The following is a 115,343-nucleotide window of genomic DNA, read 5'->3' as shown; positions in this document are numbered from 1 at the left end:
CCGCCCTTCGCCCCCGTGCGGGCCCCTCTCTTCCCCACGGCCCCCGCCGGCGCCTCGCGGCTGCGGCGGATCGCCGTCCCGGTGAGTGTGCTCGCCGCCGTCGTCGGTGCCTTCGGGTACGTCGCCACCGTCGACCCGAACCAGCCCGGCCACTACCCCGTCTGCCCGCTGCTGCGGTTCACGGGCATCTACTGCCCCGGCTGCGGCGGCCTCCGCAGCGCCCACGCCTTCGCCCACGGCGACCTGGCCGCCGCCTTCGGCGCCAACGCGCTCGCCGTCGCCGGCTACGCGATCTTCGCCGCGCTGTGGACCGTATGGCTGATCCGCGAGGTCCGCGGAAAGCCCCTGCGGATCGCGCTGCGGCCGGTGCACTGGTGGGCGATCGGCGCCGTACTGCTGCTCTTCACCGTCATCCGGAACCTTCCTTTCGGCTCCGCGCTCGCCCCGTGAAGTCCCAGGTAGTGGGACAGCCGACGGCCGGATGCGGGCCCAGCGCCCTCCTGCGGATAACATCGGAGTGGCTGATCCTGTGGCCTGTCAGGTTTTTTTGTCACCGTTCCGGAAGGGGGCCGCTCGCGTGAGTGTGCTCGACGAGATCATCGAGGGCGTACGCGCCGACCTCGCGGAGCGGCAGACGCGCGTCAGCCTCGACGAGCTCAAGGAACGCGCCGCCCGTGCCCCCCGCGCCAAGGACGGCGTCGCCGCCCTGCGCGGCGAGGGCGTGACCGTCATCTGCGAGGTCAAGCGCTCCAGCCCCTCCAAGGGCGCGCTGGCCGCCATCGCCGACCCGGCCGCGCTCGCCGCGGACTACGAGGCCGGCGGGGCCTCCGTCATCTCGGTCCTCACCGAGGAGCGCCGCTTCGGCGGCTCGCTGGCCGACCTGGAGGCCGTCCGCGCCAAGGTCGACATCCCGATCCTCCGCAAGGACTTCATCGTCACCTCGTACCAGCTGTGGGAGGCTCGCGCGTACGGCGCCGACCTCGTGCTGCTGATCGTCGCCGCCCTCGAGCAGGAGGCCCTGGTCTCTCTGATCGAGCGCGCCGAGTCCATCGGTCTCACGCCGCTGGTCGAGGCGCACGACGAGGACGAGGCCGAGCGGGCCGTCAAGGCCGGGGCCCGGATCATCGGCGTCAACGCGCGCAACCTCAAGGACCTGAAGGTCGACCGCTTCACCTTCGAGCGCGTCGCCCCCGAGATCCCCGACCACATCGTCAAGGTCGCCGAGTCCGGCGTCCGCGGCCCGCACGACCTGATCGCCTACGCGAACGCCGGCGCGGACGCCGTGCTGGTCGGCGAGTCCCTGGTCACCGGCCGCGACCCGCGGACCGCCGTCGCCGACCTCGTCGCCGCCGGCGCCCACCCGGCCCTGCGCCACGGACGGGGCTGACCCGGCCGTGTCCCTCCCGCACCCCGAGCCGATGAGCTGCGCGCTGCCCTCGTGGCACCGCGGCTGCCGGGCCCCCGCGCGCCGGGTGCACGGCCGGCGGGTGCGGTACGTGATCGGCGCGGAGCCCGGTCAGGTCAACGGCATGCGATGGCGCAGGACGCGCGCGCTGTAGAGCGAGCCCGGCCGCCGTCCCGCGTGTCCGAAACCGCCCCGGTCCGGAACCGGGGCGGCGCTCCGCTCACGGCGCAGACGGTGCAACCACCCCTGTGACGACGAGGAGCACGTTCCGCATGTCTTCCGACTTCTTCATCCCGGACCCGGAGGGTCTGATCCCCAGCGCCGAGGGCTACTTCGGCGCGTACGGCGGCAAGTTCATCCCGGAGGCGCTGGTCGCCGCCGTGGACGAGGTCGCCGTCGAGTACGAGAAGGCCAAGGCCGACCCCGCGTTCGCCGCCGAGCTCGGCGAGCTGATGGTCCACTACACCGGACGGCCCAGCGCCCTCACCGAGGTGTCCCGCTTCGCCGAGCACGCCGGCGGCGCCCGCGTCTTCCTCAAGCGCGAGGACCTGAACCACACCGGCTCGCACAAGATCAACAACGTGCTGGGGCAGGCGCTGCTGACCCGGCGCATGGGCAAGACCCGCGTCATCGCGGAGACCGGCGCCGGACAGCACGGCGTCGCCACCGCGACCGCCTGCGCTCTCTTCGGCCTCGACTGCACCATCTACATGGGCGAGATCGACACCCAGCGGCAGGCGCTGAACGTGGCGCGGATGCGGATGCTGGGCGCCGAGGTCATCGCCGTGAAGTCCGGCTCCCGCACTCTCAAGGACGCCATCAACGAGGCGTTCCGCGACTGGGTCGCCAACGTGGACCGCACCCACTACCTCTTCGGTACGGTCGCCGGACCGCACCCCTTCCCGGCGATGGTCCGCGACTTCCACCGCGTCATCGGTGTGGAGGCCAGACGGCAGATCCTGGAGCGGGCCGGCCGGCTGCCGGACGCGGCCGTGGCCTGCGTCGGCGGCGGCTCCAACGCCATCGGCCTCTTCCACGCCTTCGTGCCCGACGCGGAGGTCCGCCTCATCGGCTGCGAGCCCGCGGGACACGGCGTGGAGACCGGCGAGCACGCGGCGACCCTGACCGCGGGCGAGCCCGGCATCCTGCACGGCTCGCGCAGCTACGTCCTCCAGGACGACGAGGGCCAGATCACCGAGCCGTACTCCATCTCGGCCGGTCTGGACTACCCGGGCATCGGCCCCGAGCACGCCTACCTCAAGGACGTGGGCCGGGGCGAGTACCGCGCCGTCACCGACGACGCGGCCATGCAGGCGCTGCGCCTGCTCTCCCGTACCGAGGGCATCATCCCGGCCATCGAGAGCGCGCACGCGCTGGCCGGGGCGCTGGAGGTCGGCAAGGAGCTGGGCAAGGACGGGCTGATCCTGATCAACCTCTCCGGGCGCGGCGACAAGGACATGGACACGGCGGCCCGCTACTTCGGGCTGTACGACACCGACGCGGCCGTCGAGGCGGACGCCGACAGCGGTGCCGCGGAGATCGAGGGGGACGCGCTGTGAGCGGCAACATCGAACTGCTGAACACCACCCTGGCCGCCGCGCGGGCCGAGGACCGGGCCGCGCTCATCGCGTACCTGCCGGCCGGCTTCCCGACCGTCGACGGCGGCATCGAGGCCGTCAAGGCCGTCGTGGCGGGTGGCGCCGACGTCGTCGAGGTGGGGCTGCCGCACAGCGACCCGGTGCTCGACGGCCCGGTCATCCAGACCGCCGACGACATCGCGCTGCGCGGCGGCGTGCGGATCGCCGACGTGATGCGCACGGTCCGCGAGGCGCACGAGGCGACCGGGGCACCGATCCTCGTCATGACGTACTGGAATCCGATCGACCGGTACGGCGTCGAGCGGTTCACGGCCGAGCTGGCCGAGGCGGGCGGCGCCGGGTGCATCCTGCCCGACCTGCCGGTCCAGGAGTCCGCGCTGTGGCGCGAGCACGCGGGGCGGCACGGCCTGGCCACCGTCTTCGTCGTCGCGCCCAGCAGCAGGGACGAGCGGATCGCCACGATCACCGACGCGGGCTCCGGCTTCGTCTACGCCGCCTCCCTGATGGGCGTCACCGGCACCCGCGCCTCGGTCGGCGCGCAGGCCCAGGACCTGGTCCGGCGCACCCGCGCCACGACCGAGCTGCCGGTCTGCGTCGGTCTCGGCGTGTCCGATGCCGCCCAGGCCGCGGAGGTCGCCGGCTTCGCCGACGGCGTCATCGTCGGCTCGGCCTTCGTCAAGCGGATGCTCGACGCCCCCGACGAGGCGGCCGGGCTCGCCGGCGTCCGTTCACTGGCGGCCGAGCTTGCCGAAGGTGTTCGAAAGCGCTGACACCTGAGGTAACCCGAACGGGTGGACCTCGGCCCGGGGAGGCACGCGAGTGCCTCCCCGGGTCGTTTGCGCGGTGTGAGCGAGAAGAACGAACAGGGTAAGAGGGCCGCGCGAGACCGGCTGATCCAGCAGCGCGAGCAGGCGAAGGCGCGCGACCGCCGGCGCCGCACGCTGATCGTGTCCACGGCCGTGGTGGGGGTCCTGGGCCTGGCCGCCGTCGTCGGCGTGATCGCGGCGAACACCGACGGCAAGAGCGACAAGTCCAAGGCGTCCGGGCCGGCCGTCGCCCCGTCCGGAGCGACCGGCAAGGACGCCCTGGCCATCCGGGTCGGCGCGGACGAGGCACCGTCCACCCTCACCATCTGGGAGGACTTCCGCTGCCCGGTCTGCGCCCAGTTCGAGAACGCGTTCCGCGACACGATCCACGAGATGGAGCGCGACGGCCGGATCAAGGTCGACTACCACCTCGCCACGATCATCGACGGCAACATGGGCGGCAGCGGCTCCCTCAAGGCGGCCAACGCGGCCGCCTGCGCGCAGGACGCCGGCAAGTTCTCCGCGTACCACGACGTGCTGTACAGCAACCAGCCGGCGGAGACCGACGACGCCTTCGGGGACAACGACAAGCTGATCGAGCTCGCCAAGAAGGTCGACGGGCTGGACACCCCCGCATTCCGCGGCTGCGTCGAGGACGGCAAGCACGACGCGTGGGTGGAGAAGTCCAACCAGGCGTTCCGCGAGGGCGGCTTCCAGGGCACGCCGACGGCCCTGCTCAACGGGGAGTCGATCTTCCCGAAGAAGGGTGACGAGGCGATCACCGTGGCCAACCTGAAGAAGTGGGTCGCCGAGGCCAACAAGGGCAAGAAACCCGCCACCGCCGGCGCCACGCCGTAGGGCACGAGGACGGGGGGTCCATGGGGCCGGCCGGGGGAATCGACGGCCCGCTCGTTACCCAGACGTTGCCGGGCGGGTTGTCCTACCTCCCGCCCGGCAGGGTAGCGTCGATGCTGCCATGAACCTTGCCTACATTCCCAGCCCGTCGACCGGCGTGATCGATCTCGGACCGATCCCGCTCCGCGGCTACGCGTTCTGCATCATCATCGGTGTCTTCGTCGCCGTCTGGTTCGGCAACAAGCGCTGGGTCGCCCGAGGAGGCACCGCCGGCACCGTTGCCGACATCGCCGTCTGGGCCGTTCCCTTCGGGCTTGTCGGCGGCCGGCTCTACCACGTCATCACCGACTACCAGCTGTACTTCAGCGACGGTGAGGACTGGGTCGACGCCTTCAAGATCTGGCAGGGCGGCCTCGGTATCTGGGGTGCGATCGCGCTGGGCGCGGTCGGTGCCTGGATCGGCTGCCGCCGCCGCGGGATCCCGCTGCCCGCCTGGGCCGACGCCCTCGCCCCCGGCATCGCCCTCGCCCAGGCGTGCGGCCGCTGGGGCAACTGGTTCAACCAGGAGCTGTACGGCAGGGCGACCGACGTTCCGTGGGCGCTGAAGATCAGTGAGGGCCCGAACCGGGTCGCGGGCACCTACCACCCGACCTTCCTGTACGAGTCGCTCTGGTGCGTGGGCGTGGCCCTCCTGGTGGTCTGGGCCGACCGCCGCTTCAAGCTCGGCCACGGACGGGCGTTCGCGCTGTACGTCGCGGCGTACTGCGCGGGGCGTGCGTGGATCGAGTACATGCGCGTGGACGAGGCGCACCACATCCTGGGCCTGCGGCTCAACGTGTGGACCGCGCTGATCGTGTTCGTGCTGGCGGTGACGTACATCGTGATCTCGGCGAAGGTCCGGCCGGGCCGCGAGGAGGTCGTGGAGCCGGGGGCGCCGGAGGCGCCGGAATCCTCGGAGAAGGCGGACGACGACGCCGAGGCGGGGGCGCCGGAGGCCGCGGAGGCGGACACCGATGCGAAGCCGGACGCGGATGCGGATGCGCCGAAGGCGGACGGTACGGCGGAGGCCGCGAAGGGCTGACGCCGCGCGCCGGCTGAGTGTGGGGCCGTCGAGGTATTCGGCGGCCCCTTCGCCGTCGTGGGGTGTCCTCAATCGCCGGACGGGCTTGATGTGGCCGGGCTTGGGGTGGCCGGGCTTGGTGTGGCGGTGCGGCGAAAATCCAGCCCGTCCGGCGATTGAGGACGAAGCGGTGAGACGGGGAGCCAGGTCACCGCTTCCGTTGGGCCAGCGCCAGCGTCCGCCGCGCCTGCGCAACCACCGCCGCGTCCACGAAGCGGCCGTCCGGGAGGGCCTGGGCTCCTGCCTGGTCGCGGGCCGCCTCCACGATCTCCCAGGCCGCTTCGACCTCCTGCGGCGTCGGGCGGAACGCGCGTTCGATCACCGGGAGCTGCCGGGGATGGATCGCCGCCCGGCCCAGGAAGCCCAGGGCGCGCCCGTGGGCGCAGGAGGACCAGAGGCCGTCCAGGTCCCGGACGTCCGCGAACACCGACTGCGCGGGGGGAGCCAGGCCCGCCGCCCGGGCGGCCACCACCACCCGGCTGCGCGACCAGTCGAGCCCCGCGTCCTCCCGTACGCCCAGATCCGCGCGGAGGTCCGCCTCGCCCAGGGCGACGGCGCGGACCTGGGGGTGGGCGGAGGCCACCGAGTAGGCGTGCTCGATGCCGAGGGCCGACTCCAGGAGCGGGCACAGGGCCACCCCGGGGGCCAGCGCCGCGATGTGGTGCACCGACGCGGCGTGGGTGATCTTCGGCAGCCGCAGCCCGCCGAGCCCCGGCAGCCCCGCCAGCGCCAGCACGTCCGCCTCGTCGTTGACCCGGACATGGACGGGCACCGCCATGGCGGACGGCGGGTCCGACAGCAGCTCCACCGTCGCGGCGCGCGCGTACTCCTTGCGGTCGGGGGCGACCGCGTCCTCCAGGTCCACGATCACCACGTCCGCCCCCGAGACGGCCGCCTTGCGGACCACGTCCGGCCGGTCCCCGGGCGCGTACAGCAGGGTGAGGGGGGCCGTCACAGCACCCGCTCCGCCCGCAGCGCCGAGATCTCGGGCCCGCTCAGCCCCAGCTCGGTGAGGATCTCCTCGGTGTCGGCCCCGTGCGGGCGGCCCGTCCAGCGGATCGCGCCCGGGGTCCGGGAGAGCCGGAAGAGGACGTTCTGCATCCGGAGCGGGCCCAGCTCCGGGTCGTCCACCTCGGTGACGGAGTCCAGCGCCCGGTACTGCGGGTCCTCCATCACGTCCCGTACGTCGTGGATGGGGGCGATGGCGGCCTCCGCCTTCTCGAACGCGGACAGGGCCTCCTCCCGGCTGTGCCGGGCGATCCAGTGGCCCACGGCCTCGTCCAGCTCGTCGCTGTGCTCGGCGCGGGTGGCCCCCGAGGCGAACCACGGCTCCTCGATCAGGTCCGCCCGCCCGACCAGCCGCATCACCCGCTCCGCGACGGACTGCGCGGAGGTGGAGACGGCCACCCACTGCCCGTCCGAGGTGCGGTAGGTGTTGCGCGGGGCGTTGTTGCGCGACCGGTTCCCGGTGCGCGGCTGTACGTAACCGAGCTGGTCGTACCAGAGCGGCTGCGGGCCGAGCACGGTCAGGATCGGCTCGATGATCGCCATGTCGACCACCTGCCCCTCGCCGGTCCGGTCGCGGCCGGCCAGCGCGGCCATCACCGCGTACGCCGTGGCGAGCGCGGCGATCGAGTCGGCGAGGCCGAACGGCGGCAGGGTCGGCGGCCCGTCCGGCTCCCCGGTGATCGCCGCGAAGCCGCTCATCGCCTCGGCGAGCGTCCCGAAGCCGGGCCGGTGGGAGTACGGGCCGAACTGGCCGAAGCCCGTGACGCGCACCAGGACCAGGCGGGGGTTGACCGCGTGCAGCTCATCGGGGCCGAGGCCCCACCGCTCCAGCGTGCCCGGGCGGAAGTTCTCGATGATCACGTCGGTGCGGGCGGCGAGCCGCAGCAGCACATCGCGGCCCTGCGGCGCGGAGAGGTCGAGCGTCAGATTGCGCTTGTTGCGGCCGAGGAGCTTCCACCACAGGCCGATGCCGTCCTTCGCCGGTCCGTGGCCCCGGGAGGGGTCGGGGCGGACCGGGTGCTCGACCTTGATCACCTCGGCGCCGAAGTCGCCCAGCATCGTCGCGCAGAGCGGGCCCGCGAAGAGCGTGGCGAGGTCGGCCACCCGCAGTCCGGTGAGCGGCGGCGCCGCGGGGGCGCTCATGCGCCGTCGATTTCGCTGCGGTACGGCATGGAGACCGAGGCGCCCGGTTTCTGCACGCAGAGCGCGGCGGCGGCCGAGGCCCAGGCGACGGCCTGCGGGACCGGACGCCCCTCGCCGAGCGCCACGGCCAGGGTGCCGACGAAGGTGTCCCCGGCGCCGGTCGTGTCGACGGCGGTGACCTCCGGGGCCGGGAAGTGGATGGTGCGGCTGCCCCGGGCGGCGTACAGGCTGCCCTTCGAACCGAGCGTGATGAGCACCGCGGGGACCTGGCCGAGCAGGATCTCCGCCGCCGCGTGCGGGTCGTCGTAGCCGGACAGTTCGGCCGCCTCGTGCTCGTTGGGGACCAGCAGGTCGACGTGGTCGAGGAGTTCGGAGGGCAGCTCCTGCACGGGGGAGGGGGTGAGCACGGTCCGTACGCCCTGGGCGTGACCGGCGCGGGCGCCCTCGATCACGGCGGACATCGGCAGCTCCAGCTGGAGCAGCAGCAGATCGGCCTCGGCGATGGCGGCCACCTCGCCCGGGCCGAGCGCGGTCATGGTGCCGTTGGCGCCGGGGATGACCACGATCGCGTTGGAGCCCTTGGCGTCGACCACGATGTGCGCGGTGCCGCTGGGGCCCTCGGCGGTGTGCAGCAGGTCCGTGTCGACGCCGGAGTGCTCCAGGTTCTCCCGCATCCGTACGCCGTACTCGTCGTCGCCGACCGCGCCGATCATCAGCACGTCACCGCCCGCGCGGGCGGCGGCGACGGCCTGGTTGGCGCCCTTGCCGCCGGGGATGGTGCGGAACTCCCGTCCGGTGACGGTCTGCCCGCGCTCCGGGGCCCGGTCGACGTAGGCCACAAGATCCATATTGGTGCTGCCGAGCACCGCGACTCTGGTCATGGGCGGGTTGCCTCCTCGTGGGTGAGCCGGTGGGTCAGGGCGGCCAGGGTGTCGAAGCCGGTCCCGTCGAAACCGGGGACGGACGTGGCGAGCCGGTTCTTCAGCGGGGTGGTCCACCGGTCGGGCAGCGCCTCCGGCCGCCCGGCGAGCAGTCCGGCGAGCGAACCGGCGGTCGCGCCGTTGGAGTCGGTGTCCCAGCCGCCGGACACCGCCTTGCAGATGGAGCCGGTGAAGTCGCCGTCGGCGTGGGTGAGGGCGGCGGCCAGCAGGGCCGCGTTGGGCAGCACATGCACCCAGTGGTACCTGCCGTACGCAGCGTGCAGCCGGTCCACGACCGTATCGAAGTCCCGCTCCGCGCGGGCGGCCGCGATGCCGTCGCGTACCGCCGCCGCGAACCGCGAGCGCGGCGGCACCACGCGCAGACCGGTGGCCAGGCAGCCGTGCACGTCGGTCTCGCCCGTGGCCGCCTCGGCCAGCGCCGCCGCCGTGAACATCGCGCCGTAGACGCCGTTGCCGGTGTGGGTGAGGACCGCGTCGCGGTACGCCTGCTCCGCGGCCCCGGCCGGGTCGCCGGGCCGGGTCCAGCCGTGCACGTCGGCCCGGATCTGCGCGCCGATCCACTCCCGGAACGGGTTGCGGTGGCGTGCGGTCTCCGGGGGTTCGATGCCGTCGAGCAGATTGCGGTACGCGACCCGCTCGGCGGTGAACGTGCGCCCGGCCGGGAGCTCGTCCAGCCACAGCCGGGCCAGGTCCGCGGTGGTGAACGAAGTGCCGTGCCGCTGGAGCAGCAGCAGGGCGAGCAGGGGGTGGTTGAGGTCGTCGTCCTCGGGCATCCCGTCGATGTTCTCGGCGAGCGAGGTGGGCGCGGAGCGCCGGTTCCACGGATAGGTGGCGGCCAGCGGGGCGGGCAGGCCCCGGGCGGTGAACCAGGTGTTGAGCGGCCAGTTGCCGGTGGCCCGGGCGAGGGCGCGGATGCCCTCCAGCGGCAGCTTCTCGACCGGCTTGCCCAGCAGGCAGCCGGCGGCCCGGCCCAGCCAGGCGGCGTGCAGCCGCTCCGGGGTGGCCGGCCGCCCGCCCCGGGCGTGCGGCCACTGCGGGCAGGCGGCCCGGATCGCGTCCAGGCCGTCCGGCTCGTCACCGGCCAGCGGGGACTCCAGCAGGGCGAGTTCGTCCAGCAGCCGTTCGGCGACCGCGCGCAGCCCGGGCGGGGCGCCGGGGTCGGAGGCGCCGGCGCGCTCCGGGGCGGGGGAGCCGCCGGCCTCGTACCACCGGCGGGCGATGTCGCGGGCGTCGCGGCCGTCCTCGGCGGCCTGCCGCAGCTCGTGGCCCACCAGGTCCTCCGGCTGCACCCAGGTCACCCGCACCGCCGTGGTCACGGGGTGCCCGCCAGCGCGGCGAAGGCGGCCTCGTGGGCCCGGCGGCGTGCGGTGTCCCGCGCGAACACCTCGCGGGCCACCTCCGCCAGGGTCCGGGCCGGGGCGCGCAGATCGAGGCGGCTGGCCTCGGCGACGGTGGCCGCCCAGTCGGCGGGGACGGCGCTCTCACCGTGCAGGGCGCCCGCGAGCGCTCCGCTCATGGTGGCGATCGAGTCGCAGTCGCGGCCGTAGTTGACCGAGCCGAGGACCGCCTGCCGGTAGTCCCCGCCGGCGGCCAGCAGCATGCCGAGGGCGACCGGCAACTCCTCGATCGCGTGCAGCCGGGACGGGCGGCGGGCGCCGAGCGAGGGCGCGCGGTAGTCGGGTCCGACGGTGTCGAAGGGGGCGACGGCCGCGCGCAGCGGGACGAGCGCCGACTCGACGTCCTGGTGGCGGGAGGCCGCTTCGCAGACGGCCTCGATCGCGGCCCGGGTGCCGTCCTTGGCGAGCGACAGGCACGCCTCCACGACCGTGGTGGGCGTCGCCCCGGGCGCGCAGGCGGCGGCCACCCCCGCCGCGAGGACGCCCGCCGCCTCCCTGCCGTAACTCGACTGGTGGGCCCCGGCGACATCGATCGCCTCGGCGTACGCCGCCTGCGGATGGGCGGCGTTCACCAGGCCGACCGGCGCCATGTACATCGCGGCCCCGCAGTTGACGATGTTTCCGGCGCCCGCCTCGCGCGGGTCCACATGGCCGTAGTGCAGCCGGGCGACGATCCACTTCTCCGCGAGGAACACCCGCTGGAGCGGCAGCGCCTCGGCCTCCAGCTCGGGAATCCAGCGCGGTTCGCCGATCATCTCCGGTACGAGGTGGTCGGCGACCGCGTACGCGTCGAGATGGCCGCGCACCTTCCCGTACACCCGGACCAGTGCGTGCGTCATCAGGGTGTCGTCGGTGACGTGCCCGTCCCCCTTGTGGTACGGGGCGATCGGGCGGGCGGTCCGCCAGTCGTCGCCGTCCCAGGGGCCGACGATGCCGGTGACCCTGCCGCCGTGCCGGGCCGTGATCTGCTCCGGGGAGCGGCCCTCGACCGGACCGCCGAGCGCGTCGCCGACGGCGGCGCCGACCAGGGCGCCGGCGATCCGGTCATCGAGCGTGGGCGCTCCGGGGGTCGCGGGCGTCGTGGCTGTCGTGGGGGAGGGGGACGTCGTGGGCGCCAGGGGCACTGTGGAGGTCATGCCCGAATTGTCCACCCATGGAGGCCGGTTCCGTGTCTGCCAGCAGCCCGGCGAGTTCCACCAGATCCGTGCCGGCGAACCGGGGCAGCGCGCAGCCGGCCAGCGTCCGGCAGGTCTCGCGCCAGCCGTCGGGCACGGAGCCGATGGACCCCAGTACCCCGGTCAGCGCACCGGCCAGGGCGGGCGCGGAGTCAGCGACCCGGGACAGGCAGGCCGCCGCGGGCACGGCCTGCGCGATGTCGCCCCGGGACGCGGTGGCCAGCGCGAGGGCGACCGGTACGGTTTCGGCGGCGGCGATCCCGTAGCTGTAGACGTGATCCACGATCTGGTGCTCCAGGACCGGGACGAGCGCGAACGCCCCGGCCCGCTCCCCGGCGAACTCCCGGGCGATCCGGACCGCGTGGGCCGCGTTGCGGGCGATCTCGGTGCCGTCGGGGAGCTGGGCCAGCGCGGCGTTCACGGCGGTGTCCACGTCCGCGCCGCCCAGCGCCTCGGCGCACGCGGCGGCCATGGCCCGCGCCCCGTGCACCCCGTCGCCGTCCTGCGTGAAGCGCGCGTCGAACTCCGCCAGCTCCGCCGCCGCGTCCGGCTCGCCCGGGTGGACGATCGCCAGCACGGCCGCCCGTACGCACGCCGCGTCGTCGAAGTAGTGCGGGTTGTCGTGCCCGGTGGCGGGCGGCCGCAGCCCGGCGGCGAGGTTGCCGAGCCCGGCCCGCACCGAGATCCGCGCCCGCAGCGGCAGCACGGCCGCCTCCACCTCGGTCGCACGCGCCGCGGCGGCGGCGACCTCGGCGGCGAGGGCGTTCCAGGCCCCGGCGACGGCGGCGCGCACGTGTGCGCCGCGGGGGGCGGTGCGGCCCTGCCCGGCGCCGGCCGCCGCGGTCGCGGCCAGCACGGTGCCCGCCGCGAACGCCGCCCATTCGGCGTCGTCGGACGGCCCGAGCCGCAGTGGCTCGGGGGGCTGGTTGAGTGCGATGGGTACGGGGAGCGTGGTCGTCGCGTTCTGCTCGGCGAAGGTGTCCAGCTCGCGGGTCAGGCGCCGGGTCCATTCCGGCATCCGGGCCGCCCGGTGCCGGGCCGCGGGCCACCCGGCGGCATCGCCTGCGGCCAGCCCGATGAGCAGCCCTTCGATGCGGGCGCGCCGGGCCCCGCTCACCGGGACACCGCGCCGGTGCCGGGGCCCTGGTGGGCCTCCCCGGCGGAGGCCCGGCCCGGTGGACCACCGGGGCACGCCGCCGGGCCGCCCGCCGAGAGGCGACTCGGCGGGGCGGCCGCGAGGGCGGGCCGGGGCCGCGCGGCAACGGAGCCCGCCGGGGTGGCCGGGCCGCGGGGTGGCCGGGCGTGTACGGGGTCCTCCGCCGGGACACGGCTCGTGTCTCCGGTCGCGCCGGTGGTCTGCGGGTCGTTCGTCGCCGCCGCGCCGGGCGCCGCCGTGCAGTTGGCCGTCGTGCAGTTGGCCGTCGTGCCGGTCGCCGTCGTGCCGTTGGTCGCCGCGCAGTTGGTCGCCGCGCCGTTGGTCGCCGTGTCGGGCGCCGCACCGCTCGCCGCCGCACCGCTCGCCGCCGCACCGCTCGCCGCCGTGCCGGTCGTCGTCGGGTCGTCCGTCGTCGGGCCCGGCGCGTCGGCCGGGTCTCCGCCCGGTGCCGGGGCGTGCGGTGGTTCGCCCGTGGTGGCCGGCCCGGCGGCCCCCGGGGCCAGCAGATCCGCGATGTCCACCACGTGGTACCCCCGCATCGACGGCAGGCAGCTGCCGCGTACCGGGCCGATCGCGTCGGCCCAGAGGCGGGGGATCGCCGACGCGCCGTGCAGGGCGCCGGACAGGGCGCCCGCCACCGCCGCCGTGGTGTCGGCGTCGCGGCCCATGTTGACCGCCATCAGCACCGCCGTACGGAAGTCGCCGCGGGCCGCCGCGAAGGCGCCGAAGGCCAGGCCGACCGCCTCCGGGGCCAGGTCCGTCCACGGGTAGCCGCCGACCACCACGGCCGAGCGGACCGCGCGTTCACCGGTGAGGCGGTCGGGGTACGGGTGCCGCGCCGCCGTGACCGCGCGGCGCAGCGAGCGGGCCGTCCAGGAGTCCATGGGGACGACCGAGAGCGCGGCGGCGATCACCGAGGTGACCGAGGCGCCGGTCATCGCGGCGGCCACCCCGGCGGCCACCGCCTGGCCCCCGTAGATGCCCTCGCCCTCGTGGCTGACCCGGCCGTCGACCGCGACCAGCCGGGCGGCCTCGGCGGGGCGCCCGGCCGCGAAGACGCCGAAGGGCGCGGCCCGCATCGCCAGGCCGTCGCTCCAGGCGTGCCGGTGCTGGGCGGAGATCGGCGCGGCCAGGCCCCGGCGCAGGTTCTCCAGCGTGCCGCGCTCGCTGAAGCCCGCGCCCCGGAAGGGCCCCTCGTCCAGGTCGGCGATCCACAGCCGCCAGGCCCGCTCGACGTCGGTGACGGTGAGATCCGAGCCGTGCCGGGCCAGCAGCAGCCCCGAGAAGATCGCGTACTCCGTGTCGTCGGTGCCCGCCGGGTCGTCACTGACGAAGCCCTCGATCCGGCCCCAGCGGCGGCGGATCTCGGAGGGCCGCATGTTCTCCGCCGGGGCGCCGAGCGCGTCGCCGACCGCGAGGCCGAGCAGCGCGCCCCTGGCCCGGTCGCGGGGCCCGCCCGGGGCCGGATCGTCCGGAAGCCGTGCCGTGTGTGTGCCGCCCGCCCGCGGCGCCGTCGGATTTCCTGCGACCGTCTCCATCGCGTCGACCCTTCGCTCGTACCGAGCCAGTACTCGTGCCTGTGGGATCCGTTCCACGCCGAGCCGGGACGAAGGCCGGTTACCCACACAAAAGGGCCACTCGGATGAAACCTTCCGGACAGCAAGGGAAGCCGTACCTATCCGGTTACGCAGGGTGGTAAGTACGGCCTGCCTTGCTGGCAGGAGCGATTTTTCGTGCGTACTTTCGATGGTGTCGAGCGGAAGCGGGCGGGCACAAGGCCCGTCTCCGGAGAAGCCGGACCAGGGGAGAGGGATAAGTCGTGGCCATCATCGAGACCGACGCCGTACTGCACGAGGCGCACCGGGACAACCACACCCACCGCGATGTCAACGGCGGCTGGCTGCGTCCCGCGGTCTTCGGCGCGATGGACGGGCTCGTCTCCAACCTGGCCCTGATGACCGGTGTCGCCGGCGGCGACGTCTCGCACCGCACCATCGTCATCACCGGCCTCGCCGGACTGGCCGCCGGTGCCTTCTCCATGGCGGCGGGCGAGTACACCTCCGTGGCCTCCCAGCGCGAGCTGGTGGAGGCCGAGCTGGACGTCGAGCGGCGCGAGCTGCGCAAGCACCCCGTGGACGAGGAGCGGGAACTCGCCGCGCTCTACGAGTCCCGGGGCGTGGAGCCCGCGCTCGCCCGCGAGGTCGCCCGCCAGCTCTCGCGCGACCCGGAGCAGGCCCTCGAAATCCACGCCCGCGAGGAGCTGGGCATCGACCCGGGCGACCTGCCGTCGCCCCTGGTGGCCGCCGTCTCCTCGTTCGGCGCCTTCGCGCTGGGCGCCCTGCTGCCCGTGCTGCCCTTCCTGCTCGGCGCCGACGCGCTGTGGCCGGCCGTGCTGCTGGCGCTCGCCGGACTGTTCGGCTGCGGCGCGGTGGTGGCCCGGGTGACCGCTCGCAGCTGGTGGTTCAGCGGACTGCGCCAGCTGGCACTGGGCGGCGCGGCCGCCGCGATCACGTACGGCCTGGGCGCCCTGTTCGGCGTGGCCGTGGGCGGCTGACCCCGCCCGTTTCTCCCGCGTGACGGGCCGGTGCACGCAACCGGCCCGTCACGCGTACGCCATGCGTGTGACGTACGTCTTGGCCCGGGCCTCTGGGCGCGAACGTGCTGCAGACCGTAAAATGAGTCTCTATGCAGGGCTGCACATAAGTAGCCACTACCCGGCGGTTTCGTTTTCTCCGCCACCGGGCATGAGCCGTAGACACCGCAGGCAACGACGCCTGCTCTCCGCGTCTCCCGGGCGCCGATCCTCCGACAGCGACCCACTCCACCGTCGTCGACGGTGTCCGCATGTTGGAATGGTTCATCCGCTTTTTGAGAAGCGCCCCATCATGTAATCTGCACGAAATTTCGCAGAGGGCCAACGTCGTCCCTCGGCACTGCATATGCCACGACGACGACGGGAGAGCCGATGCGCACCGACGCCTGGTCGCCCATGGACGGTCGCCCCGCCCCCCAGGGCATGTACGACCCCCGCAACGAGCACGACGCCTGTGGCGTGGGGTTCGTAGCCACTCTGACCGGTGTGCCCGGCCACGAGATGGTCGAGCAGGCGCTGACCGTGCTCCGCAACCTCGAACACCGCGGTGCCACCGGCTCGGAGCCCGACTCCGGTGACGGGGCCGGCATCCTGCTCCAGGTCCCGGACACGTTCCTGCGCGCCGAGGTCCCCTTCGCGCTCCCCGAGGCCGGCGCCTACGCCGTCGGCATCGCCTTCCTGCCCGCCGACGACTCCACCGGCGCCGTCCGCGATCTGGAGAAGATCGCCGGCGAGGAGGGCCTGACGGTCCTCGGCTGGCGCGAGGTCCCGGTCACCCCGGACATCCTCGGCAACGGCGCCCGCGCCACCATGCCCGAGTTCCGCCAGCTCTTCGTCGCCGACGGCGAGAGCACGGGCATCGCCCTGGACCGCAAGGCGTTCCTGCTGCGCAAGCGCGCCGAGCGCGAGGCCGGGGTCTACTTCCCGTCGCTCTCCGCCCGCACCATCGTCTACAAGGGCATGCTCACCACCGGTCAGCTGGAGCCCTTCTTCCCGGACCTCTCCGACCCCCGGTTCGCCACCGCGGTCGCCCTGGTCCACTCGCGCTTCTCGACCAACACCTTCCCGAGCTGGCCGCTCGCACACCCGTACCGCTTCGTCGCGCACAACGGCGAGATCAATACGGTCAAGGGCAACCGGAACTGGATGAAGGCCCGCGAGTCCCAGCTCGCCTCCGGCCTCTTCGGCGACGCGCCGCTCGACCGGATCTTCCCCGTCTGCACCCCCGACGCCTCCGACTCCGCGTCCTTCGACGAGGTCCTGGAGCTGCTCCACCTCGGCGGCCGCTCGCTGCCGCACTCGGTGCTGATGATGGTCCCCGAGGCGTGGGAGAACCACGACTCCATGGACCCCGCCCGCCGCGCGTTCTACCAGTACCACTCCGCGATGATGGAGCCCTGGGACGGCCCGGCCTGCGTCACCTTCACCGACGGCGTCCAGGTCGGCGCGGTCCTCGACCGCAACGGTCTGCGCCCCGGCCGCTACTGGGTCACCGACGACGGCCTCGTCGTCCTGTCCTCCGAGGTCGGCGTCCTGGACATCGACCCGGCGAAGGTCGTCCGCAAGGGCCGCCTGCAGCCTGGCCGCATGTTCCTCGTGGACACCGCCGAGCACCGCATCATCGAGGACGACGAGATCAAGGCGTCCCTCGCCGCCGAGCACCCCTACCAGGAGTGGCTGGAGACCGGCGAGATCGAGCTGGAGGACCTCCCCGAGCGGGAGCACATCGTCCACACGCACGCCTCCGTCACCCGCCGCCAGCAGACCTTCGGCTACACCGAGGAAGAGCTCCGCGTCATCCTCGCCCCGATGGCCCGCACCGGCGGCGAGCCGCTGGGCTCCATGGGCACCGACTCGCCGATCGCCGCGCTCTCGGCCCGCCCCCGGCTGCTGTTCGACTACTTCACCCAGCTGTTCGCGCAGGTCACCAACCCGCCGCTGGACGCCATCCGCGAGGAGCTCGTCACCTCGCTGCGCTCCGTGCTCGGCCCGTCGGGCAACCTGCTGGAGCCGGGCGCCGCGTCCTGCCGCAGCGTTGCGCTGCCCTTCCCGGTGATCGACAACGACGAGCTGGCCAAGCTCATACACATCAACGCCGACGGCGACATGCCCGGCCTGAAGGCAGCCACGCTCTCCGGCCTCTACCGGGTGCACGGCGGCGGCGAGTCGCTGGCCGCCCGCATCGAGGAGATCTGCACCGAGGTCGACGCCGCCATCGAGGACGGCGCCCGCCTGATCGTCCTCTCCGACCGGCACTCCGACGCCGAGCACGCGCCGATCCCCTCGCTGCTGCTCACCTCCGCCGTCCACCACCACCTCATCCGCACCAAGCAGCGCACCCAGGTGGGCCTGCTGGTCGAGGCCGGCGACGTCCGCGAGGTCCACCACGTCGCGCTGCTGATCGGTTACGGCGCCGCCGCGGTCAACCCGTACCTGGCCATGGAGTCCGTCGAGGACCTGGTCCGGGCCGGCACCTTCATCGAGGGCATCGAGGCCGAGCAGGCCATCCGCAACCTGATCTACGCCCTCGGCAAGGGCGTCCTGAAGGTCATGTCCAAGATGGGCATCTCCACGGTCGCCTCCTACCGAGGCGCCCAGGTCTTCGAGGCCGTCGGCCTCGACCAGGCGTTCGTCGACCGCTACTTCAACGGCACCGCCACCAAGATCGGCGGCGCCGGCCTCGACGTCATCGCCAAGGAGGTCGCCGCCCGGCACACCAAGGGCTACCCCGCCTCCGGCATCTCCGCCTCGCACCGCGCGCTGGAGATCGGCGGCGAGTACCAGTGGCGCCGCGAGGGCGAGCCGCACCTGTTCGACCCGGAGACGGTCTTCCGCCTCCAGCACTCCACCCGTAACCGCCGGTACGACATCTTCAAGAAGTACACGGACCGGGTGAACGAGCAGTCCGAGCGGCTGATGACGCTCCGCGGCCTCTTCGGCTTCAACTCGGACCGCCCCTCGATCGACATCGAGGAGGTCGAGCCCGTCTCGGAGATCGTCAAGCGCTTCTCCACCGGCGCCATGTCCTACGGCTCCATCTCGCGCGAGGCCCACGAGACCCTCGCCATCGCGATGAACCAGCTGGGCGGCAAGTCCAACACCGGTGAGGGCGGCGAGGACGCCGACCGGCTCTACGACCCGGCCCGACGCTCGTCCATCAAGCAGGTCGCCTCCGGCCGCTTCGGCGTCACCAGCGAGTACCTGGTCAACGCGGACGACATCCAGATCAAGATGGCCCAGGGCGCCAAGCCCGGCGAGGGCGGCCAGCTGCCCGGCCACAAGGTCTACCCGTGGGTCGCCAAGACCCGGCACTCCACCCCCGGCGTCGGCCTCATCTCCCCGCCGCCGCACCACGACATCTACTCCATCGAGGACCTGGCTCAGCTGATCCACGACCTCAAGAACGCCAACCCGCAGGCCCGCATCCACGTGAAGCTGGTCTCCGAGGTCGGCGTCGGCACCGTCGCGGCGGGCGTCTCCAAGGCGCACGCGGACGTGGTCCTCATCTCCGGCCACGACGGCGGCACGGGCGCGTCTCCGCTGACGAGCCTCAAGCACGCGGGCGGCCCCTGGGAGCTCGGCCTCGCCGAGACCCAGCAGACCCTGCTGCTCAACGGCCTGCGCGACCGCATCGTCGTGCAGACCGACGGCCAGCTCAAGACCGGCCGCGACGTCGTCATCGCCGCGCTGCTCGGCGCCGAGGAGTTCGGTTTCGCGACCGCGCCGCTCGTCGTCTCCGGCTGCGTCATGATGCGCGTCTGCCACCTCGACACCTGCCCCGTCGGCATCGCCACCCAGAACCCGGTGCTGCGCGACCGCTTCTCCGGCAAGGCCGAGTACGTCGTCAACTTCTTCGAGTTCATCGCGCAGGAGGTCCGCGAGCTCCTCGCCGAGCTCGGCTTCCGTACGATCGAGGAGGCCGTCGGCCACGCCGAGCTGCTGGACACCGACCGGGCCGTCACCCACTGGAAGGCGCAGGGCCTGGACCTCGCCCCGCTGTTCTACGTCCCCGAGCTGCCCGAAGGCGCGGTCCGGTACCGGAACACCGAGCAGGACCACGCCCTCGACAAGGCCCTCGACAACGAGCTGATCAAGCTCGCCGCCGACGCCCTCAAGGCCGACAGCCCGGAGGCCGCCCAGCCGGTCCGCGCGCAGATCGCGATCCGCAACATCAACCGGACCGTCGGCACCATGCTCGGCCACGAGGTCACGAAGAAGTTCGGCGGTGCGGGCCTGCCCCAGGACACCATCGACATCACCTTCACCGGCTCCGCGGGCCAGTCCTTCGGCGCCTTCCTGCCCAGCGGCATCACCCTGCGCCTGGAGGGCGACGCCAACGACTACGTCGGCAAGGGCCTGTCCGGCGGGCGCGTCGTCGTCCGCCCCGACCGCGGCGCCGACCACCTCGCCGAGTACTCCACGATCGCGGGCAACACCATCGCCTACGGCGCCACCGGCGGCGAGCTGTTCCTCCGCGGCCGCACCGGTGAGCGGTTCTGCGTCCGCAACTCCGGCGCCACCGTCGTCTCCGAGGGCGTGGGCGACCACGGCTGCGAGTACATGACCGGCGGCCACGCCGTGGTGCTCGGCGAGACCGGGCGCAACTTCGCGGCCGGCATGTCCGGCGGCGTCGCCTACGTCATCGACCTCGACCGCGACAACGTCAACGCGGGCAACCTCGGCGCGATCGAGGAGCTGACCGACACCGACAAGCAGTGGCTGCACGACGTCGTGCGCCGCCACCAGGAGGAGACCGGCTCCACCGTCGCCGAGAAGCTCCTCGCCCAGTGGGACAGCTCGAACGACGGCGCTTCCCGCTTCAGCAAGATCATCCCGTCCACCTACAAGGCAGTGCTCGCCGCCAAGGACGCCGCTGAGCTCGCCGGTCTCTCCGAGCAGGAGACCACCGAGAAGATGATGGAGGCGGCGACCAATGGCTGACCCCAAGGGCTTCCTGACCACCGGCCGCGAGGTCGCGCAGACCCGCCCGGCCGCCGAGCGCGTCAAGGACTGGAACGAGGTCTACGTTCCCGGCTCGCTGCTCCCGATCATCAGCAAGCAGGCAGGCCGCTGCATGGACTGCGGCATCCCGTTCTGCCACAACGGCTGCCCGCTCGGAAACCTCATCCCCGAGTGGAACGACTACGCCTACCGCGAGGACTGGGCCGCCGCCTCCGAGCGGCTGCACGCCACGAACAACTTCCCGGAGTTCACCGGGCGGCTGTGCCCGGCACCCTGCGAGTCGGCGTGCGTGCTCGGCATCAACCAGCCGGCCGTCACCATCAAGAACGTCGAGGTCTCGATCATCGACAAGGCGTGGGGCAACGGTGACGTGACCCCGCAGCCGCCGGAGCGCCTGTCCGGCAAGACCGTCGCCGTCATCGGCTCCGGTCCGGCCGGCCTCGCCGCCGCCCAGCAGCTCACCCGGGCCGGCCACACGGTCGCCGTCTACGAGCGCGCGGACCGCATCGGGGGCCTCCTCCGCTACGGCATCCCCGAGTTCAAGATGGAGAAGTCGCACATCAACCGCCGCATCGAGCAGATGCGCGCGGAGGGCACCAAGTTCCGCACCGAGACCGAGATCGGCCGGGACATCGACGCCGCGAAGCTGCGCCGCCGCTACGACGCCGTGGTCATCGCCGCCGGTGCCACCGTCTCGCGCGACCTGCCCGTCCCGGGCCGGGAGCTGAACGGCGTGCACTTCGCGATGGAGTACCTGCCGCTCGCCAACAAGGTGCAGGAGGGTGACCTGACGGTCTCCCCGATCACCGCCGAGGGCAAGCACGTCGTCGTCATCGGCGGCGGCGACACCGGCGCCGACTGCGTCGGCACCGCGCACCGCCAGGGCGCCCTGTCCGTCACCCAGCTGGAGATCATGCCCCGGCCGGGCGAGGAGCGGAACGCCAACCAGCCCTGGCCTACCTTCCCCATGCTCTACAAGGTCACCTCCGCGCACGAGGAGGGCGGCGAGCGGGTGTACTCCGTCTCGACCACCCACTTCGAGGGCGACGAGGACGGCAACGTCCAGGCCCTCCACCTGGTCGAGGTGGAGTTCAAGGACGGTAAGCTTGAGCAGAAGCCCGGCACCGAGCGGGTCATCCCCGCGCAGCTGGTCACGCTCGCGATGGGCTTCACCGGCACCGACCAGGCCAACGGCCTGGTCCAGCAGTTCGGTCTGGAGCTCGACGCACGGGGCAACATCGCCCGTGACGAGGACTACGCGACCAACGTCGACGGCGTGTTCGTCGCCGGGGACGCGGGCCGCGGCCAGTCCCTCATCGTGTGGGCCATCGCCGAGGGCCGCTCCGCGGCACGCGGCGTGGACCGCTTCCTGACCGGAGCCAGCGCACTGCCGGCCCCGATCCGCCCGACGGACCGTGCCCTGACGGTCTGATACGGCACACAGACGTCCCGCACAACGGCGTGCGGAACTGAACGCGGCGCCTGCCCGTCCCCGACCGGACGAATCGGCAGGCGCCGTGGCGCGTCCGGGGCCGGGTGGCGCCGGGGGCTCAGGCGGTCAGCGCCAGCGCGCAGGTGGCCGCCGCCGTCGCCGTCACCGCGAGCACCAGGCCGGTCAGCGCGAAGCGCCGTACGCCGATGCGCGTCCCCTGGAACCGGCACCGCTCGAACCACAGCAGCGTCGCCAGCGACCCCCACGGGGTGACCAGCGGGCCCGCGTTCACCCCGATCAGCAGGGCCAGCAGCTGATGGTGGTTGCCCGCCGGGACGACCGCCTCGCCCGCCACGTACGCCGGAAGGTTGTTCAGTACGTTGGCGAGCCCCGCACCCACCCCGGCGGTACGCAGCATGCCCCCGAGGCCGTCGTCCGAGCCGAGCGCCCGCACCAGCACCTTGTGCAGCCCGTGCGCGTTGACCGTCTCCACCACCAGGAACATCCCGGGCACCAGGACCAGGAGCCGCCACGGGACCAGCGAGAGCCGCAGCTCCTCGCGCCGCCGCACCGCGTACGCCACCACCACGACCACCATCGCCACCAGCGAGGCCGACCACAGTGGCACGTCCACCACCAGGATCGCCAGCAGGAACCCGGCGCACGCCACCGAGCACACGCCCAGCAGCACCCGGTCCTCGGGCGACGGCACCGGCGGCGGGGTGTACGTATCGGCGCCCCGCCGCCCCCGGCGCCAGTAGAACACCCACAGGCACAGGGCGGTCATCCCGATCGCGGCCAGCTGCGGCAGCCACATCACCGCGGCCAGACCGGCCGGGGACAGCGCCACCCGGTCCGCCGCCAGCAGATTGGTCAGATTCGACACGGGGAGCAGCAGGCTCGCCGTGTTGGCCAGCCACACCGTCGTCATCGCCAGCGGCACCGCCGCGATGCCCACCCGCCCGGCCAGCGCCAGCATCACCGGAGTGAGCAGCACGGCCGTGGTGTCCAGGTTCAGGGTGATCGTGGTCAGCGAGGCGAACGCCACGCACAGCCCGAACAGCAGCGGATACCGCCCCCGCCCGGCCCGCGCCACCCACGCCGCGACCACATCGAAGACCTGGGCGCGGCCCGCCAGCTCCGCCAGCACGATCACCGTCGCCAGGAAGGCGAGCAGGGGCCCGATGCGCCGCAGCTGGTCCTCGGCCGGACCGGCGGGCAGCAGCCCGGTCGCCGCCGCGATCACCCCGAGCAGCAGCAGCCCTCCGGCCAGCCAGTCCAGCGGATGCAGCCGCCGCACCAGGGCATACGAGCGCTCCATGACGTGATCGTTCCGCATGCGGTCATCGTGTCAGACCGAGCCGCCCCGGCCCCGCTCAGCCGGTCAGCGCCGACGTCTTGAGGACCACCAGCAGCACCAGCACCGCCGCCAGCACCACGCACCCGGCCGCCTGCACCGCCGTACGCCGCCCGGCGGGGGCGTACGCGTACACGACGGTCACCGCCGCCCCGGTCAGCAGACCGCCCAGGTGCCCCTCCCAGGACGTGAAGGCCGCCGAGAGCAGCATCCACACCAGGAACCCCGCCAGGAAGCTGTTGACCGCCTGCATGTCCCGGCCCAGGCGGCGGCTGATGACGTAGAACGCGGCGGCCAGACCGAAGATCGCGCCGGAAGCGCCCACCACCTCGTCCGAGGGCGAGATCAGGTACACCAGCACCGAACCGCCCAGCGCGGACAGCACGTACAGCGCGAGGAACCGGACCCGGCCCAGCTGTTCCTCGACGACCCGGCCGAGATTCCACAGGGCGTACATGTTGAACGCGATGTGCAGCACCCCGAACGGCAGCGACCCGAATGACGAGCCGTCCGGCGGCAGATGGAGGAAGGCCCCGGTCAGCAGCCGGTACCACTCGCCGTCCACCACCCCCACCACGTCGAACCCGGGGTAGCCGCCGTCGACGTAGACGTACCGCCCGCCGTCCGCGTCGGTCAGCCCCGCCCCCGTCATCGCGAACCGGTCGACCACGCCCGGGCGTATCAGCTCCGCGAGATACGCCAGGAGGTTGAGGCCGATCAGCGCGTACGTGACGACCGGCACCGCGGTCCGCGAGACCGTCCCGCCGAACGCGGTCCTGGCCTGCCGGACCGACCGCTGCCCCTCCTTGACGCACTCCACGCACTGGTGGCCGACCGCCGCCTCACGCATGCAGTCCGGGCAGATGAAGCGCTCGCAGCGGACGCAGCTCACATACGTCTCGTAGGAGGGATGGCGGTAGCAGGTGGTGGCGGCGGCCTCCATGGCCGGCTCCTTCGTCGGTACGGGCTCGGGGCCGGTGGGGGGACGGCGGCGATCAAGATAGCGAACACGGGTGACGCGCGCGCACCCGGGCCGGAGGGCGGGGCCGCCACGGCACGCGCCACCCCCCGGCCGGCGAGCCGGAGGGTGGGGGCGCTCCAGCGGAGCGACAGGGCGGCGGCCGGGAGCCGGCACACCACCACGCGTGACTACGGGACAGGGCTCAGGCGCCCGGCAGCCAGTACCGGTGCACCTGGGAGACCGCCGGCGGGGTGCCCGTCTGGGTCAGCCCCTGCTTCTCGGCCACGGGCATCAGGGTCGCGCCGAACTTGTCCATGGCCTCCTGGGACTCCCAGAGGTCGTACACCTCGATGCCCGCGTCCGTCGTGACGCAGACGTGGGCGAGGCACCCCGCGAACGTGTCGCCGGGCAGCGCCCGCAGCTCCGCGTTGAGCGCCTCGTACTGGTCCGTCGTCATGCCCGGCAGCGACGCCTTCATGAAGATCGCCATGTGAAATCACCTCGGACCCGGGAGCGGCCCCACCCGCCGCCGGGCGGCGGCATCCGCCCCTCCCAGTGCATCACGCCCCCTCCCGCACGGCATCCGAACGGGTGGGGTGCGACCGCCGCATACGAATCCGGACAGAGGCTGTCGGGATTTGCGGGTTCCATGACCCTCATGACCACGCACTCCTGGACCGACTTCCGCACCGCCGAACCCGACTTCGCCGACACCGTGCGGCAGAGGTTCGCCCTCTACCGCCACCACGTCCTCGGGACCCTCCGCAAGGACGGATCGCCCCGGCTCACCGGCCTGGAGGTGGACTTCTGGCAGGACGAGCCGCACCTCGGCATGATGCCGAACTCCCGCAAGGCCCTCGACCTGCGCCGCGACCCCCGCTTCTCGGTGCACGCCAACCCCGGGCCCGGCGCCGAGATGGCCGACGGGGACGTCCGGATCTCCGGGCGCGCCGTCGAGGTGACCGACCCCGCCGTCCTCGCCCGCTTCGTCGAGGAGCGCACCCCGCCCGAGCCCTTCCACCTGTTCCGCGTCGAGCCCACCGAGGTGGTGCGGGTGGGGCTGGAGAACGGCGACACCATCGTCATCACCACCTGGCGCCCCGGCCGCCCGCTGCGCACCGTCCGCCGGGGAAACGACGCCTGATCGACCCGCCTCCCGACATCCGGCGTCGGGTCGTGCTACGGTGTTCGTGTTGCAGTTTTGGTACCCATGAACTTTATGTGCGCCTGACGGAATGCTTCGTCAGGCGCATTATTGTTTTCCGGCTTTCTCCGGATGGGGCTCAATGCGGCGACTTGGAATTCGTAAAGTGCGAATTTCCGGCACTGCACCTCCTTAGGAGATCGACATGGCTACTGGAACCGTGAAGTGGTTCAACTCTGAAAAGGGCTTCGGCTTCATCGAGCAGGACGGCGGCGGCGCCGACGTCTTCGCCCACTACTCGAACATCAACGCCCAGGGCTTCCGTGAGCTCGTCGAGGGCCAGAAGGTCAGCTTCGACGTCACGCAGGGCCAGAAGGGCCCGCAGGCGGAGAACATCGTCCCGGCCTAATTTTCGCCGGACGCGTACCTCGCAGCCGGGGCCCGCACCGTCAAGGTGCGGGCCCCGGCTCGTGCTGTCCCAGGAGGACAATCCCGATATGACCCGCTCCGAACGCCAGGACCGTCCCGCTCGCAACCGCCCGTCCAGGGCGCGCGGCACGGACCGGGCACAGGCAACCGCACAGGGTTCCGGCAAGGGAACCGGAAAGGCGTCGCCCCGTCGCAGGGCCACGCCGCCGCAGGGCGAATTCGCGCTGCCCGAGACCATCACCCCCGCACTGCCCGCCGTCGAGGCGTTCGCCGAGCTGGACATGCCCGCAGCCCTGCTGAAGACCCTTGCCGCGCAGGGCGTGACCGAGCCGTTCCCGATCCAGGGCGCCACGCTGCCCAACTCGCTGGCCGGCCGCGACATCCTCGGCCGGGGCCGCACCGGCTCCGGCAAGACCCTCGCCTTCGGCCTCGCGCTCCTGGCCCGCACCGCCGGCCGCCGCGCCGAACCGAAGGCCCCCCTCGTCCTCGTCCTCGTCCCGACCCGCGAGCTCGCCCAGCAGGTCACCGACGCGCTGACCCCGTACGCCACCTCGGTCAACCTGCGCCTGGCCACCGTCGTCGGCGGCATGTCGATCACCCGGCAGTCCGCTACGCTGCGGCGCGGCGCCGAGGTGCTGGTCGCGACCCCGGGCCGGCTCAAGGACCTCATCGAGCGCGGCGACTGCCGCCTGGACCAGGTCGCGATCACCGTCCTGGACGAGGCCGACCAGATGGCCGACATGGGCTTCATGCCCCAGGTCACCGCCCTGCTCAAGCAGGTCGAGGCGGACGGCCAGCGGATGCTGTTCTCGGCGACCCTGGACAAGAACATCGACCGCCTGGTCAAGATGTTCCTCACCGACCCCGTCGTGCACTCGGTCGACCCGTCCGCCGGCGCGGTCACCACCATGGAGCACCACGTCCTCCACGTCCTGGACGAGACCGACAAGAAGGCCGTCGCGACGCGGATCGCCGCCCGCGAGGGGCGCGTGATCATGTTCGTGGACACCAAGCGCGCCGCCGACCGCTTCGCCAAGCGGCTCCTCGCCAGCGGTGTACGCGCGGCCGCGCTGCACGGCGGGCGCTCGCAGCCGCAGCGCAACCGGACCCTGGACCAGTTCAAGAACGGCGAGGTCACCGCCCTCGTCGCGACGAACGTGGCGGCCCGCGGCATCCACGTGGACGACCTCGACCTCGTCGTCAACGTGGACCCGCCCACCGACCACAAGGACTACCTCCACCGAGGCGGACGCACCGCCCGCGCCGGGGAGTCCGGCAGCGTCGTCACCCTGGTCCTGCCCGACGAGAAGCGGGAGATGACGCGTCTGATGCGCGACGCGGGCATCGACCCGCGCACCACGCGCATCCGCTCCAGCGACGAGGAGCTGACCCGCATCACGGGCGCCCGCGAACCGTCCGGGGTCGCGGTGGTCATAGAGGTCCCGCAGCCGACCCAGCCGAAGCCGCGCACGCGGCCGGCGGGCACGGGCACCCGCTCGGGCAGCCGCGGCCGGGGCCGGGGGACCGGAGCGTCCCGCAGCACCGGTGCGTCCCGCGGCACCGGTGCCTCCAGGGGCACCGCGCAGCGCAGCCGCCGGGCCGCGTGACACTCCGGGGGCGCTGCCCCCGGACCCCGCTCCTCAATCGCCGGAGGGGCTCTATTTCGCCGGAGGGGCTCGGTTTCGCCCCTCCGGCGCGCGGACAGTGACCCGTCACGTCGTGCAGTCCAGCACCGCGCGGCACAGCGCACACCGCACCCGCACCCGTCCCCGCACCGGGACCCGGATCCGCTGATGGCAGACCGGACACGGGAACACCACCCGCAGCCCGTCCCCGCCCGCCTCGAAGGCGTACGAACCCCCGGGCGCCCCGGACACCGACCGCCGGTCACGGGTGTAACGCCGCCGCCCCGCCCACCCCGCCGCCGTCAGCGGCGCCCGCGCCGCGTCCCGCAGCGCCCGCGCCCGGCCCTCCGTGTACGCGGTGTACGCCTGCGGACTGGTGAACCACGGCGAGGGGTCCTCGCCGAACACCAGGGCCCGCTTGGCCAGCACGTACCCGAACTCCTCCGGCGTCAGGTACCCCAGCTTCTGGCTGGACGTCGCGTCCTCGCGGAACGCGTCGAGCAGCAGCCACCCCGCCCCGAGGTACGCAGCCGTCGTGTCCGTGAGGATCTCGTTGTCGCGGGTGCCGGGGAACTCCAGGCCCAGCCGGTGCAGCAGCACGTGCGCGACCTCGTGCGACAGGGCCGCGCCGATGTCCCGGCGATGGGTGCGGAAGCGGTCGTTCAGCTCCACGAAGTACTCCGGCCCCGCCGCGAGTTCGACGCTCCCCGCGTGCTCCATGGACCGGAACGCCACGACCACCCGGGCGTCCGGCAGCCGGTAATGGCGCACCATCGCCCGGGCCACCCGCTGCGCGCCCAGGTGCAGATCGTCCGCGTCGGCGAACGCGGCGTCGGCCGGGGCGAGGCTCGGCGCGAACCGCTGGACCCCGTCGGCCGACAGCCTCCGGTACAGCGCGGTGATCGCCGAGCGGACCGTCTCCAGATGCGGGAACCCGTGCTCGACGGGGCTGCGGCGAGGGCTGTCCGGCATGTCCGTACCCCCGCTCGCCGCTCCGGGACCGATCCTCACCCATGTAGACCCGCGAAGGCGTCCCCGGGTTGTCAGCCGCCGGTCCGCACCGGCAGCCCTTGGCCCAGCCGGACGTACGGCGCGCCCGCGCCCTCCGTCTCCAGCACCCACACCTCGTTGGCCCCGTCCCGCAGTACCGGACCCGGCACGTACAGCGTGTGCTGCGGACCCGCCGCCCAGTACCGGCCCAGGCAGAACCCGTTCACCCAGACGAACCCGCGCGTCCAGCCCGGGAGTTCGAGCCCCGCGTGGTCCGCCCCGGCCGTCAGCTCGAACGTGCCCCGGTACAGCCCCGTCCCGCCCTCCCGGCCCTCCCCGCCGACCGGCGCGAACGGCACGCCCGCCACCGCGCCCGGCTCCTCGAACGCGTCCAGCCGCAGCGCCCGCGCCCGCACCCCGTGCAGATACTGGCGCTCGTGGAGCACGCCCCCGGTGATGCCCTTCGGCTCGCCCAGGCGCGGCCCGTAATTGACCCGGCCCAGCGACTCCACCCACAGCTCCACCTCGGCGGGCCCGGCCACCGGCTCCTCCAGGACGCAGGCCCCCTCGCTCAGGACGCCCCGGCGCACCCCGTCCACGTACACCACCGCACGGTCCCGCAGCCCCGGGACACCCAGCGGGTACGGGCGGCGCGGACCCGGCACGGCGACCCGGTAGCGCACCAGGCCGCGGTCGACCCCCAGCTCCTCGAACGTCGGCGGCACCCCGGACTCCGCAGCCTCCTCGTCGCCCAGCGCCTCCAGCACCGTGTCCAGCGGCGCCCACTCGGTCAGCTCCGCCCGCACCGGGGCGGCGAGCCCGACGGGCTCGGGCGGGAGCGGGGGCAGCGGCCCGTCCGCGTAACCGGCGAGGACCTTCCGGAACAGCCGGAACTTCTCCGTCGCCCTGCCGTACTCGTCCACCGGCGCGTCGTAGTCGTACGACGTCACCGTCGGCAGCAGCTCCTCGTCCTGGAGCGGGCCGGAACGGTTCGCACCCGCCCAGCCGGCGAAGTTCGTACCGCCGTGCGCCATGTAGACGTTCACCGACGCCCCGCACTCCAGGATCTCCGCCAGCGCGCCGGCCGCCTGCGCCGGATCCCGCACCACCGGCGGCGCGCCCCAGTGCTCGAACCAGCCGCACCAGAACTCCATGCACATCAGCGGACCCGATGCCTGGTGGCGGCGCAGCACCCGGAACGCCTCGCGGGCGCCCGAACCGAAGTTGGCGGTGGCGAGCAGGCCCGGCACCGAGCCGCCGGTGAGCATGTGGTCCTCCGGCCCGTCCGAGGTGAACAGCGGCACGCTCACCCCGCAGGCGCGCAGCAGCTCCGCCACCCGGCGCAGGTAGACCGCGTCGGTGCCGTAACTCCCGTACTCGTTCTCGGCCTGCACCATGATCACCGGGCCGCCGCGGTCGATCTGCCGCTCCGCGACCTGCGGCAGCAGCTCGGCGAACCAAGCGCGGACCGCGTCGAGATACCCCTCGTCGCGGGTCCGCACCCGCCGCCCGAACCGGCCGGTCACCCAGGCGGGGAGCCCGCCGTTCTCCCACTCCGCGCAGATGTACGGGCCCGGGCGCACGATCGCCCACAGGCCCGCCCGGTGCGCCGCGTCCAGGAACCGACCCAGCGCCCCGGTGTCCCGGAAGCGGCCGGGCCGGGGCTCGTGGAGGTTCCACGGGACGTACGTCTCCACACAGTTCAGGCCCATCGCCCGCAGCATCGCGAGCCGGTGGTCCCACTGGCCCTCGTGCACCCGGAAGTAGTGCAGGGCCCCGGACAGCAGCCGTACGGGCTTCCCGTCGGTCCGGAAGCCGTCGTCCCCGACGGTGAAGTCAGCCATGGTGCCCGTTCTCCTGATGCGCGGAATGTCTCGGTCCAGCCTCACCCCTGGCGTGCGGCCGGTCCATGGACAAAGATCTTGGCTGTTTGGACGCGTGTTGCCTGACCAGAGGGCCGACCGGGAAGGAAGAGGCCGATGTACCACACCTGGATGCGCTTCTTCACGCCGAGCCCGCTCCACCACCGCCTCGGCCTCGTCTGCCTCGGCGTCGGCCTCCAGCACGGCACTCTGCCGACCGTCGGTCCGCGCACCCTGGACCACCACGTGGCTGTCGTCGTCCACTCGGGCAGCGGCTGGTTCGCCGGGCCCGACGGGCGGCGGGTGCCGGTCACCGCGCCCAGCCTCATCTGGCTGACCCCGGGCACCCCGCACCACTACGGCGCCGACCCCGCGTCCGGCTGGGACGAGAGCTTCGTGGACTTCACCGGGCCCGCCACCGCCACGTACACCGAGCTCGGCTACATCGAACCCGACCGCCCCCTGGTCCCGCTCGCGGACACCGCCGCCCCGCGCGCCGCGATCGGCCGGATGGTCCGGGCGGCCCGGCGCGGCAACCCGCTCCTGGAGGTCGAGACGGGGGCCGCCGTGCACGAACTCCTCGTCGCCCTGCGCCGGGCCCGCGCCGATGTCGGCCCCGACGGCGACCCGGTGCTCCAGGCGCTCGCCCGGGACGCCTTCCAGCCGCTGTCGGTCGCCGAGCACGCGGCCCGCCACGGGATGACCTCCGCCGAACTGCGGACGGCGGTGCGCCGGGGCGCGGGCTGCAGCCCCAAGGACTACCTCCTCACCATCCGGCTCGGGCGCGCGAAGGAGCTCCTCGCCACCAGCGACCTGCCGGTGGCGGCCGTCGCCCGCCGCGTCGGCTACGACGATCCGGCCTACTTCTCCCGGCTCTTCGCCCGCCGCGTCGGCATCGCCCCGGTCCGCTTCCGCGAACAGCAGGGCCGCACGGTCCCGGGCGGCTGGAGCGACCGCGTCCCGGACCCCGAACACCCGCCGACGATCAGCTCGTAGCCCCGTAAGCTCGCTGCCCATGACCACGAACGACATCGACGCCTCCGTACGCGTCGAACTCGACCGGCTGCGCCAGAGCATCGACAACATCGACGCCGCCGTCGTCCACATGCTGGCCGAACGCTTCAAGTGCACCCAGCAGGTCGGCCACCTCAAGGCCGCCCACCAGCTCCCCCCGGCCGACCCGGCCCGCGAGGCCCGCCAGATCGCCCGCCTCCGCCGGCTCGCGGAGAGCGCCCACCTCGACCCGGCCTTCGCCGAGAAGCTGCTCAACTTCATCGTCGCGGAGGTCATCCGCCACCACGAACGCATCGCGGAGGAGTCCGCGAACGACGCGGAGGCGACCGGGGGACGTTAGCCGCCCCGGCCGCCTCCGCGCCCATGCCCGCCCGTCAGGGCGAGATCTCCTCCAGGGAACGGTTCGCCGTCTCCTCGGCCAGGGTGCCGGCGACCACCGCGCCGGCCACCGCCACCGCGGCGAGCATCACGAAGACCGCGACGACGCTGTCGTTCGCCGCGTAGACGACCCCGACCAGGATCGGGCCGAGGATCACGCCCAGGCGGTTGACCGCGCCGCCGACGCTGCACCCGAGTGCCCGCATCCGGGTCGGGTACAGCTCCGGGGTGTACAGGTACAGGCAGATGTTGGAGCCGAAGAAGCCGACCGCCGAGAGCGAGGTCCAGATCAGGACCTGGACGGGGGAGCCGGCGCCGAGTGCGGCCAGGGTGAGCAGCAGGGCCGCCGAGGCGCCGAGGCAGATCGCGAAGATCCGGCGGCGGCCCAGGACGTCCACCGTGAGCGCGACGATCAGGCAGCCGAGCAGGCCGGCGACCGAGGTCACCGTGGAGTAGAGCAGGGCGTCGGAGAGGCCGAGGCCGTACTCGTCCTTGTAGATGCTGGGGAGCCAGGACGTCACGCCGTAGTTCACGAAGTAGCCGGTGAACCAGATCGCGCCGACCACCAGCGTGCGGCGCCGGTAGCGGCCGGTGAACAGACCGCGCACGCCGGTCGCCGCCCGCTCCGCGGCGGTGGCGGCGGTGGGGGCCGTTGCCGTGGCCTGTTCCGGAGCACCCGCGGTGCCCGGGGCCGGGAGCGGCCGCCCCGTCGCGGCGGCCACCTTCGCCTCGATCCCGGCCATCACCGCCTCCGCCTCCGCGAGCCGGCCCCGGTCCGCGAGCCAGCGCGGGGACTCCGGGACCCGGCGCTGCACGAGGAAGGCCAGCAGACCGGGGACGGCGGCGACCGCGAACATCGTGCGCCAGCCCGCGGCCGGGACGACCCAGGCCGCGACCAGCGCGCCGACGGTGAGGCCCGCCGGGAAGACCAGCTCGTACAGCAGGACGAAGCGGCCCCGCTTGAAGCTGCGCGTGACCTCGCTGATGAAGGCCGCCGCCACCGGCACCTCGCCGCCGATCGCGAGCCCCTGCACGAAGCGGAGCGCCAGGAACGGGGTGAGCGAGGTACAGGCGGTGAGGGCCAGGCTCACCAGGCCCGACAGGGCGATGCAGTACGCGATGACCTTCACCCGGCCGTAGCGGTCGGCCAGCCGCCCCGAGAGCAGGGCGCCGACGAGCATGCCGACCGAGCCGACGGTCAGGACGGCCGTGGCGTCGCCGGTGGACAGGTGCCACTCGTCCCGCAGTTCGGGCAGCGCGTAGGCGATCAGCAGTTGGTCGAACGCCTCGAAGAAGGTGACCACGCCCACGATCAGGCGGACGGTGACGTGCCAGCGGGAGGGCGGCAGCCGTTCGAACCGGGCCGCGATGGCGGTGCGGGTGGTACCGGCGGGCGAGGGGCCCGGCGCGGCGTCCTGTGAGATGTCGGTGCTCATCCAGGGTTCCTCCTGCTCCGCGGGGGGCCCGGAGCGGTTGGGGGAGCCAGGTGTACGTGTTCGCAGAGGGTGCGGGTGAGCTGAGCGTACGGGTGGGGGAGCGGTACGCGGTGCCCGTGAGGCGGTGACATCGCCCACGAACCTCTGTAAGCACCTAGCTTCTTAGGGCTTAAGTTCTATCGGTCCGGGGGTGGCGGCCGTCAAGAGCCGGGGAGCAAAAGACTTTTTGACCGGGCTTTTTGCCCAGGGGGGCTTGCGGGTAATTACTTAAGTGCTTAGCTTTTTAGCCCTGAGGTACCCGGCTCCGGCCGGACCGAGAACCCATCCCGACCGCAGGAGGCCAACCGATGCTTGCCGACGAGGTGTTGGTCGCAGGACAGTGGCGCCAGGGCCGGGGCGCCCTCATCGAGACCACCGACCCGGCCACCGGCCAGGTCATCGCCACCGTGCACGCCGCATCCCTCGAAGACGTCGAGGAAGCCGCCGCCGCGGCCACCCGGGCCGCCCAGGACCCCGCCTGGCGCGGACTGCCCGCCCACCTCCGCGCCCGGCTGCTGCACCGCGTCGCCGATCTCGTCGAGCAGAGCGCCGACCGGCTCTCCGCCCTCCAGACCGCCGACACCGGCAAGTGCCGCACCGAGACCCGCGCCCTCGTGCTCAGCGCCGCCGGCACCTTCCGCTACACCGCCGCCGCCCTGGAGACCGCCGAGGACGCCCTCACCCCCGCCCGCGGCCCGTACCTCACGATGAGCGTCCACGAACCCATCGGCGTCGTCGGCGCGATCACCCCCTGGAACTCGCCGATCGCCAGCGACGCCCAGAAGCTCGCCCCCGCCCTCGCCGCCGGCAACGCCGTGCTCCTCAAGCCCGCCGAATGGACACCCCTCGTCGCCCTCGCGCTCGGCCGCCTGGTCCACCAGGCCCTCACCGAGGCCGGCCTGCCGACCGCCCTGCTCTCCGTCCTGCCCGGCCGCGGCAGCGTCATCGGCGACGCGATCGTCCGCCACCCCGCCGTCGGCAAGGTCACCTTCACCGGCGGTACGGAGACCGGCCGCACCCTCGCCCACGCCGCCGCCGACAAGCTGATCCCGGTCTCCCTCGAACTCGGCGGCAAGTCACCGACGATCGTGCTGGAGGACGCCGACCTCGAACAGGCCCTGGCCGGCGTCATGTACGGGATCTTCTCCTCCAGCGGCCAGAGCTGCATCGCCGGCTCCCGCCTCTTCGTGCACCGCTCCCGCTACGAGGAGTTCCTCGGCGAACTCGTCGCCCGCACCGGGAAGCTGCGCGTCGGCCCCGGCACCGACCCGGACACCCAGGTCGCCCCGCTGGTCCACCACCGCCACCGCGACAGCGTCGCCGCCTACGTCGACCTGGCCCGCGAGGAGGGCGCCACCATCCGCTGCGGGGGAGCGGCACCCGAGGGCGAGCGCTACCGGGACGGCGCCTACTACCTGCCCACCGTCCTGGACGGCCTGCCCAGCACCGCCCGGATCTGCCAGGAGGAAATCTTCGGACCGGTCCTGGTCGCCCTGCCCTTCGAGGACGAGGACGACCTCGTCGCCCAGGCCAACGACAGCGTCTACGGGCTCGCCTGCGGCATCTGGACCCGCGATCACGCCCGCGCCTGGCGGCTCGCCCGCCGCATCGACGCCGGCACCGTCTGGATCAACACGTACAAGCAGTTCAGCATCTCCACCCCGTTCGGCGGGCTGAAGGACAGCGGCATCGGCACCGAGAAGGGCCGCGACCTCATCCGCGGCTACCAACGGCAGAAGTCCCTCTACTGGGCCACCGACACCACCCCGCTGCCCTGGGCCGCCGCCCACTGACACCGCACGCGCCCCACCCACCCGAGCGGGAGGACACCATGCCCCACGACCACCCCCACGACCGGCCGATAGCCCGGCTCCGCGCCCTGCGATCCGTCGAACTCCACACGCCCGCCCTCACCGAGTCCGCCGACTTCTACGCCGAGGTCTGGGGCCTGGAACCCGTCGAACGCGACACCGACGCCACCTGGCTGCGCGGCACCGGCGAGGAACACCACGTCCTGCACCTCACCCGCGCCGCACGCAACGGCCTCGGCCGCATCAGCTTCGCCGTCGCCACCCCCGCCGAGATCGACGAGGCCGCCCGCCGCCTCCTCGCCCGCGGCATCGTCCCCGTCGCCGGACCCGGCCCCCTCGACCAGGTCGGCGGCGGCTACGGACTCCGCTTCACCGACCCCGAGGGCCGGCTGATCGAACTCAGCGCCCAGACCCACGCCGTCACCCCGCGCGGCCGGGACGGCGCCGTCCCCGTCGGCGTCACCCACACCGTCCTCAACACCACGGACATCGACGCCGCCGTCTCCTTCTACACCTCCGTGCTCGGACTGCGGGTCTCCGACTGGTCCGAGCACCAGATGGCCTTCCTGCGCTGCAACGCCGACCACCACTGCATCGCCTTCAACCAGGCCGAGTGGACCTCCCTCAACCACGTCGCCTACGAGATGCCGTCCGTCGACCACTTCATGCGCGGCCTCGGCCGGCTCCGCCACCACGGCATCACCCCCCAATGGGGACCCGGCCGGCACGGCCCAGGCAACAACACCTTCTCCTACTTCACCGACCCGGCCGGACTCGTCTGCGAATACACCTCCGAGGTCGCTCAGATCGTGGAGGACGCCTGGATCGCCAAGGTCTGGCGCCGCACCCCCGACCTCTCCGACCTCTGGGGCACCGCCGGACCCCCCTCGCCCGGAATCCGCCGCCACATGGCCGGCACCCCCGACCCCGGACCCCTCGCCACCGCACCGGAAGAGGTGACCGCATGACCGCCGTCCTCACCCCCGGCCCGGACACCCCCGCCCGCCCCGGCCACACCGTGCGCCGCGTCGCCCTCGTCGGCTGGGGCGCCATCGGACGCGTCGTCGGCACCGCCCTCGCCGAGGGCCGCGTCCCCGGCGCCGAACTCACCTGCGTCATCGACAACCGGCCCCTCGTGGACGCCCCCGCACCCCAGCTCTCCTTCGAGGACGCCCTCGCCGTCTGCGACCTCGTCGTGGAAGCGGCCGGCCAGGCCGTCGTACGGGAATGGGCCGAGCGCGTCCTCACCAGCGGCGCCGACCTGCTCATCGCCTCCACCGGCGCCCTGGTCGACCCCGACCTCACCGCACGCCTGCGCGCCGCCGGACCCGGCCGCGTCTACTTCACCGGGGGCGCCGTCGGCGGCCTCGACCTCCTCCAGGCCGTCCGCGGACTCGGCCCCCTCACCTCCGTCACCCTCACCACCACCAAGCTGCCCGCCACCCTCCACCAGCCCTGGATGGACGACGAGCTCACCACCCGGCTGCGCACCACCACCGAACCCGTCGAGGTCATGCGCGGCACCGCCCGGGACGTCCCGGTCAAGTTCCCCAAGTCGACCAACGTCGCCGCCTCGGTCGCCCTCGCCACCGGCGACCCCGACCTCGTCCAGGTCGTCGTCGTCGCCGACCCGGACGCCACCCTCACCCGGCACGTCATCGAGGCGGCGGGCCCGCACGGCAGCTACCGCTTCGAGGTCGCCCACCGCCCCGACGCCGCCAACCCCGCCACCAGCCAGGTCGTCCCGCACGCCGTGCTCCGCAGCCTCGGCGCCGTCGTCGGACGGGCGGGACAGATCCTGTGAACGCCGCGACGCTCACGTCCGGGACCGTCCACACCCGCGAAGCCGGCGACCCGGACGCCCCGCTCCTGCTCTGCCTCCACGGCATCGGCTCCTCCTCCGCCGCCTTCACCCCCCAGCTCGACGGCCTCGCCGACCAGGTACGGGTCGTCGCCTGGGACGCCCCCGGCTACGCGGACTCCGCCGACCCCCGCCACGCTCCCGGCCTCGACGGCTACGCGGACACCGCCGCCGCCCTCATCCGCGAGCGCGGCGGCCCCGCCCACGTCCTCGGCGTCTCCTGGGGCGGCGTCATCGCCCTCCGCCTCGCCGCCCGCCACCCGGATCTCGTCGCGTCCCTGATCGTCGCCGACTCCAGCCGGGGCTCGGGCACCCACCCGGACAAGGCCGGGGCCATGCGCGCCCGGGCCGCCCAGCTCGCCGCCGAAGGGCCCGAGACGTTCGCCGCCGCCCGCGGACCCCGCCTCGTCTCGGACGCCGCACCGCCCGACCTCGTCGCACGCGTCGTCGCCACCATGGCCGCCTCCGTCCGCAGCCCCGGCTACGGCTACGCCGCCGACGCCATGGCCGACGCCGACCTCACCGACGACCTGCCCGCCATCACCGCCCCGGCCCTCGTGCTCTGCGGCGAACAGGACACGGTCACCGGCACCGCCGAGTCCCAGGCCATCGCCGGGGGCCTGGAGAAATCCGTCTACGTCACCCTCTCCGGCGCCGGACACCTCGCCAACCAGGAACGCCCCGAGGCGTTCAACGCCTGGGTCCGCGCCCACCTCCACGTCGTCGCCCGCCTACCCGCGTAACGACGAACCCCCCACCCACCCCCGACACACCGAGGAGCATCCCGTGCCCATCGACAAGACCCCGTACGAGAACAACGGCGACCTGGCGAGGTTCACCGACTCGCTCATCGCCACCAAGGACTCCCGCGAACCCGACTGGGACACCCTCTCCTTCCAGGAGAAGGCCGGCGCCCAGTACCGCCGCGCCCAGATCCGGTACGTCGGCTCCGGCGCCACCGGCAACCACGAGAACGACAACCGCATCCTGCCCTCGGGCGGCTTCACCCTCTCCAACATGCTGCTCCCGCCGGGCGCCGAGGGCCCCGAGCACACCCACCACGACGTGGAGGAGGCGTTCTTCGTCCTGGAGGGGCAGGTCAGGGTCGGCATCCACCGCGGCGCCGACGAGAGCGAGTACCGCACCCTCGGCTACCGCGACATGATCGTCGTCCCCGCCGGAGTGGCCCGCTCCCTGAAGAACGAGGGCGACACCGACGCCCTGTTCTGCGTCATCATCGGCACTCGGAAGCCGCAGGTGCCGACCTACCCCGAGCACTCGCCGATGCACGGCGTCACCCGCGACTGATGGGCGCCGACGACACCCCCCGCACGGTCGTCGTCACCGGCGCGGGCCGCGGCCTCGGACTGGCCGCGGCCCGCCGGATCGGCGGCGACGGACACCGCGTCGTCATCGCCGAACTGGACGAGACCACCGGCCGGCAGGCGGCCGGGAAGCTGCGCGCCGACGGCATCACCGCGGACTACCACCCGCTCGACGTCGCCGACCCGCGCTCCGTCGCCGCCCTCGCCGACACCCTCGCCGGTGACGGCAGCCGGCTGTACGGGCTGGTCAACAACGCCGGCCTGGCCAACGCGGTCGGCGGCAAGCCGTTCCACGAGATCGACGTCGAGGCGTGGGACCGCATCATGACGGTCAACGCGCGCGGACCCTGGCTCGTCGCCCGCGCCCTCCTCCCGCTCATGCGGGCCCACGGCACCGGACGCATCGTCAACCTCGCCTCCGACGCCGCGCTCTACGGCTCGCCCCGGCTCGCCCACTACATCGCGTCCAAGGGCGCCGTGATCTCCCTGACCCGGGCGATGGCCCGGGAGACGGGCGACCTCGGCATCACCGTCAACGCGGTGGCGCCCGGTCTCACGGAAGGGGAGTCCGCCGTGGACATCCCCGCCGAACGCCACGAGCTGTACCGGCTGAACCGGGCGATCTCCCGCCCCCAGCAACCGTCCGACCTGGTCGGCCTCATCGCCTTCCTCATCGGCGAGGAATCCGGCTACATCACGGGCCAGACGTTCGCCGTGAACGGCGGCTTCACGATGCAGTGACGCATGAAAGCCCGTCCGGCGATTGAGGACACGCAATTCGAGTCCGTCCGGCGATTGAGGACACCACCCGCACCGGTGTCCCGGTGCCCCCGCGGAGCGCCCCGCACCCCACCCGAAAGGAGCCCGCGCCCATGGACCTCCACCTGGAAGGCCACCGCATACTCGTCACCGGCGGCAGCTCCGGCGTCGGCCTCGCCACGGTCCGCGCGCTCCTCGCGGAGGGCGCCCGCGTCGCCACCTGCGGCCGCCGCCCCGACGCCCTCGCCGCCGCCCTCGACGGCCTTGCCGGACCCGACACGCTCTACCACGCCCCCTGTGACGTCACCGACGAGGCCGCCGTACGCGCCTTCACCGACGCCGCCGCCGACCACCTCGGCGGCCTCGACGGCCTCGTCAACAACGCCGGCGCCTCCCGGATGAAGCCCTTCGCCGAGACCACCACCGCCGACTGGCGCGAGGAGCTGGAGCTCAAGTTCTTCGGCGTCCTCAACCCGCTGAACGCCGCCCTGCCCCACCTCCGCGCCTCCGGCGCCGCCTCCGTCGTCAACATCAACGCCGTCCTCGCCAAACAGCCCGAGACCCGGCTGATGACCACCAGCGCCGCCCGCGCCGGCATCCTCAATCTCTCCACCTCGCTGTCCAAGGAACTGGCCCCCGACGGCATCCGCGTCAACTCCGTCTGCCTGGGCCTCATCGACACCGGGCAGTGGGAACGCCGGTACGCCGCCTCCGGCAGCCCCTTGGACTACCCCGCCTGGCAGGCCGGACTGGCCGCCGACCGCGGCATCGCCCTCGGCCGCCTCGGCAACGCCGACGAAGTCGCCTACGCCGTCACCACCCTTCTCTCACCCCGGGCGTCCTACATCACCGGCACCACCGTCGACGTCTGCGGCGGCGTCAACCGCGCGGTCGCGTAACCCACCCCTCAACCCCCCTCAGGAGCACCCGACATGACCCGACCCAACGGCGGCGACCTGCTCGTCGAGACGCTACGAGGACTGGGCGTCGACACGGTGTTCGGCATCGTCAGCGTGCACAACCTGCCGCTCGTCGAAGCCGTGGACCGCGATCTGCGCTTCGTCCCCGTCCGCCACGAGGCCGCCGCGGTCAACGCCGCCGACGGTTACGCCCGCGCCACCGGCCGGCTCGGCTGCGCCCTCACCAGCACCGGTACGGGAGCGGGCAACGCGGCCGGCTCCCTCATCGAGTCCCTCAGCTCCGGCACTCCCGTCCTGCACATCACCGGGCAGATCGACAGCGCGTACCTCGGCTCCGGGCGCGGCTTCATCCACGAGACCAAGGACCAGCTCGGCATGCTCCGCGCGGTCTCCGCGCACGCCGTCACCGTCACCGACGCCGAGAGCGCCGGCGACCTCCTGCGCGAGGCGGCCGCCCGCGCCCTGACCGCCCCGCACGGCCCGGTCAGCGTCGAGTGGCCCATCGACCTCCAGTTCGCCCCCCAGCGGCTCACCGGTACCCCCGTCCCCGCACCCGCCACCCCGGCCCTGCCCGACGCCGCCCTCCTGGACGAAGCGGCCGCCCTGCTGTCCGCCGCCCACCGCCCCCTGTTCTGGGCCGGCGGCGGCGCCAACACCGCCCGCCCCGAGACCGCGGCCCTCCTCGACGCCCTCAACGCCGGGCTCGTCACCTCCAACTCCGGCCGGGGTTCCGTCCCCGAGTCCGACGAGCGGGTCCTCGGCAACTACGCCACCGCCCCGGCCGGCCGCGCCCTGCTCGCCGAAGCCGACGTACTGCTCACCATCGGCACCCACTTCCGCTCCAACGAGACCGCCGACTACGGCCTCGAACTCCCCGCCACCCACATCCAGATCGACCTGGACCCCGCCGCCCCCGGCCGCGTGTACCCGGCGACCGTCGCCCTCACCGGCGACGCCTCCGCCGTCCTCGCCGCCCTCCTCGGCCGTGTCACCAGCGGCAGTACGGAGCCGAGCTGGCCCGGCCGCGTACGCGAGGCCCGTCACGCCGCCCGCGCCGCGCAGCGCCACGCCATCGGACCCCAGGCCGCGATCAACGACGCGATACGCGACGCCTGCCCGCCCGGGTCCGTCATCGCCCGGGACGTCACCATCCCGTCCTCCACCTGGGGAAACCGGCTCCTGGAGATCACCGACCCGGCCACCAACGTCTTCCCGCGCGGCGGCGGCATCGGCCAAGGGCTCGCCATGGGCATCGGCGCCGCACTCGGCCGCCCCGGCACCCCCACCGTCGTCATCGCCGGAGACGGCGGCCTCGCCGTCCACCTCGGCGAACTCCTCACCCTCGCCCAGGAGAAGCCCGACCTCACCCTCCTCGTCTTCAACGACGGCGGCTACGGCGTCCTGCGCAACATGCAGGACAACCACTTCCCCCGCCGCTCCGGAGTCGACCTCACCACCCCCGACTTCGCCCTGCTCGCCGCCGCCACCGGCCTCCCGTACGCACGGATCGCGGCCGAGGCCGACGCCGGACCCGTCATCAAGGAAGCCGTCGCGACCCCGGGCCCCACCCTCGTGGAGATCGACCTCACCGCACTGGGCCCGATGAACACCCCGTTCACCCCGCCCGTCAAACTCCCCGCCACCGCCACCGACACCCCCGCAGAAGGAGGCAACCCGTCATGACACCCGCCGAGGAACCCCGGCTCGACCTGCTCGTCCACCGCATGACGTGGGAGGCCGACGGAGTCCTGAGCATCGAACTCACCCACCCCGAGGGCAAACCCCTCCCCGCCTGGCGGCCCGGCGCCCACATCGACGTCCACACCGGCGGCCACGTCCGCCAGTACTCGCTGTGCTCCGACCCCGCCGACACCACCCGCTGGCGCATCGGCGTCCTGCGCGAACCCGCCTCCCGGGGCGGCTCCGCCCACATCCACCACGAACTCCGCCCCGGCCGCACCGTCCACGTCCAGGGCCCCCGCAACCACTTCGCGCTCGACCCCGACGCCCCCGGCTACCTCTTCATCGCCGGCGGCATCGGCATCACCCCGCTCCTGGCCATGGCCCGCGAAGCCGCCCGCACCCGCACCCCCTGGCGGCTCGTCCACGGCGGCCGCACCCGCGCCTCCATGGCCTTCACCGCCGAACTCACCGCCCTCGCCGGACAGCCCGGCGGCAGCGTCGAGTTCATCCCCCAGGACGAACAGGGCCACCCCGACCTCGACACCCTCCTGGGCCGCCTCGAACCCGGCACCCAGGTCTACTGCTGCGGCCCCGAACCCCTGCTCGCCGCCGTCGAGGAACGCTGCCCCCACGCCCGTACCGAACGCTTCGCCGCACCCGTCGCCGCACCCCGCGACGGCGAGGACACCGGCTTCGACATCGTCTGCTCCCGCACCGGCCGCACCGTCGAGGTCACCCCCGGCACCTCCGCGCTCGACGCCCTGGAGAACGCCGGCATCCCCGTCGCCTCCTCCTGCCGCGACGGCATCTGCGGCACCTGCGAGACCAAGGTCATCGAAGGCACCCCCGACCACCGCGACTTCCTCCTCAGCGAGGGCGAACGCGAGGCCGGCGCCTCGATGATGCTCTGCGTCTCCCGCTCCCGCACCCCCCGCCTCGTACTCGACCTCTGAACCGCCCGAAGGGAGCCGACATGACCGGCCCGCAGTACCTCGAACCGAACCAGGCCCGCACCGCCGAGCCCACCCCGTACGAGAAGAAGCTCGCCGCCGTGATCGAGGAGGTCTTCGGCGGCGGCGCCCACGACCTGCCCGGACTCGTCGCCGGACTCAACGCCCGCGACCTGCCCGCCCCCGACGGCAGCCCCTGGACCGAGGACACCTTCCGCACCGAGATGCGACGACTGGGAGCGTGAGACAGCCATGACCACCGCCACCACCACCGAACAGCCCGGCACCCCCACCCGCCCCTCCGAGGTCGCACGCCCCGGCGACCGCACCGCCGACCGCCTCTTCGCCACCGGCATCCGCAATCAGTGGTACGCCGTCTGCCCCTCGGACTTCGTGCCCGCGGGCGGCATGAAACGGCTCACCCTCCTCGGCGAGGAATGGCTCCTCTTCCGCCGCGCCGACGGCACCCTCCACATGCTGGAGGACCGCTGCCCCCACCGCGGCGCCCGCCTCTCCCTCGGCAAACACCTCGGCGACCGCATCGCCTGCTGGTACCACGGCGTCCAGGTCGACGGCACCGGCACCGTCGCCGCCGTCCCCGGCCTCCCCGGCTGCAACCTGGAGGGCAAACAGCTCGTCGCCGCCCCCCACCTCATCGAGACCGGCGGCGCGATCCTCGCCTACTTCGGCGACCACGCCCACGCCGAACCCGTCCCGCTCACACTCCCCGAACCCCTCACCGACCCCGGCACCTCGGCGTTCCTCTGCTACGCCGAGTGGAACGTCAACTGGCGCTACGCCGTCGAGAACCTGCTCGACCCCATGCACGGCTCGTTCCTCCACCGCGACTCGCACAGCATGGCCGAGGGCCAGACCACCGCCCGCTTCCGCATCCGCGAGACCGAACGCGGCTTCTTCTTCGAGAAGACCGACCAGAGCGGCGTCAACTTCGACTGGGTCGAGCTCTGCCGCACCGGCGTCGACTGGGTCGACCTCACCATCCCCTACCCGCCGACCGCCGGCCCCGGCGGACCCTTCGGCATCGTGGGCATGGCCACCCCCATCGACGAGGACCGCTGCGCCGTCTTCTTCTGGCGCTACCGCAAGGTCACCGACTGGCAGCGCGACACCTGGCGCTTCCTGTACAAGACGCTCCTGGAGGACCGCCACTGGGAGGTCCTCGAACAGGACCGCGTCATGCTGGAGGACCTGCGCACCGACGCCGACCAGGCGGAGAACCTCTACCAGCACGACCTGGGCGTGGTCCGGGTCCGCCGCATGTACCGCACGGAAGCGGAATCCCAGGCGGCGACGGCCTGAACAACGTCCTCAATCGCCGGCCACATCAAGCCCGTCCGGCGATTGAGGACACCTCCTCCGCACGGGGCGACGGCGCCAAAACAAGCCCGTCCGGCGATTGAGGACATCCCCCGCGCCGGGATCCCGGCGCCCCGCGGAGCCCCTACTCCCCGCCCTCCGCATCAAGAACCGACCGCTCCAGCTTCGCCAGCAACCGCGCGAGCTCCACGCACTCCGCCTCCGACAGCCCCGCCAGCATCCGCCGCTCGTTCTCCAGATGCTCCGAGAACAGCGCGTCGATCAGCGACAACCCCTCGTCCGTCAGCCGCGAGTGCACCACCCGCCGGTCCTGCGGATCACGCTCCCGCCGGATCAGCCCGTCCTTCTCCAGCCGGTCTATCCGCAGCGTCACACCCGCCGAGCTGATCAGCCCCGAATCGGCCAGCTCGCCCGCCGTACGCCGGAACGGCGCCCCCGCCCTGCGCAACGCCGTCAGCACGTCGAAGCCGGCCATCGACAGACCCTTGCGCTCCACGGGCCGCGAGATCGCCGTGCTGTACCGCAGAAACGCCCGGTGCAGCCGGCCGAAGACCTCCAGCGGAGCCGTGTCCAGCTCCGGCCGCTCCCGCCGCCAGTCCGCCACGATCGACGCCACCGCGTCCGCCCGCTCAGCCATCCCGGCCACACCTCCGTGCAGGTACACAATGGGGTAAGAATCTTAGCGCTCAAAGGACCCCCGAGCGGGCGCCCACCCCCATCGGAACCCGCCTGCGCGCCGCCCGGCCGATACGGCAGCATGTCCCCATGTCCGTACTGACGCGCGATGAAGCGCAGGCCCGAGCCCAGATCCTCGACGTACAGCGATACACGATCGAACTCGATCTCACCGCGGGGGAGGAGACCTTCGACTCCCGTAGCGTGATCGAGTTCACCGCCCGCACGGCCGGTGACACCTTCATCGAGCTCAAGCCCGCCACCCTGCGCTCGATCAGCCTCGACGGGCAGCCGCTGGACCCCGCGCACCTCACCGAGAACCGGTACCCCCTCACCGGCCTCACCGAAGGCCCGCACGAGATCCACGTCGACGCCGCCATGCGCTACTCCCGCACCGGCGAAGGCATGCACCGCTTCACCGACCCCAGCGACAACGAGACATACGTCTACACCCAGCTCTTCATGGAAGACGTCCAGCGCGTCTTCGCCGCCTTCGACCAGCCCGACCTCAAAGCCGTCTTCGCCCTCACCGTCACCGCCCCCGAAGGCTGGACCGTCCTCGGCAACGGCATCGCCGAGCACACCGGCGACGGCCACTGGACCCTCGCCCCCACCCCGCCGCTCTCCACCTACCTCGTCGCCGTCGCCGCCGGACCCTGGCACTCCGTGACCACCGAGCACGCCGGACTCCCCTTCGGCATCCACTGCCGCCGCTCCCTCGCCCCCCACCTCGACGCCGACGCCGACGAGATCCTCGACATCACCCGGGCCTGCTTCGACCGGTTCCAGGAGAAATTCACCGAGCCCTACCCCTTCGACTCCTACGACCAGGCGTTCGTCCCCGAATTCAACGCCGGCGCCATGGAGAACCCCGGACTCGTCACCTTCCGCGACGAATTCATCTACCGCTCCGCCGTCACCGACACCGAACGCCAGACCCGCGGCATGGTCATCGCCCACGAGATGGCCCACATGTGGTTCGGCGACCTCGTCACCCTCGCCTGGTGGGACGACATCTGGCTCAACGAGTCCTTCGCCGAGTACATGGGCTACCAGACCCTCGCCGAAGCCACCCGGTTCACCGACACCTGGGTCGACTTCGGCGTCGCCCGCAAGGGCTGGGGATACGACGCCGACCAGCGCCCCTCCACCCACCCCGTCGCCCCCGACCCGGCCGACGTCCCCGACACCGCCTCCGCCCTCCTCAACTTCGACGGCATCTCCTACGCCAAGGGCGCCTCCGCCCTGCGCCAACTCGTCACCTGGCTCGGCGAAAAGGACTTCCTCGCGGGCATCAACACCCACTTCGCCCGCCACAAGTTCGGCAACGCCACCCTCGCCGACTTCATCGACAACCTCGCCTCCGCCACCGACCGCGACGTCCACGCCTGGGCCGACCAGTGGCTCCGCACCACCGGCGTCGACACCCTCGCCGCACACACCACCGAGACCGACACCACCTGGACCCTCACCGTCGACCACCAGGGCACCCGCCCCCACCGCATCAGCGTCGGCGCCTACGACCACAGCCTCGACACCCAGCACGGCCCCACCCCCCTCGTCCTGCGCGAACGCTTCGACGCCGGCATCCCCGAAGAAGCCCCCGTCACCCGCCCCGGCCGCCGCCCCGCCCTCGTCGTCCTCAACGACGAAGACCTCACCTACGCCAAGATCCGGCTCGACCCGCACTCCTGGAACACCGTCCTGGACAGCCTCTCCGGCATCCCCGACGCCCTCACCCGCGCCGTCATCTGGAACGCCGCCCGCGACATGGTCCGCGACGGCGAACTCGCCCCCAGCACCTACCTCGAAGCCGCCCGCGCCCACCTCCCGTACGAAACCGACCTCGCCCTCCTCCAAGGCGTCCTCGCCTTCGCCGACACCCAGGTCGCCGGCCGCTACACCACCCCCGAGGACCGGCCCGCCGCCCTCGCCACCCTCACCGCCCTCTGCCGCGACCTCATCCGCCGCACCGAGGACGGCACCCACCCCGGCCTGCGCCTCACCGCCGTACGCCACCTCATCGACGCCGCCACCCAACCCGACACCATCCAGGGCTGGCTCGCCGACGACACCGTCCCCGGCGGACCCGAACTCGACCCCGAACTGCGCTGGCGCATCCTCACCCGCCTCGCCGTCCTCGGCGCCACCGACGAGACCGCCATCGACGCCGCCCTGGAGGACGACCCCAGCGCCACCGGCCAGGAAGGCGCCGCCCGCTGCCGCGCCGCCCTCCCCACCCCCGAGGCCAAGGCCGCCGCCTGGGACGCGATGTTCCACGACGACAGCCTTTCCAACTACCTCTTCACCGCCACCGCCCAGGGCTTCTGGCAACCCGAACAGACCGACCTCGTACGCGCCTACGTGCCCCGCTTCTACCCCGAGGCCGCCCAGCTCGCCGCCCGCCGCGGCCCCGCCATCGCCGAAGCCGCCGGACGCAACGCCTTCCCCGCCCACGCCGTCGACGCCGAAAGCCTCCGCACCGGCGAGGAAGCCCTGAACGACCCGGCCCTCACCCCGGCCCTCCGCCGCAAGCTCATCGACCAGATCGACGACCTGCGCCGCGCCCTGAACGTCCGCGACGCCAACTGACCCCACCGCACCACCCGTGCCCGGCCCGCCCCTCACCGCGAGGAGCGCGCCGGGCACACGCGTACCACCAGTCCGACGCACACCCGGACGGCCCGCCCGGCACCCCCGCGCGACGGCAGACCCGCACCCTCACAGAGCCCGCCCGGCGCCTCGTACACCCCCCAGCACACCCGTACAACCAACCAGGGCGCACCCGCACCCCCCCCATACCACCCCCACCCCCAGCGACCCGCCCCCGCCCACGCCCCGCCACCCTTTCGAGTTCAGATCACCCGGCTCCCCGGCCGCGCCACCCGAAACCCGGACAAGCTGGCACGCACACCCATGCCCGCACCCCGTCCACGCGCGCCCGAAGGACCACCCGCCCCATGCCCGTACCACCCCTCGCCGGATCCACCACCGGACCCGACGCCCTCCGCCCCCTCCTCGACACCGTCCTCACCGCCCTCGCCGAAGGCGCCCGACGCCGCGACGGCCCCCTCCCCGCAGGCGGACCCGACACCGTCACCCCCCGCACCCGCACCGCCCTCACCCCCCTCATCCCGGACCAGGGCACCGGCGCCCACCACGCCCTCACCACCCTCGTCCAAGCCCTCACCGAAGGCGCCGCCGACCCCGCCGACCCCCTCTGCGCCGCCCACCTCCACACCCCGCCCCTCGCCCTCGCCGCAGCCGCCGACCTCGCCGCCTCCGCCCTCAACCCCTCCATGGACTCCTGGGACCAGGCCCCCGCCGCCTCCACCCTCGAAGCCGACACCACCGCCGCACTCGCCGCCGAGATCTACCCCCACCACCCCGCACCCGACGCCCTCATCACCACCGGCGGCACCGAGGCCAACCAACTCGGCCTCCTCCTCGCACGCGAACGCCACGGCCCCGTCCAGACCATCACCGGCGCCAACGCCCACCACAGCATCACCCGCGCCGCCTGGCTCCTCGGCCTCCCCGAACCCCTGACCGTGCCCGCCCCGAACGGCACCATCGACGTCCCCGCACTCCACGAAACCCTCGCCCGCCACCACGGACAAGGCCCCCTCCTCGTCACCGCCACCGCCGGCACCACCGACACCGGCCAGATCGACCCCCTCACCGACATCGCCGACCTCTGCGCCCGCCACGGCGCCGAACTCCACATCGACGCCGCCTACGGCGGACCCCTCCTCCTCAGCCCCACCCACCGCCACCGCCTCACCGGACTCGACCGCGCCGACAGCGTCACCCTCGACCTCCACAAACTCGGCTGGCAGCCCGCATCCGCCGGAATCCTCGCCGTCCCCGACCGCCACCACCTCCACGCCCTCCACCACCGAGCCCCCTACCTCAACGCCGACGACGACACCGAAGCCGGCCTCCCCGACCTCCTCGGCCGCTCCCTGCGCACCACCCGCCGCCCCGACGCCCTCAAGATCGCCGTCACCCTCCGCGCCCTCGGCCGCACCGGACTCGCCGACCTCGTCGACCGCACCTGCGCCGCCGCCCACACCCTCGCCGACCTCATCACCCGCACCCCCGGCCTCGACCTCCACGACCGCCCCACCATCAGCACCGTCCTCTTCCGCCCCACCGACGCCGACGACCACACCGTCGCCACCATCCGCCGCACCCTCCTCACCCGCGGCCACGCCGTACTCGGCCGCACCCACACCCACGGCCGCCTCTGGCTCAAAGCCACCCTCCTCAACCCCCACACCACCCCCGACGACCTCCACCGCCTCCTCACCCTCGTCACCCACCTCACCGCCGAACTCAAGGAAGGCAGCACCCTCCGATGACCGCCGCCCCGCCCACCCCCGACCCCCACCGCACCCACGACCTCGTCGGCATCGGCATCGGCCCCTTCAACCTCTCCCTCGCCGCCCTCGCCCACGGCCTCCCCACCCCCCTCACCACCGCCTTCTACGAACAGCGCCCCGCCTTCCACTGGCACCCCGGACTCCTCATCGACGGCGCCACCCTCCAAGTCCCCTTCCTCGCCGACCTCGTCACCCTCGCCGACCCCACCAGCCCCTGGAGCTTCCTCAACTACCAACGCACCCAGAACCGCCTCTACCCCTTCTACTTCGCCGAGCGCTTCCACATCCACCGCGCCGAATACGACGCCTACTGCCGCTGGGTCAGCACACAGCTCCCCGGCCTCCACTTCGGCCACCAGGTCGACACCATCCGCTGGGACCCCCAGAACGCCCGCTTCGACATCGACCACACCCAGCTCGACACCCACGGCCGAGCCGAATCACTCGGCCGCACCCACACCCGCCACATCGCCCTCGGCATCGGCACCGAACCCCACATCCCCGAACCCCTCAAACCCCTCACCGACACCCACACCGGCACCGACACCGGTACCGCCCCCGTCATCCACTCCGCCGACTACCTCCACCACCGCGACCGCCTCCTCCGGGCCCGCCACATCACCGTCATCGGCTCAGGACAGTCCGGCGCCGAGATCTTCCTCGACCTCCTCCGCGCCCGCCCCACCGGAAACGAAGGACTCCACTGGCTCGCCCGCACCCCCGCCTTCGCCCCCATGGAGTACTCGAAACTCGGCCTCGAACACTTCACCCCCGACTACACCCGCTACTTCCACGCCCTCCCCGAAACCGTCCGCGACACCCTCGTCCCCCAGCAATGGCAACTCCACAAAGGCATCGACCACGACACCATCGCCGCCATCCACGACGAGCTCTACCGCCGCACCCTCCACGGCGGCTGGCCCGACGCCACCCTCACCCCCGGCGTCACCGTCCGCACCGCCGGACGCGTCGCCAACACCCGCGTCGAACTCCACCTCGAACACACCCAGCAATCCACCCGCACCCGCCTCACCACCGACGCCGTCATCCTCGCCACCGGCTACCGCGAACGCCCCCTCGACACCCTCCTCCACCACCTCACCCCCCACCTCCGCCGCGACACCGCGGGCCGCCCCCGCGTCGACGCCCACCACCGCCTCGACCTCGGCCCCGCCATCACCGGCCACATCTACGTACAGAACGCCGAACGCCACACCCACGGCGTCGGCACCCCCGACCTCGGCCTCGCCGCCTGGCGCAGCGCCACCATCCTCAACGACCTCACCGGCACCACCCCCTACCCCCTCCCACAACGCACCGCCTTCACCACCTTCGGCCTCACCCAACCCGCCATCCCCGCACAACAACCCACCCTCGTCCCCCTCACCCGCCCCTGAACAAAAAAGGGCGGCCGCCCCACCTCCCCGAAAAAAAGGGGAGGCGGAACGACCGCCCGCACCGACCGCGCGCCTAGAACACCGGCACACCGTCCCGCGTCAGCCGCCAGTCCACCGAAGCGAACTCCGCCGGGTCCACCGAACCCTTCGCCCGCACCCAGGCGATGATCGTGTTCCGGATCTCCTCCGAATTCGCCCACAGCTGCTTCGCCGCCGGGACATGCGGGAAATTACCGCCCCCGCTCGCCCGGTAATTGTTCACCGCCAGCACGAACTGCGCCTTCGGGTCGATCGGCTTCCCCCCGAACGACAGATTCACGATCCGCGAACCCACCGGCTTCGCGATGTCGATGTCATACGTCAGACCCGACACCGCGTCGTAGTTGTAATCCGGGGTGTTGTCCGCGTTCGTCAGCTTCTCCGGATCCACCGGAGCACCCGCCGCCGTCCGCACGTAGTACTTCGCCGAGAACTCCAGGTAATCCAGGATCTGCGCACCCGTCACCAGACGCGCCTCCAACGTGTTCTCGAACGGATACAGACCCGCCGCATCCTTGATCGTCACATCACCGGCCGGAATCCGCGCCGTACGCGAGAAGCACGACGCCTGCGACAGCACCGGAAGCTCCGCGTACTCACCGCCCGCCAGCGCCGCCTTCACCGTCTCCGCCTGGACGACGTTGATCAGATCGATGATCGGCTCGTCCTTCCACGCCGCCTCCGCCGTGGTCATCTCGGCGGCCGCCGTACCGATCACCTGATTGACGTACGCCACGACCTTCTTGTGCTCATCCGCCAGCAGCTTCGTGATCCTCCGGTCCTCGGCCGCCGTGTTCGAGTTCAGCACCCGCGAACCCGCCTTCTCGACCACCCAGCGGCCCTTCTCCCACACCACCTCGAAGTCGAACAGCGTCAGCCGCTGCCCCCACTTCAACGGCTCCGAGAGCACGACCTTCTTCCCGGTCTCCTTGTTCTCCACGAAGTACTCGGGAATCTCCAGATGCGCGTGACCCACCAGAATCGCGTCGATCCCCGGCACCTGCTCCGCCACCAGACCCGCCGCGTTCTCCACATACGGAATCTGATCCCCGTACGACGACGTCCCGCTGTTCCCCGAGTGCGCCGACACGATCACCACATCCGCGCCCATCGAACGCAGCCGCGGCACATACTTCGCCGCCTGCTCCTCAAGCCCCGGGAACACCATCTTCCCGCTCACGTTCGCCTTGTCCCAGATCGCGATCCCCGGGTTCGTCAGACCCAGGATCCCCACCTTCACATCCCGCCCGTGCGGCGTCCGCAGCTTCTTGATCACATACGGCGCGAACGCCGGCCGCAACGTCTTCGCGTCCAGCGCGTTCGCCCCGAGCAACGGGAAGTCGCACTGCTCCTCGAACTTCCGCAGCACCGGAATCCCGTAGTTGAACTCGTGGTTCCCCAACGCCGCCGCGTCGTAACCGATCGCGTTCATCGCCTGCGCCATCGGGTGCACCGGACCACGCTTCGCCGTGATCGGATCGATCTTCGCGTAGTAGTACGAGAGCTGCGTGCCCTGGATCGTGTCACCCGCGTCGATCATCAGCGTGTTGTGACGGCCCTTCTCCCGCCGCACCTGCTCCACCAGCGTCGAGATCTTCGCCAGGCCCACATCGTTGTGGTCCTTGTCGTCGAACTCGGCATCCGTGAAGTAGTCCCAGTTGAAGACGTTCCCATGCAGGTCCGTCGTCCCCATCACGGTGAACGCATACCGCTTCTGCGGACGCCCATGACCATCACCGTGCCCACGCCCATGCGCCTCGGCGGGCGACGCGACACCGCCCACCACCACCGCACCCGCGCCGGCCGCGGCCGATGTCCCCAGGAACGTCCTTCGGTTCAGCGGCATCTCGTTCTCCCACATATCGGTTCACTTGGTGCGAAGTTCTGTCGTACGCCGTCCAACAACGCGCGTAGATAATCACCCACGCACCACCCCCGGCAACACCCCCGGCAGGTTTCCGTTCCATGACCACCCATCGACCACACGCCGTCCGACGGTCAACACCCCACCTGTCACACCCGGATGCCACAGTGGACCCATGACCGAGCCCGCACAGCCCTACGGCACCCCGGACCAACCCCGCCTCGCCGTCCGAGGCGAAGCCCGCCTCGAAGTCGACCCCGAGATCGCCCGCCTCTCCATCACCGTCACCGCCCGCGGCAAGGACCGCCGCGCCGCCCTCGAAGACCTCACCCGGCGCAACGCCACCGTCCTCGAACTCGCCCGCACCTACGGCGACGCCGTCGAGAAGATCGAGACCGGCGCCCTCTCCATCCACCCCGAACTCGTCCAGCGCGGCCGCGACGAGAGGATCCGCGCCTACCACGGCCGCGTCTACATCACCGCCGTCCTCAACGACTTCACCGCACTCGGCGAATTCGTCACCCGCGTCGGCGACCTCGACATGACCCACGTCAGCGGACCCTGGTGGGCCCTGCGCCCCACCTCACCCGCCCACGGCGAGGCCCGCCGCCAGGCCGTCCGCGAAGCCGTCCAGCGCGCCCGCGAATACGCCGGAGCGCTCGGCGCCGAGCTCGCCGCCCTGGTCGAACTCGCCGACATAGGCGCGGAGAACGCCGCCCCCGTCGCATACGCCCGCCGCGCCGGTTACGGCGGCGCGGCGCCCGCCCCCGTCGGAGGGAGCGCCCCGCCGCCGCCCCCCGTCGACCTCGAACCCCAGCAGCAGACCGTGTACGCGCAGGTGAACGCCCGCTTCACCATGACTCCGCCGAAACTCTGAATTCCCGGCCGCACGGACCCCGGCGCGTGCTCATCCGAGCACGCCGCCGCACAATTCAACACTTGTCAATAACCCTTCACGCAAAGGTTGTTGAGCAGTCATTCACAGCCAATTACCTACCCATAGGTAAGGTCTAGGCTCGAACCATGCGCCGAGCCAAAATCGTTTGCACCCTGGGACCCGCAACCGACTCATACGACCAGATCAAGGCCCTCGTCGAGGCGGGAATGGACATCGCCCGCCTCAACCTCAGCCACGGCAGCTACGCCGAACACGAAGAGCGCTATCACCGCGTGCGCAAAGCGTCCGACGAGGCGCACCGCAGCGTGGGCGTCCTCGCCGACCTTCAAGGCCCGAAGATCCGCCTCGGACGCTTCCGCGAAGGCCCCGTACTCCTTGAACGCGGCGACGACTTCACCATCACCGTCGAGCCGATGGACGGCGACCGCAACGGCTGCGGCACCACGTACAGCGGCCTCGCCGCCGACGTCACCCCCGGTGAGCGCATCCTTATCGACGACGGCCGCGTCACCCTGGAGGTCACCGAGGTCGACGGCCCCCGCGTCCGCACCACCGTGGTCGAGGGCGGCATGGTCTCCGACCACAAGGGCCTCAACCTCCCCGGCGTCGCCGTCTCCGTCCCCGCGCTCTCCGAGAAGGACATCGAGGACCTGCGCTGGGCCATCCGCACGGGCGCCGACGTCATCGCCCTCTCCTTCGTCCGCAGCGGCCGCGACATCGAGGACGTCCACCGCGTCATGGACGAGGAGGGCCGCCGCCTCCCGGTCATCGCCAAGGTCGAGAAGCCGCAGGCCGTCGACAACATCGAGGACATCGTCGCCGCCTTCGACGGCATCATGGTCGCCCGCGGCGACCTCGGCGTCGAAATGCCGCTGGAACAGGTCCCGATCGTCCAGAAGCGCGCGATCAAGCTCGCCAAGCGGAACGCGAAGCCGGTCATCGTCGCGACGCAGATGCTCGACTCGATGATCGACAACTCCCGGCCCACCCGCGCCGAGGCGTCCGACGTCGCGAACGCGATCATCGACGGCACGGACGCGGTGATGCTCTCCGGCGAGACGAGCGTCGGCAAGTACGCGATCGAGACGGTCCGCACGATGTCCCGCATCGTGGAGGCGGCCGAGGAGGACATCCTCGCGAAGGGGCTCCCGCCGCTGACCGAACGCAACAAGCCCCGCACCCAGGGCGGCGCGGTGGCCCGCGCGGCGGCGGAGATGGGCGACTTCCTCGGCGCGAAGTTCCTGGTGGCCTTCACCCAGAGCGGCGACACGGTGAAGCGGCTCTCGCGCTACCGCTCGCCCATCCCGCTCCTGGCCTTCACCCCGGACCCGGCCACGCGTTCCCAGCTGAACCTGACCTGGGGCGTCGAAACGTTCCTGGGCCCGCACGTGGACTCCACGGACGCGATGGTGGCCCAGGTGGACGAGGAACTGCTGAAGATCGGCCGCTGCCAGAAGGGCGACGTGGTGGTCATCACGGCCGGCTCCCCGCCGGGTGTCGCGGGCTCCACGAACCTGGTCCGGGTGCACCACATCGGCGAGGACGACAGCCCGAAGTAGCGGGGCGGCTCAGTATTTCGGCCCGACGTGAGCGTCCATGAGTGCGACGGACGCCCGTCGGGCGACGGAGATGTTGTACCCCTTGCCCCCACGCGTGCAGTGCGTCCACTCGATGCCGAGCTTGTCGAGGGTGTCGGTGTACAGCTGCCGGATGTCGTCGGAGACGTTGGTGAACCAGTACCGGGGGTACTCGTACCGCTTCTTCACGCCACCGACCACGCGGGTCGTCCAGTTCATGGTCCGGCAGCCGTCGGAGTGGATGAGACCGCGGACGAAGTCCCAGGGATGGGCGTCCACGATCTCCTGCTGCCAGGGTTCGAGGGCGATGCGGCGGGTGTGCTTCATGCCTGGGCCGTGCTGAGGAAAGAGGCAGGTCCAATGCTTGGTGAAGGACTTGACTTCGACGCATCCGCTTCTGTGGCGTCGCGCAGTGCGCGGCACGGGCATTACTCGGCGGATGGCCGACTCGGCTGCGTCGATCAGCCCTGGGTGTGCCTCGCCGCAAAAGATCGACAGATGGTGCTGTTTCCGCTTTGAGATGATGTGGCCGTCGCCCAGGTAGAGGCCGAGTAGGTACGCGTAGGCGAGGCGATCGAATTCTCGCCCCGTGCACAGTGGGCAGTCGGTAGGTCGCTCGAATTGAATCCCGCGTTGCTTGCGATCTTCGTGCAGCCACCAACCGATTGTTCCGCGCGGCACATTGAGTAGTTCCGCAACCGCACGGTTCGTGGTTCCGCTCCGTAGGAGGGCGAGCGCTTCGTCACGTATCGACGGATTGTGCTGTTCCATGCGGCCGAGTCTTGTTCGATCTTCGCAGACTCGTGCCCGGCTTGAGGGTGTGTTCACCAGCAAGGGTGAAGATCGCCAATATCCCACTCGACCTTTAAATCGAAGGAGAAGTGCCCCGAGTCGGATTCGAACCGACGCTGTATGGGTTTTGAATCCATGGCCTCTACCGCTGGGCTACCGGGGCCCCTTCGAAACGAAGGATACGCAAGACCCTCCGTGCCTCAAACATACCGTAACTAGGTAGGCTCTTGGGAGCAGCACCCCTGTCTTGACCAAGGAGCCCCGTGACCACCCCCGAGTCGCCCCAGCCCGTCGCCGACGACGACAAGTCGCACGTCCCGCCGCTGACGACCCGCGTCGTCATCGCCGAGGACGAGGCACTCATCCGCCTCGACCTCAAAGAGATGCTCGAAGAAGAGGGCTACTCCGTCGTCGGCGAGGCCGGGGACGGGCAGCAGGCCGTCGAGCTGGCGCGGGAGCACAAGCCGGACCTGGTCATCCTGGACGTGAAGATGCCGGTCCTCGACGGGATCTCCGCCGCCGAGAAGATCGCCGAGGAGTCCATCGCCCCGGTGCTCATGCTCACCGCCTTCTCGCAGCGCGACCTCGTGGAGCGGGCCCGGGACGCCGGGGCGATGGCGTACCTCGTGAAGCCGTTCAGCAAGAGCGACGTCGTCCCGGCGATCGAGATGGCCGTGTCGCGGTTCTCCGAGCTGAAGGCCCTGGAGAACGAGGTCGCCGACCTCGCGCAGCGGCTGGAGACGCGGAAGCTGGTGGACCGGGCGAAGAGCATCCTCCAGACGGACTACGGGCTGTCCGAGCCGGAGGCGTTCCGGTGGATCCAGAAGACGTCCATGGACCGCCGGCTGTCGATGCAGCAGCTCGCCGAGGCGCTGATCGCGGACGCCGAGGAGAAGAAGAAGGCCGCCGAGTAGGCCCCGTAGAGCACAGGAAAGGCCCGCGCCACAGGAGGCGCGGGCCTTTCTCGTACCCGTAAGCGCTCAGTCCTCGCCCAGGTACGCCTTGCGGACGGACTCGTCGTGGAGGAGGTCCCGGCCGGTGCCGGAGAGGACGATCTTGCCGATCTCCATGACGTGGCCCTGGTCCGCGAGGGACAGCGCGGCCTGGGCGTTCTGCTCGACCAGGAGGATCGTCGTGCCGGAGGCGCGGAGTTCGACGATGGTCTCCATGATCTTCTGCATCATGATCGGCGAGAGGCCCATGGAGGGCTCGTCCAGCATGAGCAGCTTGGGCTGGGACATCATCGCCCTGCCCATGGCGAGCATCTGCTGCTCGCCGCCGGAGAGGGTTCCGGCGGCCTGCTTACGGCGTTCTCCGAGGATGGGGAAGAGGTCGTAGGCGCGCTGGACGTCCTTCTCGATGCCGGCCTTGTCGTTGCGGAGGTAGGCGCCGAGGAGGAGGTTCTCCGTGATCGTCAGCCGGGGGAAGATGTGGCGGCCCTCGGGGGAGTGGGCGAGGCCCAGGGAGACGATCTTGTGTGCGGGGATGTTGGTGAGGGGTTTGCCCTCGAAGAGGATGCGTCCGGCGAGGGGTTTGAGCAGCCCGGAGAGGGTGCGCAGGGTGGTGGTCTTGCCGGCGCCGTTGGTGCCGATGAGGGTGACCACCTGGCCGGCCTCGACGGTGAACGAGATGCCCTTGACGGCTTCGATCTTGCCGTAGGCGACGCGGAGGTCCTCGACCTCCAGCAGTGCGGTCATCGGTTGTCCTCCTCTTCCGTGCTCGTGGTGGTGGCGGCGCTCGCTTCGGCCTTTTCGACTTCGGCGACCTCGTCGGCGCCGGGGGCGCCTTCGAAGGGGGTGCCGAGGTAGGCGGCGATGACGCGTTCGTCGCTCTGGACCTCGGACGCGGTGCCTTCGACCAGTTTTTCGCCCTGGACGAGGCAGGCGACGCGGTCGCAGAGGTTGAAGATGAAGCGCATGTCGTGCTCGATGACGAGGACGGCGATGCCCTGGTCCCGGATCGCGAAGATGAGTTCTTCGGTGACGCGGGTTTCCTGGGGGTTCATGCCGGCGGTGGGCTCGTCCAGGAGGAGGAGTCCGGGGTCGCTGGCGAGGGCGCGGGCGATTTCCAGCTTGCGCTGGTCTCCGTAGGGGAGGTTGCGCGCGAGGTGGTCGGCCTTGTCCTGGAGGCCGATGAACTCCAGGAGTTCCATGGCGCGTTCGCGGCTGGAGTTCTCGGCGGCGTGGTAGCCGGGGAGGTGGAGGAGCGCCGACCAGAGCCCTTCCTTGGTCCTGGTGTGGCGTCCGACGAGGACGTTTTCCAGGACGGTCATGTTGGCGAAGAGCCGGATGTTCTGGAAGGTGCGGGCGATGCCGGCCTTGGTGACGAGGTGGGGCTTGGGCGGCAGGACGGTGCCCTTGTAGCTGACCGTGCCCTCGGTGGGGACGTAGAGGCCGGTGAGGCAGTTGAAGAAGGTGGTCTTGCCGGCGCCGTTGGGGCCGATGAGGCCGACGATCTCGCCGGTGTTGACCTGGAGGTCGACGTCGCGGACGGCGGTGAGGCCGCCGAAGCGCATGGTGACCCCGTTGGCGTCCAGGACGGTCGTCGTGGTGGCGGTGTCTGTGGTGGTGGTCATGGTGTTACGCCCCCGCCTTGGCGATGCCGGCGTCCGTCTCGTCGGACTTCCGGGGTGTGGGCACGTCGAGCTGGTCGGTCTCGTGGAATTCGAGCTGTTTCCGGCGGTCGGCGATCAGGCCCTCGGGCCGGAAGCGCATCAGGAGGACGAGCGCGATTCCGAAGAGGAAGAGCTGGTAGTCCTGCATGAACTGGAGCTTGGCCGGGATGAGGTAGAGCAGTGCGGCGCCGACGAAGGGTCCGCTGAGGGTTCCCATGCCGCCGAGGATGACGGCGGCGAGGAGGAATGCGGAGTTCGGGGGTACGGAGCCGGCGAACTGGTACTGCTCGGGTGTCACGGTGTAGTTGACGTGTGCCTGTACGGTGCCGGCGAGGCCGGCGAGCGTGGCGCCGAGGGCGAAGGCGAGCAGCTTGAGCCGGAAGGCGTTGATGCCCATGGCGGTGGCGGCGGTCTCGTCCTCGCGGATGGCGACCCACGCGCGGCCGATGCGGGATTCCCCGGAGCGGCGGAAGACGAGGACGACGACGGCGGTGACGACGAGCATCAGCAGGTAGTAGTTGGCCGGCCTGCTGAGGGTGAAGGGTCCGACGTCGTGGCTGAGGGCGAAGTCGATCCCGAAGAGGTTGAGGTCGGGGATGCTGGGGATGCCCTGGGAGCCGTTGGTGAGGTCGGGGCCGCTGTTGCCGTTGAGGTTGTTGACGGTGACGCGGAAGATCTCACCGAAGCCGAGCGTCACGATGGCGAGGTAGTCGCCGCGCAGCCGCAGGGTCGGGGCGCCGATGAGGACGCCGAAGATCATCGAGACGACCGCTCCGGTGAGGACGGCGGCCCAGAACGGGAACTTGACGCCGATTGCGGAGAGGGGCGCGCCGGAGACCAGGGCGGCGGTGTAGGCGCCGACGCCGAGGAAGGCGACGTATCCCAGGTCGAGGAGGCCGGCGAGGCCGACGACGACGTTGAGGCCCAGGGCGACGGTGGCGAAGATGAGGATGTTGACGCCGATGAGGGCGTATTCCGCGGTGTCCTGGGTGAAGGGGAAGCAGAGTGCCGCGACGAGGGCTGCGGCGAGGGTGACGTTGCGGTGCTTGGCGGTCAGCGCGGTGAGGCGGGCGATGAGGCCGGCCCGGGTGAGCGCGGTGAAGGCGAAGCCCGCGGTGATGAGGAAGCCGATGAACTGTTCGGAGTCCTCGGTGGGGATGTCGATCCCGTAGGTGAAGACGTAGAGGGCGAGGCCGAAGGCGACCGCGATGATGATGATCTCGGCCCAGCCGGGGAGGGCCTTGGCGCGGGGGGCCGACGGCGCGGCGAGGCTGTTGCGGAAGCGCTGCCAGGCGTTCGGCGCGGGGCCGTCGGTGGAGAGCGGGACGTCGTAGGGGAGGGCGAGGGAGGCGATGACGGCGATGAGCGCGCCGATGCCGCTGACCCAGGCCCCGGGTTCGAGGTTGACGACGCCGCCGAGCTCGTAGGAGATGGCGCCCATGGCGTAGCCGGTGGTGCCGAGGGTGGCGAGGGCCGCGAGGCGGACGGGGCTGTTGGTGCCGGCGGGGGTGAGCCAGCGGAGTCCGGGGATGCCGTAGCCGGTGAGGGCGAGGAGCAGGGTGAGGACGGCGCCGGTGAGGGTGAGGACCTGGAGGCCGCCGGGGTAGCCGGTGACGGTGAGGTCGCCGGGGAATTCGGAGGTCCAGGTCCAGGGGAGGAGGGTGCCGGCGAGGGCGGCCGCGGCGCCGGTGAGGGTGGCGATGCGGGCGGCGGGGGCGGGGATGGGGAGGAGTGCGGTGGTCATCCGTATCACGCCCTGTCCGCGACGCGTTCGCCGAGCAGGCCCTGGGGCCGCAGCAGCAGGACGACGATGAGGAGGACGAAGGCCCACACGTCCTTCCACGCGCCGCCGCCGAAGAGGTCCATGCCGGGGACGTCGCTCATGTAGCCGGTGGCGAGGGATTCGGCGAGGCCGAGGACGACGCCGCCGAGCATGGCGCCGTAGATGTTGCCGATGCCGCCGAGTACGGCGGCGGTGAATGCCTTGAGGCCCATGAGGAAGCCCATGCGGAAGCCGATCTGGCCGTTCTTGAGCCCGTAGGCGACGGCGGCGACGGCGGCGAACGCGGCACCGATGGCGAAGGCCATGACGATGATGCGGTCGGTGTTGATGCCCATGAGCTTGGCGGTGTCGGGGTCCTGGGAGGTGGCCTGCATGCCGCGGCCGGAGCGGGTCTTGGAGACGAAGAGGCCGAGGGCGATCATGCAGACGGGGGCGGAGATGAGGACGAAGAGGTCACCGCGCTGGACGTGGGCGCCGAAGAGTTCGAAGGCGTCACCCTTGAACTGCGGGAAGGGGTGGTCCTTGGTGGCGTCGGGGTACCACTTCCAGATGGCCTGCTGGAGTGCGAGGGAGAGTCCGATCGCGGTGATCAGCGGGGCGAGCCGGGGGGCGTTGCGCAGGGGCCGGTAGGCGAAGCGTTCGGCGGCGACGCTGACGGCGACGGAGCATATGACGCCGCCGATGATCATGAGGGGGACGATAGCGAGGAGGTTGGAGCCGGCCGGCATCCAGAGGTACACGGTGAGAGCTCCGAAGCCTCCGATCATGAAGATCTCGCCGTGGGCGAAGTTGATGAGCTGGATGATTCCGTAGACCATCGTGTAGCCGATCGCGATGAGTCCGTACATCGCGCCGAGGATGAGTCCATTGGCCAGCTGTTGCGGCAGTTCGTGCACCGCAGGGCCTCCGTGGAGTGGTTCGGATATGGCACCGCGCGGGAGTGCTCGTAGCGCTCCCGCGCGGTCTGGGGTCGGTCGGGCGTGCCCGGGAGTTACGGCTTGTACGCCTCGCTGAGCTTGGAGACCCACTTGCCGCCGTCGACCTGGTAGGCGGTCATCATGGTGTTGGTGGTGTCGCCGTACTGGTCGAAGGAGACCGGGCCGGTGACGCCGTCGAACTTGACCTTGCTCATGGCGTCGAGCACCTTGGCGCGGGCGTCGTCGGGGAGCTTGCCGTCGTTCTCGGAGACGGCCAGCTTGACGGCCTCGATGATGGCCCAGGTGGCGTCGTAGGTGCCGCCCCCGTAAGCCTCGTAGGCGTCCTTGTAGCCGGCGGTCTTGTAGTCCGCGATGAACTTCTTGGCGGAGTCGAGTTCCTCGACGGGCTTGCCGACGGAGGTGGCGATGTCGCCCTGGGCCTTCTTGTTGAGCTTGATGAAGTCGGCGCTGTACATGCCGTCGCCGCCCATGAGCGGGATCTTGACGCTGTCCTTGAGCTGCTGGCTCAGGGGGGCGCCGGCGGGGTACTCGCCGCCGTAGTAGACGGCCTTGGCGCCGGACTTCTTGACCTTGGTGACGACGGCGTTGAAGTCGCGGTCGTCGGGGTTGACGTGGTCGGCGCCCACGATCTTGCCGCCGAGGCCGGTGAAGGTGGCCTTGAAGGAGGCCGCGAGACCGGCGCCGTAGGGCTTCTGGTCGTCGATGAGGTAGACCTGCTTGATCTTCGCGTTGTTGTACAGGTACTTCGCGGCGAAGGCGCCCTGGATCTGGTCCGTGGTGGCGGTGCGGAAGTAGGTCTTGAAGGGGCGCTTCTTGTCGCCGGTCTTCCAGTTGTTGCCCTGGGTCAGCTCGGTGCCGGTGTTGGCGGGGGAGACCTGGGTGAGGCCGGCGTCGTTGAGCGGCTTCTGCATCGACTGGGAGACGCCGGAGTTCAGCGGGCCGACGACACCGACGACCTTCTTGTTGTCGATGAACTTGGTGGCGTTCTGCTGGCCGACGGAGGGCTGGGCCTGGTCGTCGAGCGGCTGGACCTCGAAGGTGATGCCGGGGACCGTCTTCTCCTTGTTCGCCGTTTTGGCGGCGAGGTCGGCGGAGTTCTGGATGCCGAGGCCGAGGGCGGAGAGGTCACCGGTGAGCGGCGCGTCGACGCCGATGACGACGGTCGTGTTGGAGCTGCCGCTGTTGCCGTCGCTCTTGTTGTCGTCGTCGCGCGACCCGCAGGCGGTGAGCGTCAGTGCACCGGTGGTGAGCACTGTGGTGAGGATGAGCAAAGAACGGTGTCGCACGAAAGGTCCTTTCCCTGGCGCGGCCTCCTCTGCTTGAGGTGCCGTGTCGTTCGCCGGGCCGTACTGGGTTGGTACAGGGCCGTGCTTGCAGACGCGCCCGGCGGCGCGGTGACTGGCCGTGACTCTAAGGGCAGTGGTGGGGGTCGGGAGTGGTGCCGGCCAAGGATGTGACTGTCTTGTTATGCCCTTGAGCAAGGCTTGAGGTGGCTGGGTGGACATGTACGGCTTTTTACCGGACCGTGAAGTGACCGCAATGTGAGAACGCGCAGCTCTGCTAAGGGGCTTGAGGTGATCTTGCTGCTGTCGCCCGGCGGGGGTCCTGTGCGGGGGCACGGAGGCATGCCGAGGGGCCCGGTGGCTGCGGGGCCGGGCTGATCGCGTCGCGGCGGGGCGCTGCACCTCGGGTGTTGGTTACACTGCGTAACGGTTGCGGGGGTGGGGCGACGCGGTGTGGTGGCGGGAGCGGGTGAGGTGTGGCAGACGAGTGGGCCACGGAACGGAGCGCCGGGTCAAGGGGGTTGACGCCGCGCGCCGGTCAATTTCCTTGATCGTGGCGGTGGTTGTGGCCGGAAATGCCGCTGCCCGGCCGTTTTGGGTCACGGCCGGGCAGGGTTGGTGGTGCGGTGGCGCGGGGTCAGGCGGCTTGGGGTGCGGGGGCGTCGCGCAGCAGGCAGGTGAGGCGCGCGGTGCAGACCCGCTTGCCGTGCTCGTCGGTGATGGCGATCTCGTACGTGGCGGTGGTGCGCCCCCGGTGTACGGGGGTGGCGGTGCCGGTGACGAGGCCGCTTCGTGCCCCTCGGTGATGGGTGCAGTTCAGGTCGACGCCCACGGCGATCTTGGAGGGGCCGCCGTGCAGCATCGATCCGACGGAGCCCAGGGTCTCGGCGAGGACGGCGGAGGCGCCGCCGTGCAGGAGTCCGTACGGCTGGGTGTTGCCCTCGACCGGCATGGTGCCGACGACGCGCTCGGCGGAGGCTTCGATGATGCGGACGCCCATGCGTTCGCCGAGGTGGCCGGCGGAGAAGAGGGCGGGCAGGTCGACGCCGAGCGCGGCGTACTCGTCGATGATCTCCTGGGGGAACGTGGGTGCGGTGTGCTCGCCCATGGGTCCGCCTTTCGTCTCTGTGTGGTGCTCGTCCCACGTCGTTCTATCAGACGCCTGAGCGGGCGCTTAGCGCGCGGGCTCGAACCGCACCACGACGGACTTGGAGGCGGGGGTGTTGCTGGTGTCGGCGGTGGAGTCGAGGGGGACCAGCACATTGGTCTCGGGGTAGTACGCGGCGGCGCAGCCCCGGGCGGTGGGGTAGTGGACGACGCGGAAGCCGGGGGCGCGGCGCTCGACGCCGTCCTTCCACTCGCTGACGAGGTCGGTGTAGGACCCGTCGGCGAGCCCGAGGGCTGCCGCGTCCTCCGGGTGTACGAGGACGGCGCGTCGGCCTCCCTTGATGCCCCGGTAGCGGTCGTCCAGGCCGTAGATGGTGGTGTTGTACTGGTCGTGGGAGCGCAGGGTCTGGAGCAGCAGCCGCCCCTCGGGGAGTGCGGGGTACTCGACGGGCGCGGCGGTGAAGTTGGCCTTCCCGGTGGCGGTGGGGAAGCGGCGGGAGTCGCGGGGGCCGTGCGGGAGAGTGAAGCCGCCGGGGTGGGCGATGCGGGCGTTGAAGTTCTCGAAGCCGGGGACGACGCGGGCGATGCGGTCCCGGATCGTCGCGTAGTCCTTCTCGAACTCCTCCCAGGGCGTGGTGGATCCGGGCCCGAGGACGGCGCGGGCGAGGCGGGCGACGATGGCGGGTTCGGAGAGGAGGTGGGGGCTCGCGGGGGTGAGGTTGCCGCGCGAGGCGTGGACCTTGCTCATGGAGTCCTCGACGGTCACGAACTGCTTGCCGCTCGCCTGGACGTCCTTGTCGGTACGGCCGAGGGTGGGCAGGATCAGCGCGCGGGCGCCGGTGACGGCGTGGGAGCGGTTGAGTTTGGTGGAGACGTGGACGGTGAGGCGCGCGTTGCGCATGGCGGCCTCGGTGACGTCGGTGTCGGGGGTGGCGGCGACGAAGTTGCCGCCCATCGCGAAGAAGACCTTGGCGTCGCCGTCGCGCAGGGCGCGGATCGCGCGGACCACGTCGTAGCCGTGGTGGCGCGGTGAGGTGATCCCGAACTCCTTGTCGAGGGCGTCGAGGAAGGCGGGCGCGGGCCGTTCGAAGATGCCCATGGTGCGGTCGCCCTGGACGTTGGAGTGGCCGCGCACGGGGCAGACGCCGGCGCCGGGGCGGCCGATGTTGCCGCGCAGCAGGAGGAAGTTGACGACCTCGCGGATGGTCGGCACGGAGTGCTTGTGCTGGGTGAGGCCCATGGCCCAGCAGACGACGGTGCGCTCGGAGGCCAGGACCATCGCGAGGGCCTGTTCGATGGCGGCGCGGTCGAGTCCGGTCGCGGCGAGCGTCGCGTCCCAGTCCGCGTCGGCTGCGGCGGTGGCGAACTCCTCGTAGCCGTGGGTGTGTTCGGCGACGAACGTCCGGTCGACGGCGCCCTCGGTCTCCAGGATCAGTTTGTTGAGGAGGCGGAAGAGGGCCTGGTCGCCGCCGATCCGGATCTGGAGGAAGAGGTCGTTCAGCGGGGTGCCCTTGAGCATGCCCTGCGGGGTCTGCGGGTTCTTGAAGCGTTCGAGGCCGGCCTCGGGCAGCGGGTTCACCGAGATGATCTTCGCGCCGGCCGCCTTGGCCTCTTCGAGGGCGGAGAGCATCCGGGGGTGGTTGGTGCCGGGATTCTGTCCGGCGATGATGATCAGGTCGGCGTGGTGCAGGTCCTCCAGGGACACCGAGCCCTTGCCGACGCCGATCGTCTCGGTGAGCGCGGAGCCCGAGGACTCGTGGCACATGTTGGAGCAGTCGGGCAGGTTGTTGGTGCCGAACTCGCGGGCGAAGAGCTGGAGGAGGAACGCGGCCTCGTTGCTGGTGCGCCCGGAGGTGTAGAAGACGGCCTCGTCGGGGGAGGCGAGGGCGCGCAGTTCCTCGGCGACGATCTCGAAGGCCCGCTCCCAGGTGACCGCCTGGTAGCGGTCGGCGCCCTCGGGGAGGTAGACGGGCTGGGTGATACGGCCCTGCTGGCCGAGCCAGTAGCCGCTGCGCGCGGCGAGGTCGGAGACGGGGTGCGCGGCGAAGAAGTCCGGGGTGACCCGTCGGAGTGTGGCCTCTTCGGCGACGGCCTTGACGCCGTTCTCGCAGAACTCGGCGGTGTGCCGCTTGTCGCCCTCGGGCCAGGCGCAGCCGGGGCAGTCGAAGCCGTCCTTCTGGTTGACCTTGAGGAGGGTCTGCGCGGTGCGGCGCAGGCCCATCTGCCGCTGGGCGACGCGCAGGCTCTGGGCGACGGCGGGCAGCCCGGCGGCCGAGTGCTGGGCCGGTCCGACCCGGGGGGCATCCTGGACGGGGTCTCCTGCGGGCGGCTTGCTGGCCATGGTGCTCCCCTTCGAGCCTGCTGCGGGCCCCCGGGAGGTGTGTCGCGGGTCCGCCGTGTGGGTTTCCTTCCCTCCGATCCTGGCACGCGGGGGGCGCCGGGCGCCCGGTGAGGCGTCGCGGGTGGCGGCCGGTCCGGATTGTCAGTGGTCCGTGGCAGGATCGGGGTGTGGCTGAGACGGCATCGAAGAAGACGGCAGACAACCGACCGCGCCTGCTCCTGATGGACGGGCACTCCTTGGCGTACCGGGCGTTCTATGCGCTGCCCGCGGAGAATTTCACGACGGCGGCGGGCCAGCCGACGAACGCGGTGTACGGCTTCATGTCGATGCTCGCGAACACGCTGCGTGACGAGGTGCCGACGCATTTCGCGGTGGCGTTCGACGTGTCCCGCAAGACCTGGCGGGCGCAGGAGTTCCCGGAGTACAAGGCGAACCGTTCGAAAACCCCCGACGAGTTCAAGGGGCAGGTCGAGCTGATCGGCGAGCTGCTGGACGCGATGCACGCGGACCGGTTCGCGGTCGAGGGCTTCGAGGCGGACGACGTCATCGCGACGCTGGCCACGCAGGCCGAGGCGGCCGGCTTCGAGGTCCTGATCGTCACGGGCGACCGCGATTCGTTCCAGCTGATCACGGACAACGTGACGGTGCTCTACCCCACCAAGGGCGTCTCCGAGATCACCCGGTTCACACCGGAGAAGGTGGTGGAGAAGTACGGCCTCACCCCGCGGCAGTATCCGGACTTCGCGGCGCTGCGCGGTGACCCGTCGGACAACCTTCCGAGCATCCCCAAGGTCGGTGAGAAGACCGCCGCGAAGTGGATCAACCAGTTCGGCTCGTTCGACGAGCTGATCGCGCGGGCCGACGAGGTCAAGGGTGTGGCCGGGCAGAATCTCCGCGACCACCTGGACGCGGTGAAGATGAACCGCGTGCTGACCGAGATGGTCCGGGACGTGGAGCTGCCGAAGACCCCGGAGGGGCTGGAGCGCGCCCCCTACGACCGCACGGCGGTCACCGGCATCCTCGACCTGCTGGAGATCCGCAACCCGAGCCTGCGCGAGCGGCTGCTCGCGGTGGATCCGGGCGCGGCGGAGGCCGAGCCGCCGGCGCCCGCCGCCGGGATCGAGCTGGACGGGGCCGTGCTGTCCACCGGCGAGGTCGGCCCCTGGCTGGCGGAGCACGGTGCGCAGCCGCTCGGCGTCATGACGGTCGACACCTGGGCGCTCGGCACCGGCGCGGTCACCGAGGTCGCGCTCGCCGCCGCCGACGGTGCCGCCGCCTGGCTGGACCCGGCGCAGCTGGACGAGGCCGACGAGCAGGCGTTCGCCGCCTGGGTCGCGGACCCGGCCCGGCCCAAGGTCATGCACAACGCGAAGAGCGCGATGCGTGTCTTCCCGGAGCACGGCTGGCACCTCGACGGCGTGACGATGGACACCGCGCTCGCCGCGTATCTGGTGAAGCCCGGCCGGCGCTCCTTCGCGCTGGACGCCCTGGCCGTGGAGTATCTGGGCCGGGAGCTGGCCCCGGCCGCCGCGGCCGACGGTCAGCTGGCGTTCGGCGCCGACGACCGGGCGGAGGCCGACGCCCTGATGGCGCAGGCCCGCGCGGTCCTGGATCTCGGTGACGCGTTCACGGAGCGGCTGAAGGAGGTCGGCGCGGCCGAGTTGCTGCACGACATGGAGCTCCCGACGTCGATTCTGCTCGCCCGCCTGGAGCGGCACGGGATCGCCGTGGACCGGGCCCATCTGGAATCGATGGAGCAGCAGTTCGCCGGGACCGTGCAGCAGGCGGTGAAGGAGGCGCACGCGGCGGTCGGCCGCGAGTTCAACCTCGGATCGCCCAAGCAGCTCCAGGAGATCCTTTTCAACGAGCTGGGTCTGCCGAAGACGAAGAAGACCAAGACGGGTTACACCACGGACGCGGACGCGCTGGCCTGGCTGGCCGCGCAGACCGAGCACGAGCTGCCGGTGCTGATGCTGCGCCACCGCGACCAGGCGAGGCTGCGGGTCACCGTCGAGGGTCTGATCAAGACGATCGCCGCCGACGGCCGCATCCACACCACCTTCAACCAGACGGTGGCGGCGACCGGCCGCCTCTCGTCCACCGACCCGAATCTGCAGAACATCCCCGTGCGCACGGACGAGGGCCGGGCGATCCGCCGCGGCTTCGTCGTCGGCGAGGGCTTCGAGACGCTGATGACGGCCGACTACAGCCAGATCGAACTGCGGGTCATGGCCCACCTCTCGGAGGACGCGGGCCTGATCGAGGCGTTCACCTCCGGTGAGGACCTGCACACCACGGTCGCCTCGCAGGTCTTCGGCGTCGACAAGTCCGCGGTCGACCCGGAGATGCGGCGCAAGATCAAGGCCATGAGCTACGGCCTGGCGTACGGGCTCTCCGCCTTCGGCCTCTCCCAGCAGCTGAACATCGAGGCGGGCGAGGCCCGGGGCCTGATGGACACCTACTTCGAGCGGTTCGGCGGGGTCCGGGACTATCTGCGCCGCGTGGTGGAGGAGGCCAGGGCCACCGGGTACACGGAGACGATCTTCGGCCGCCGCCGCTATCTCCCGGACCTGAACAGCGACAACCGCCAGCGCCGCGAGACCGCCGAGCGGATGGCGCTCAACGCCCCGATCCAGGGCACCGCCGCCGACATCGTCAAGGTCGCCATGCTCCACGTCGACCGGGCGCTGCGCGAGGCGGAGCTGAAGTCCCGGATGCTGCTCCAGGTGCACGACGAAATCGTGCTGGAGATCGCCGAGGGCGAGCGGGAGCGGGTCGAGCGCATCCTGCGCCACGAGATGTCCGCCGCGGTGCGGTTGCGCGCCCCGCTGGACGTGTCCGTCGGCGTCGGCGACGACTGGGAGTCAGCGGCCCACTGACCGCTTCCGGCCGGGGTCCGCAGGGGCCCCGGCCGCCTCCGCCTCCCGCCGCGCCGGGGTGAGCCGCACCGCCGCCGCGTACAGCAGGAGCCCCGCCGCGAGGCCCGCGCCCGCGCCGAAGCAGGCCGTCGGGATGATGTCCAGCGGCGTGTCGATGTGCCCGTGGTACGCGTACCAGCGGGCGCACCGGTGGGCGGTGCCCAGCACCGCGCACAGCCCGATCGATGCGAGCGCCCAGCCCCGGACCCGCGCCGTCAGCACCGGTACGGAGGCGGGCACCGGCCGGGCCCCGGTCCGCCGCAGCCCCGATGCCGTGAACCAGGCGAGCAGCAGCAGCGCGGGGGCGGACGTTCCGTACTGGACGAGCGTGAAGACGGGGTACCCGGCCACGCTGCCGTCGAGCCCGGGCACCAGCCGTACCCCCCACCGGTCGTGATGGGTGAAGGCGTCCCAGACGACATGGGTGGCGGACCCGATCACCGCCGACACCGCGAACCACGCGGCGTCCCGGGCGCCGAGTCCCCGCCGCCCGGGGCCCGTCGAGGCCCCGGGGCCCCGCAGCCAGGTGTGCACACGCCCCCGCCACCGCTCCGGCAGCAGCGCCACCAGCGGGTCGCGCAGCAGCAGCCACAGCCCGAGCGCCAGCGCGGTGATCAGGACGTCCACGGTGACGATGCCCCACACCGCGTGGGTGACCTCCCCGAACTCCATGGCCCCCGGAATCACCGAGTCCGCGAAGTACGTCAGGTCGGGGGCGAACGACCCGGCGACCAGGGCCGAGGCGAGGAGCGGACCACGGCCTGTGCCGTCGCGGCGTATCCCCGGGAGCACGGCGGCGGCGTGGCTGAGCGTGAAGGGCATGCGGGCAGTATGCGTGACCTGGAGGGGAAGGTCCGGGGTGACCCGTGGGGCAGGAAGGTCCGTCACGAGAATGTCCGCACGTGGACAACTTGTGTTCAGGAAGGTGAGAAAGCGGTAAGAACCGGCCCGCCCGCCGTGTGCGCGCCGGAGGAGTTGCCGTAGGGTCGCCTGAGTCCAGGCGCAGGGGAGCGCCGACAGCGACGAGGGGGAGGGCCCACACGTCATGGCAGCGCAATTCGGTCGCCGGTTCTACAGAGGAGCGGCCACTACCGCCGTGGCCGCCGTCGCCGTGGCGGCGCTCTCCGCCTCGCAGGCCCCCGGGGCCCCGTCCCCGCTCATCGCGGCGGACGGCGACCACCCCTCCGCGGGCTCCTCGTCCCCCGCCGACCAGGGCGGCGGCATCTCCGGCGACTCGCCGTACTACACGGACCTGCCGCCGCTGAACACCCCGCAGAGGCCTGACAATTCGGCCAACCTGCCGGTGACCGGCAGCGCCGAGGCGGGCATACCCGCCTCCGTCCTCGCGGCGTACAAGAAGGCCCAGGACACCGTCGCCGGCACGGACGCGGCCTGCCGGCTGCCGTGGCAGCTGCTCGCCGCGATCGGCAAGGTCGAGTCCGGGCAGGCCCGCGGCGGCCGGGTCGACGCGCAGGGCACCACGCTCTCCCCGATCCTCGGCCCCGCCCTCGACGGCAACGGCTTCGCCCTGATCAAGGACACCGACAACGGTGCCTACGACGGGGACCGGACGCACGACCGGGCGGTCGGCCCGATGCAGTTCATCCCGTCGACCTGGGCGACCTGGGGCCAGGACGGCAACGGCGACGGCCGCAAGGACCCGAACAACGTCTACGACGCCGCGCTCGCCGCCGGACGCTACCTCTGCGTCGGCGACCGCGACCTGTCGACCGCCACCGACCTGGACCGGGCGGTCCTGAGCTACAACCACTCCGACGTGTACCTGCGTACGGTCCGCTCCTGGTTCACGTACTACAACCGCGGCACGCACGAGGTCCCCGACGGCACCGGTGTCCTCCCGACGGGCCCCACGAGCCGGACCCCGGGCCCCAGCCGGCCGGGTGGCGGCCCGTCGAGCACCCCGTCCCCGTCCCCGACGCCCTCGCCGTCGAAGACGCCGAAGCCGGGCGGTCCCACGAAGCCCACGAAGCCCACGACGCCGCCCGACCCGAGCCCCGAGCCCTCCACACCGGGCGGCATCGGCAAGCCCCCGTCGCACACTCCGAGCCCGGCGCCCACCCCGTCCCAGAAGGTGACGGCGCTGCAGAACGACGGCACCGGCACGCTGACCGCCGCGGCCGGCGAGGAGTTCGCCGGGGTGGTCAAGGTGCGGGCCCGCGACGGCCTCGGCAAGGCGGTGGCCAAGGCGAAGGTCACCTTCACCGTCGTCGGCGACGCCGACACCGCGTTCGACGGCGGATTCAAGGCGGTCACCCTCGCCACCGGCGCCGACGGCAAGGTGTCCTCGCCGGTGCTCCGCGCGGGTGAGAAGACCGGCGAGTTCACCGTGCGGGCCTCCGTGGCCGGCACCTCCGTCGCCACCACCTTCAAGGTGACCGTCACCGCCCGCCAGGCCGACGCCATCACCAGGACCGGCACCGCGAAGCTGACCGCCGTCGCCGGTCAGACCTTCGACGACATCACCGTCGCCGCCACCTACAAGGGCAAGGCCGCGGGCAAGGTCGCCGTCACCGCCACCGTGATCACCGACGGCCTCGTCCCCGCTGTCAACGACAAGGGTCCGTACTGCACGAACGACGAGGGCGACCCCGTCCGCAGCATCGAGCTCACCACGGCGGCCGACGGCAGCCTGAAGCTCCCGACGTTCTACGCGGACGGCCCGGCCGGCACGTACAAGCTGCGCCTCACCACCGAGGGCGGCGCCACGGTCACCATCGACCTGACCGTCGAGGAGCGCGCGGTCACCGCCGCCTCCTGACACGGGACGCCGTATCAGGTCAGCCCCTCGGCCGCCCGCCGGCCGAGGGGCTGACCCCTGTTCAGTCCCGCTTCAGGCGCGCCTTCGTGAACCGGGTCGCCTCCACCGTCGCCGGGTCCTCCGGCCACGGGTGCTTCGGATACCGGCCCCGCAGCTCCGCCCGGACCGCCTTGTAGCCGTCGCGCCAGAACGACGCCAGGTCCGCCGTCACCGCCGCCGGCCGCCCGGCGGGGGACAGCAGGTGCACCAGCACCGGCACGCCCGCCACCTCCGGGGTCTCCTGGAGGCCGAACAGCTCCTGGAGCTTCACCGCGAGCACCGGCTGGTCCCCGCCGTACTCCACCCGGATCCGCGAACCGCTCGGCACCTCGATCCGCTCCGGGGCCAGCTCGTCCAGGCGGACCGCCTCGCCCGTCGCCCACGGCAGCAGCCTGCGCAGCGCCTGCCCCGCGTCGATCGCGGCCAGGTCGGAGCGCCGCCGCGCCCGTGACAGCTCGGGCTCCAGCCAGGCCCCGGGGTCCGCGAGCAGCGCCCCGTCCGACACGTCCGGCCACGGCTCACCCCGCACCCGGCGCAGGAAGGCGAGCCGCTCCCGCAGCTGCCCCGCGTCCCGGCTCCACCGCAGCAGCCCCGGACCCTCCTGTCGCAGCCCGGCCACCAGGGCATCGCGGACCAGCGCCGGATCGGGCTGCTTCAGCGGGCGCGCGGCCAGCTCGACCGCGCCCAGCCGCTCCACCCGGCGGGCCACCACGTCCCGGCCGTCCCAGCGGACCTCCTCGCCCGCGAACCGCAGCGGCCCGGCCGCCAGGAGCGCGGTGTCCTCGTCGATGACGGCCGCGAGGCGCACCCGGGCGGACGCGGCGTGTGCGGGCCGGTCCGCGACCGCGACGGCCAGCCAGGGCGCCCCGCGCAGCCCGGAGCCCTCGCCCGGTTCCGCGCCCGTGCCCGACGCCATCAGGAACGCCCCGCCGCCCCGCGCCCGGGCCACCCGCTCCGGGAACGCCAGGGCCGCCACGAGGCCCACCGCCGCGTCGTCCGGAACGGGCCGGCCGCCGCTGCCGCCGTCGCCCTTGAGCGCGGACGACAGGCGCCGCACCTCCTGGCGCCAGCGCCCCGCGTAGGCGTCCTGGCCCCGGCGCGCGGTGCGCAGCGCGGCGGCCAGATCGTCCCCGTACGAGCGCGGCGGTTCCTCGCTCAGCAGCGCCACCACCTCGGCGGCCCGGCGCCCGCCGACCTCGGCCGCCCCGTCCAGCAGCGCCCGGGCCAGCCGGGGGTGCAGCCCGAGCCGGGACATCCGCACGCCCCGCTCGGTGACCCGGCCGTCCGGGTCCACCGCGCCGACCGCGGCGAGCACCTCGTGGGCGGCGGCCATCGCCCCCTCCGGCGGCGCGTCGAGCAGCGCGAGCCCGGAGGCGTCCGGGGCGCCCCAGCAGGCCGCCTGGAGGGCGAACGCCGTCAGGTCGGCCACCCTGATCTCCGGGGCGGGGAACCGGGCGAGCCGGCCGTCCTCCGCCTGGTCCCAGCAGCGGTAGACCGTTCCCGGCGCCTCGCGTCCTGCCCGGCCCGCGCGCTGCCGGCCCGCCGCCTGCGAGGCCCGTACGGTGGTCAGCGCGCTCAGCCCCCGGGCGTGATCGGTGCGCGGTTCCCGGGCGAGTCCCGAGTCGACGACCGTCCGTACCCCGGGGACCGTCAGCGAGGACTCGGCCACCGAGGTCGCCAGGACCACCCGACGCCCCTCCGGCGACCCGGCCAGCACCGCGTCCTGCACGGCCGCCGGGGCCCGCCCGTGGACCTGGAGCACGTCGGCCCCGACGCCCGCCAGCTGCCCGGCCACCCGGCCGATCTCGCCGACGCCCGGCAGGAAGCACAGCACGTCGCCGTCCCGCTCGGCGAGCGCCCGCCGCACCACGGAGGCGACATGGCTCAGCAGCGCCGGATCGACCCTCATCCCGTGCGGCGGCCGGACCGGGGCGGGCGGCGGGGCCCACACCACCTCCACCGGGTGCGACACGCCCCGCGCCTCGATCACCGGGGCGTCCCCGAGCAGCCGGGCCCAGCCTTCCGCGTCCGTCGTCGCGGACGCCGCCACCAGCCGCAGGTCCGGGCGGAGCGCCGCGCGCACGTCCAGCAGGAAGGCGGCCACGGTGTCCGCGTCCAGGTGGCGCTCGTGGCACTCGTCGATGATCACCGCGTCCACCCCGGCCAGCTCCTGGTCGCGCTGCAACCGCTGGAGCAGCACGCCGGTGGTGACGACCTCCACCACGGTGTCCGGGCCCGCCACCCGCTCGCCGCGCACGGTGAACCCGACGCGTTCCCCGGTCCGCTCGCCCAGCAGCCACGCCATGCGCCGGGCTGCCGCGCGGGCGGCGATCCGGCGCGGCTCGGCGACGACGACCCGGCGCACCGGGCCCTCGCCGGTCAGCCCGGCCAGGGCGAGCGGGACGAGAGTGGTCTTGCCGGTGCCGGGGGGTGCGCACAGCACCGCGGTCCCGTGGCCGTCCAGCGCGCGTCGGAGGGCGGGGACGGCGGTGCGGACGGGCAGCAGGCCGAGGGCGTCGGTGCGGATCACGCCCCCAGTCTCGTACGACGCGCACCCGCGCCCCGCGCCGGCCGGTGGCTGAGGGCCTTTCGGCACCAGAGCCCGCTCCCTGATCCGGCCTGATCCAAAGGGAAGGCCCTAGTCCCGTACGCAGACGAAGATCGCGGTCCCCGGGATCAGGTTGCCGCGCAGCGGGGACCAGCCGCCCCACTCCTGGTCGTTCCAGGCGGGCCACTCCGGCTCGACCAGGTCCACCAGCCGGAAGCCGCCCGCGACCACGTCCCGGACCCGGTCGCCCAGGGTGCGGTGGTGCTCGACGTAGACCGCGTCGCCGTGTTCGTCCTGCTCGACGTAGGGGGTGCGGTCGAAGTAGGAGGCGGCCACCGACAGGCCCTCGGGGCCCGGCTCGTCCGGGAACGACCAGCGGAGGGGGTGCGTCACGGAGAAGACCCAGCGGCCGCCGGGGCGCAGCACCCGGTGCACCTCGCGGAAGACCTGGACCGGGTCGGCGACGAACGGCACCGCGCCGTAGGCGGAGCAGGCCAGGTCGAAGGAGGCGGTGCGGAACGGCAGCCGCCCGGCGTCCGCCTCGACCAGCGGGACGTCGTCGCCGATGCGCAGGGCGTGCTGGAGCTGGCGGTGGGAGAGGTCCAGGGCGACGGGGCGGGCGCCCTGCGTGGCGAGCCAGCGGGAGCACTGTGCCGCGCCGGCGCCGATCTCCAGGACGTCGAGCCCCTTCAGCGCGGCGGCGGGGCCGAGGAGCCCGGCCGTCGCCTCGTCCAGGCCCTCGGGGCCCCAGACGAAGCGGTCGTCGCCGAGGAAGGCGCCGTGCTCGGTCTGGTACTCGTCGGCGTTGCGGTCCCACCAGCCCCGGCTGGCCCGGCTGCTCTCGGCGGTCCCGGCGCTGCGGCGGGTCGCCTCGGGTTCGGCGGCGTACATCTCTTGGCTCATCGTGTCCGTCGTTGTAGTTTGCCTTCACCCCGCCGTACGCGGTACGTACCAAGGGGGCCTGCGCAGCGCTGAACCGGTGTGTCCGGGCGCTGCCGGACACGATCTGGCCTCGGTGAACCCGAGTTGTGCCGGATATGGGGCTTCCTGCCCCTGGTGTCCGCCTTCGCGCATTGACCGTGCCCTGCTGCCCCCGTATGCTACAAGTTGCGCTGCGAGCCTGCGCTCCTCAGACCTAGCAGGCCGCGCTCGCATCTGTTGCTAGTCCCCTCGGTTCACGAGGCGCCTTCCGGTCACGGAATCGGCGCTTCCCGGGCTGTCCGGCTTAGGCAGAGGCGATACGGGCTTTCGGCGTAGCAGTACCTACGACTCACTGTCCGTACCGGAGCCCTTTCCCACATGACGAGCAGCACCGAGACCACCGCCACCACTCCGCAGGTTGCGGTCAACGACATCGGCGACGCGGACGCGTTCCTCGCGGCGATCGACGAGACGATCAAGTACTTCAACGACGGCGACATCGTTGACGGTGTCATCGTCAAGGTTGACCGGGACGAGGTTCTCCTCGACATCGGTTACAAGACCGAAGGTGTCATCCCGAGCCGCGAGCTCTCGATCAAGCACGACGTCGACCCGAACGAGGTCGTCAAGGTCGGTGACGAGATCGAGGCCCTGGTTCTCCAGAAGGAGGACAAGGAAGGCCGCCTGATCCTCTCGAAGAAGCGCGCTCAGTACGAGCGTGCCTGGGGCACCATCGAGAAGATCAAGGAAGAGGACGGCATCGTCACCGGTACCGTCATCGAGGTCGTCAAGGGTGGTCTCATCCTCGACATCGGCCTCCGTGGCTTCCTTCCGGCGTCGCTCGTCGAGATGCGTCGTGTCCGCGACCTCCAGCCGTACGTGGGCAAGGAGCTCGAGGCCAAGATCATCGAGCTGGACAAGAACCGCAACAACGTGGTCCTGTCCCGCCGTGCCTGGCTCGAGCAGACCCAGTCCGAGGTCCGCCAGACGTTCCTCACGACCCTCCAGAAGGGTCAGGTCCGCTCCGGCGTCGTCTCCTCGATCGTCAACTTCGGTGCCTTCGTGGACCTGGGCGGCGTCGACGGTCTGGTGCACGTCTCCGAGCTGTCCTGGAAGCACATCGACCACCCCTCCGAGGTTGTCGAGGTCGGCCAGGAGGTCACCGTCGAGGTCCTCGACGTCGACATGGACCGCGAGCGCGTCTCGCTGTCGCTCAAGGCGACGCAGGAAGACCCGTGGCAGCAGTTCGCCCGTACGCACCAGATCGGGCAGGTCGTCCCCGGTAAGGTCACCAAGCTCGTTCCGTTCGGTGCGTTCGTCCGCGTGGACGAGGGCATCGAGGGCCTGGTCCACATCTCCGAGCTGGCCGAGCGCCACGTGGAGATCCCGGAGCAGGTCGTCCAGGTCAACGACGAGATCTTCGTCAAGGTCATCGACATCGACCTCGAGCGCCGTCGCATCAGCCTCTCGCTGAAGCAGGCCAACGAGGCGTTCGGCGGCGACCCGGCCTCGGTCGAGTTCGACCCGACCCTGTACGGCATGGCCGCGTCCTACGACGACCAGGGCAACTACATCTACCCCGAGGGCTTCGACCCCGAGACCAACGACTGGCTCGAGGGCTTCGAGGCGCAGCGCGAGGTCTGGGAGACCCAGTACGCCGAGGCGCAGCAGCGCTTCGAGCAGCACCAGGCCCAGGTCATCAAGTCCCGCGAGGCCGACGAGGCCGCTGCCGCCGAGGGCGCTGCCGCCCCCGCCGGCAACACGCAGGCCGCCTCGGGTGGCACGGGTGGCTCCTACTCCTCGGAGTCCTCGGACAACTCCGGCGCCCTGGCGTCGGACGAGGCCCTGGCCGCGCTCCGCGAGAAGCTGGCGGGCGGCCAGAGCTGACGCTCTGTCCCTCCGGCCGGTCATCGGCTGCGGTAGGTAAGTGACCGTGAGGCCCGCTCCCTTCGGGGGGCGGGCCTCACGCGTTTCCGGCGTGAAAGAGCGTGTACGGGGAATGACCGAGGTACCCGGGGGCGTTCTTCTCCAGGAACACAAGGAGGAGCGGTAACCGTGCCTGATCCGCAGAGTTTGTACGAATGGGAGCCGAAGGGCCTGGCTGTGGTCGACATGGCGCTCGCCCAGGAGTCGGCCGGCCTGGTCATGCTCTACCACTTCGAGGGCTACATCGACGCGGGTGAGACGGGCGAGCAGATCGTCGACGGCCTCCTCGAATCGCTGCCGCACCAGGTCGTGGCCCGCTTCGACCACGACCGCCTGATCGACTACCGCGCCCGGCGTCCGCTGCTGACGTTCAAGCGCGACCGCTGGGCGGCGTACGAGACCCCCGCGCTGGAGGTCCGCGTCGTCCAGGACGCCACGGGCGCGCCGTTCCTGCTGCTGTCCGGGCCGGAGCCCGACGTGGAGTGGGAGAAATTCGCCGCCGCCGTCGAGGAGGTGGTCGAGCGCCTGGGCGTCCGCCTCGCGGTCAACTTCCACGGCATCCCGATGGGCGTCCCGCACACCCGCCCCGTCGGCATCACCCCGCACGGCAACCGCACCGACCTCACGCCCGGTCACCGCAGCCCCTTCGAGGAGGCGCAGGTGCCCGGCTCCGCCGAGGCCCTGGTCGAGTACCGGCTGATGGAGGCGGGCCACGACGTGCTCGGCGTCGCCGCCCATGTGCCGCACTACGTGGCCCGCTCCGCCTACCCGGACGCGGCGCTCACCGCGCTGGAGGCGATCACGGCCGCGACCGGCCTGGTCCTGCCGTCCGTCGCGCACGCCCTGCGCACCGAGGCGCACCGCACCCAGACGGAGATCGACCGCCAGATCGGCCAGGGCGACGAGGAGCTGGTCTCGCTGGTCGAGGGCCTTGAGCACCAGTACGACGCGGTCGCGGGCGCGGAGACCCGGGGCAACCTGGTCGCCGAACCGGCGGACCTGCCGTCGGCGGACGAGATCGGCCTCGAATTCGAGAAGTTCCTCGCCGAGCGCGAGGGCGACGTCTGAGCGCGTCTCGTGCCCGCTGCCCGTCCCCCACCACTGGGGGCCACGGGCAGCGGGCATTAGGCTGCCTGGCATGCTGAAAGTGGGCCTGACCGGGGGCATCGGAGCCGGTAAGAGCGAAGTGGCCCGGCTGCTCGTCGGCCACGGTGCCGTCCTCATCGACTCGGACCGCATCGCCCGCGAGGTGGTCGAGCCCGGCACCCCCGGACTCGCCGCCGTCGTCCAGGAGTTCGGCCCCGGCATCCTCACCCCGGACGGCACCCTGGACCGGCCCGCGCTCGGCGCGATCGTCTTCCCCGACCCGGACCGCCTCGCCGCGCTCAACGCGATCGTCCACCCCCTGGTCCGCGACCGCTCCGCCGAACTGGAGAAGGCCGCCGCACCGGACTCCGTGGTCGTCCACGACGTCCCCCTCCTCACCGAGAACGGCCTCGCGCCCCTCTACGACCTGGTCGTCGTGGTCGACGCCGCCCCGGAGACCCAGCTCGACCGGCTCGTCCGGCTGCGCGGCATGACCGAGGAGGACGCCCGCGCCCGCATGGCCGCCCAGGCCACCCGCGAGCAGCGGCGCGCCGTCGCCGACCTGGTCGTCGACAACGACGGACCGGTCGAGGAGCTGGCGGACCGGGTCCGCGAGGTCTGGGCGGAGCTGTCCCGCCGTGCGGCGGAGAAGAGCTGAGCCCGAGGCCCGCAGCCGTACCGGAATACCCGCAGCCGCCCCCGTGTTCACCCCGGGACGGACCAGGGAAGGATGCCACCGTGCCCGAGAGGAACCCGGAAACCGACGTCATCGACTTCCGCGCGGCCGAGCAGCTGCTCGCCGCGCGCGACCCCCGGGGCGCCGTGCGGCTGCTCGACTCGGTGATCGCCGCCCACCCCGAGAACACGGCCGCCCGGCTGCTGCGCGCCCGTGCCTTCTTCGCCGCGGCACAGCTGCGCCCCGCCGAGCTGGAATTCGAGCTGGTGCTTGAACGCGAGCCGGACAACGCCTTCGCCCACTTCGCCCTCGCCCGCACCTTCGAACGCTCCGGCCACCCCGAGCGCGCCACCCGCCACTTCCGGCTGGCGGCCGCGCTCGACCCGAAGCCGGAGTATCTGCGCGCGGCCCGCTTCGACAGCTAGGCCCTGCCCGGCGCTAGGGCGTGCCCGGCGGCGGCCCCTTGCCGCCGCCGGGCCCGTGGTCGGGTTCGTACGGGGGGATGGAGCGGCCCGGCTGGTAGTGCGGGCCCTGGCGCAGCCGGTGCACGACCACGCACAGGTCCACCAGGACCAGCGCGAGCAGCACCCCGCAGACCGCCGCCCAGCCGGTGCGGCCGTTCACGGCGAAGGCCGTCACCCCGAAGACGGCCCAGGCCAGGCCCCATAGACTCAGCCAGAGCCGCATCCGCAGCGGACTGCGGGCGGTCGTCGGTTCATTGCCGGTACGCATGGCATCGCCTCCCTACCAGCATGGACCCACGGCCGGGCAGGTGCGGCACGACGGCACGAGAGGGCGGGGGCCGACGGTGATCGGTACGGCGACAGGGGCGGACCTCACGGCCCGCCGGGCCAGGGTGCGCGGGTGTCTGCTGGGCGGGGCGATCGGGGACGCCCTGGGCAACCCGGTGGAGTTCCTGTCACTCGCGGGGATCCGGCGCGCGCACGGCGAGCCGGGTGTACGCGGCATGACACCGGACGACGAAGGGGTCGTCGGCCGGATCACGGACGACACGCAGATGACGCTGTTCACGGCCGAGGGGCTGATCCGGGCGCACTCGCGTGCCATGTCCAAGGGCATCGGCGGCGCCGAGACGGGCATCGTCAGGAACGCGTACCTGCGCTGGCTGGACACCCAGAACCACTCCGGGCCGCCTCCCGCCGAAGCCGGGCACCCCGTGCGCAGCGGATGGCTCCGGCAGCAGCCCTGGCTGTACGCCCGGCGGGCCCCCGGGAACGCCTGCCTGACCGGCCTCGCCGCCGGTCACACCCCCGATCCGAGGGGCCCGGTCGGTGATCCCGGGCCGGTCAACACGGGGTCCAAGGGCTGCGGCACGGTCATGCGGTCCGCGCCGTTCGGCCTGACCGGCGAGGACCCGGCGTTCGGTTTCGCGCTGGCCGCCCGGTGCGCGCGGATCACCCACGGCCACCCCACCGGCGCCTTCGCGGCCGGGGCGCTCGCGGCGATCGTCGGCTGCCTCCTCGAAGGCGACTCGCTGCCCGGCGCGGTGCTGCGGGCCATGGACCTGCTCGCCCGGCACCGGGGCCACGAGGAGACGACCGACGCCTTGCGCGCGGCCGTCGACCTGGCCGCGCGGGGCGGGCCGAGCGCCGAGAAGGTGGAGTCCCTGGGGCAGGGCTGGGTGGCCGAGGAGGCGCTGGCCATCGCGGTGTACTGCGCGCTCGTCCTGCCCGGCGCCGGCCAGGTCGACGAGGCGCTGCTGCTCTCGGTCAACCACTCCGGCGACAGCGACTCCACCGGCGCGGTCTGCGGCAATCTGCTCGGAGCCCACCACGGCGACATCCGCCTCCCTCCGCACTGGCTGGTGCGGACGGAGGGACGCGGGGTGATCGCCGAGGTGGCCGACGACCTGTGCCTGGAGTTCGAGCACGCCGTCGAGTGGCCGCAGGACCGCTACCCGGGCTGCTGAGCGCGGGAGGGCGCGAAGGTGCGTTGGGCGGTCAGCCGGTCAGCAGCTTCGCCCGCAGCGCGGCCACGGTCGCCGCGTCGAGCTTCAGCCCCTCCCGTACGTACGTGTCGAAGTCGCCGTAGATCTGGTCCACCTCGGCGTACGCGGCGCGCAGCCAGCTCAGCTCCACGGCCTCCGGGTCGCCGGTGTACTGGTTGCTGGCCAGGAAGTCCGCCTCGACGGTGGCCCGGGGGACACCGAGCAGAGTGAGCAGGACGGCCGTGCCCCAGCCGGTGCGGTCCTTGCCGGCGCTGCAGTGGAAGACCGTGGCGCCGGAGGTGTTCGTGGCGACGGCCGTGACGAGGTCGTGGAAGGCGTAGTCCGCGCCCACGAAGTTGACCATGAACGGGTAGCCGATGGACTGGCCGAGGTCCGACGAGCCGGAGAAGAGCCCGGCGGCGATGGCCTCCGCCAGGGTCATCAGGGCCGAGTCGTGGAAGCGGATGCCGTGGGCGAGCGAGACGACGTCCGCGACCTGGTAGCGCACCCCGGCGGGCAGCCGGTCCGGGGCGTCGTGGCGCTCCTGAACGTTGCGCAGGTCCACGTCGAGCGTGAGCTTCTGGGAGACCAGCCGCTGCTGCTCGGTGTCGGTGAGACCGCTGAGCTTGTTGGAGCGGTAGACCAGACCCGGACGCACCCAGCGCCCGTCCGTGGTGCGGTATCCGCCGATGTCCCGGAAGTTGCGGGCCGAGGCCAGGCCGAGCGAGCGGTCGGCGACGACGAGCGTGCTCCCGCTGTCCGGGACCAGCCGGAAGTACCAGCGCCCGGCCTCCGGGAGGGTGCCCGGCGCGACGGTCAGCGAGCCGGTGCCGGGGGCGGTGCCGAGCGCGGTGCCGGTGGTGGCGTCGGGCGAGGTGACGGCGGTGACGGTCACCGATCCGGCGGGCGAGGCCCAGGACAGGGTGTGGCCGCCGTCGGCGGTGCGGGTGGCGGTGGCCGCGGTGAACGGCACGGCGGACTGCGCGACGGCCGCCGACGCGGTCGCGGGCGGCGCGGCGAGGGCGGCCGGGGCCATGACCGTACCGGTCAGGAGGGTGGTGGCGAGGACGGCGCCGGCGAGGCGATGCGTACGCATGGTGCTCCTTGTCGTGACCCTGCGGGCAGGGGAGGCGTCAGGAGATCGGTGTGGCGGTGCACGGGGTGGTGCCGCAGACATTGATGACCCGCCCGGTGGTCAGGAAGGTGGCCTTCTGCTGACGTGCGGCGGGCGAGTTGCGGGGATCTTCGTGCGGGTCGTGCCCGTACGCGGGCCCGGCCGGCGGGGTGTTGGTGACCGGGGGCGCGGGCGTACCGCTGTCCCAGACGGTCATCGCGGAACCCCGGTACGGCAGCTGGCGCGGGTTTACGGTCCGGATGCCCCAGTACGGGACGGCGTCCGGGCTGCGGCCGGCGGCGAGCGCGGGGGTGAGCAGCCGGGCGCCGATGGTGCGCGCCTCCACGTCGGCCGCCGCGTTCGCGACCTGGTGGTCGCCGTACGCGATGTGCATCAGGACCTGGTGGTGGTCGGTGAGGTGGTTGGCGTACGCGTTGGTCTCGCCCCGGTCCCAGACCATCTGGAAGAGCTGGAGGACCAGTTGCTGGTGCAGCTTGTCCGGGTAGGCGGCGTCCAGAACCTGCTGGAACGGGGCGAAGTCGGCGCTGCGGTTGAGGAGCAGCCCGTAGTTCATGCCGGTGACGCCGAGCACCCCGCGCCGGATGTCGGGCGAGGCGGCGACGAGCGCGCCGCCGAGGATGCCGCCCTGGCTGTTCCCGTCGTACGCGAGGCCGTGCCGGGTGTCGACGAGCGGGCGGCCGTCGGCGGTGCGGAAGGCCGGGTCGGTCGTGAGGCCCTCGGCGTGGATCAGGGCGCGGCCGAGGAACAGGGCGTTCAGCATGCCCTGTTCGCTGCGCTCGGGGACGGCCGGGAAGAGGCTCGGGTCGGCGAGCGCGGCCATGACGACGGGGATGTCGTCCCTGGCCATGCCGATCCAGTCCGTCGCGCAGAACGTGAAGTCGTGCTCGGCGGCCATGTCCTTGACGTTGCCCGCGCCGACCTCGTTGCGTGAGCCGAGCAGCCCGTGCCCGTACAGCGAGGGGTGCGACGGCCTGCGGAAGGCGGCGCGCGGAATCTCGCAGCGGAACGCGGCGGTCTGGGTGCTGCCCGGGAGGCCGCGCGGGGTGCCGCCGCGGTCGCGGTTCAGCACGGCCCCGGGCGGCCCGCCGGGCGCGTCCAGATAGCCGGGCACGGTGATCTCGCCGGTGACCTCACGGGCGATCCGGGCGTCCTGCTCCTGGGTGAAGTCGGTGACCCCGGTGACCTCGAAGGCGGGTGCGCGGTCGCCGAGCCGGCGGAACGCGTCGTCGCGGAGGGTGAACAGGTCCCCGGTGAGGCTGCGCGTCGAGGCGACCGTGAAGTCCCAGGCGAGGTTCAGCCCGTGGGTGGAGACGCCCGCCCGGCGCAGCGCGGACAGCGCGGGCCGCAGCCGGTCCTGGCGGGCGCGCAGCGGATCGTGCGCGGGCAGCCGTTTCCCGGCGACGGAGGCGAAGGGGGCGGCGGCCGGAATCGTACGGCCGGCCGCGTCCTTGAGGTGGCGCAGCGCCACGGCGTAGTGGTGGCCGTCGCGGAAGTTGCGGGCCGGGTGGATCAGCAGGGCCCGGCGCGCGGGGTCGGTGGCGTTGGCGTCCGGCTCCGCCCAGTACGGCCACCGCTCACCGGTCGTGGTGTCCAGCAGGACGACCGGCGCGTCCCGGTCCAGCGACCGGTCGATGCCGGTGAGCGGGGCCGCGCCGGTCCTGGCCAGGTCGAGTCCGGGGACCCGGGCGATCAGGGTGGAGCCGGGGGAGAAGCCGTCGGACCGGTTCCAGGCGGCCGGGTCGACGGCCTGCCCGGTCGCGGGCCGGGGCAGGACCGAGGAGTCGAAGGCCACCCGGCGGCCCGTGTCGGTGCGTGGGTCCGGCCGGGTGTACCAGTCGTTGGGGAACGGCAGCAGGCACTCCGCGGGTGCCAGCGGGTCGCAGCCCCGCGCCGGGGAAGGGTCCGCCGGGGCCGCGTGGGCCGGCGGGGCGAGGAGCGCGGCGGCGCCGAGCGCCGCGGCGAGCAGTCCGTGGAGTATCCGCTGCCGCACGGCTCAGCTCCCCTGGAGGTGGGCGCCGATGATGCGCGCGTAGGCGGCCTCGCCCCGCTGGTTCGGGTGCAGCGGGGCGGCCGGAGCGGTCGGCACGTACCCCTCGACCCACTTGTCGGACGGGGCCTGGCAGGCGTCGTGGCCCTTGCTCGGCGTGGCGACGTCGATGTACTCGGCGCCGTGCGCGGCGCTCTGCTCGGCGATCACCGCGTTCATCCGGTTCACGCTGCCCTGGAGGAAGTCGGCGTCGACCGGCAGTACGGGCTGCAACGGCCAGCAGCCGCCCGGCTTGATGTACAACCCGTAGCCCGTCACGAGGACCCTGGCGTGCGGAGACCGCTGGTGGATTCCGTCGAGTACGGCTCCGAGGCGCGGCGCGAAGGCGTCGATCCGCTGTGCCACCTGGTCGACCCCGCCCTCGGTCAGCTTGTCCCTGCACGGGGTGGCGGTCGGGTCGAGCTGCATGCAGTCCTGCGCGATGCCGACGAGACCGGCGTCGTTGCCGCCGATGGTGAGGGTCACCAGGTCGGTGTCGGCACGCAGCGCGTCGAACTGGGGCGCCGCCGAGCCCATCGGCACGTCGAGCAGCGACAGTGACTGCTTCTCCGTCATGTGCTTGGACTGGGCCCCGCTGCACGTGACGTCGCGCAGTGAGGCGCCGATGCTCGCGGCCAGCTCGTGCGCGTAGTTGTGCGTGGAGCGGCCGCAGGCCAGCGGACCGGTGATGCCGGGGATGAGCGGCCCCGAGGCCATCGAGTCGCCGAGGGCCACGTACTGCACGGGGTCGTCCGCGCTCGCCGCCCAGGCGCCGGACGCGGTGGTGCCCACGGCCAGGGAGGCCAGGGCGACGGCGGTGGCAGCTCCTCCGACAGTACGACAGAACGCCTTGTTCCAGGACGATTTCACGACGACCTCCGGTGCGCTATGAGTGGGGGCATGGCGGGTGTCGCCGGTCATCATGCAGACTCGAACGCCGTCGTTTAACTGGTGGGTAACGCAGACTTCGCCGGGGGCTTTTGTGACGCGTGACAAGGAACCGGCCGTCGGGCAGGGGCCGTTGGCCATCGCCGGACGTCCGGTGGCGGTGCGTCTGCGGGCCCGCGTCCCCGCATTGACCACCCGGGTGGTCGCCCGTCTTCTCAGTGACCTCCCGGTCTACGCGGAGCTGCCGCACGAGGAGATCGCAGGGGACATCGCGGACATCGTCCAGCACAATCTGCGGCTCTTCGCGGATGTCCTCGAACACCGCAGGGCCGCCACCGACGGCGAACTCGCCCAGCAGCGCGACTCGGCTGCCCAGCGCGCCGAGGAGGGCGTGCCGCTGGACGCCATCCTCACCGCCTACCAGGTGGGCGTCGCGATGTGCTGGGAGGAGACCGCGCAGGACGCCGGGCCCGGGGACCTGCCCGCCGTGCTGGAGATCATGGACCGCATCCTCGTCCTCCAGCAGCAGCTGACCTCCGCGGTGAGCGGCGCCTATCTGGAAGCACGGCAGATCCTGGACAGCCAGGAGCACGGCGGCCGGCACGCGCTGATGGCCGCGCTGCTGACCGGTGAGGACCTGGACGGCTTCACCCGTCGCACCGGCCTGCGCCCGGCCGCCCGCTATCTGACGATGGCGCTCGCGCTGGCCCCGCACCCGGACGAGACGGGGGCGGGCCTGCCGCGGGGCCCCGGCGCCGGGGCGGGCGCGGGCGTGGCCGCCCGGCGGAAGATACGGCGCATCCGGACGGCCCTCGACCGGTTCGCCGGGACGCCCGCGCTGACCGCCCTGGACGCCTCCGGCGGCACCGTGCTGCTGCCCGTCGCGGAGCCGCCGCCGTGGGAGGGGCCCGGCGGGCTGTGCGGTCTGATCGCCGAGGCGACCCGGGCGGCGGGCGTCCCCGTCACGGCCGCCGCCGAGACCGCGTCACCGGACGGGGTGCCGGCGGCGGTGGCCCGTAACGCCGAGATCGTGGACCTGGTGGCCCGCACCGGCCGGGCCCCCGGCCTCTACCGGCTGGCCGATGTGCTCCTGGAGTACCAGCTGAGCCGGCCCAGCGAGGCGCTGCGCGGGCTCGCCGGGCTGCTGAGCCCGCTGGACGCCAAGCCGGAGCTGCTGCACACGCTGGAGACGTACCTCGGACACGGCCTGGACCGCCGGGCCGCGGCGGCGGCGCTGCACGTCCACCCCAACACCGTCGACTACCGCATCCGCCGCATCGACCGCCTCACCGGCCTCTCCCCGGCCCGCCCCGCAGACCTCCAGCACCTGAGCGCGGCCCTGGTCGCGCGCCGCTCGGTCTAGGGAGGGAACGACCGCCCCCGTACGGTCGTTCGGCAGGCATGAGCGGACAACTGGTACGCGAGGGATACGCGGGGACCGGACCGGGCGCGATCACCCCCGACGGCTGCGCGGTCGAGCTGTACAGCAGGCTGGCCGTGGGCGACGAACCGGACGTGATCGCGGCGGCCGTCCCCGTCGGCGCGCACATCCTGGAACTGGGCTGCGGTGCGGGCCGGGTGACGCACCCGCTGGTCGAACGGGGCTTCCGGGTGACCGCCGTGGACGAGTCGCCGCAGATGCTGGAGCGGGTGCGCGGCGCGCGGACGGTGTGCGGCCCGATCGAGTCGCTGGACCTCGGCGACGAGAGGTTCGACGTCGTCATGCTCGCGTCGTTCCTCGTCCACGCGGGCGACCACGGGGTGCGCGACGGGCTGCTGCGGACCTGCCGCCGGTACGTACGCGACGGCGGGGTGGTGCTCCTCCAGCGCGAGGGGGCGGACTACCACGACGCGCTTCCGCGCGAGCGCGTCCACCCCGCCGGCTACACGGTGCGCATCGTCTCCTCGGAGCCGGTGGGCGACGGGGTGCGCTCGGTGCGCGCGGAGTACGAGTTCGCCGACGCCCGGTGGACGCAGACCTTCCGGGCCCGGCCGCTGACGAAGGAGGCGTTCGAGGGACACCTGGAGACGGCCGGTCTGAAGGTGGACCGCTATCTCACGGACGACGGCGTCTGGGTGCGGGCCGTGCCCGTGTAGCGGCCGGCGGACGGGCGGTCAGTGGATGGTGGTGAAGCTGCGCCAGGGACGCGCGTTCGGCGCGTTGACGTCCGAGAACGTGGTGGCGACGTACGTCGTGCCCGGGCCGGTGCAGTCGGGTGTCCGGTACAGCACGATGTCGACCAGCGTCTCGTTGGCCACCGCCTTCGCGCCGGCCGGGGCGAGCCGGTGGCAGCCCTTGACCGAGGGGCTGTTCACCTCGATCACGGCGTCCCGCTCGGTGGTGTAGATGACCGGGCCGACCGCGGTCCGGCCGAGGCCCGAACAGCCTGCGACGGTGAGGGTCAGGAACACGGCCTGGGCGGCGATGCCGAGCCGGCGGCGTCGGCGGTCGATCACGGGCATGGGCGGATCCTCGTCTGTCTCGTCACCACGCACACCGCGGGTGTACGTGCCGGTGCCGCCCACCCTGCCCGCTTCCCCGGGCCCCGGCATCCGGGAAGCGGCCGGGCGGGGGAGCGGAGCACCACCGGGCGGACGCGCAGGGGTTCGACCGCGAGCGAAACCAGGCATACCGTGGTATTAGCGCACGAAGAGGTGCGGCACCGATTGCCGGGCTCTTCCGGCTGGCAGGGGGCCGTCATGGTCCAGGCACTCGTGATCGCGGTGGTCGCGGCAGCGGCGGTGGGCGCCCTGTATCTGGCGGCGGCCGCCAGGGTCGTCAGGCAGTACGAACGGGGCGTGGTCCTCAGACTGGGCCGGCTCCGCGACGAGGTGCGCCCGCCGGGCTTCACGATGGTGCTGCCGGGCGTCGACCGGCTCCGCAAGGTCAACATGCAGATCGTGACCATGCCCGTGCCGGCCCAGGACGGGATCACCCGGGACAACGTCACGGTCCGGGTGGACGCCGTCATCTACTTCAAGGTGGTCGACCCGGCGAGCGCGATCGTCGAGGTCGAGGACTACCGTTTCGCGGTCTCGCAGATGGCGCAGACGTCGCTGCGTTCCATCATCGGCAAGAGCGATCTGGACGACCTCCTCTCCGACCGGGAGAAGCTGAACCAGGGCCTGGAGCTGATGATCGACAGCCCCGCGGTCGGCTGGGGCGTGCAGATCGACCGGGTCGAGATCAAGGACGTCTCGCTGCCGGAGACCATGAAACGCTCCATGGCCCGCCAGGCCGAGGCCGACCGTGAGCGGCGCGCCCGGGTCATCAACGCGGACGCGGAGCTCCAGGCGTCCAAGAAGCTGGCCGAGGCGGCGTCGGAGATGTCCGCCCAGCCGGCGGCGCTCCAGCTGCGTCTGCTCCAGACCGTGGTGGCCGTGGCGGCCGAGAAGAACTCCACCCTGGTGCTGCCGTTCCCGGTGGAGCTGCTGCGGTTCCTGGAGCGGGCACAGCAGGGGGCGCCCGTACCCGACGCCGCGCAGCCCTCGGGCTCGGGCTCGCAGCCCTCGGACCCCGTCGCCCAGCCCTCGGACCCGGGCCCGGGTCCGCAGTCCTTGCGCCCCGTCGAGCAGCCCTCGGACCCCGGTTCGCCGGACGCGCGGCCGTCCGCCTCCTCCGAGCCGTTCGCCCATCACTGACCGGTCCGCGCGGTCGCTCTCCGGCCGCCGCCCGCCCCGTACGAGCTGCGGGAACGGTGGCGGCCGGGCCGGGCGTGAACGCCGCCGGAGCCCGTTGTCAGACCTCCCGCCTACACTCGCCGAGCAGAGGGATCCGTACGGACGATCCGTGCTGACCAGGCACGAAGCGCGCGAGGGGAGGGACCGATGAGCACCGCATCGCCGCCGCGGGACGCGGACGACAGCCGTCTGCTGCGCTGCGCCGCCGTCTTCCTGCCCGGTACGCCGCCGCGCCGGGGACGCGTCGCGTTCTGGGACCCGCTCGACGGCCCGCTTCCGGAGACCGACGGCGCCCGGAGCGAAGAGATCACGGTCGTCCGGCCGTACGGCGCCGAGGGCGAGGTCCGCCCGCAGGACGTGCCCGCGCTCCTTCTCACCGTCGCCGACGCCCTGCCCCTGCTCGCCCGCGCCCGCCACCTGCGCTCCGTCCATCCGGCGACCCGCGCCTGGGGCGCCGCCGCCCTGCACGCGCTGCACCTGGTGGCCGGCGGCCGCATGCTCCCCGGGCTCACCGCCGACGACCACGACGCCTGGCGGGCCGGCCCGCGCGACGCCGGGGACGTCGCCCACCTGCGCGCGGTGGCCGCCGCCCTGCCCTGGGAGGGGCATGCCGTCCCGCTGCCCGACGGGACCCCGCCCAGGCTGCCCGACCCCGAGGCGCTGATCGGCGCCTTCCTCGACGCCGTCGCCGACACCCTGCCCCGGACGCCGGCCGCCGCGTTCGCCGTGGGCGCCCCCTTCGCGGCGGCCGAGCCCCAGCACCTGCCCGGCGCCCGGGAATGGGCCGTCGAGGTCGCCTCGGGGCTCGACGCCGGGGTCCGGGTGTCGCTGCGCCTGGACCTCTCCGCGTACGAACTCTTCGACACGGCCGGCCCCGACGGGACGGCGGGCGCCGAGGCGCCGGGGCCCCGGCAGGCCGCGGCCGCGGTCACCCAGGTGCACAGCCTCGCCGACCCCACCTATGTGGTCGACGCCGCCGCCCTGTGGGCCGGTGAGGCGGGCGAGCCCTTCGGGCCCCGGACACGGGTCGACACCGCGCTCGCCCTGCGCCGCGCGGCCCGCGTCTGGGCCCCGCTCGAACGGCTCCTGGACCAGCCGGTCCCCGATGTGCTGGCCCTCGGCGAGGACGAGCTGTACGAGCTGCTGGGCGACGCCGGGAGCCGGCTCGCCGCCGCCGGGGTGAGCGTCCACTGGCCCAGGGAGCTGGCCCGCACCCTCACCGCCGCGGCCGTGGTCGGGCCCGCACCCGGGACGGCCACGGACGGCACCGCCTTCTTCGACGCCGAACAGCTCTTCGCGTTCGACTGGCAGCTCTCGCTCGGCGACCAGCGGCTCACCGAGGCCGAGATGGACGTGCTCGCCGAGGCCCACCGCCCCGTGGTACGGCTCCGGGACCAGTGGGTCGTCGTGGACCCCGCGCTCGTCCGCAAGGCCCGCAAGCGGGAGCTGGGCCTGCTCGATCCGGTGGACGCCCTGGCCGTCGCCCTGACCGGCAGCGCCGAGGTGGACGGCGAGCGGGTCGACGCGGTGCCCGTCGGCGCGCTCGCGGAGCTGCGCAACCGCCTCCTCACCGACGACACCGCGCTCGCCCCGCCGCCCGGACTCCACGCCACGCTCCGGGACTACCAGCTGCGCGGGCTGGCCTGGCTGGACCGGATGACCTCCCTGGGCCTCGGCGGCTGCCTCGCCGACGACATGGGCCTCGGCAAGACGATCACCCTGATCGCCCTCCACCTCCACCGCGCCCACCCCGCGCCCACCCTGGTCATCTGCCCCGCCTCCCTGCTGGGCAACTGGCACCGCGAGATCAACCGCTTCGCCCCCGGCGTCCCCGTGCGCAGATTCCACGGCACCGGCCGCACCCTCGCCGGGGCCGGCCGGGGCTTCGTCCTCACCACGTACGGCACGATGCGCTCCAGCGCCGCCGAGCTGGCCGCCCACAACTGGGGGCTGGTCGTCGCCGACGAGGCGCAGCACGTCAAGAACCCCCACTCCTCGACCGCGAAGGCCCTGCGCACCATCCCGTCCCCGGCGCGCGTCGCCCTCACCGGCACCCCCGTGGAGAACAACCTCTCCGAGCTCTGGGCGCTGCTCGACTGGACCACGCCGGGACTGCTCGGCCCGCTCAAGGCGTTCCGGGCCCGCCACGCCCGGATCGTGGAGAACACCGGTACGGCGGCGGGCCTCGGCAACGACGAGGCGGTCGAGCGGCTGTCCCGCCTGGTCCGGCCCTTCCTGCTGCGCCGCAAGAAGTCCGACCCCGGGATCGCGCCCGAGCTGCCGCCCAAGACGGAGACCGACCACCCCGTCTTCCTCACCCGCGAGCAGGCCACGCTGTACGAGGCCACGGTGCGCGAGACCATGGCGTACATCGAGGCGTCCGAGGGCATCGCGCGGCGCGGTCTGATCATGAAGCTGCTGGCCTCGCTCAAGCAGATCTGCAACCACCCCGCGCAGTATCTGAAGGAGGACGCCGCCCGGCTCACCGGACGCTCCGGGAAGCTGGCCCTCCTGGACGAACTGCTCGACACGATCCTGGCCGAGGACGGCTCCGTGCTGGTCTTCACCCAGTACGTGACCATGGCCCGGCTGCTGTCCGCGCACCTGACCGCCCGTGCGATCCCCTCCCAGCTCCTGCACGGGGGCACCCCGGTGGCCGAGCGGGAGCGGATGGTGGACCGCTTCCAGTCCGGCGAGGTCCCGGTCTTCCTGCTCTCCCTCAAGGCGGCGGGCACGGGGCTCAACCTGACCCGGGCCGCCCATGTCATCCACTACGACCGCTGGTGGAACCCGGCGGTCGAGGAGCAGGCCACGGACCGGGCCTACCGCATCGGCCAGACCCAGCCCGTCCAGGTGCACCGGCTGATCGCCGAGGGCACGGTGGAGGACCGGATCGGCGAGATGCTGCTCGCCAAGCGGGCGCTGGCCGACGCCGTCCTCGGCAGCGGCGAGAGCGCGCTCACCGAGCTGAGCGACCGCGACCTGGCCGACCTCGTCTCCCTCCGGAGGCCGTCATGAGCCCCGCACCCCGCCGCCCCGGCGCCGCCCGCCCCACCTCCGGACCGCTCGCCGCCCGCCGCGACGCCCGCCCCGGCGCCCGCTCCCGCCCCGGCCCCGACGATCTGCGGCGCACCTTCGAGGCCGTCCCGGCGCGCACCTCCGGGGAGGGCGAGCCGTTCGCGGAGAGCTGGTGGGGCCGGGCCTGGGTGGCGGCGCTGGAGTCCCTGTCGATGGACGGCCCGCGCCTCGCCCGGGGCCGGGACTACGCGGACAGCGGCCACGTCGCCGCGATCACCGTGACACCGGGGCACGTCGTCGCCTACGTGCACGGCAGCCGCCCCCGCCCGTACCGGGCCGAGCTGCGGCTGCGCGCCTTCACCGACCCCGACTGGGACACCCTGCTCGACGCGGTCGCCGCCCGCCCCGGGCACCTCGCCGCCCTCCTCGCCAAGGACATGCCGCACTCGCTGGCCGACACGGCGACCGATGCCGGGATGACCCTGCTGCCCGCCCCGGGCGACCTCGACCCCGCCTGCACCTGCCCCGACCGCGGCCGGCCCTGCAAGCACGTCGCGGCCCTCAGCTACCAGATGGCCCTCCTGCTGGACACCGACCCGTTCGTCCTGCTCCTGCTGCGCGGCCGGGGCGAGCGCGAACTCCTGGAAGAGCTGGCCCGGCGCAACGCCGCGCACTCCGCCCGGGAGCGGCCCCCCGCCCCCGACACCCCGTCCGTCCCCGCGGAAGAAGCGCTGGCCGGCCGCTTCCGGCCCCCGCTGCCCGCGCCCCTCCCCGTGGACCCGCACCCGGGCCGCCCGCCCGCCTACCCCGTCCTCCCCGGGGCCCGGGACCCGCTCGCCCTGGACCAGCTCGCCACCGACGCGGCGGCCCGCGCCCACGCCCTGCTGACCACCGGCCACGACCCGCTCGCCGGGCTCACCACCTGGCAGGACGCCGTCCGCCTCGCCGCCGCCGGACCCACCGCCGGGCTCACCGCGACCACCCGCGCCCTGTACCGGGAGCTGGCCTCCGCCACCGGCCGCAACACCACGGACCTGGCCCGCGCCGTGGCCGCCTGGCGGCAGGGCGAGGCCGAGGGGCTGGCGGTCCTGGAGACCCCGTGGGACCCGCCGGCCGGCCCGTTCGACCGCGCCCGCCCGGCCCTCGCCGCCGCCGGGTTCCCCCGCTTCCAGCCCTGGCGCAACCACCTCACGCACCCCGGCGGCGCCCTCCAGCTCCGCTTCGGCCGCGACGGCCGCTGGTACGGCTACGAGTCGGACCCGGGCCAGGACGAGTGGTGGCCGCGTGCCACGCCGGACCACGACCCGGTCGGCGCCCTCCTGGAGCTGACCGGCGGCTGAGGAGCCCCGGCGCCCCGAGGGCTCAGGTCCGCCCGGCGGGCAGCACCGCGTCGACCACGGCGGCGGCGAACCCGGGCGGTACGGGCTCGTTCCTGAGTGCCGTCCGCACCCACACGGCCCCGGCGATCAGGTCGAGCAGCAGCTTCGGCTCGGCCCCCGGGGGCAGCTCCCCGCGTGCGGCGGCCCGGGCGAACACCGGCTGCTCGCGCGCGAACCGGTCCGCGAAGAAGTCCCGGGCCAGCGCGGCGAGCTCGTCGTCGGCCAGCCCCGACCCCGAGGCCAGGGCCCGCACGACCGCCCGGGTCCGTACGCCGGTGACCAGGGCGGCCACCTGCTCCGTGAGGGCGATCAGGTCCCCGCGCAGCGAACCGGTGTCGGGGATGTCGACGTCCAGCACCCGGGCCCGGAGCAGCGCCGCGCGCAGCAGCGCCGCCTTCGACGGCCACCAGCGGTAGATCGTCGTCTTGTTGACCCCGGCCTCCTGGGCGACGGCCTCGATGGTGAGTCCCGCGTACCCGCGTTCGGCGAGCAGCCGCAGGGTGGCGTCGAAGATCGCCTCGGCGGCGCGGGGGCCCTTGTCGGGGCGGGGGTGCGGGGGAGGGGCGGTCATGGCGGCTCCGGGGGAATAATGCAACGCAACGTTGCGTTGCATTATAGGCTGCGGCTGATCGTCGGTACACGACACGCAGGGGGATGCGTATGAAGGACGACCGGGACTCCGGCGTTTCCGGAGCGGTGACCTGGGGGCTGCTGGCCGCCTGGGCGGCCAACGACCTGGAGGAGATCGCCACCATGGCGGGCTGGCTCCGGACCGCGCGGCCGAGGCTCAGGAAGCGGCTGCCATGGGTGCCCGACCGGGTGTGGGACCGGGCGGACCTCTCGCAGCGCGAGGTGAACACGGCCATCGGCCTGATGGGTGTGCTCATCGCGGCGGCCGCCGCCGACGGGGCGCGCACGGGCGGGCGCAGCCCCCTCTTCCGTACCGTCCTGGCCGGATTCGGGCTCCACGGGGTGGTGCACATCGCGCAGTCGGCGGCGTACGGCGGCTACACCCCGGGCGTGGCCACCTCGCCGACCGTCGTCATCCCGTACTCGCTCTGGGCACTGCGCCGGCTACGGGCGGCGGGCATCCCGGTCGGCGGCGCCCGTGGGACGGCGGCCGGACTGGCGATCCTCCCGGTCGCCGTGGCGGGCGCGCACGCGGCGGCCAGGGTGCTTGCCCGGCCCCGTACACCCGGCGCGTGACGCGGCCGGTTGGCCCGGACCGAACGGGGCGGGGCTCAGAAGTCGGCCGTCAGCCGCTCCTCCAGCCGGGCCACCGAGTCCTGGGCGTACGCCTTCTCGTAGGCGTTGCGGATGCGCTCGATCTGGCGGCCGCGCACCCGCGCCTCGGAGGCCGGGTAGAGCAGTGTCAGCTCGTAGCTGCGCTCGCGCTCGATGGCGCCGTGGGAGTCCCGCCACTGCCCCCGGCCGTCCTGGATGGTCAGTCCGTTCGGGAAGCGCGGGGTGACCTCCTCGTCGATGAACGCGAGGAACTGGCGGTCGGTCACGTCCGGTCCGCCGTCCGGGCGTTCGGTGCCGAAGAGCAGCCGGGTCTCCACGTAGTCCTGCCCCCGGACGGCCCCCGCCACCGCGGGGCGCGGCTCCGGCGAGGCGCCCGAGCCCAGGGTGGCGTACGCGACGGGCGTGCCCACCGCCAGGACGGCGATGCCCGCCGCGGCGGCGACGAGCGCGGTACGCCGGCGCGGGCGGCGGTCGTCGGAGGGGCCGGCCGGCTCAGTCGCGGCGGTCGTGCGGGACAGGAGAGGCATGGGGGAGCCCTTCGATCCGGATACGGGAGAGGCGCGGACGCGCGGGCCCCACTGTCGCAAGCGGGCCCCGGCCCAGGGCGGCGGCAGCCGGGCGCCACCGGGAAACCACCCGATCGGGCGGGCGCGCCCCGGCGCGCGGAAGGCGACCGGCTCACCAGAAAACCTTTGGCCCAGGCGTTGTTGGCGCTGCTAGTTTCCTCGGCGTGGCGAAACTCAATCAGATCATCGCAGTGGAGAAGGGCGTCAAGTCCAAGGCACACCAGGACCTGACGGCGGCGCATCACGGCCTCCAGAAGGCGGGCCTCCTGGCCGGGATCTCCCGGACCTACCAGCCGAAGGACGAGGAGGGCGAGCAGCTGCCGCCCGAGTCGACGCTGGTGCAGGTCAAGGCCGAGGACGTGTTGCGGGAGACCGCCAAGACGCTCACCCGCCTGTTCGACGTGACCGCCACGAAGGACTGGGCGAACTGCGCGGCCCGCGCCGACGTGACGGTCGACGGCCGGGTCCTGGTGAGTGACGTACCGGTGTCCTACTTGCTCTTCCTGGAGAAGCAGCTCATCGACATCAACACCTTCGTCCGGAAGCTGCCGGTGCTCGACGCCGCCGAGGCGTGGACCCAGGACCCGTCCACCGACGCCTGGAAGACCGAGCCGGTCCGCACCCTGCGCACCAAGAAGGTGCCCCGCAACCATGTGAAGGCGGAGGCCACCGAGAAGCACCCGGCGCAGGTCGAGGTGTACTACGAGGACGTGCCGATCGGCTACTGGACGACCGTGAAGTTCTCCGGGGCACTGCCCGCGCGCCGGGTCAACGAACTGCTCGACCGGGTCGAGAAGCTGCAGCAGGCCGTCAAGTTCGCCCGCGAGGAGGCCAACGGCGTGGACGTCACGGACCAGAGGGTGGGTGACGCCGTCTTCGGTTACCTCTTCGGGTGACCGACCATGGATTCCCCGGCGGCCGTCGAAGCCGTCGGGGTGCGCGAGGAGCGCAAAGCTGAAACTGAAGTTTGTCGTGACGAAGCGGTTCCGGTGGAGGTTCGAGTCCTCCCCCCGGCACTTCCGTGCACCGCGCACGGGCACGCGCCGGGGTGGCCCAACTGGCAGAGGCAGACCGTGATCAATCTCAGACTCTCGCTCCAGGCTCAGCATGCGCCGCCTATCGCCGGATCGACCGGGCCCGTGCCCGTGTGCGTCGAGATGCCGGTTCGACTCCGGCCCGTGGAGCTTCGGTCCGCGGTCGTCTAAAGGCAGGACGCGACGACATAAAACTGACACGGGACCTTAAACGTGCCGGTGTGCGACAGCAGGCGGCAACACAGGGCTCGGGGGCCGGCTACGCCCCCGGGCCCGCTCCCATTCGGTGAGGCCCCCGGGGACCTCACTGCCGGTACCCCGCCAGGAACCGCCCGATGCGGCTGATCGCGGCGTCGAGGTCGTCGGCGTGCGGCAGGGTCAGGATGCGGAAGTGGTCCGGGCGCGGGTAGTTGAAGCCGGTGCCCTGGACGACCTGGATTTTCTCGCGCAGCAGCAGGTCCAGGACGAACTTCTCGTCGTCCACGATCGGGTGCACCTTCGGGTCGATGCGCGGGAAGGCGTACAGCGCGCCCTTGGGCTTCACGCAGGACACGCCCGGGATCTCGTTCAGCTTCCGCCAGGCGCGGTCGCGCTGCTCGTACAGCCTGCCCCCGGGCACCACCAGGTCCTTGATCGACTGCCGGCCGCCGAGCGCGGCCTGAATGGCGTACTGGGCGGGCGCGTTGGGGCACAGCCGCATCGAGGCGAGCATCGTCAGCCCCTCCAGATAGCTGCGGGCGTGCTGCTTCGGGCCCGACACCACCATCCAGCCGGAGCGGAACCCGGCGACCCGGTACGTCTTCGAAAGGCCGCTGAAGGTGAGGCAGACCAGGTCGGGGGCGAGCACCGCCACGCTGTGGTGCTCGGCGTCGTCGTACAGGATCTGGTCGTAGATCTCGTCGGCGAACACCATCAGGCCGTGCCTGCGAGCCAGGTCGAGGATGCCCTCCAGGACCTCGCGCGGATAGACGGCACCGGTCGGGTTGTTGGGGTTGATGATCACGACGGCGCGGGTGCGGTCGGTGATCTTCGAGGCCATGTCGGCGAGGTCGGGGTTCCAGTCCGACGCCTCGTCGCACGTGTAGTGCACGGCCTTCCCGCCGGCCAGCGTCGTGACGGCGGTCCACAGCGGGTAGTCCGGGGACGGGATCAGCACCTCGTCGCCGTCCTCCAGCAGCCCCTGGACGGCCATCGAGATGAGCTCGGAGACGCCGTTGCCGAGGAAGACGTCGTCCACGCCCACCTCGGTCAGGCCCATCGCCTGGTAGCGCTGGACCACGGCGCGCCGGGCGGACAGGATGCCGCGCGAGTCGGTGTAGCCGTGGGCCTGCGGGAGCATCCGGATCATGTCCTGGACGATCTCCTCCGGCGCCTCGAAGCCGAACAGAGCCGGGTTGCCCGTGTTGAGCCGGAGCACGCTGTGGCCCGCCTCCTCCAAGGCGTTGGCGTGCTCGATGACCGGGCCCCGGATCTCGTAGCAGACCTCGTTGAGCTTGCTGGACTGGCGGAATTCCATGCGGTGCCTCCCCGACCCGATTGCGATACTTGGTTTTACCAAGTTCGAGCTTGGAAAGTCCAACAACATGTCTAGACTGCGTCGCATGCCACGTCAGCCACAGCCCTCTACCCGCCCGGCCCGCCGCCGGAGTTACGACCAGTTCTGCGCCGGTGCCCGGGCGCTGGACGCGGTCGGCGACCGGTGGACGCTGCTGATCGTCCGTGAACTGCTGGCCGGGCCCCGGCGTTACACCGATCTCCACGCCGACCTGCCGGGCGTCAGCACGGACGTCCTGGCCTCCCGGCTCAAGGACATGGAGCAGGGCGGCCTCGTCACCCGCCGCAAACTCCCGCCGCCGGCCGCCGCCACGGTGTACGCACTCACCGCACGCGGGCACGGACTGCTGCCGGTCCTCACCGCGCTCGCCGAGTGGGGCGCCCCCGCGCTGGCCGAGCGGCGGCCCACGGACGCGGTCCGGGCGCACTGGTTCGCACTCCCGCTGCTGAACGCCCTGAAGGGGGCTGCCACGGGCGTGCTCGACGTCCGTCTTGACGAGGGCGAGTTCCACATCCGTACGGGCGAGGTGCCGGCCGGTGAGCCGGTGTACGGGGACGGCCCCGCCGCCGACGCCGACGCGGGCATCGTCCTCGACGCGGAACTGTGCTTCGCGCTGGGGCGCGGCGGGCCGACCTTCGCGGAGGCGGTCGGGGACGGCCGGATCGAGGTCCACGGGGACGGCGTGCTGGCCGAGGAGCTGCGCGGTCGCTGACGGCCGCCACGGGTTGGGCCGGATGCCGGTGGCGTGATTCCCGCGGAGCCCTTCCGGATAGCGTCGGGACATGTGCGATGTCCCGGCACCCGACGACGGGAAAGACGCGTGAGGACCGAGGGACAGCAGGGGCTGACGGGGCAGCAGGAACGAGCGGGGCAGCGGGGCAGCGGGGCAGCGGGGACGGCAGGGGCGGCTGGGCCGGACGCTCGTCACCGCGGTGGGCGTGGCCGCGCTCGCCTTCGTACCGACGGCGGCCGGTGCCACGCCCGGCAGCGGGGTGACCGCCACCGGGGTCGCCAAGGGCACCTCGCCCGGCCCGCTGAGGGTGACCGCGCCCGAGGGGCGGGCGGACGTCACCTTCACCACCGCGCCGGGCGGCTCCACCGGCTGGCACACCCGCAAGGGACAGCTGATCGTCGTCGTCAAGTCCGGCACGCTCACCCGCACCCTGGACGACTGCTCGGTCGAGGTGTCGCCGGCCGGTACGTCCTTCGTCGAGCAGTCGGGCCGGAACCACCGCCACATCGGCCGCAATCTGGGCAGCGAGCCCATCGTGCTCTGGGTGACCTATCTGCTGCCGCGGGGCAGCGCACTCTCCGACGACGCCGAGGCGGTGGTGTGCGATCCGGCGAAGTGACCCCCTCCGGGGCGCTCGCCCGCCGGCCCGCCGCCGTCAGCGGGCGAGCGTCTCCCCGTACGCGCCGAGACCGGTGATCACCAGCCCGTCGCGGAGGGTCAGCACCTCGTACACCCGGCCGCCGATCTGGTTGCGGTAGTCGATCACCAGCGTGTCGACGCTCGCCCGGACGTCCATCACCTCGAACTCCAGGTCCGGGATGAGTTCGAGCCCCCTTGCCCAGTACGCCCGCAGGGCGTCCTTGCCGCGCACGGTCCCGGAGGGATCACCGGTGAACCGCGCGATCATCGGGGAGCTGAAGGTCACGTCCTCGTGGTAGTGCGTCAGGATGCGTTCCAGGTCGCGGGAGTTCCAGTCGTCCTGCCAGCGCGCCGCGAACTCACGGGCGAATTCAAGATCCATGGCCATGACCGTAACCGGCCCGGCGGTTTCCGGTGGCGGGATTCCGGCATCCGGCCGCCGGGCGGGACGCGCGATGATGGACGGGTGCGATTCGAAGCGATCACCTGGGAACGGCTGACGGACGCGCTCGCCGCGCACGCCGACGCGCTGGAACCGGCCGACGGCGGACCCTGGGTGAAGATCGCCGTCGACGGCGCCCCGGCCGCCCGCCCCGGCGACCTGGCCGAATCCGTCGCCGAGGCGCTGCGGCTCCGGGGCCGCGCGGTGCTCCCCGTGTCCACCGCCGGATTCCTGCGGCCGGCGAGTCTGCGGTACGAGTACGGGAGACGGGACCCGGACTCGTACTTCGGCAGCTGGTTCGACACCGGCGCCCTGTGGCGCGAGGTGTTCGGCCCCCTGGAACCGGGCGGCAGCGGGCGGGTGCTGCCCGACCTGTGGGACCCGGCGACGGACCGGGCCACCCGCAGCCCGTACCAGCGGCTGCCGGAAGGCGGGGTGCTGGTCCTGCACGGGCCGCTGCTGCTCGGGCACTGGTTCCCGTTCGACCTCGCCGTCCACCTGCGGCTGTCGGCGGGTGCGCTGCGGAGGCGCACGGCGGAGGACGAGCTGTGGACCCTCCCCGCCTTCGAGCGGTACGAGGACGAGGTGGCGCCCGCCGACGGCGCGGACGCGGTGGTGCGCGCGGACGACCCGGGGCACCCGGCGTGGACGGGGCTGCCGGGCGAGTAGCGGGTTCGAGTCCGGCTACTCGCCCGGCAACGGCGGCCGCCCGCCCACCGTCGTGACGGCCTCCGCCCCCGCCCTGCATCCCGCCGCCGCGGCCTCCGCGTCGTCCGCGCCCGCCAGCCGGGCAGCGAGGAAGCCGCCGGTGAACGCGTCGCCCGCCCCGGTCGAGTCCACCGCCCGCCCGACCGGCTCCGCCGGGACCCGGCCGGTCACCGCGCCCCCGGTGGCGAGCAGCGCCCCGCCCTCGCCGAGCGTCACGACCACCCGGCGGGCGGGCATGCTCAACTTGGCGGCCGCGTCCGCGGGGTCCGGCAGGCCGGTGAGCAGCCGGGCCTCGTCCGCGTTGGGCAGCAGCAGGTCCGCCCGCTCGGTCAGGGCGAGGAACCGGTCGACGCCGAGCCCGGCCAGGAAACCCGCCGACGCGGGGTCCACGCTCACCGGAACGTTCCGCCGTACGGCCTCCCGCAGGGCGAGCAGGGCCGTCGCCCGGCTGGTGTCGGCGAACAGCAGATAGCCCGACAGGTGCAGATGGGCGACCCCGTCGAGCAGCGCGGGCGACCAGTCCTCGGGGGAGAGCCGCAGCACCGCGCCGCTGTCGGTGAGGAAGGTGCGCTCGGCGGCGGCGTCCACCAGGGCGACGACGGTCGCGGTCGGCGCCTCCTCGTCCACCGCGAGCAGCCCGCGCACCCCCGCCCGCCGCAGCAGACCGCGGTGCCAGTCCGCCGAGTCGGCGCCCACCCGGGCCAGCAGCCGCACGTCCCGGCAGCCCGAGCGCGCCGCCCAGCAGGCCGCGTTGGCCCCCGCGCCGCCCGGCCGCGTCCGGATCACGGCCGCCGTGTCCGTGCCGTGGGCCAGCGCCGATCCGTGCCGGGCCACCACGTCGGTGACCACGTCCCCGACGACGAGGAGGCCGCCGCTCACCGCGCCGTCCAGGCGGTGGCGATGCGGGCGGCGAGCGCCACATTGCCCCGCACCGCGGCGAGGTTCGCCTCCAGCGAGGCACCCCCGGTGTGCCGCACCAGCTGGTCCAGCAGGAACGGCGTGACCGCCTGCCCCGTGATCCCCCGCTCCCGGCACGCCTCCAGCGCCTCGGCCAGCACCCGGTCGTGCAGACCGGGGTCCAACTGCTCCTCCTCCGGTACGGGACGGGCCACGATCAGCGCGGCCTCGGGGCCGCCCAGCGCGTCCTGGGCCCGCATCACCTCGGCGACCTCCCCGGGCGAGGTCACCGTCCAGTCGACCGGCTCGCCGGAACTGCTCAGGTAGAACCCGGGGAACGTATCCGTGCCGTAGCCGAGCACCCCGACACCCAGCGTCTCCAGCCGTTGCAGCGTGGCCGGGACGTCCAGGATCGACTTCACGCCCGCGCAGACCACGGTGATCCCCGTCCGCGCCAGCAGCCGCAGGTCCGCGGACTCGTCCTGCGTCTCGGTCCAGCCCCGGTGCACCCCGCCGAGTCCACCGGTCGCGAAGACCCGCAGTCCGGCCCGGGCAGCCAGGAAGGCGGTCGCCGACACGGTCGTCGCCCCGCTCGCCCCGGCCGCCAGCGCCGGGGCGAGGTCGCGGTGCCCCAGCTTGCGCATCCCCGGGTCCTCGGCCACCCGTTCCAGCTCCGCCTTGTCGAGACCGACCCTGGCCCGCCCGTCCAGCACCGCCACGGTCGCGGGTACGGCCCCCGCGGACCGTACGAGCCCTTCCAGCTCCCCGGCGACCCGCAGGTTGCGGGGGCGGGGCAGGCCGTGGGCGATGATCGTCGACTCCAGGGCGACGACCGGCCGGTGCGCGGCGAGGGCGGCCCGCACCTCGGCGGAGAGGACCGGCGCGTAGGGGGTGGCGGCGAGGGGCGCGTTGAGTGACATGTCCACATCCCTGTCGCGGGTGGGCGGGACTCAAACGTACGAGGGCCGGGCCGGCCCGGCGGGTGGCGCGAAACCTTCCGTCGGCAGCCGCGCCGATCAGGCCATAGGGTCGGCCCATGCCTTCCACAACCGGTCAACACGCCTTCTCCGTACGTGACTTCTACGATGGCCTCGCCGCCGACTACGACCTCATGTACGCCGACTGGCAGGCCGGCATCGAGCGCCAGGCCGCCGCGCTGTCGGGCCTGATCGGCACGGCACTCGGCGAGGGCGCCGCGTACGACGTGCTGGACTGCGCCTGCGGCATCGGCACCCAGGCGCTCGGCCTCGCCGCGCTCGGGCACCGGGTCACCGGAAGCGACCTGAGCCCCGCCGCGGCGGCCCGCGCCGCGAAGGAGGCGGCCGCGCGCGGCCTTGAGCTGCGCACGACGGCCGCCGACATGACCCGGCTGCCGTTCGGCGACCGCTCCTTCGACGTCGTCGTGTGCGCCGACAACTCGCTGCCGCACCTGCTCACCCCGGAAGCGGTGCAGGCGGCGCTCGGCGAGATGCGCAGGGTGCTGCGCCCCGGCGGCGTACTGCTGGTCACCACCCGGCCGTACGACCGCTTGCGCAGCGAGCGGCCCGCGTCCACATCACCGCAGGTCAGGGAGGAGCCCGGCGGCCGGGTCATCACCTTCCAGCTGTGGCACTGGCGCCCGGACGGCGAGCGCTACGACCTGGAGCACTTCCAGCTGCACCCCACGGCGGAGGGCGACGAGGGCTGGGACGTGCGCACGCGCCGCACCTCGTACTGGGCGCTCGGGCAGGACCAGCTCACCGGATTCGCCCGGCGGGCCGGCCTGACGGAGCCAGCCTGGCAAGAGCCGGAGGCGACGGGCTTCTTCCAGCCGGTGATGGTGGCGCACCGGCCGGACGATGCGGACCCGGGCGCCGCCTGACGGCTCCGCTCAGAACAGCGGCTCCGGCAGCACCCCCTCCAGGGCCAGCAGCCGCCGCTTGGTCTCCGGACCGCCGCCGAAGCCGCCTATCCCTCCGTCGCTCTCCACCACCCGGTGGCACGGCACCACCACGGGAAGAGGGTTGGACCCCATCGCCGCGCCGACCGCCTGGGCCGCGCCCGGCCGGCCGACCCGCTCGGCCAGATCCCCGTAACCGGCTACTGCCCCGTACGGCACACCCCGCGCCAGCTCCCGCAGCACCTGGCGGTTGAAGCCGGCGGTCAGCGACCAGTCCAGGTCGAGCGAGAACTCCCGCAGCGTCCCCGCGAAGTACGCCGCGAGCTGGCGTATCGGTTCGGCCAGCCGGGCGGAGCCGGGGGCCTCCACCGGCTCCGCGCCGAGCCGGCCGCGCAGCCGGTCGAGCGCCCCGTCCCGTATCTCCGGGCGGGCGTGGAAGACCACGCAGACCAGTCCGGTCTCCGTCGCGGCCAGCATCAACGGACCGATGTCGCTCTCGACGACGGCCCACTCGACGACCCCGTTGCTGTCCATGCCACCACCGTACGGCCGCCCACTGACAACGGGCCCCGGCGGCCTCAGCCCCGGGTGGCCGCGCGCACGACGTCGGGGGTGTTCGTGATGATGCCGTCCACCCCCATGGACCGGACCCGGCGCGCGGCCGCCGCGTCGTTCACCGTCCAGGGGTTCACCCGGAGCGCCTTGCCGTGCGGGCCCTTCAAGGCGTGCGCCGCCGTCACGTAACCGCCCGACAGACCGGCGTACGGGGGGTTGATCTGGTCGGCGAACGCGGCGTACGCGGGCAGTTGGGAGACGGCCGGGGCACCGAGGAAGCCGGTGACCACGTCCGGGCGCAGGGAGTGCACCGTGCGCACGCTGCCGGCACCGAAGCTCTGGATCACCAGGCGGTCCCGGACGTGGCTCCGGTCCAGCCAGCCCTCCTCGTCCAGCACCCGGAGGGTCGCCCGCTCGATCCCCGGGTAGCTCTCCGGGCTCTTGATCTCCAGCAGGAGGTTCTGTCCGTTGTGGCCGAGCCGCTTGAGATACTGGCGCAGGGTCGGCACCCGGCTCCCGGCGTACGCCGGCCCGAACCAGCCGCCCGCGTCCAGCCGGGAGATCTCGGCGGCCGTGAAGTCCTTGACCGCCCAGGGCGCGCGGTCCGGGAAGACCTCCTCGGCGTTCGTCGTCCGCCCGAGGCCGGTGTCGTGGATGACGACCACCACCCCGTCCCTGGTGAGCTGGACGTCGTTCTCGACCCAGTCGAAGCCCAGCGCGTCGGCCTTGTCCACGGACGCGAGCGTGTTCTCGGGGGCGTACGCGGAGGCGCCCCGGTGGGCGTAGACGCGCGGGTGGTCCGCCGCGGCGTCGCCGGCCCGGCGGACCGGGGCGACCTGCTGGACCGGGTGCCGGATCAGCGGGGTGTCCGCGACCGGGGCGCCCGGATTCGACATCAGCAACGTGCCGGCGCCCATGACGGCAGCGGCGGCGACGGAGGCGGTGGCGGTGCCTGCGTACACGTGGACTCCTTGCGTCGGGGTTGCGGACGGGCCGAGCGTCCCAGCCGCCCCCGAACGGGGGACAGGCGAAGGGTGGCCACCGTGTGAACGCATCTCGGGGACCACGTCACCTGCCGTCGGCCCGGTCGATAAGATGCGGCACTTCTGTTGTGTCTGCCGGGCCTTGTGCCGGGACGACAGGCCCTGGGATCGTCCTGACCCGGGCTTGCTGCTGCGAAGGGCGTACGAGGATGCAGGGCACAATCGACGGCTTCAGCTACGGGGCGGTGACCCCTGCGGCGGCGTTCCTCATGGCCTGCCTCGGCGCGGCGCTCGGCCTGCGCTGCACCACCCGGTCACTGCGTACCGAGCGTTCCTTCAGGGCCGGCTGGCTGGCTCTCGGGGCGACCTCCATAGGTTCGGGCATCTGGACCATGCACTTCATCGCGATGGTGGGCTTCTCCGTCGAGGAGGTGCCGATCGGCTACGACAAACCGATCACCTTCGCCAGCCTCGCCGTCGCGATCGTCATGGTCGGCATCGGGATCTTCCTGGTCGGGTACCGGGGCGCCACCCGCATGGCCCTGGTGACGGGAGGCACGATCACCGGGCTCGGTGTGGCCTCCATGCATTACCTCGGCATGGCCGGGATGAGGCTTGATGGGCAGTTCGAGTACGACACGATCACCGTGGCCCTCTCCGTGGTCATCGCCGTCGTCGCCTCGACCGCCGCGCTGTGGGCCGCCGTGTCCATCCACGGCTTCCTGCCCAGCCTCGGCGCGAGCGTCGTGATGGGCGTCGCCGTGAGCGGCATGCACTACACCGGCATGGCCGCGCTCCGGGTCCACCTGCACCCGTCCGCCACGACCGCCGCCCACGTTCCGGGCGACAGCGCCGGCTCGCTGCTGGTGCCCATGCTGCTCGGCCCCGGCTGCTTCCTGGTGCTGGCCGCCGTCGTCGTCATGTTCGATCCGCTGGTGGTCATGGGCACGCCCGACTGGGACGACCCGCGCGCCGCGCGGATCCCCGGCGTCCCGGCCCGGGGCCAGGTCCCCCGCTTCGGCACGTACGCCGACCCGGCCTCCTTCCACTCCCGCCCGCGCGACGCCGTGGAGTCCGCGGACTGGTGAACCGGCCCCGTTGTCAGTGGCGGGTCGTACGGTGGTTGCATGCGGCCAGTCTCGAAGATCGAACGTACGGTGGCGCCTTTCGAGGTCGTCAGCCCCTACCAGCCCAGCGGCGACCAGCCCGCGGCCATCGCCGAGCTGGAGAAGCGCGTCCGCGCGGGTGAGAAGGACGTCGTGCTCCTCGGCGCGACCGGCACCGGTAAATCCGCGACCACCGCGTGGATGATCGAGAAGCTCCAGCGCCCCACGCTGGTCATGGCGCCGAACAAGACGCTCGCCGCCCAGCTGGCCAACGAGTTCCGCGAGCTCCTGCCCAACAACGCCGTCGAGTACTTCGTCTCGTACTACGACTACTACCAGCCCGAGGCGTACGTCCCGCAGTCGGACACCTACATCGAGAAGGACTCCTCGATCAACGAGGAGGTCGAGCGGCTGCGCCACTCCGCGACCAACTCGCTGCTCACCCGGCGGGACGTCGTCGTGGTCGCCTCCGTCTCCTGCATCTACGGCCTCGGTACGCCGCAGGAGTACGTGGACCGCATGGTCCAGCTCAAGGTGGGCGAGGAGATCGACCGCGACCAGCTGCTGCGCCGCTTCGTGGAGATCCAGTACACGCGCAACGACCTGGCCTTCACCCGGGGCACCTTCCGGGTGCGCGGCGACACCATCGAGATCTTCCCGGTCTACGAGGAGCTCGCCGTCCGCATCGAGATGTTCGGCGACGAGATCGAGGCCCTGTCCACGCTGCACCCGCTGACCGGCGAGGTCATCAGCGAGGACCGGTCCCTCCACGTCTTCCCCGCCAGCCACTACGTGGCGGGACCCGAGCGCATGGAGAAGGCCGTCAGCGGCATCGAGCGGGAGCTGGAGGAGCGCCTGGCCGAGCTGGAGAAGCAGGGCAAGATGCTGGAGGCCCAGCGGCTCCGCATGCGTACGACGTACGACATCGAGATGCTCCGCCAGATCGGCACCTGCTCCGGCGTCGAGAACTACTCGATGCACTTCGACGGCCGCGCCCCCGGCACCGCCCCCAACACCCTCCTCGACTACTTCCCGGAGGACTTCCTCCTGGTGCTGGACGAGTCGCACGTCACGGTCCCGCAGATCGGCGCCATGTACGAGGGCGACGCCTCCCGCAAGCGGACCCTGGTCGACCACGGCTTCCGGCTGCCGTCCGCCCTGGACAACCGCCCGCTGAAGTGGGAGGAGTTCCTCCAGCGGATCAACCAGACGGTCTACCTGTCCGCCACCCCGGGCACCTACGAGCTGTCCCGCGGCGACGGTTTCGTGGAGCAGATCATCCGCCCGACCGGCCTGGTCGACCCCGAGGTCGTCGTCAAGCCCACCGAGGGCCAGATCGACGACCTGGTGCACGAGATCCGGGTGCGCGCCGAGCGCGACGAACGGGTCCTGGTCACCACGCTCACCAAGAAGATGGCGGAGGACCTGACCGACTACTTCCTGGAGCTCGGCATCCAGGTCCGCTACCTCCACAGCGACGTCGACACGCTGCGCCGCATCGAGCTGCTGCGCGAGCTGCGCTCCGGCGAGTACGACGTCCTGGTCGGGATCAACCTCCTGCGCGAGGGCCTCGACCTGCCCGAGGTGTCGCTCGTGGCCATCCTCGACGCCGACAAGCAGGGCTTCCTGCGCTCGGGCACCTCGCTCATCCAGACCATCGGACGCGCGGCGCGCAACGTCTCCGGCCAGGTCCACATGTACGCGGACAAGGTCACCCCGGCCATGGCGCAGGCCATCGACGAGACCAACCGCCGCCGCGAGAAGCAGGTCGCGTACAACACCGAGCGCGGCATCGACCCGCAGCCACTGCGCAAGAAGATCAACGACATCGTCGCCACCATCGCGCGCGAGGAGGTCGACACCGAGCAACTGCTCGGCACCGGCTACCGCCAGGGGAAGGAGGGCAAGGCACCCGTGCCCGCCCTCGGCAAGCACGCCGTCCCGGGCGACGGCAAGGCGGCGACGGCAGGGAAGTCCGCGAAGGCCGGCAAGGCGCGCCGGGACGCGGCGGTGGTCACGGACCGCCCGGCGACCGAACTGGCCGGGATCATCGAGGAGATGACGGACCGGATGCGCGCCGCCGCGGCCGATCTCCAGTTCGAGGTCGCCGCCCGGCTGCGCGACGAGGTGGGGGAGCTGAAGAAGGAGTTGCGCCAGATGCGCGAGGCCGGTCTGGCCTGACCGGCCGGGGCCCGGGCCGCATGTTGCAGGACCGACACAAAACGGCCCAGGCCCTCCGCGCGAGTGGCGCCACTGCGTAGGGTGCTGGAAAACCGCACAAGGACGGTTGCGGGGAATGCGGAGAGGGGACAGCGCGTGACGGTCAATATGACCAAGGGTCAGGCCATCAGCCTGCAGAAGAGCGACGGGGGGACCCTGACCGCGGTACGGATGGGGCTCGGCTGGCAGGCGGCACCGCGCCGCGGTCTGTTCGGCTCGCGCACCCGGGAGATCGACCTGGACGCCTCGGCCGTCCTGTTCGCCGACAAGCAGCCGGTCGACGTCGTGTTCTTCCGGCACCTCACCAGCGACGACGGCTCGGTGCGGCACACCGGGGACAACCTCGTGGGCGGCGCCGGTTCCGGCGGCGACGACGAGGCGATCCTGGTGGACCTCCAGCGGGTGCCGGTCCACATCGACCAGATCGTCTTCACGGTGAACTCCTTCACCGGCCAGACGTTCCAGGAGGTGCAGAACGCCTTCTGCCGCATCGTGGACGAGACCAACGGCCAGGAGCTCGCCCGCTACACGCTGGACGGCGGCGGGCAGTACACCGCGCAGATCATGGCGAAGGTGCACCGCGCGGGCAACGGCTGGAAGATGACCGCCATCGGCACCCCGGCCAACGGCCGCACCTTCCAGGACCTCATGCCGGCGATCCTGCCGCACCTGTAGGACGGCACACCGGACCGCGAGGTCCGCATCGCGTCACGCGCAGCTCCCGGCGGCATCGGCCGCCGGGAGCTGCCCGCATCGCGGCACGGTCCGAAACAGCACACACACTTTCGTCAACACCAGCGGTAACACGTCGAGGGGACAGGGCAATGACGGCCGAGCTGGTCCGGGGGCAGAACCACACCTTGCCCCAGACCCGTCTGGAGATCCGGATATCGGCCGGGGCGCCCGTCGTGGCCGGTGCCACGCTCGGCGACGAGCACGGCAGAGTGGCCGGTGCCGAGTGGATCGCCCACCCCGGATCGCCGCAGCTGCACGGCCTCGAAGTCTCCCGGCAGGCCGCCGCCGACCACCGCCTCGCCGTCGACCTCGACGCCCTGCCCGACGGGGTCCACCGGGTCACGGTGCTGCTGGCCCTCCCGCTCGGCGCGGGCGGCCCGACCCGCTTCGGTGCCGTCGCCTCACCCTTCGTCGCGGTCACCGCCCTCGACGGCGCCGAGATCGCCACGTTCACGCTGACCGGCCTCGACAGCGAGTCCGCGGTCGCCGCCCTGGAGCTGTACCGCCGCCAGGGCGCCTGGAAGGTCCGCGCGGTCGGCCAGGGGTACGCCGGCGGCCTCGCGGCCATGCTCGCCGACCAGGGCGTGGACCGGGCCGCCGAGCTGGCCGGGACGATCCAGGAGGCGGTCGCCCGGGGCCTGGCCCGCTCGGTGGCCCCGCCGCCGCCCCGCACCCCGGAGGGCGACCGGGTCAGGCACGCGCCCGCCCCGGCCCCCGCCCCGGGCAACGGGCAGCCGCCCGTCCCGCCGCCCGCGCCGGCCACACCCCCGCAGCCCGAGCCGCTGGCGGAGCCGGCCGCCCCCGGCGGCCCGGTCGACTACGCGCACCCGCGCCGCCAGTCCACCGCACCCCCGCCGCCGCCCCCGGCCGCGCCGCCCGCCCGGCCGGGGCAGCCCGCGCAGCCCGTCGCCGGGGACGCGACCGGCTGGTCCATGGACGAGCGCCTGTACAACCAGGTGTGGGGCATGTTCGAGGACCTGGCCCGGGCCGTCGCCGCCTACCGCAGCGCCGCCGACTTCGCCGAGTCCCGGATGGACCAGGAGCTGGAGCGCACCCTGTCCGACCCGCGCAGCCGCATCGGGGGCGGGGGCGACCGGGCCCGCGAGGAGGCCCGCGCCAGGCGGGACGAGCTGACCGACCGGGCCCGCGCGTCGCTGGACCGCGACCTCGCCCAGCTCGCCGCCGAGTCCGCCGTCGTGGAGCCCGCGCTCCCGGCCCCCTACGCGGGCTGGGACAACCCCGTCTGGCACGGCTACCGGGTGCCGATGGAGATCCCCATGGCGCTGCGCATCGGCGACCTCCACCTCCCGGAGCGCGCCGACCTGCGCATCCCGCTCCTCGTCCGGCTGCCGCTGGAGCGTGGCATGTGGATCGACAGCGGACGCACGGCCTCCGAGGCCGCCGCGCTGACCGGCACGGACCAGCTGCGCAGGCTGGCGATGGAGACCGCCGTGCTGCACGCGTCCCGGCTGCTGGCGGTCTACCCGCCGAACGAGTTCGCGGTCCACGTCATCGACCCGGCCGGTTCGGCCGCCGGAGCGCTCGCCCCGCTGGTCCGCTCCGGGGTGCTGCCCTCGCCGCCCGCCGCCGGGGCCCAGGGCGTGTCCTCGGTCCTCGCCCACCTCACCCGGCGGGTCGACCTGGTGCAGATGGCGATCCGGGCCGGTGCCGCCGACTCGCTGCCGCCGGACCTGGATCCGGCCGAGCAGCTGCTGATCGTCAACGACTTCCCGCACGGCTTCGACGACCGGGCGGTGACCCAGCTGCGCTACCTCGCCGACGAGGGGCCGTCCGTGGGCGTCCACCTGATGATGGTCGCGGACCGGGAGGAGGCGTCCGAGTACGGCCCGGTCCTGGACCCGCTGTGGCGCTCGCTGCTGCGGGTCACCCCGGTCGCCGACGACCATCTGGCCGACCCCTGGGTCGGTCACGCGTGGACGTACGAGCCGCCCAGGACGCCGCCGGGGAGCGCGGTCCTTGACCAGGTGCTGGAGCGGGTGGCCCACGCCCGTCGCACCGGGCACCGCTGAGCCGCCGCCTGCCCCCGTAAAGCCGGACCAGTCCTCGTAAAGCGCGTGGTAAACCGGCTTTGACCTGCTGTTTTGGAGATTCTTTAGGCTTCCCTTTACCTTTCCTTGGTCTTTCCTGTACCGTTCATGGAGCGGAGGGGAGTACTCCCATACGCGGCGTTCCCGTCAATACGGACTGTGACCGGTCCCGGGGCGCCGGCCCAGGTGCGCGGCCCGCGCGCCCGGGTGGAAGAGACCTCCGGCAGCGACGACGCTGATCAGTAGCCCGTAGCGAACTGCCGGAGGCGCAGTGGACGTTTCATGGACCCTCTGGGCGCTGACCATCTTTGGTCTGTGCGCCCTCATCGCCGTCGACTTCTTCATCGGGCGCAAGCCCCATGACGTGTCGACCAAGGAAGCCGGGATCTGGACGATCGTCTGGATCGCGCTGGCCGCCCTCTTCGGCCTCGGGCTGCTCGTCTTCGGCGAGAGCCAGGCATCGGGCGAGTTCTTCGCCGGCTACATCACCGAGAAGTCGCTCAGCGTCGACAACCTCTTCGTCTTCGTGCTGATCATGGCGAAGTTCTCGGTGCCCTCCCACCTCCAGCAGCGGGTGCTGCTGATCGGCGTGCTGATCGCGCTGGTGCTGCGGGCGGTCTTCATCGCCGCGGGCGCCGCCGTCATCGCCAACTTCTCGTGGGTCTTCTACATCTTCGGCGCGTTCCTGATCTACACCGCCTGGAAGCTCATCCAGGAGGCCCGGGCCGATGACGAGGACGAGGAGTTCGAGGAGAACCGCCTCCTGAAGAACATCGAGCGCCGCTTCGGCGTCGCCGACCGGTACCACGGCACCAAGCTCTTCATCCGCAACAACGGCAAGCGCGTCCTGACCCCGCTGATGGTCGTCATGCTGGCCATCGGCACCACCGACGTGCTGTTCGCGCTGGACTCCATCCCCGCGATCTTCGGCCTGACCCAGGACCCGTACATCGTCTTCACCGCCAACGCCTTCGCCCTGATGGGCCTGCGCCAGCTGTACTTCCTGATCGGCGGTCTGCTGGAGAAGCTGGTCCACCTCAGCTACGGGCTGTCGGTGATCCTCGGCTTCATCGGCGTCAAGCTGGTGCTGCACGCGCTGCACGAGTCCGGGGTGCACGTCCCCGAGATCTCCATCCCGGTCTCGCTCGGCGTCATCTGCGGGGTGCTGATCATCACCACGATCACCAGCCTCATGGCCAACAAGAAGAAGGCCGAGGCCGAGGCCCGCGAGGCGAAGACCGGCGACCGCGTCTAGCCGCGCAGGTACGGGGACGGACGGCCCCGCCTCACCAGCCCCGGGCGCGCCACTCGGGCAGGTGGGGCCGTTCGTCCCCCAGGGTGGTGTCGCGCCCATGGCCCGGGTAGACCCAGGTCTCGTCCGGCAGCGGCGCGAAGAGCTTGGTCTCCACATCGTGCAGCAGGTTCGCGAACGCCTCGGGGTCCTTGTGCGTGTTGCCGACTCCGCCGGGGAAGAGACAGTCCCCGGTGAATAGATGCGGCGCCCCGTGCGGGTCGTCGTACAGGAGCGTGATCGAGCCCGGGGTGTGACCGGTCAGATGGCGGGCGGTGAGCGCCACCTCGCCGACCCGGACGGTGTCGCCGTCCTCGACCAGGACCTCCGTCGGCACCTCGATGCCCTCGGCGTCGAACCGCCCCGCGTAGGTGCGGGCCCCGGTCGCCGCGACCACCTCACCCAGCGCCCGCCAGTGGTCGCGGTGACGGTGGGTGGTGACGACGGAGAGGATCGAGTCGTCACCGATCAGCCGCAGCAGCGTCCCGGCCTCGTCGGCCGCGTCGATCAGCAGCTGCTCACCGGTGGCCCGGCAGCGCAGCAGATAGGCGTTGTTGTCCATCGGGCCGACGGCGACCTTCGAGATCATCAGATCCGTCAGTTCGTGCACATCGGCGGGCCCGCCGACCCTGACCGCTCCGCTGTACGTCATGTTCCTCAGCCTATAGCGGGGGCAGCGCCGGAAGCGTTCCGCCGTCGGCCGTCAGCGCCGAGCCGTCGCGCCGGCCGCTGAGCCAGCCCAGCAGCTCGGGCGCCGTGCCCCGGACCCCGACCGGGCCGCCCTCCGCGCCGCCGCCGGTCGTCCACACCCGCCCGGTGTCGTCGGCGAGCGTCGTCGGCACGACCTCCGGGTGCCCGGTGAACCGCTCGGCCAGAAAGTCGATCTCCCGCGCGGTGAACTCGTCCGGAAGATCCTCCAGCTCGTAGCCGACGCCCAGGTCGACGTGGTGCAGCTCCACCTCGCCGCGCCGCCGGAACGGCACGCGGGAGGCGGCGTCCGTCACACCGTTGCGCAGGGTCACCGTGCGCGACCAGTCCCCTGGCTCGGCCGCCGCCGCGACGAACCGGGCCGCGCTCGCCGTCAGGTCGGCCAGCTGCTGCGCGGCGGACCGGGGGGCGTCCCGCTCGATGTCGCGGTCGCGGGTTTCGCTGTCTGCGTACATAGGCAGGCCGCGGAGAACATTTATGAGCGCGTCGGCGTTACGGGAGAGATGCGCGATGACATGACCGCGGCTCCAGCCCGGCAGCCGTGACGGCTCGGACAGCGCCGCGTCGTCCAGTTTCCCGGTGGCGCCGAGCAGTCGATCCGTCGCTTCACGGAGTGCTGCCAGGTCGTGCGCATGATCAGTCATGAGGCCGAGCCTAGACCCGGCCACTCGTTCGAGTGAAGGAGTTCTCAGCCGTCCGCAATTCGAATGTGCGTGCTATACGCTCGGAGTCGAAAGCTCCGTACACCGCTGTGGCACCCCCCATACCCTGGGCGAGGGGCTCAGTTCCCCCGCTTCTCTCTAGAAAGGTGCGGACCGGCGTGGCCGACCGTCTCATCGTCCGTGGTGCTCGCGAGCACAACCTCAAGAACGTCTCGCTCGACCTCCCCCGCGACTCCCTGATCGTCTTCACCGGGCTCTCCGGGTCGGGCAAGTCGTCGCTCGCGTTCGACACGATCTTCGCCGAGGGCCAGCGGCGCTACGTGGAGTCGCTCTCCTCGTACGCCCGGCAGTTCCTGGGCCAGATGGACAAGCCGGACGTCGACTTCATCGAGGGACTGTCGCCCGCCGTCTCCATCGACCAGAAGTCGACCTCGCGCAACCCGCGCTCGACGGTCGGCACCATCACCGAGGTCTACGACTACCTCCGGCTGCTTTTCGCCCGGATCGGCAAGCCGCACTGCCCCGAGTGCCACCGCCCCATCTCGCGCCAGTCGCCGCAGGCCATCGTGGACAAGGTCCTCGGCCTGCCGGAGGGCAGCCGCTTCCAGGTGCTCTCGCCGCTGGTGCGCGAGCGCAAGGGCGAGTTCGTGGACCTGTTCTCCGATCTCCAGACCAAGGGCTACAGCCGCGCCCGGGTGGACGGCACCACGATCCAGCTCTCCGAGCCGCCCACGCTCAAGAAGCAGGAGAAGCACACGATCGAGGTCGTCATCGACCGCCTCACCGTGAAGGACAGCGCCAAGCGCCGGCTGACGGACTCCGTCGAGACCGCGCTCGGCCTCTCCGGCGGCATGGTCGTGCTCGACTTCGTGGACCTCCCCGAGGACGACCCCGAGCGCGAGCGGATGTACTCGGAGCACCTCTACTGCCCGTACGACGACCTCTCCTTCGAGGAGCTGGAGCCGCGCTCCTTCTCCTTCAACTCCCCGTTCGGCGCCTGCCCCGACTGCACCGGCATCGGTACGCGCATGGAGGTCGACCCGGAGCTGATCGTTCCGGACGAGGAGAAGTCCCTGGACGAGGGCGCCATCCACCCCTGGTCCCACGGCCACACCAAGGAGTACTTCGGCCGCCAGATCAACGCCCTGGCCGAAGCCCTCGGCTTCCGTACGGACATCCCCTGGGCCGGGCTGCCGCAGCGCGCCAAGAAGGCCCTGCTGCACGGCCACAAGATCCAGACCGAGGTCCGCTACCGCAACCGGTACGGGCGCGAGCGTGCCTACACCACCCCGTCCTTCGAGGGCGCCGTCCAGTTCGTCAAGCGGCGGCACTCCGAGGCCGAGAGCGACTCCAGCCGGGAGCGCTTCGAGGGGTACATGCGCGAGGTCCCCTGTCCGACCTGTGAGGGCACCCGGCTCAAGCCGATCGTCCTCGCGGTCACGGTGATGGAGAAGTCCATCGCCGAGGTCTCCGCGATGTCCATCAGCGAGTGCGCCGAATTCCTCGGCCGCCTCAAGCTGAACGCCCGCGACAAGAAGATCGCCGAGCGGGTCCTCAAGGAGGTCAACGAGCGGCTGAAGTTCCTGGTCGACGTGGGCCTGGACTACCTCTCGCTGAACCGCGCCGCGGGCACCCTGTCCGGTGGCGAGGCCCAGCGCATCCGGCTCGCCACACAGATCGGCTCCGGCCTCGTCGGCGTGCTCTACGTGCTGGACGAGCCCTCCATCGGACTGCACCAGCGCGACAACCACCGGCTGATCGAGACCCTGGTCCGCCTCCGCGACATGGGCAACACGCTCATCGTCGTGGAGCACGACGAGGACACCATCAAGGTCGCCGACTGGGTGGTCGACATCGGCCCCGGCGCCGGTGAGCACGGCGGCAAGGTCGTCCACTCCGGCTCGCTCAAGGAGCTGCTGGCCAACGACAAGTCGGTCACCGGGCAGTACCTGACCGGCAAGAAGTCGATCCCCGTGCCCGAGGTGCGGCGGCCCGTGGACCCCTCGCGGCTGCTCACGGTGCACGGCGCCCGGGAGAACAACCTCCGGGACATCGACGTCTCCTTCCCGCTCGGCGTGCTGACCGCCGTCACCGGCGTCTCGGGCTCCGGCAAGTCGACGCTGGTCAACGACATCCTCTACACCCACCTGGCCCGCGAGCTGAACGGCGCCAAGTCGGTGCCCGGCCGGCACACCCGGGTCGACGGCGACGACCTGGTCGACAAGGTGGTGCACGTCGACCAGTCGCCCATCGGCCGTACCCCCCGGTCCAACCCGGCCACGTACACCGGCGTCTTCGACCACGTCCGCAAGCTGTTCGCGGAGACGATGGAGGCCAAGGTCCGCGGCTATCTGCCGGGCCGGTTCTCCTTCAACGTCAAGGGCGGCCGCTGCGAGAACTGCTCCGGCGACGGCACCATCAAGATCGAGATGAACTTCCTGCCCGACGTGTACGTCCCGTGCGAGGTCTGCCACGGTGCGCGCTACAACCGGGAGACCCTGGAGGTCCACTACAAGGGCAAGTCCATCGCCGAGGTGCTGGACATGCCGATCGAGGAGGGCCTGGAGTTCTTCGAGGCCGTTCCCACCATCGCCCGCCATCTGCGCACGCTCAACGAGGTCGGCCTCGGATACGTGCGGCTCGGCCAGTCCGCGCCGACGCTCTCCGGTGGCGAGGCCCAGCGGGTCAAGCTCGCCAGCGAGCTCCAGAAGCGCTCCACCGGCCGCACGGTCTACGTCCTGGACGAGCCGACCACCGGTCTGCACTTCGAGGACATCTCCAAGCTGATCAAGGTGCTCTCCGGCCTGGTCGACAAGGGGAACTCCGTGATCGTCATCGAACACAACCTCGACGTGGTCAAGACCGCCGACTGGGTGGTCGACATGGGCCCCGAGGGCGGCAGCGGCGGCGGCCTGGTCATCGCCGAGGGCACCCCGGAGTACGTGGCGGGCGTCCCCGCCAGCCACACCGGGAAGTTCCTCCAGGACATCCTGGACGCCGACCGGGTCAGCGAGGCCGCGGTGCCGGCCGCCCGCAAGCCCGCCGGGAAGAAGGCCGCCAAGTCCGCCCCGGCTGCCAGGAAGACGGCGACGGCCAAGACGGCGACGGCGAAGAAGCCCGCCGCCAAGAAGACGGCCCGCGCCCGCAAGGGCTGACACCGGGACACGCGGTGCGAGGCGGCGGCCCCCGACTCGGGGACCTCG

96 protein-coding genes, 2 tRNA genes and 1 pseudogene are annotated in these 115,343 nt (G+C 72.4%); 57 read left to right on the top strand and 42 right to left on the bottom strand.

All coding sequences use genetic code 11. The features are described 5' to 3' along the window. The first annotated feature begins 15 nt into the window (after positions 1-15). The 7 genes from ABZ565_RS22455 (at position 16) to lgt (ending at position 5,745) form a co-directional block, all read left to right on the top strand. Entirely contained in the window at positions 16-450 is a 435-nt protein-coding gene (locus tag ABZ565_RS22455) for a DUF2752 domain-containing protein (protein WP_361029703.1), read from the top strand. Positions 451-577: 127 nt separating this feature from the next. Further along, positions 578-1,387 carry an indole-3-glycerol phosphate synthase TrpC gene (gene trpC, locus ABZ565_RS22450; RefSeq protein ID WP_361029574.1) on the top strand — a complete coding sequence of 270 codons (810 nt, stop codon included), beginning with the start codon at positions 578-580 and terminating at the stop codon, positions 1,385-1,387. 7 nt (positions 1,388-1,394) lie between these two features. Next, on the top strand, positions 1,395-1,559 hold the full coding sequence (locus tag ABZ565_RS22445; protein ID WP_361029708.1) for a hypothetical protein: 165 nt from the start codon (positions 1,395-1,397) through the stop codon (positions 1,557-1,559). 118 nt (positions 1,560-1,677) lie between these two features. Beyond that, complete coding sequence (gene trpB / locus ABZ565_RS22440; RefSeq protein WP_361029571.1) at positions 1,678-2,964, top strand: tryptophan synthase subunit beta; 1,287 nt, start codon at positions 1,678-1,680, stop codon at positions 2,962-2,964. Further along, complete coding sequence (gene trpA / locus ABZ565_RS22435; protein ID WP_361029567.1) at positions 2,961-3,773, top strand: tryptophan synthase subunit alpha; 813 nt, start codon at positions 2,961-2,963, stop codon at positions 3,771-3,773. The genes trpB and trpA overlap by 4 nt, the downstream gene beginning before the upstream one ends. Positions 3,774-3,848: 75 nt before the next feature. Continuing rightward, positions 3,849-4,667, top strand: coding sequence for a thioredoxin domain-containing protein (locus ABZ565_RS22430; protein ID WP_361029564.1), 819 nt, complete (start codon positions 3,849-3,851; stop codon positions 4,665-4,667). Positions 4,668-4,785: 118 nt separating this feature from the next. Further along, positions 4,786-5,745: a prolipoprotein diacylglyceryl transferase gene (gene lgt, locus ABZ565_RS22425; RefSeq protein WP_361029561.1), complete on the top strand. Its 960-nt coding sequence runs from the start codon at positions 4,786-4,788 to the stop codon at positions 5,743-5,745. Positions 5,746-5,932: 187 nt separating this feature from the next. Here the strand turns inward: lgt and ABZ565_RS22420 are convergent, their stop codons facing one another. The 7 genes and pseudogenes from ABZ565_RS22420 to ABZ565_RS22390 form a co-directional block, all read right to left on the bottom strand. Beyond that, positions 5,933-6,739: a CoA ester lyase gene (locus ABZ565_RS22420; RefSeq protein ID WP_361029558.1), complete on the bottom strand. Its 807-nt coding sequence runs from the start codon at positions 6,737-6,739 to the stop codon at positions 5,933-5,935. After that, complete coding sequence (locus ABZ565_RS22415; protein WP_361029556.1) at positions 6,736-7,935, bottom strand: CoA transferase; 1,200 nt, start codon at positions 7,933-7,935, stop codon at positions 6,736-6,738. Before ABZ565_RS22415 ends, ABZ565_RS22420 begins: the two co-directional genes overlap by 4 nt. Further along, positions 7,932-8,816, bottom strand: a complete 885-nt coding sequence (rbsK, locus tag ABZ565_RS22410; RefSeq protein WP_361029553.1) for a ribokinase — start codon at positions 8,814-8,816, stop codon at positions 7,932-7,934. Before rbsK ends, ABZ565_RS22415 begins: the two co-directional genes overlap by 4 nt. Beyond that, complete coding sequence (locus tag ABZ565_RS22405) at positions 8,813-10,192, bottom strand: ADP-ribosylglycohydrolase family protein (RefSeq protein WP_361029550.1); 1,380 nt, start codon at positions 10,190-10,192, stop codon at positions 8,813-8,815. Before ABZ565_RS22405 ends, rbsK begins: the two co-directional genes overlap by 4 nt. Continuing rightward, positions 10,189-11,409 carry an ADP-ribosylglycohydrolase family protein gene (locus ABZ565_RS22400; RefSeq protein WP_361029547.1) on the bottom strand — a complete coding sequence of 407 codons (1,221 nt, stop codon included), beginning with the start codon at positions 11,407-11,409 and terminating at the stop codon, positions 10,189-10,191. Before ABZ565_RS22400 ends, ABZ565_RS22405 begins: the two co-directional genes overlap by 4 nt. After that, the gene (locus ABZ565_RS22395; RefSeq protein ID WP_361029544.1) at positions 11,318-12,565 is read right to left on the bottom strand and encodes an ADP-ribosylglycohydrolase family protein; all 1,248 of its coding nucleotides are present in this window, start codon (positions 12,563-12,565) and stop codon (positions 11,318-11,320) included. Before ABZ565_RS22395 ends, ABZ565_RS22400 begins: the two co-directional genes overlap by 92 nt. A 539-nt stretch (positions 12,566-13,104) precedes the next feature. Beyond that, a pseudogene (locus tag ABZ565_RS22390) lies at positions 13,105-14,142 on the bottom strand (ADP-ribosylglycohydrolase family protein); the annotation flags it as partial. 281 nt (positions 14,143-14,423) lie between these two features. Here ABZ565_RS22390 and ABZ565_RS22385 point away from each other — a divergent pair. The 3 genes from ABZ565_RS22385 to ABZ565_RS22375 all read left to right on the top strand — a co-directional run bounded on the left by ABZ565_RS22385 (position 14,424) and on the right by ABZ565_RS22375 (position 21,591). Next, a complete protein-coding gene (locus ABZ565_RS22385; protein WP_361029541.1) occupies positions 14,424-15,158 on the top strand; it encodes a VIT1/CCC1 transporter family protein in 735 nt (244 codons plus the stop codon). A 411-nt stretch (positions 15,159-15,569) separates the two neighbouring features. Further along, positions 15,570-20,138 (top strand): glutamate synthase large subunit, encoded by a 4,569-nt coding sequence (gltB, locus tag ABZ565_RS22380; RefSeq protein ID WP_361029538.1) that lies wholly within the window; start codon positions 15,570-15,572, stop codon positions 20,136-20,138. Next, positions 20,131-21,591: a glutamate synthase subunit beta gene (locus ABZ565_RS22375; RefSeq protein WP_361029535.1), complete on the top strand. Its 1,461-nt coding sequence runs from the start codon at positions 20,131-20,133 to the stop codon at positions 21,589-21,591. The genes gltB and ABZ565_RS22375 overlap by 8 nt, the downstream gene beginning before the upstream one ends. Before the next feature lie 118 nt (positions 21,592-21,709). Here ABZ565_RS22375 and ABZ565_RS22370 read toward each other — a convergent pair whose 3' ends face one another. From ABZ565_RS22370 to ABZ565_RS22360, 3 genes are all read right to left on the bottom strand, one after another. Continuing rightward, positions 21,710-22,930, bottom strand: coding sequence for an SLC13 family permease (locus tag ABZ565_RS22370; protein ID WP_361029532.1), 1,221 nt, complete (start codon positions 22,928-22,930; stop codon positions 21,710-21,712). Positions 22,931-22,967: 37 nt separating this feature from the next. Next, complete coding sequence (locus tag ABZ565_RS22365) at positions 22,968-23,891, bottom strand: rhomboid family intramembrane serine protease (RefSeq protein ID WP_361029529.1); 924 nt, start codon at positions 23,889-23,891, stop codon at positions 22,968-22,970. Positions 23,892-24,111: 220 nt separating this feature from the next. Next, positions 24,112-24,399: a hypothetical protein gene (locus ABZ565_RS22360; RefSeq protein WP_361029525.1), complete on the bottom strand. Its 288-nt coding sequence runs from the start codon at positions 24,397-24,399 to the stop codon at positions 24,112-24,114. Between the two features lie 168 nt (positions 24,400-24,567). Here ABZ565_RS22360 and ABZ565_RS22355 point away from each other — a divergent pair, with 168 nt between their 5' ends. The 3 genes from ABZ565_RS22355 (at position 24,568) to ABZ565_RS22345 (ending at position 27,089) form a co-directional block, all read left to right on the top strand. After that, positions 24,568-25,053, top strand: coding sequence for a pyridoxamine 5'-phosphate oxidase family protein (locus ABZ565_RS22355; protein ID WP_361029522.1), 486 nt, complete (start codon positions 24,568-24,570; stop codon positions 25,051-25,053). A gap of 205 nt (positions 25,054-25,258) precedes the next feature. Beyond that, positions 25,259-25,462 (top strand): cold-shock protein, encoded by a 204-nt coding sequence (locus ABZ565_RS22350; RefSeq protein WP_018104519.1) that lies wholly within the window; start codon positions 25,259-25,261, stop codon positions 25,460-25,462. 88 nt (positions 25,463-25,550) lie between these two features. Beyond that, a complete protein-coding gene (locus ABZ565_RS22345) occupies positions 25,551-27,089 on the top strand; it encodes a DEAD/DEAH box helicase (RefSeq protein ID WP_361029519.1) in 1,539 nt (512 codons plus the stop codon). Between the two features lie 105 nt (positions 27,090-27,194). On the opposite strand, the gene ABZ565_RS22340 is transcribed toward ABZ565_RS22345, so the two are convergent. Together ABZ565_RS22340 and ABZ565_RS22335 are read right to left on the bottom strand one after the other, a co-directional pair. Beyond that, on the bottom strand, positions 27,195-28,079 hold the full coding sequence (locus tag ABZ565_RS22340; protein WP_361029516.1) for a hypothetical protein: 885 nt from the start codon (positions 28,077-28,079) through the stop codon (positions 27,195-27,197). Positions 28,080-28,150: 71 nt separating this feature from the next. Beyond that, a complete protein-coding gene (locus ABZ565_RS22335; RefSeq protein WP_361029513.1) occupies positions 28,151-29,941 on the bottom strand; it encodes a beta-galactosidase family protein in 1,791 nt (596 codons plus the stop codon). Between the two features lie 135 nt (positions 29,942-30,076). On the opposite strand from ABZ565_RS22335, the gene ABZ565_RS22330 reads away from it, so the two are divergent. Together ABZ565_RS22330 and ABZ565_RS22325 are read left to right on the top strand one after the other, a co-directional pair. After that, on the top strand, positions 30,077-30,955 hold the full coding sequence (locus ABZ565_RS22330; RefSeq protein ID WP_361029510.1) for an AraC family transcriptional regulator: 879 nt from the start codon (positions 30,077-30,079) through the stop codon (positions 30,953-30,955). Positions 30,956-30,974: 19 nt separating this feature from the next. Further along, positions 30,975-31,313, top strand: a complete 339-nt coding sequence (locus tag ABZ565_RS22325; protein ID WP_361029507.1) for a chorismate mutase — start codon at positions 30,975-30,977, stop codon at positions 31,311-31,313. A 34-nt stretch (positions 31,314-31,347) separates the two neighbouring features. Here the strand turns inward: ABZ565_RS22325 and ABZ565_RS22320 are convergent, their stop codons facing one another. Then, entirely contained in the window at positions 31,348-32,787 is a 1,440-nt protein-coding gene (locus tag ABZ565_RS22320; protein ID WP_361029504.1) for an MFS transporter, read from the bottom strand. A 347-nt stretch (positions 32,788-33,134) separates the two neighbouring features. Between ABZ565_RS22320 and ABZ565_RS22315 the strand changes: the two genes are divergently transcribed. From ABZ565_RS22315 to ABZ565_RS22265, 11 genes are all read left to right on the top strand, one after another. Continuing rightward, on the top strand, positions 33,135-34,619 hold the full coding sequence (locus ABZ565_RS22315) for an aldehyde dehydrogenase (protein ID WP_361029501.1): 1,485 nt from the start codon (positions 33,135-33,137) through the stop codon (positions 34,617-34,619). A gap of 38 nt (positions 34,620-34,657) precedes the next feature. Next, complete coding sequence (locus ABZ565_RS22310) at positions 34,658-35,605, top strand: VOC family protein (RefSeq protein ID WP_361029498.1); 948 nt, start codon at positions 34,658-34,660, stop codon at positions 35,603-35,605. Beyond that, positions 35,602-36,441, top strand: coding sequence for an aspartate dehydrogenase domain-containing protein (locus tag ABZ565_RS22305; protein ID WP_361029495.1), 840 nt, complete (start codon positions 35,602-35,604; stop codon positions 36,439-36,441). The genes ABZ565_RS22310 and ABZ565_RS22305 overlap by 4 nt, the downstream gene beginning before the upstream one ends. Further along, positions 36,438-37,241, top strand: coding sequence for an alpha/beta hydrolase (locus ABZ565_RS22300; protein ID WP_361029492.1), 804 nt, complete (start codon positions 36,438-36,440; stop codon positions 37,239-37,241). The genes ABZ565_RS22305 and ABZ565_RS22300 overlap by 4 nt, the downstream gene beginning before the upstream one ends. Before the next feature lie 49 nt (positions 37,242-37,290). Then, positions 37,291-37,806: a cupin domain-containing protein gene (locus ABZ565_RS22295; RefSeq protein ID WP_361029700.1), complete on the top strand. Its 516-nt coding sequence runs from the start codon at positions 37,291-37,293 to the stop codon at positions 37,804-37,806. Then, complete coding sequence (locus ABZ565_RS22290; RefSeq protein ID WP_361029489.1) at positions 37,806-38,564, top strand: SDR family oxidoreductase; 759 nt, start codon at positions 37,806-37,808, stop codon at positions 38,562-38,564. Before ABZ565_RS22295 ends, ABZ565_RS22290 begins: the two co-directional genes overlap by 1 nt. Before the next feature lie 131 nt (positions 38,565-38,695). Beyond that, entirely contained in the window at positions 38,696-39,481 is a 786-nt protein-coding gene (locus ABZ565_RS22285) for an SDR family oxidoreductase (RefSeq protein WP_361029486.1), read from the top strand. A 33-nt stretch (positions 39,482-39,514) separates the two neighbouring features. Continuing rightward, entirely contained in the window at positions 39,515-41,185 is a 1,671-nt protein-coding gene (locus tag ABZ565_RS22280) for a thiamine pyrophosphate-binding protein (RefSeq protein WP_361029483.1), read from the top strand. Beyond that, entirely contained in the window at positions 41,182-42,138 is a 957-nt protein-coding gene (locus tag ABZ565_RS22275) for a PDR/VanB family oxidoreductase (protein ID WP_361029480.1), read from the top strand. The genes ABZ565_RS22280 and ABZ565_RS22275 overlap by 4 nt, the downstream gene beginning before the upstream one ends. A gap of 20 nt (positions 42,139-42,158) precedes the next feature. Continuing rightward, the gene (locus tag ABZ565_RS22270; RefSeq protein ID WP_361029477.1) at positions 42,159-42,380 is read left to right on the top strand and encodes a recombinase-like helix-turn-helix domain-containing protein; all 222 of its coding nucleotides are present in this window, start codon (positions 42,159-42,161) and stop codon (positions 42,378-42,380) included. A gap of 7 nt (positions 42,381-42,387) precedes the next feature. Next, positions 42,388-43,455 (top strand): aromatic ring-hydroxylating dioxygenase subunit alpha, encoded by a 1,068-nt coding sequence (locus ABZ565_RS22265; protein WP_361029474.1) that lies wholly within the window; start codon positions 42,388-42,390, stop codon positions 43,453-43,455. 142 nt (positions 43,456-43,597) lie between these two features. Here ABZ565_RS22265 and ABZ565_RS22260 read toward each other — a convergent pair whose 3' ends face one another. After that, positions 43,598-44,110, bottom strand: coding sequence for a MarR family transcriptional regulator (locus ABZ565_RS22260; RefSeq protein WP_361029471.1), 513 nt, complete (start codon positions 44,108-44,110; stop codon positions 43,598-43,600). Between the two features lie 128 nt (positions 44,111-44,238). Here ABZ565_RS22260 and pepN point away from each other — a divergent pair, with 128 nt between their 5' ends. The 3 genes from pepN to ABZ565_RS22245 all read left to right on the top strand — a co-directional run bounded on the left by pepN (position 44,239) and on the right by ABZ565_RS22245 (position 49,930). After that, positions 44,239-46,740: an aminopeptidase N gene (gene pepN, locus ABZ565_RS22255; RefSeq protein ID WP_361029468.1), complete on the top strand. Its 2,502-nt coding sequence runs from the start codon at positions 44,239-44,241 to the stop codon at positions 46,738-46,740. Between the two features lie 368 nt (positions 46,741-47,108). Continuing rightward, on the top strand, positions 47,109-48,512 hold the full coding sequence (locus ABZ565_RS22250) for an aminotransferase class I/II-fold pyridoxal phosphate-dependent enzyme (RefSeq protein WP_361029465.1): 1,404 nt from the start codon (positions 47,109-47,111) through the stop codon (positions 48,510-48,512). After that, the gene (locus ABZ565_RS22245; protein WP_361029462.1) at positions 48,509-49,930 is read left to right on the top strand and encodes a SidA/IucD/PvdA family monooxygenase; all 1,422 of its coding nucleotides are present in this window, start codon (positions 48,509-48,511) and stop codon (positions 49,928-49,930) included. The genes ABZ565_RS22250 and ABZ565_RS22245 overlap by 4 nt, the downstream gene beginning before the upstream one ends. Positions 49,931-50,003: 73 nt before the next feature. Here the strand turns inward: ABZ565_RS22245 and ABZ565_RS22240 are convergent, their stop codons facing one another. Then, a complete protein-coding gene (locus ABZ565_RS22240) occupies positions 50,004-51,815 on the bottom strand; it encodes a 5'-nucleotidase C-terminal domain-containing protein (RefSeq protein ID WP_361029459.1) in 1,812 nt (603 codons plus the stop codon). Positions 51,816-52,008: 193 nt separating this feature from the next. Here ABZ565_RS22240 and ABZ565_RS22235 point away from each other — a divergent pair, with 193 nt between their 5' ends. Together ABZ565_RS22235 and pyk are read left to right on the top strand one after the other, a co-directional pair. Further along, positions 52,009-52,710 (top strand): SIMPL domain-containing protein, encoded by a 702-nt coding sequence (locus ABZ565_RS22235; RefSeq protein ID WP_361029456.1) that lies wholly within the window; start codon positions 52,009-52,011, stop codon positions 52,708-52,710. A gap of 146 nt (positions 52,711-52,856) precedes the next feature. Continuing rightward, complete coding sequence (pyk, locus tag ABZ565_RS22230) at positions 52,857-54,290, top strand: pyruvate kinase (protein WP_361029453.1); 1,434 nt, start codon at positions 52,857-52,859, stop codon at positions 54,288-54,290. A gap of 9 nt (positions 54,291-54,299) precedes the next feature. On the opposite strand, the gene ABZ565_RS22225 is transcribed toward pyk, so the two are convergent. Then, positions 54,300-55,079, bottom strand: a complete 780-nt coding sequence (locus tag ABZ565_RS22225) for a helix-turn-helix domain-containing protein (protein ID WP_361029450.1) — start codon at positions 55,077-55,079, stop codon at positions 54,300-54,302. Between the two features lie 111 nt (positions 55,080-55,190). Further along, a tRNA-Leu gene (locus ABZ565_RS22220) sits at positions 55,191-55,263 on the bottom strand. Between the two features lie 100 nt (positions 55,264-55,363). On the opposite strand from ABZ565_RS22220, the gene ABZ565_RS22215 reads away from it, so the two are divergent. Then, positions 55,364-56,014, top strand: coding sequence for a response regulator (locus tag ABZ565_RS22215; protein WP_018518762.1), 651 nt, complete (start codon positions 55,364-55,366; stop codon positions 56,012-56,014). Positions 56,015-56,080: 66 nt separating this feature from the next. Here the strand turns inward: ABZ565_RS22215 and ABZ565_RS22210 are convergent, their stop codons facing one another. From ABZ565_RS22210 to ABZ565_RS22180, 7 genes are all read right to left on the bottom strand, one after another. After that, positions 56,081-56,797, bottom strand: a complete 717-nt coding sequence (locus tag ABZ565_RS22210) for an ABC transporter ATP-binding protein (RefSeq protein ID WP_328899686.1) — start codon at positions 56,795-56,797, stop codon at positions 56,081-56,083. Beyond that, positions 56,794-57,675, bottom strand: coding sequence for an ABC transporter ATP-binding protein (locus ABZ565_RS22205; RefSeq protein ID WP_361029446.1), 882 nt, complete (start codon positions 57,673-57,675; stop codon positions 56,794-56,796). Before ABZ565_RS22205 ends, ABZ565_RS22210 begins: the two co-directional genes overlap by 4 nt. Positions 57,676-57,679: 4 nt before the next feature. Beyond that, positions 57,680-59,458 (bottom strand): branched-chain amino acid ABC transporter permease, encoded by a 1,779-nt coding sequence (locus ABZ565_RS22200; protein ID WP_361029443.1) that lies wholly within the window; start codon positions 59,456-59,458, stop codon positions 57,680-57,682. 5 nt (positions 59,459-59,463) lie between these two features. Continuing rightward, positions 59,464-60,393, bottom strand: a complete 930-nt coding sequence (locus ABZ565_RS22195; protein ID WP_361029440.1) for a branched-chain amino acid ABC transporter permease — start codon at positions 60,391-60,393, stop codon at positions 59,464-59,466. A gap of 95 nt (positions 60,394-60,488) precedes the next feature. Next, the gene (locus ABZ565_RS22190; RefSeq protein ID WP_361029697.1) at positions 60,489-61,706 is read right to left on the bottom strand and encodes a branched-chain amino acid ABC transporter substrate-binding protein; all 1,218 of its coding nucleotides are present in this window, start codon (positions 61,704-61,706) and stop codon (positions 60,489-60,491) included. A 649-nt stretch (positions 61,707-62,355) separates the two neighbouring features. After that, positions 62,356-62,826, bottom strand: coding sequence for a hotdog fold thioesterase (locus tag ABZ565_RS22185; RefSeq protein ID WP_361029437.1), 471 nt, complete (start codon positions 62,824-62,826; stop codon positions 62,356-62,358). A gap of 66 nt (positions 62,827-62,892) precedes the next feature. After that, positions 62,893-65,166: an FdhF/YdeP family oxidoreductase gene (locus ABZ565_RS22180; protein ID WP_361029434.1), complete on the bottom strand. Its 2,274-nt coding sequence runs from the start codon at positions 65,164-65,166 to the stop codon at positions 62,893-62,895. Between the two features lie 167 nt (positions 65,167-65,333). Between ABZ565_RS22180 and polA the strand changes: the two genes are divergently transcribed. Continuing rightward, positions 65,334-68,045 (top strand): DNA polymerase I, encoded by a 2,712-nt coding sequence (gene polA, locus ABZ565_RS22175; RefSeq protein ID WP_361029431.1) that lies wholly within the window; start codon positions 65,334-65,336, stop codon positions 68,043-68,045. Here polA and ABZ565_RS22170 read toward each other — a convergent pair. Continuing rightward, positions 68,031-68,906, bottom strand: a complete 876-nt coding sequence (locus ABZ565_RS22170) for a DUF4184 family protein (RefSeq protein ID WP_361029428.1) — start codon at positions 68,904-68,906, stop codon at positions 68,031-68,033. The genes polA and ABZ565_RS22170 overlap by 15 nt on opposite strands. Before the next feature lie 223 nt (positions 68,907-69,129). Here ABZ565_RS22170 and ABZ565_RS22165 point away from each other — a divergent pair, with 223 nt between their 5' ends. Next, positions 69,130-70,863, top strand: coding sequence for a lytic transglycosylase domain-containing protein (locus ABZ565_RS22165; protein ID WP_361029425.1), 1,734 nt, complete (start codon positions 69,130-69,132; stop codon positions 70,861-70,863). 61 nt (positions 70,864-70,924) lie between these two features. Here the strand turns inward: ABZ565_RS22165 and hrpB are convergent, their stop codons facing one another. Both hrpB and ABZ565_RS22155 read right to left on the bottom strand, forming a co-directional pair. Next, positions 70,925-73,432: an ATP-dependent helicase HrpB gene (gene hrpB, locus ABZ565_RS22160; RefSeq protein ID WP_361029422.1), complete on the bottom strand. Its 2,508-nt coding sequence runs from the start codon at positions 73,430-73,432 to the stop codon at positions 70,925-70,927. A 108-nt stretch (positions 73,433-73,540) separates the two neighbouring features. Then, positions 73,541-74,353 (bottom strand): class I SAM-dependent methyltransferase, encoded by an 813-nt coding sequence (locus ABZ565_RS22155; RefSeq protein WP_361029419.1) that lies wholly within the window; start codon positions 74,351-74,353, stop codon positions 73,541-73,543. Between the two features lie 396 nt (positions 74,354-74,749). Between ABZ565_RS22155 and rpsA the strand changes: the two genes are divergently transcribed. The 4 genes from rpsA (at position 74,750) to ABZ565_RS22135 (ending at position 78,484) form a co-directional block, all read left to right on the top strand. Continuing rightward, positions 74,750-76,258: a 30S ribosomal protein S1 gene (gene rpsA, locus ABZ565_RS22150; protein WP_361029416.1), complete on the top strand. Its 1,509-nt coding sequence runs from the start codon at positions 74,750-74,752 to the stop codon at positions 76,256-76,258. Positions 76,259-76,426: 168 nt separating this feature from the next. Next, positions 76,427-77,365 (top strand): PAC2 family protein, encoded by a 939-nt coding sequence (locus ABZ565_RS22145; RefSeq protein ID WP_361029413.1) that lies wholly within the window; start codon positions 76,427-76,429, stop codon positions 77,363-77,365. 70 nt (positions 77,366-77,435) lie between these two features. After that, the gene (gene coaE, locus ABZ565_RS22140; RefSeq protein WP_361029410.1) at positions 77,436-78,041 is read left to right on the top strand and encodes a dephospho-CoA kinase; all 606 of its coding nucleotides are present in this window, start codon (positions 77,436-77,438) and stop codon (positions 78,039-78,041) included. Positions 78,042-78,121: 80 nt separating this feature from the next. Continuing rightward, the gene (locus ABZ565_RS22135) at positions 78,122-78,484 is read left to right on the top strand and encodes a tetratricopeptide repeat protein (RefSeq protein ID WP_361029407.1); all 363 of its coding nucleotides are present in this window, start codon (positions 78,122-78,124) and stop codon (positions 78,482-78,484) included. 13 nt (positions 78,485-78,497) lie between these two features. Here the strand turns inward: ABZ565_RS22135 and ABZ565_RS22130 are convergent, their stop codons facing one another. Next, entirely contained in the window at positions 78,498-78,791 is a 294-nt protein-coding gene (locus ABZ565_RS22130; protein WP_361029404.1) for a DUF6343 family protein, read from the bottom strand. Positions 78,792-78,915: 124 nt separating this feature from the next. On the opposite strand from ABZ565_RS22130, the gene ABZ565_RS22125 reads away from it, so the two are divergent. After that, positions 78,916-79,989: an ADP-ribosylglycohydrolase family protein gene (locus ABZ565_RS22125; protein WP_361029694.1), complete on the top strand. Its 1,074-nt coding sequence runs from the start codon at positions 78,916-78,918 to the stop codon at positions 79,987-79,989. A gap of 31 nt (positions 79,990-80,020) precedes the next feature. Here the strand turns inward: ABZ565_RS22125 and ABZ565_RS22120 are convergent, their stop codons facing one another. Genes ABZ565_RS22120 through ABZ565_RS22110 form a run of 3 tightly spaced genes read right to left on the bottom strand, consistent with a single transcriptional unit; the run spans position 80,021 to position 84,038 of the window. After that, the gene (locus ABZ565_RS22120) at positions 80,021-81,103 is read right to left on the bottom strand and encodes a tyrosine-protein phosphatase (protein WP_361029401.1); all 1,083 of its coding nucleotides are present in this window, start codon (positions 81,101-81,103) and stop codon (positions 80,021-80,023) included. A 37-nt stretch (positions 81,104-81,140) separates the two neighbouring features. Further along, positions 81,141-83,132 carry a hypothetical protein gene (locus ABZ565_RS22115; protein WP_361029398.1) on the bottom strand — a complete coding sequence of 664 codons (1,992 nt, stop codon included), beginning with the start codon at positions 83,130-83,132 and terminating at the stop codon, positions 81,141-81,143. Positions 83,133-83,135: 3 nt separating this feature from the next. After that, positions 83,136-84,038 carry an SGNH/GDSL hydrolase family protein gene (locus ABZ565_RS22110; protein WP_361029394.1) on the bottom strand — a complete coding sequence of 301 codons (903 nt, stop codon included), beginning with the start codon at positions 84,036-84,038 and terminating at the stop codon, positions 83,136-83,138. A 151-nt stretch (positions 84,039-84,189) separates the two neighbouring features. Here ABZ565_RS22110 and ABZ565_RS22105 point away from each other — a divergent pair, with 151 nt between their 5' ends. Next, positions 84,190-85,419 (top strand): helix-turn-helix domain-containing protein, encoded by a 1,230-nt coding sequence (locus ABZ565_RS22105; protein ID WP_361029691.1) that lies wholly within the window; start codon positions 84,190-84,192, stop codon positions 85,417-85,419. Between the two features lie 38 nt (positions 85,420-85,457). Next, a complete protein-coding gene (locus ABZ565_RS22100) occupies positions 85,458-86,153 on the top strand; it encodes a class I SAM-dependent methyltransferase (protein WP_361029391.1) in 696 nt (231 codons plus the stop codon). Between the two features lie 18 nt (positions 86,154-86,171). Here ABZ565_RS22100 and ABZ565_RS22095 read toward each other — a convergent pair whose 3' ends face one another. Continuing rightward, a complete protein-coding gene (locus tag ABZ565_RS22095; protein WP_361029388.1) occupies positions 86,172-86,519 on the bottom strand; it encodes a hypothetical protein in 348 nt (115 codons plus the stop codon). Between the two features lie 237 nt (positions 86,520-86,756). Between ABZ565_RS22095 and ABZ565_RS22090 the strand changes: the two genes are divergently transcribed. The 3 genes from ABZ565_RS22090 to ABZ565_RS22080 all read left to right on the top strand — a co-directional run bounded on the left by ABZ565_RS22090 (position 86,757) and on the right by ABZ565_RS22080 (position 92,095). Beyond that, positions 86,757-87,698, top strand: a complete 942-nt coding sequence (locus ABZ565_RS22090; protein ID WP_361029385.1) for a slipin family protein — start codon at positions 86,757-86,759, stop codon at positions 87,696-87,698. 186 nt (positions 87,699-87,884) lie between these two features. Then, the gene (locus ABZ565_RS22085) at positions 87,885-90,755 is read left to right on the top strand and encodes a DEAD/DEAH box helicase (RefSeq protein WP_361029383.1); all 2,871 of its coding nucleotides are present in this window, start codon (positions 87,885-87,887) and stop codon (positions 90,753-90,755) included. Continuing rightward, positions 90,752-92,095: an SWIM zinc finger family protein gene (locus tag ABZ565_RS22080; RefSeq protein WP_361029380.1), complete on the top strand. Its 1,344-nt coding sequence runs from the start codon at positions 90,752-90,754 to the stop codon at positions 92,093-92,095. The genes ABZ565_RS22085 and ABZ565_RS22080 overlap by 4 nt, the downstream gene beginning before the upstream one ends. Before the next feature lie 22 nt (positions 92,096-92,117). Here ABZ565_RS22080 and ABZ565_RS22075 read toward each other — a convergent pair whose 3' ends face one another. Then, the gene (locus tag ABZ565_RS22075; protein WP_361029376.1) at positions 92,118-92,705 is read right to left on the bottom strand and encodes a TetR/AcrR family transcriptional regulator; all 588 of its coding nucleotides are present in this window, start codon (positions 92,703-92,705) and stop codon (positions 92,118-92,120) included. 89 nt (positions 92,706-92,794) lie between these two features. Between ABZ565_RS22075 and ABZ565_RS22070 the strand changes: the two genes are divergently transcribed. Next, positions 92,795-93,340, top strand: a complete 546-nt coding sequence (locus ABZ565_RS22070) for an HXXEE domain-containing protein (RefSeq protein WP_361029373.1) — start codon at positions 92,795-92,797, stop codon at positions 93,338-93,340. A 35-nt stretch (positions 93,341-93,375) separates the two neighbouring features. On the opposite strand, the gene ABZ565_RS22065 is transcribed toward ABZ565_RS22070, so the two are convergent. Continuing rightward, positions 93,376-93,906 carry a DUF3574 domain-containing protein gene (locus ABZ565_RS22065; protein ID WP_361029370.1) on the bottom strand — a complete coding sequence of 177 codons (531 nt, stop codon included), beginning with the start codon at positions 93,904-93,906 and terminating at the stop codon, positions 93,376-93,378. Positions 93,907-94,109: 203 nt separating this feature from the next. Between ABZ565_RS22065 and ABZ565_RS22060 the strand changes: the two genes are divergently transcribed. Further along, positions 94,110-94,841, top strand: coding sequence for a hypothetical protein (locus ABZ565_RS22060; RefSeq protein WP_361029367.1), 732 nt, complete (start codon positions 94,110-94,112; stop codon positions 94,839-94,841). A gap of 33 nt (positions 94,842-94,874) precedes the next feature. Next, positions 94,875-94,961: transfer RNA gene (locus ABZ565_RS22055), tRNA-OTHER, on the top strand. Positions 94,962-95,283: 322 nt separating this feature from the next. Here the strand turns inward: ABZ565_RS22055 and ABZ565_RS22050 are convergent. Further along, positions 95,284-96,495: a pyridoxal phosphate-dependent aminotransferase gene (locus ABZ565_RS22050; protein ID WP_361029364.1), complete on the bottom strand. Its 1,212-nt coding sequence runs from the start codon at positions 96,493-96,495 to the stop codon at positions 95,284-95,286. An 85-nt stretch (positions 96,496-96,580) separates the two neighbouring features. On the opposite strand from ABZ565_RS22050, the gene ABZ565_RS22045 reads away from it, so the two are divergent. Further along, entirely contained in the window at positions 96,581-97,246 is a 666-nt protein-coding gene (locus tag ABZ565_RS22045; protein WP_361029361.1) for a helix-turn-helix domain-containing protein, read from the top strand. 196 nt (positions 97,247-97,442) lie between these two features. Beyond that, positions 97,443-97,886, top strand: a complete 444-nt coding sequence (locus tag ABZ565_RS22040; protein ID WP_361029688.1) for a cupin domain-containing protein — start codon at positions 97,443-97,445, stop codon at positions 97,884-97,886. A gap of 36 nt (positions 97,887-97,922) precedes the next feature. Here the strand turns inward: ABZ565_RS22040 and ABZ565_RS22035 are convergent, their stop codons facing one another. Further along, positions 97,923-98,288, bottom strand: a complete 366-nt coding sequence (locus ABZ565_RS22035) for a nuclear transport factor 2 family protein (RefSeq protein WP_361029358.1) — start codon at positions 98,286-98,288, stop codon at positions 97,923-97,925. Positions 98,289-98,372: 84 nt separating this feature from the next. Between ABZ565_RS22035 and ABZ565_RS22030 the strand changes: the two genes are divergently transcribed. Beyond that, complete coding sequence (locus tag ABZ565_RS22030) at positions 98,373-99,017, top strand: uridine kinase (protein ID WP_361029355.1); 645 nt, start codon at positions 98,373-98,375, stop codon at positions 99,015-99,017. A 15-nt stretch (positions 99,018-99,032) separates the two neighbouring features. Here ABZ565_RS22030 and ABZ565_RS22025 read toward each other — a convergent pair whose 3' ends face one another. Together ABZ565_RS22025 and ABZ565_RS22020 are read right to left on the bottom strand one after the other, a co-directional pair. After that, positions 99,033-99,935 carry a PfkB family carbohydrate kinase gene (locus tag ABZ565_RS22025; protein WP_361029352.1) on the bottom strand — a complete coding sequence of 301 codons (903 nt, stop codon included), beginning with the start codon at positions 99,933-99,935 and terminating at the stop codon, positions 99,033-99,035. Then, the gene (locus ABZ565_RS22020; protein ID WP_361029349.1) at positions 99,932-100,873 is read right to left on the bottom strand and encodes a pseudouridine-5'-phosphate glycosidase; all 942 of its coding nucleotides are present in this window, start codon (positions 100,871-100,873) and stop codon (positions 99,932-99,934) included. Before ABZ565_RS22020 ends, ABZ565_RS22025 begins: the two co-directional genes overlap by 4 nt. A gap of 116 nt (positions 100,874-100,989) precedes the next feature. On the opposite strand from ABZ565_RS22020, the gene ABZ565_RS22015 reads away from it, so the two are divergent. Continuing rightward, complete coding sequence (locus tag ABZ565_RS22015) at positions 100,990-101,814, top strand: class I SAM-dependent methyltransferase (RefSeq protein WP_361029346.1); 825 nt, start codon at positions 100,990-100,992, stop codon at positions 101,812-101,814. 9 nt (positions 101,815-101,823) lie between these two features. Here the strand turns inward: ABZ565_RS22015 and ABZ565_RS22010 are convergent, their stop codons facing one another. Further along, on the bottom strand, positions 101,824-102,366 hold the full coding sequence (locus ABZ565_RS22010) for a methylated-DNA--[protein]-cysteine S-methyltransferase (protein ID WP_361029343.1): 543 nt from the start codon (positions 102,364-102,366) through the stop codon (positions 101,824-101,826). 44 nt (positions 102,367-102,410) lie between these two features. Beyond that, positions 102,411-103,349, bottom strand: a complete 939-nt coding sequence (locus ABZ565_RS22005) for a glycerophosphodiester phosphodiesterase family protein (protein ID WP_361029340.1) — start codon at positions 103,347-103,349, stop codon at positions 102,411-102,413. A 230-nt stretch (positions 103,350-103,579) separates the two neighbouring features. Between ABZ565_RS22005 and ABZ565_RS22000 the strand changes: the two genes are divergently transcribed. The 5 genes from ABZ565_RS22000 to ABZ565_RS21980 all read left to right on the top strand — a co-directional run bounded on the left by ABZ565_RS22000 (position 103,580) and on the right by ABZ565_RS21980 (position 110,734). Then, positions 103,580-104,458, top strand: coding sequence for an MHYT domain-containing protein (locus ABZ565_RS22000; protein ID WP_361029337.1), 879 nt, complete (start codon positions 103,580-103,582; stop codon positions 104,456-104,458). A 39-nt stretch (positions 104,459-104,497) separates the two neighbouring features. Next, positions 104,498-106,657 carry an excinuclease ABC subunit UvrB gene (gene uvrB, locus ABZ565_RS21995; RefSeq protein WP_361029334.1) on the top strand — a complete coding sequence of 720 codons (2,160 nt, stop codon included), beginning with the start codon at positions 104,498-104,500 and terminating at the stop codon, positions 106,655-106,657. A 135-nt stretch (positions 106,658-106,792) separates the two neighbouring features. After that, positions 106,793-107,371: a TerD family protein gene (locus ABZ565_RS21990; RefSeq protein ID WP_361029331.1), complete on the top strand. Its 579-nt coding sequence runs from the start codon at positions 106,793-106,795 to the stop codon at positions 107,369-107,371. Positions 107,372-107,520: 149 nt separating this feature from the next. Beyond that, entirely contained in the window at positions 107,521-109,461 is a 1,941-nt protein-coding gene (locus ABZ565_RS21985) for a TerD family protein (RefSeq protein WP_361029329.1), read from the top strand. A 289-nt stretch (positions 109,462-109,750) separates the two neighbouring features. Continuing rightward, entirely contained in the window at positions 109,751-110,734 is a 984-nt protein-coding gene (locus ABZ565_RS21980; protein ID WP_361029326.1) for a TerC family protein, read from the top strand. Between the two features lie 31 nt (positions 110,735-110,765). On the opposite strand, the gene ABZ565_RS21975 is transcribed toward ABZ565_RS21980, so the two are convergent. Further along, on the bottom strand, positions 110,766-111,422 hold the full coding sequence (locus ABZ565_RS21975; protein WP_361029323.1) for an MBL fold metallo-hydrolase: 657 nt from the start codon (positions 111,420-111,422) through the stop codon (positions 110,766-110,768). A 10-nt stretch (positions 111,423-111,432) separates the two neighbouring features. Then, complete coding sequence (locus ABZ565_RS21970) at positions 111,433-112,122, bottom strand: maleylpyruvate isomerase family mycothiol-dependent enzyme (RefSeq protein ID WP_361029320.1); 690 nt, start codon at positions 112,120-112,122, stop codon at positions 111,433-111,435. 176 nt (positions 112,123-112,298) lie between these two features. On the opposite strand from ABZ565_RS21970, the gene uvrA reads away from it, so the two are divergent. Next, positions 112,299-115,295 carry an excinuclease ABC subunit UvrA gene (gene uvrA, locus ABZ565_RS21965; RefSeq protein WP_361029317.1) on the top strand — a complete coding sequence of 999 codons (2,997 nt, stop codon included), beginning with the start codon at positions 112,299-112,301 and terminating at the stop codon, positions 115,293-115,295. Positions 115,296-115,343: the final 48 nt, after the last annotated feature.

The organism is Streptomyces sp. NPDC016469 (assembly GCF_040632905.1).
GTDB lineage: Bacteria > Actinomycetota > Actinomycetes > Streptomycetales > Streptomycetaceae > Streptomyces.
The sequence above is the reverse complement of the archived record's forward strand: the minus strand, read 5'-3'. Positions and strand labels throughout refer to the sequence as shown.

What these genes read in the sequence shown, in the direction of transcription:
- trpB (WP_361029571.1), top strand. Translation starts at nt 1,678, where the DNA reads ATGTCTTCCGACTTCTTCATCCCGGACCCGGAGGGTCTGATCCCCAGC.
- lgt (WP_361029561.1), top strand. Translation starts at nt 4,786, where the DNA reads ATGAACCTTGCCTACATTCCCAGCCCGTCGACCGGCGTGATCGATCTC.
- ABZ565_RS22415 (WP_361029556.1), bottom strand. Translation starts at nt 7,935, where the DNA reads ATGAGCGCCCCCGCGGCGCCGCCGCTCACCGGACTGCGGGTGGCCGAC.
- rbsK (WP_361029553.1), bottom strand. Translation starts at nt 8,816, where the DNA reads ATGACCAGAGTCGCGGTGCTCGGCAGCACCAATATGGATCTTGTGGCC.
- ABZ565_RS22400 (WP_361029547.1), bottom strand. Translation starts at nt 11,409, where the DNA reads ATGACCTCCACAGTGCCCCTGGCGCCCACGACGTCCCCCTCCCCCACG.
- gltB (WP_361029538.1), top strand. Translation starts at nt 15,570, where the DNA reads ATGCGCACCGACGCCTGGTCGCCCATGGACGGTCGCCCCGCCCCCCAG.
- ABZ565_RS22375 (WP_361029535.1), top strand. Translation starts at nt 20,131, where the DNA reads ATGGCTGACCCCAAGGGCTTCCTGACCACCGGCCGCGAGGTCGCGCAG.
- ABZ565_RS22370 (WP_361029532.1), bottom strand. Translation starts at nt 22,930, where the DNA reads ATGCGGAACGATCACGTCATGGAGCGCTCGTATGCCCTGGTGCGGCGG.
- ABZ565_RS22365 (WP_361029529.1), bottom strand. Translation starts at nt 23,891, where the DNA reads ATGGAGGCCGCCGCCACCACCTGCTACCGCCATCCCTCCTACGAGACG.
- ABZ565_RS22360 (WP_361029525.1), bottom strand. Translation starts at nt 24,399, where the DNA reads ATGGCGATCTTCATGAAGGCGTCGCTGCCGGGCATGACGACGGACCAG.
- ABZ565_RS22355 (WP_361029522.1), top strand. Translation starts at nt 24,568, where the DNA reads ATGACCACGCACTCCTGGACCGACTTCCGCACCGCCGAACCCGACTTC.
- ABZ565_RS22350 (WP_018104519.1), top strand. Translation starts at nt 25,259, where the DNA reads ATGGCTACTGGAACCGTGAAGTGGTTCAACTCTGAAAAGGGCTTCGGC.
- ABZ565_RS22345 (WP_361029519.1), top strand. Translation starts at nt 25,551, where the DNA reads ATGACCCGCTCCGAACGCCAGGACCGTCCCGCTCGCAACCGCCCGTCC.
- ABZ565_RS22340 (WP_361029516.1), bottom strand. Translation starts at nt 28,079, where the DNA reads ATGCCGGACAGCCCTCGCCGCAGCCCCGTCGAGCACGGGTTCCCGCAT.
- ABZ565_RS22335 (WP_361029513.1), bottom strand. Translation starts at nt 29,941, where the DNA reads ATGGCTGACTTCACCGTCGGGGACGACGGCTTCCGGACCGACGGGAAG.
- ABZ565_RS22330 (WP_361029510.1), top strand. Translation starts at nt 30,077, where the DNA reads ATGTACCACACCTGGATGCGCTTCTTCACGCCGAGCCCGCTCCACCAC.
- ABZ565_RS22325 (WP_361029507.1), top strand. Translation starts at nt 30,975, where the DNA reads ATGACCACGAACGACATCGACGCCTCCGTACGCGTCGAACTCGACCGG.
- ABZ565_RS22320 (WP_361029504.1), bottom strand. Translation starts at nt 32,787, where the DNA reads ATGAGCACCGACATCTCACAGGACGCCGCGCCGGGCCCCTCGCCCGCC.
- ABZ565_RS22315 (WP_361029501.1), top strand. Translation starts at nt 33,135, where the DNA reads ATGCTTGCCGACGAGGTGTTGGTCGCAGGACAGTGGCGCCAGGGCCGG.
- ABZ565_RS22310 (WP_361029498.1), top strand. Translation starts at nt 34,658, where the DNA reads ATGCCCCACGACCACCCCCACGACCGGCCGATAGCCCGGCTCCGCGCC.
- ABZ565_RS22305 (WP_361029495.1), top strand. Translation starts at nt 35,602, where the DNA reads ATGACCGCCGTCCTCACCCCCGGCCCGGACACCCCCGCCCGCCCCGGC.
- ABZ565_RS22290 (WP_361029489.1), top strand. Translation starts at nt 37,806, where the DNA reads ATGGGCGCCGACGACACCCCCCGCACGGTCGTCGTCACCGGCGCGGGC.
- ABZ565_RS22285 (WP_361029486.1), top strand. Translation starts at nt 38,696, where the DNA reads ATGGACCTCCACCTGGAAGGCCACCGCATACTCGTCACCGGCGGCAGC.
- ABZ565_RS22280 (WP_361029483.1), top strand. Translation starts at nt 39,515, where the DNA reads ATGACCCGACCCAACGGCGGCGACCTGCTCGTCGAGACGCTACGAGGA.
- ABZ565_RS22275 (WP_361029480.1), top strand. Translation starts at nt 41,182, where the DNA reads ATGACACCCGCCGAGGAACCCCGGCTCGACCTGCTCGTCCACCGCATG.
- ABZ565_RS22270 (WP_361029477.1), top strand. Translation starts at nt 42,159, where the DNA reads ATGACCGGCCCGCAGTACCTCGAACCGAACCAGGCCCGCACCGCCGAG.
- ABZ565_RS22265 (WP_361029474.1), top strand. Translation starts at nt 42,388, where the DNA reads ATGACCACCGCCACCACCACCGAACAGCCCGGCACCCCCACCCGCCCC.
- ABZ565_RS22260 (WP_361029471.1), bottom strand. Translation starts at nt 44,110, where the DNA reads ATGGCTGAGCGGGCGGACGCGGTGGCGTCGATCGTGGCGGACTGGCGG.
- pepN (WP_361029468.1), top strand. Translation starts at nt 44,239, where the DNA reads ATGTCCGTACTGACGCGCGATGAAGCGCAGGCCCGAGCCCAGATCCTC.
- ABZ565_RS22250 (WP_361029465.1), top strand. Translation starts at nt 47,109, where the DNA reads ATGCCCGTACCACCCCTCGCCGGATCCACCACCGGACCCGACGCCCTC.
- ABZ565_RS22245 (WP_361029462.1), top strand. Translation starts at nt 48,509, where the DNA reads ATGACCGCCGCCCCGCCCACCCCCGACCCCCACCGCACCCACGACCTC.
- ABZ565_RS22240 (WP_361029459.1), bottom strand. Translation starts at nt 51,815, where the DNA reads ATGCCGCTGAACCGAAGGACGTTCCTGGGGACATCGGCCGCGGCCGGC.
- ABZ565_RS22235 (WP_361029456.1), top strand. Translation starts at nt 52,009, where the DNA reads ATGACCGAGCCCGCACAGCCCTACGGCACCCCGGACCAACCCCGCCTC.
- pyk (WP_361029453.1), top strand. Translation starts at nt 52,857, where the DNA reads ATGCGCCGAGCCAAAATCGTTTGCACCCTGGGACCCGCAACCGACTCA.
- ABZ565_RS22225 (WP_361029450.1), bottom strand. Translation starts at nt 55,079, where the DNA reads ATGGAACAGCACAATCCGTCGATACGTGACGAAGCGCTCGCCCTCCTA.
- ABZ565_RS22210 (WP_328899686.1), bottom strand. Translation starts at nt 56,797, where the DNA reads ATGACCGCACTGCTGGAGGTCGAGGACCTCCGCGTCGCCTACGGCAAG.
- ABZ565_RS22205 (WP_361029446.1), bottom strand. Translation starts at nt 57,675, where the DNA reads ATGACCACCACCACAGACACCGCCACCACGACGACCGTCCTGGACGCC.
- ABZ565_RS22200 (WP_361029443.1), bottom strand. Translation starts at nt 59,458, where the DNA reads ATGACCACCGCACTCCTCCCCATCCCCGCCCCCGCCGCCCGCATCGCC.
- ABZ565_RS22185 (WP_361029437.1), bottom strand. Translation starts at nt 62,826, where the DNA reads ATGGGCGAGCACACCGCACCCACGTTCCCCCAGGAGATCATCGACGAG.
- ABZ565_RS22180 (WP_361029434.1), bottom strand. Translation starts at nt 65,166, where the DNA reads ATGGCCAGCAAGCCGCCCGCAGGAGACCCCGTCCAGGATGCCCCCCGG.
- ABZ565_RS22170 (WP_361029428.1), bottom strand. Translation starts at nt 68,906, where the DNA reads ATGCCCTTCACGCTCAGCCACGCCGCCGCCGTGCTCCCGGGGATACGC.
- ABZ565_RS22165 (WP_361029425.1), top strand. Translation starts at nt 69,130, where the DNA reads ATGGCAGCGCAATTCGGTCGCCGGTTCTACAGAGGAGCGGCCACTACC.
- ABZ565_RS22155 (WP_361029419.1), bottom strand. Translation starts at nt 74,353, where the DNA reads ATGAGCCAAGAGATGTACGCCGCCGAACCCGAGGCGACCCGCCGCAGC.
- rpsA (WP_361029416.1), top strand. Translation starts at nt 74,750, where the DNA reads ATGACGAGCAGCACCGAGACCACCGCCACCACTCCGCAGGTTGCGGTC.
- coaE (WP_361029410.1), top strand. Translation starts at nt 77,436, where the DNA reads ATGCTGAAAGTGGGCCTGACCGGGGGCATCGGAGCCGGTAAGAGCGAA.
- ABZ565_RS22130 (WP_361029404.1), bottom strand. Translation starts at nt 78,791, where the DNA reads ATGCGTACCGGCAATGAACCGACGACCGCCCGCAGTCCGCTGCGGATG.
- ABZ565_RS22120 (WP_361029401.1), bottom strand. Translation starts at nt 81,103, where the DNA reads ATGCGTACGCATCGCCTCGCCGGCGCCGTCCTCGCCACCACCCTCCTG.
- ABZ565_RS22100 (WP_361029391.1), top strand. Translation starts at nt 85,458, where the DNA reads ATGAGCGGACAACTGGTACGCGAGGGATACGCGGGGACCGGACCGGGC.
- ABZ565_RS22095 (WP_361029388.1), bottom strand. Translation starts at nt 86,519, where the DNA reads ATGCCCGTGATCGACCGCCGACGCCGCCGGCTCGGCATCGCCGCCCAG.
- ABZ565_RS22090 (WP_361029385.1), top strand. Translation starts at nt 86,757, where the DNA reads ATGGTCCAGGCACTCGTGATCGCGGTGGTCGCGGCAGCGGCGGTGGGC.
- ABZ565_RS22085 (WP_361029383.1), top strand. Translation starts at nt 87,885, where the DNA reads ATGAGCACCGCATCGCCGCCGCGGGACGCGGACGACAGCCGTCTGCTG.
- ABZ565_RS22080 (WP_361029380.1), top strand. Translation starts at nt 90,752, where the DNA reads ATGAGCCCCGCACCCCGCCGCCCCGGCGCCGCCCGCCCCACCTCCGGA.
- ABZ565_RS22075 (WP_361029376.1), bottom strand. Translation starts at nt 92,705, where the DNA reads ATGACCGCCCCTCCCCCGCACCCCCGCCCCGACAAGGGCCCCCGCGCC.
- ABZ565_RS22070 (WP_361029373.1), top strand. Translation starts at nt 92,795, where the DNA reads ATGAAGGACGACCGGGACTCCGGCGTTTCCGGAGCGGTGACCTGGGGG.
- ABZ565_RS22065 (WP_361029370.1), bottom strand. Translation starts at nt 93,906, where the DNA reads ATGCCTCTCCTGTCCCGCACGACCGCCGCGACTGAGCCGGCCGGCCCC.
- ABZ565_RS22050 (WP_361029364.1), bottom strand. Translation starts at nt 96,495, where the DNA reads ATGGAATTCCGCCAGTCCAGCAAGCTCAACGAGGTCTGCTACGAGATC.
- ABZ565_RS22045 (WP_361029361.1), top strand. Translation starts at nt 96,581, where the DNA reads ATGCCACGTCAGCCACAGCCCTCTACCCGCCCGGCCCGCCGCCGGAGT.
- ABZ565_RS22035 (WP_361029358.1), bottom strand. Translation starts at nt 98,288, where the DNA reads ATGGATCTTGAATTCGCCCGTGAGTTCGCGGCGCGCTGGCAGGACGAC.
- ABZ565_RS22020 (WP_361029349.1), bottom strand. Translation starts at nt 100,873, where the DNA reads ATGTCACTCAACGCGCCCCTCGCCGCCACCCCCTACGCGCCGGTCCTC.
- ABZ565_RS22015 (WP_361029346.1), top strand. Translation starts at nt 100,990, where the DNA reads ATGCCTTCCACAACCGGTCAACACGCCTTCTCCGTACGTGACTTCTAC.
- ABZ565_RS22010 (WP_361029343.1), bottom strand. Translation starts at nt 102,366, where the DNA reads ATGGACAGCAACGGGGTCGTCGAGTGGGCCGTCGTCGAGAGCGACATC.
- ABZ565_RS22000 (WP_361029337.1), top strand. Translation starts at nt 103,580, where the DNA reads ATGCAGGGCACAATCGACGGCTTCAGCTACGGGGCGGTGACCCCTGCG.
- uvrB (WP_361029334.1), top strand. Translation starts at nt 104,498, where the DNA reads ATGCGGCCAGTCTCGAAGATCGAACGTACGGTGGCGCCTTTCGAGGTC.
- ABZ565_RS21985 (WP_361029329.1), top strand. Translation starts at nt 107,521, where the DNA reads ATGACGGCCGAGCTGGTCCGGGGGCAGAACCACACCTTGCCCCAGACC.
- ABZ565_RS21975 (WP_361029323.1), bottom strand. Translation starts at nt 111,422, where the DNA reads ATGACGTACAGCGGAGCGGTCAGGGTCGGCGGGCCCGCCGATGTGCAC.
- ABZ565_RS21970 (WP_361029320.1), bottom strand. Translation starts at nt 112,122, where the DNA reads ATGACTGATCATGCGCACGACCTGGCAGCACTCCGTGAAGCGACGGAT.